General features: G+C 55.0%; 112 protein-coding genes and 1 tRNA gene (2 of these 113 only partly in view). 47 read left to right on the top strand and 66 right to left on the bottom strand.

All coding sequences use genetic code 11. The features are described 5' to 3' along the window. The 15 genes from M3223_RS14475 to coxB form a co-directional block, all read right to left on the bottom strand. A protein-coding gene (locus M3223_RS14475; protein ID WP_251562644.1) for an arsenic transporter crosses the window boundary here: on the bottom strand, window positions 1-940 show its 5' portion. It extends 476 nt beyond the left edge of the window; 940 of the gene's 1,416 nt are visible here — the first part of the coding sequence; its start codon is at window positions 938-940; its stop codon lies off the left edge, out of view. A gap of 170 nt (window positions 941-1,110) precedes the next feature. After that, complete coding sequence (locus tag M3223_RS14470; RefSeq protein ID WP_251562641.1) at window positions 1,111-1,416, bottom strand: ArsR/SmtB family transcription factor; 306 nt, start codon at window positions 1,414-1,416, stop codon at window positions 1,111-1,113. 173 nt (window positions 1,417-1,589) lie between these two features. Then, window positions 1,590-2,906, bottom strand: coding sequence for an ABC transporter permease (locus tag M3223_RS14465; RefSeq protein WP_251562640.1), 1,317 nt, complete (start codon window positions 2,904-2,906; stop codon window positions 1,590-1,592). Next, a complete protein-coding gene (locus M3223_RS14460; RefSeq protein WP_251562638.1) occupies window positions 2,899-3,804 on the bottom strand; it encodes an ABC transporter ATP-binding protein in 906 nt (301 codons plus the stop codon). The genes M3223_RS14465 and M3223_RS14460 overlap by 8 nt, the downstream gene beginning before the upstream one ends. Before the next feature lie 50 nt (window positions 3,805-3,854). Continuing rightward, entirely contained in the window at window positions 3,855-4,850 is a 996-nt protein-coding gene (locus tag M3223_RS14455; RefSeq protein ID WP_251562636.1) for an ABC transporter ATP-binding protein, read from the bottom strand. 18 nt (window positions 4,851-4,868) lie between these two features. After that, window positions 4,869-5,279: a GntR family transcriptional regulator gene (locus M3223_RS14450; RefSeq protein ID WP_251562634.1), complete on the bottom strand. Its 411-nt coding sequence runs from the start codon at window positions 5,277-5,279 to the stop codon at window positions 4,869-4,871. Between the two features lie 36 nt (window positions 5,280-5,315). Next, window positions 5,316-6,035, bottom strand: coding sequence for a hypothetical protein (locus M3223_RS14445; protein ID WP_251562632.1), 720 nt, complete (start codon window positions 6,033-6,035; stop codon window positions 5,316-5,318). 180 nt (window positions 6,036-6,215) lie between these two features. Beyond that, on the bottom strand, window positions 6,216-7,256 hold the full coding sequence (locus M3223_RS24540; protein ID WP_353057703.1) for a globin-coupled sensor protein: 1,041 nt from the start codon (window positions 7,254-7,256) through the stop codon (window positions 6,216-6,218). A 102-nt stretch (window positions 7,257-7,358) separates the two neighbouring features. Continuing rightward, window positions 7,359-8,330 carry a carbohydrate kinase family protein gene (locus tag M3223_RS14430; protein WP_251562630.1) on the bottom strand — a complete coding sequence of 324 codons (972 nt, stop codon included), beginning with the start codon at window positions 8,328-8,330 and terminating at the stop codon, window positions 7,359-7,361. 206 nt (window positions 8,331-8,536) lie between these two features. Then, window positions 8,537-9,001: a DUF420 domain-containing protein gene (locus tag M3223_RS14425; protein WP_251562628.1), complete on the bottom strand. Its 465-nt coding sequence runs from the start codon at window positions 8,999-9,001 to the stop codon at window positions 8,537-8,539. 126 nt (window positions 9,002-9,127) lie between these two features. Further along, the gene (ctaG, locus tag M3223_RS14420) at window positions 9,128-10,024 is read right to left on the bottom strand and encodes a cytochrome c oxidase assembly factor CtaG (protein WP_251562626.1); all 897 of its coding nucleotides are present in this window, start codon (window positions 10,022-10,024) and stop codon (window positions 9,128-9,130) included. Between the two features lie 195 nt (window positions 10,025-10,219). Further along, window positions 10,220-10,540 (bottom strand): cytochrome C oxidase subunit IV family protein, encoded by a 321-nt coding sequence (locus M3223_RS14415; RefSeq protein WP_251562624.1) that lies wholly within the window; start codon window positions 10,538-10,540, stop codon window positions 10,220-10,222. A 3-nt stretch (window positions 10,541-10,543) separates the two neighbouring features. After that, window positions 10,544-11,164 (bottom strand): cytochrome (ubi)quinol oxidase subunit III, encoded by a 621-nt coding sequence (locus tag M3223_RS14410; protein ID WP_251562622.1) that lies wholly within the window; start codon window positions 11,162-11,164, stop codon window positions 10,544-10,546. Beyond that, on the bottom strand, window positions 11,161-13,011 hold the full coding sequence (gene ctaD / locus M3223_RS14405) for a cytochrome c oxidase subunit I (RefSeq protein ID WP_251563004.1): 1,851 nt from the start codon (window positions 13,009-13,011) through the stop codon (window positions 11,161-11,163). The genes M3223_RS14410 and ctaD overlap by 4 nt, the downstream gene beginning before the upstream one ends. A gap of 68 nt (window positions 13,012-13,079) precedes the next feature. After that, window positions 13,080-14,126: a cytochrome c oxidase subunit II gene (gene coxB, locus M3223_RS14400; RefSeq protein ID WP_251562620.1), complete on the bottom strand. Its 1,047-nt coding sequence runs from the start codon at window positions 14,124-14,126 to the stop codon at window positions 13,080-13,082. Between the two features lie 455 nt (window positions 14,127-14,581). Here coxB and M3223_RS14395 point away from each other — a divergent pair, with 455 nt between their 5' ends. Next, window positions 14,582-15,325 carry a hypothetical protein gene (locus M3223_RS14395; RefSeq protein WP_251562618.1) on the top strand — a complete coding sequence of 248 codons (744 nt, stop codon included), beginning with the start codon at window positions 14,582-14,584 and terminating at the stop codon, window positions 15,323-15,325. A 40-nt stretch (window positions 15,326-15,365) separates the two neighbouring features. On the opposite strand, the gene M3223_RS14390 is transcribed toward M3223_RS14395, so the two are convergent. Next, entirely contained in the window at window positions 15,366-16,229 is an 864-nt protein-coding gene (locus tag M3223_RS14390; RefSeq protein WP_251562616.1) for a DUF421 domain-containing protein, read from the bottom strand. Between the two features lie 200 nt (window positions 16,230-16,429). Between M3223_RS14390 and M3223_RS14385 the strand changes: the two genes are divergently transcribed. The 4 genes from M3223_RS14385 (at window position 16,430) to M3223_RS14370 (ending at window position 19,746) form a co-directional block, all read left to right on the top strand. Continuing rightward, the gene (locus M3223_RS14385) at window positions 16,430-17,206 is read left to right on the top strand and encodes an ABC transporter permease (RefSeq protein WP_251562614.1); all 777 of its coding nucleotides are present in this window, start codon (window positions 16,430-16,432) and stop codon (window positions 17,204-17,206) included. Further along, window positions 17,203-18,015: an ABC transporter permease gene (locus tag M3223_RS14380; RefSeq protein ID WP_251562612.1), complete on the top strand. Its 813-nt coding sequence runs from the start codon at window positions 17,203-17,205 to the stop codon at window positions 18,013-18,015. The genes M3223_RS14385 and M3223_RS14380 overlap by 4 nt, the downstream gene beginning before the upstream one ends. Before the next feature lie 13 nt (window positions 18,016-18,028). Next, entirely contained in the window at window positions 18,029-19,033 is a 1,005-nt protein-coding gene (locus M3223_RS14375) for an ABC transporter ATP-binding protein (RefSeq protein WP_251562609.1), read from the top strand. A gap of 221 nt (window positions 19,034-19,254) precedes the next feature. Continuing rightward, on the top strand, window positions 19,255-19,746 hold the full coding sequence (locus M3223_RS14370; protein ID WP_251562607.1) for a C40 family peptidase: 492 nt from the start codon (window positions 19,255-19,257) through the stop codon (window positions 19,744-19,746). Window positions 19,747-19,861: 115 nt separating this feature from the next. On the opposite strand, the gene M3223_RS14365 is transcribed toward M3223_RS14370, so the two are convergent. From M3223_RS14365 to M3223_RS14285, 17 genes are all read right to left on the bottom strand, one after another. Beyond that, complete coding sequence (locus M3223_RS14365; protein ID WP_251562606.1) at window positions 19,862-20,653, bottom strand: alpha/beta hydrolase; 792 nt, start codon at window positions 20,651-20,653, stop codon at window positions 19,862-19,864. 29 nt (window positions 20,654-20,682) lie between these two features. Next, window positions 20,683-21,444, bottom strand: coding sequence for a TSUP family transporter (locus tag M3223_RS14360; protein WP_251562604.1), 762 nt, complete (start codon window positions 21,442-21,444; stop codon window positions 20,683-20,685). Between the two features lie 236 nt (window positions 21,445-21,680). Continuing rightward, window positions 21,681-22,412, bottom strand: coding sequence for an amino acid ABC transporter permease (locus M3223_RS14355; protein ID WP_251562602.1), 732 nt, complete (start codon window positions 22,410-22,412; stop codon window positions 21,681-21,683). Window positions 22,413-22,428: 16 nt separating this feature from the next. Next, on the bottom strand, window positions 22,429-23,079 hold the full coding sequence (locus M3223_RS14350) for an amino acid ABC transporter permease (RefSeq protein WP_251562600.1): 651 nt from the start codon (window positions 23,077-23,079) through the stop codon (window positions 22,429-22,431). A gap of 2 nt (window positions 23,080-23,081) precedes the next feature. Further along, complete coding sequence (locus M3223_RS14345; RefSeq protein WP_251562598.1) at window positions 23,082-23,942, bottom strand: transporter substrate-binding domain-containing protein; 861 nt, start codon at window positions 23,940-23,942, stop codon at window positions 23,082-23,084. A 32-nt stretch (window positions 23,943-23,974) separates the two neighbouring features. After that, entirely contained in the window at window positions 23,975-24,703 is a 729-nt protein-coding gene (locus tag M3223_RS14340) for an amino acid ABC transporter ATP-binding protein (RefSeq protein ID WP_251562596.1), read from the bottom strand. 235 nt (window positions 24,704-24,938) lie between these two features. After that, a complete protein-coding gene (locus M3223_RS14335) occupies window positions 24,939-25,259 on the bottom strand; it encodes a thioredoxin family protein (RefSeq protein ID WP_251562594.1) in 321 nt (106 codons plus the stop codon). A 35-nt stretch (window positions 25,260-25,294) separates the two neighbouring features. Beyond that, window positions 25,295-25,960 (bottom strand): TrkA C-terminal domain-containing protein, encoded by a 666-nt coding sequence (locus M3223_RS14330; protein WP_251562592.1) that lies wholly within the window; start codon window positions 25,958-25,960, stop codon window positions 25,295-25,297. A 67-nt stretch (window positions 25,961-26,027) separates the two neighbouring features. Further along, the gene (locus M3223_RS14325) at window positions 26,028-26,696 is read right to left on the bottom strand and encodes a TVP38/TMEM64 family protein (RefSeq protein ID WP_251562590.1); all 669 of its coding nucleotides are present in this window, start codon (window positions 26,694-26,696) and stop codon (window positions 26,028-26,030) included. 201 nt (window positions 26,697-26,897) lie between these two features. Beyond that, entirely contained in the window at window positions 26,898-27,419 is a 522-nt protein-coding gene (locus M3223_RS14320) for a GNAT family N-acetyltransferase (RefSeq protein WP_251562588.1), read from the bottom strand. 97 nt (window positions 27,420-27,516) lie between these two features. Then, window positions 27,517-28,377, bottom strand: a complete 861-nt coding sequence (locus tag M3223_RS14315; protein WP_251562586.1) for an SDR family oxidoreductase — start codon at window positions 28,375-28,377, stop codon at window positions 27,517-27,519. A gap of 135 nt (window positions 28,378-28,512) precedes the next feature. Beyond that, window positions 28,513-29,700 carry a GIY-YIG nuclease family protein gene (locus M3223_RS14310; RefSeq protein ID WP_251562584.1) on the bottom strand — a complete coding sequence of 396 codons (1,188 nt, stop codon included), beginning with the start codon at window positions 29,698-29,700 and terminating at the stop codon, window positions 28,513-28,515. 123 nt (window positions 29,701-29,823) lie between these two features. Further along, complete coding sequence (locus tag M3223_RS14305) at window positions 29,824-30,336, bottom strand: GNAT family N-acetyltransferase (protein ID WP_251562582.1); 513 nt, start codon at window positions 30,334-30,336, stop codon at window positions 29,824-29,826. Window positions 30,337-30,435: 99 nt separating this feature from the next. Beyond that, the gene (locus tag M3223_RS14300) at window positions 30,436-31,899 is read right to left on the bottom strand and encodes an MDR family MFS transporter (RefSeq protein ID WP_285891286.1); all 1,464 of its coding nucleotides are present in this window, start codon (window positions 31,897-31,899) and stop codon (window positions 30,436-30,438) included. 111 nt (window positions 31,900-32,010) lie between these two features. Continuing rightward, window positions 32,011-32,586, bottom strand: a complete 576-nt coding sequence (locus M3223_RS14295; RefSeq protein WP_251562581.1) for a TetR/AcrR family transcriptional regulator — start codon at window positions 32,584-32,586, stop codon at window positions 32,011-32,013. A gap of 158 nt (window positions 32,587-32,744) precedes the next feature. Further along, entirely contained in the window at window positions 32,745-33,707 is a 963-nt protein-coding gene (locus tag M3223_RS14290) for an NAD(P)/FAD-dependent oxidoreductase (RefSeq protein WP_251562579.1), read from the bottom strand. Window positions 33,708-33,763: 56 nt separating this feature from the next. After that, window positions 33,764-33,916, bottom strand: coding sequence for a hypothetical protein (locus tag M3223_RS14285; RefSeq protein WP_251562576.1), 153 nt, complete (start codon window positions 33,914-33,916; stop codon window positions 33,764-33,766). Between the two features lie 490 nt (window positions 33,917-34,406). Between M3223_RS14285 and M3223_RS14280 the strand changes: the two genes are divergently transcribed. Then, window positions 34,407-35,618: an MFS transporter gene (locus M3223_RS14280; RefSeq protein WP_251562574.1), complete on the top strand. Its 1,212-nt coding sequence runs from the start codon at window positions 34,407-34,409 to the stop codon at window positions 35,616-35,618. Window positions 35,619-35,714: 96 nt separating this feature from the next. Here the strand turns inward: M3223_RS14280 and M3223_RS14275 are convergent, their stop codons facing one another. From M3223_RS14275 to M3223_RS14215, 13 genes are all read right to left on the bottom strand, one after another. Next, complete coding sequence (locus M3223_RS14275; protein ID WP_251562572.1) at window positions 35,715-36,494, bottom strand: Cof-type HAD-IIB family hydrolase; 780 nt, start codon at window positions 36,492-36,494, stop codon at window positions 35,715-35,717. A gap of 69 nt (window positions 36,495-36,563) precedes the next feature. Continuing rightward, on the bottom strand, window positions 36,564-36,977 hold the full coding sequence (locus M3223_RS14270) for an acyl-CoA thioesterase (RefSeq protein WP_251562570.1): 414 nt from the start codon (window positions 36,975-36,977) through the stop codon (window positions 36,564-36,566). Between the two features lie 81 nt (window positions 36,978-37,058). Continuing rightward, complete coding sequence (locus M3223_RS14265) at window positions 37,059-37,247, bottom strand: hypothetical protein (protein WP_251562568.1); 189 nt, start codon at window positions 37,245-37,247, stop codon at window positions 37,059-37,061. Then, window positions 37,244-38,398: a DUF4062 domain-containing protein gene (locus tag M3223_RS14260; protein WP_251562566.1), complete on the bottom strand. Its 1,155-nt coding sequence runs from the start codon at window positions 38,396-38,398 to the stop codon at window positions 37,244-37,246. The genes M3223_RS14265 and M3223_RS14260 overlap by 4 nt, the downstream gene beginning before the upstream one ends. 169 nt (window positions 38,399-38,567) lie before the next feature. After that, window positions 38,568-39,866 (bottom strand): MFS transporter, encoded by a 1,299-nt coding sequence (locus tag M3223_RS14255; RefSeq protein WP_251562563.1) that lies wholly within the window; start codon window positions 39,864-39,866, stop codon window positions 38,568-38,570. 259 nt (window positions 39,867-40,125) lie between these two features. After that, window positions 40,126-41,277 (bottom strand): multidrug effflux MFS transporter, encoded by a 1,152-nt coding sequence (locus M3223_RS14250; RefSeq protein ID WP_251563000.1) that lies wholly within the window; start codon window positions 41,275-41,277, stop codon window positions 40,126-40,128. A gap of 250 nt (window positions 41,278-41,527) precedes the next feature. Continuing rightward, window positions 41,528-42,889, bottom strand: coding sequence for a PQQ-binding-like beta-propeller repeat protein (locus M3223_RS14245; RefSeq protein WP_251562561.1), 1,362 nt, complete (start codon window positions 42,887-42,889; stop codon window positions 41,528-41,530). 197 nt (window positions 42,890-43,086) lie between these two features. After that, window positions 43,087-44,091, bottom strand: a complete 1,005-nt coding sequence (locus M3223_RS14240) for an ABC transporter substrate-binding protein (protein WP_251562559.1) — start codon at window positions 44,089-44,091, stop codon at window positions 43,087-43,089. Window positions 44,092-44,259: 168 nt separating this feature from the next. Next, window positions 44,260-45,849 (bottom strand): helix-turn-helix domain-containing protein, encoded by a 1,590-nt coding sequence (locus tag M3223_RS14235; protein ID WP_251562557.1) that lies wholly within the window; start codon window positions 45,847-45,849, stop codon window positions 44,260-44,262. Window positions 45,850-46,020: 171 nt separating this feature from the next. Next, entirely contained in the window at window positions 46,021-47,097 is a 1,077-nt protein-coding gene (locus M3223_RS14230) for an ABC transporter substrate-binding protein (protein WP_251562555.1), read from the bottom strand. Next, window positions 47,094-47,942, bottom strand: a complete 849-nt coding sequence (locus M3223_RS14225; RefSeq protein ID WP_251562545.1) for an ABC transporter permease — start codon at window positions 47,940-47,942, stop codon at window positions 47,094-47,096. The genes M3223_RS14230 and M3223_RS14225 overlap by 4 nt, the downstream gene beginning before the upstream one ends. After that, window positions 47,939-48,703, bottom strand: coding sequence for an ABC transporter permease (locus M3223_RS14220; RefSeq protein ID WP_285891296.1), 765 nt, complete (start codon window positions 48,701-48,703; stop codon window positions 47,939-47,941). The genes M3223_RS14225 and M3223_RS14220 overlap by 4 nt, the downstream gene beginning before the upstream one ends. A 38-nt stretch (window positions 48,704-48,741) precedes the next feature. Beyond that, window positions 48,742-49,896 (bottom strand): ABC transporter ATP-binding protein, encoded by a 1,155-nt coding sequence (locus M3223_RS14215; RefSeq protein WP_251562541.1) that lies wholly within the window; start codon window positions 49,894-49,896, stop codon window positions 48,742-48,744. A 403-nt stretch (window positions 49,897-50,299) separates the two neighbouring features. On the opposite strand from M3223_RS14215, the gene M3223_RS14210 reads away from it, so the two are divergent. Next, window positions 50,300-52,123, top strand: coding sequence for a C40 family peptidase (locus tag M3223_RS14210; RefSeq protein WP_251562539.1), 1,824 nt, complete (start codon window positions 50,300-50,302; stop codon window positions 52,121-52,123). A gap of 227 nt (window positions 52,124-52,350) precedes the next feature. Here the strand turns inward: M3223_RS14210 and M3223_RS14205 are convergent, their stop codons facing one another. Next, window positions 52,351-53,007: a hypothetical protein gene (locus M3223_RS14205; RefSeq protein WP_251562537.1), complete on the bottom strand. Its 657-nt coding sequence runs from the start codon at window positions 53,005-53,007 to the stop codon at window positions 52,351-52,353. Between the two features lie 101 nt (window positions 53,008-53,108). Here M3223_RS14205 and M3223_RS14200 point away from each other — a divergent pair, with 101 nt between their 5' ends. Beyond that, entirely contained in the window at window positions 53,109-54,080 is a 972-nt protein-coding gene (locus tag M3223_RS14200) for an aldo/keto reductase (RefSeq protein ID WP_251562999.1), read from the top strand. Between the two features lie 212 nt (window positions 54,081-54,292). Here M3223_RS14200 and rbsK read toward each other — a convergent pair whose 3' ends face one another. Further along, entirely contained in the window at window positions 54,293-55,279 is a 987-nt protein-coding gene (gene rbsK, locus M3223_RS14195) for a ribokinase (protein ID WP_251562535.1), read from the bottom strand. Window positions 55,280-55,587: 308 nt separating this feature from the next. Here rbsK and M3223_RS14190 point away from each other — a divergent pair, with 308 nt between their 5' ends. From M3223_RS14190 to aspA, 6 genes are all read left to right on the top strand, one after another. Next, entirely contained in the window at window positions 55,588-57,285 is a 1,698-nt protein-coding gene (locus tag M3223_RS14190; RefSeq protein ID WP_251562533.1) for a M3 family oligoendopeptidase, read from the top strand. A gap of 114 nt (window positions 57,286-57,399) precedes the next feature. Continuing rightward, window positions 57,400-57,795: a hypothetical protein gene (locus M3223_RS14185; protein ID WP_251562531.1), complete on the top strand. Its 396-nt coding sequence runs from the start codon at window positions 57,400-57,402 to the stop codon at window positions 57,793-57,795. 102 nt (window positions 57,796-57,897) lie between these two features. Further along, window positions 57,898-58,389: a cation:proton antiporter regulatory subunit gene (locus M3223_RS14180; protein WP_251562530.1), complete on the top strand. Its 492-nt coding sequence runs from the start codon at window positions 57,898-57,900 to the stop codon at window positions 58,387-58,389. A gap of 2 nt (window positions 58,390-58,391) precedes the next feature. Continuing rightward, window positions 58,392-59,618, top strand: coding sequence for a cation:proton antiporter (locus tag M3223_RS14175; protein ID WP_251562528.1), 1,227 nt, complete (start codon window positions 58,392-58,394; stop codon window positions 59,616-59,618). Between the two features lie 113 nt (window positions 59,619-59,731). Continuing rightward, entirely contained in the window at window positions 59,732-61,006 is a 1,275-nt protein-coding gene (locus M3223_RS14170) for a GNAT family N-acetyltransferase (RefSeq protein ID WP_251562526.1), read from the top strand. Between the two features lie 195 nt (window positions 61,007-61,201). Continuing rightward, window positions 61,202-62,629, top strand: a complete 1,428-nt coding sequence (gene aspA, locus M3223_RS14165; protein ID WP_251562524.1) for an aspartate ammonia-lyase — start codon at window positions 61,202-61,204, stop codon at window positions 62,627-62,629. A 246-nt stretch (window positions 62,630-62,875) separates the two neighbouring features. Here the strand turns inward: aspA and ald are convergent, their stop codons facing one another. Beyond that, window positions 62,876-63,988: an alanine dehydrogenase gene (gene ald / locus M3223_RS14160; protein ID WP_251562522.1), complete on the bottom strand. Its 1,113-nt coding sequence runs from the start codon at window positions 63,986-63,988 to the stop codon at window positions 62,876-62,878. Between the two features lie 183 nt (window positions 63,989-64,171). On the opposite strand from ald, the gene M3223_RS14155 reads away from it, so the two are divergent. Then, window positions 64,172-66,073: a PucR family transcriptional regulator gene (locus M3223_RS14155; RefSeq protein ID WP_251562520.1), complete on the top strand. Its 1,902-nt coding sequence runs from the start codon at window positions 64,172-64,174 to the stop codon at window positions 66,071-66,073. 594 nt (window positions 66,074-66,667) lie between these two features. Here M3223_RS14155 and M3223_RS14150 read toward each other — a convergent pair. The 4 genes from M3223_RS14150 to M3223_RS14135 form a co-directional block, all read right to left on the bottom strand. Continuing rightward, window positions 66,668-67,534 (bottom strand): IS3 family transposase, encoded by an 867-nt coding sequence (locus tag M3223_RS14150; protein ID WP_251562996.1) that lies wholly within the window; start codon window positions 67,532-67,534, stop codon window positions 66,668-66,670. Between the two features lie 11 nt (window positions 67,535-67,545). After that, window positions 67,546-67,842, bottom strand: a complete 297-nt coding sequence (locus tag M3223_RS14145) for a transposase (RefSeq protein ID WP_251562518.1) — start codon at window positions 67,840-67,842, stop codon at window positions 67,546-67,548. A 205-nt stretch (window positions 67,843-68,047) separates the two neighbouring features. Then, window positions 68,048-69,352 carry a peptidylprolyl isomerase gene (locus M3223_RS14140; RefSeq protein WP_251562516.1) on the bottom strand — a complete coding sequence of 435 codons (1,305 nt, stop codon included), beginning with the start codon at window positions 69,350-69,352 and terminating at the stop codon, window positions 68,048-68,050. 131 nt (window positions 69,353-69,483) lie between these two features. After that, window positions 69,484-70,326: an alpha/beta hydrolase family protein gene (locus tag M3223_RS14135; RefSeq protein WP_251562514.1), complete on the bottom strand. Its 843-nt coding sequence runs from the start codon at window positions 70,324-70,326 to the stop codon at window positions 69,484-69,486. Window positions 70,327-70,562: 236 nt separating this feature from the next. On the opposite strand from M3223_RS14135, the gene M3223_RS14130 reads away from it, so the two are divergent. Together M3223_RS14130 and M3223_RS14125 are read left to right on the top strand one after the other, a co-directional pair. Next, window positions 70,563-71,471 (top strand): M15 family metallopeptidase, encoded by a 909-nt coding sequence (locus M3223_RS14130; RefSeq protein WP_251562512.1) that lies wholly within the window; start codon window positions 70,563-70,565, stop codon window positions 71,469-71,471. A 77-nt stretch (window positions 71,472-71,548) separates the two neighbouring features. Further along, window positions 71,549-72,457, top strand: coding sequence for an NAD(P)/FAD-dependent oxidoreductase (locus M3223_RS14125; RefSeq protein ID WP_251562509.1), 909 nt, complete (start codon window positions 71,549-71,551; stop codon window positions 72,455-72,457). Between the two features lie 73 nt (window positions 72,458-72,530). Here the strand turns inward: M3223_RS14125 and M3223_RS14120 are convergent, their stop codons facing one another. Continuing rightward, window positions 72,531-73,403, bottom strand: a complete 873-nt coding sequence (locus M3223_RS14120; RefSeq protein WP_251562507.1) for an SDR family oxidoreductase — start codon at window positions 73,401-73,403, stop codon at window positions 72,531-72,533. 152 nt (window positions 73,404-73,555) lie between these two features. On the opposite strand from M3223_RS14120, the gene M3223_RS14115 reads away from it, so the two are divergent. Beyond that, the gene (locus M3223_RS14115; protein ID WP_251562505.1) at window positions 73,556-74,143 is read left to right on the top strand and encodes a GNAT family N-acetyltransferase; all 588 of its coding nucleotides are present in this window, start codon (window positions 73,556-73,558) and stop codon (window positions 74,141-74,143) included. Here M3223_RS14115 and M3223_RS14110 read toward each other — a convergent pair. Continuing rightward, window positions 74,125-75,015: an aldose epimerase gene (locus tag M3223_RS14110; RefSeq protein WP_353057702.1), complete on the bottom strand. Its 891-nt coding sequence runs from the start codon at window positions 75,013-75,015 to the stop codon at window positions 74,125-74,127. The two genes, M3223_RS14115 and M3223_RS14110, sit on opposite strands and share 19 nt — an antisense overlap. 182 nt (window positions 75,016-75,197) lie before the next feature. Here M3223_RS14110 and M3223_RS14105 point away from each other — a divergent pair, with 182 nt between their 5' ends. Next, window positions 75,198-76,658: an HD-GYP domain-containing protein gene (locus tag M3223_RS14105; RefSeq protein WP_251562503.1), complete on the top strand. Its 1,461-nt coding sequence runs from the start codon at window positions 75,198-75,200 to the stop codon at window positions 76,656-76,658. A gap of 52 nt (window positions 76,659-76,710) precedes the next feature. Beyond that, window positions 76,711-77,706: an L-glyceraldehyde 3-phosphate reductase gene (mgrA, locus tag M3223_RS14100; RefSeq protein ID WP_251562501.1), complete on the top strand. Its 996-nt coding sequence runs from the start codon at window positions 76,711-76,713 to the stop codon at window positions 77,704-77,706. 163 nt (window positions 77,707-77,869) lie between these two features. Here the strand turns inward: mgrA and M3223_RS14095 are convergent, their stop codons facing one another. After that, entirely contained in the window at window positions 77,870-78,088 is a 219-nt protein-coding gene (locus M3223_RS14095; RefSeq protein WP_251562498.1) for a hypothetical protein, read from the bottom strand. A 289-nt stretch (window positions 78,089-78,377) separates the two neighbouring features. Here M3223_RS14095 and M3223_RS24535 point away from each other — a divergent pair, with 289 nt between their 5' ends. Next, a complete protein-coding gene (locus tag M3223_RS24535) occupies window positions 78,378-79,826 on the top strand; it encodes a sensor histidine kinase (RefSeq protein ID WP_251562496.1) in 1,449 nt (482 codons plus the stop codon). A gap of 37 nt (window positions 79,827-79,863) precedes the next feature. On the opposite strand, the gene M3223_RS14085 is transcribed toward M3223_RS24535, so the two are convergent. Continuing rightward, the gene (locus M3223_RS14085; RefSeq protein WP_251562494.1) at window positions 79,864-80,298 is read right to left on the bottom strand and encodes a universal stress protein; all 435 of its coding nucleotides are present in this window, start codon (window positions 80,296-80,298) and stop codon (window positions 79,864-79,866) included. 263 nt (window positions 80,299-80,561) lie between these two features. On the opposite strand from M3223_RS14085, the gene M3223_RS14080 reads away from it, so the two are divergent. After that, window positions 80,562-80,637, top strand: a tRNA-Thr gene (locus M3223_RS14080). A gap of 113 nt (window positions 80,638-80,750) precedes the next feature. On the opposite strand, the gene M3223_RS14075 is transcribed toward M3223_RS14080, so the two are convergent. Beyond that, window positions 80,751-81,014 (bottom strand): hypothetical protein, encoded by a 264-nt coding sequence (locus tag M3223_RS14075; RefSeq protein WP_353057701.1) that lies wholly within the window; start codon window positions 81,012-81,014, stop codon window positions 80,751-80,753. 598 nt (window positions 81,015-81,612) lie between these two features. Between M3223_RS14075 and M3223_RS14070 the strand changes: the two genes are divergently transcribed. Further along, complete coding sequence (locus M3223_RS14070) at window positions 81,613-82,116, top strand: metallophosphoesterase family protein (RefSeq protein ID WP_251562489.1); 504 nt, start codon at window positions 81,613-81,615, stop codon at window positions 82,114-82,116. An 89-nt stretch (window positions 82,117-82,205) separates the two neighbouring features. Next, window positions 82,206-83,048: a hypothetical protein gene (locus M3223_RS14065; RefSeq protein WP_251562487.1), complete on the top strand. Its 843-nt coding sequence runs from the start codon at window positions 82,206-82,208 to the stop codon at window positions 83,046-83,048. On the opposite strand, the gene M3223_RS14060 is transcribed toward M3223_RS14065, so the two are convergent. Continuing rightward, the gene (locus M3223_RS14060) at window positions 83,045-83,695 is read right to left on the bottom strand and encodes an NUDIX hydrolase (RefSeq protein ID WP_251562484.1); all 651 of its coding nucleotides are present in this window, start codon (window positions 83,693-83,695) and stop codon (window positions 83,045-83,047) included. The two genes, M3223_RS14065 and M3223_RS14060, sit on opposite strands and share 4 nt — an antisense overlap. A gap of 267 nt (window positions 83,696-83,962) precedes the next feature. On the opposite strand from M3223_RS14060, the gene M3223_RS14055 reads away from it, so the two are divergent. Further along, complete coding sequence (locus M3223_RS14055) at window positions 83,963-85,771, top strand: ATP-binding protein (protein ID WP_251562482.1); 1,809 nt, start codon at window positions 83,963-83,965, stop codon at window positions 85,769-85,771. 120 nt (window positions 85,772-85,891) lie between these two features. After that, a complete protein-coding gene (locus M3223_RS14050; RefSeq protein ID WP_251562480.1) occupies window positions 85,892-86,959 on the top strand; it encodes an FUSC family protein in 1,068 nt (355 codons plus the stop codon). A gap of 69 nt (window positions 86,960-87,028) precedes the next feature. Here M3223_RS14050 and M3223_RS14045 read toward each other — a convergent pair whose 3' ends face one another. The 4 genes from M3223_RS14045 to M3223_RS14030 form a co-directional block, all read right to left on the bottom strand. Further along, window positions 87,029-87,325 (bottom strand): transposase, encoded by a 297-nt coding sequence (locus M3223_RS14045; RefSeq protein WP_251562479.1) that lies wholly within the window; start codon window positions 87,323-87,325, stop codon window positions 87,029-87,031. Window positions 87,326-87,352: 27 nt separating this feature from the next. Continuing rightward, window positions 87,353-87,496, bottom strand: coding sequence for a hypothetical protein (locus M3223_RS14040; protein ID WP_251562477.1), 144 nt, complete (start codon window positions 87,494-87,496; stop codon window positions 87,353-87,355). 153 nt (window positions 87,497-87,649) lie between these two features. Next, entirely contained in the window at window positions 87,650-88,249 is a 600-nt protein-coding gene (locus tag M3223_RS14035) for a TVP38/TMEM64 family protein (protein WP_251562475.1), read from the bottom strand. Window positions 88,250-88,266: 17 nt separating this feature from the next. Then, on the bottom strand, window positions 88,267-89,475 hold the full coding sequence (locus M3223_RS14030) for an MFS transporter (protein WP_251562473.1): 1,209 nt from the start codon (window positions 89,473-89,475) through the stop codon (window positions 88,267-88,269). 274 nt (window positions 89,476-89,749) lie between these two features. Here M3223_RS14030 and glpX point away from each other — a divergent pair, with 274 nt between their 5' ends. The 8 genes from glpX (at window position 89,750) to M3223_RS13990 (ending at window position 99,904) form a co-directional block, all read left to right on the top strand. Further along, the gene (glpX, locus tag M3223_RS14025) at window positions 89,750-90,730 is read left to right on the top strand and encodes a class II fructose-bisphosphatase (protein ID WP_251562471.1); all 981 of its coding nucleotides are present in this window, start codon (window positions 89,750-89,752) and stop codon (window positions 90,728-90,730) included. Window positions 90,731-90,861: 131 nt separating this feature from the next. Beyond that, window positions 90,862-91,929 carry a type I glyceraldehyde-3-phosphate dehydrogenase gene (locus M3223_RS14020; protein WP_251562470.1) on the top strand — a complete coding sequence of 356 codons (1,068 nt, stop codon included), beginning with the start codon at window positions 90,862-90,864 and terminating at the stop codon, window positions 91,927-91,929. Window positions 91,930-92,135: 206 nt separating this feature from the next. Then, window positions 92,136-92,324 (top strand): GapA-binding peptide SR1P, encoded by a 189-nt coding sequence (locus M3223_RS14015; protein ID WP_251562468.1) that lies wholly within the window; start codon window positions 92,136-92,138, stop codon window positions 92,322-92,324. A 4-nt stretch (window positions 92,325-92,328) separates the two neighbouring features. Next, window positions 92,329-95,004, top strand: coding sequence for a pyruvate, phosphate dikinase (gene ppdK / locus M3223_RS14010; protein ID WP_251562466.1), 2,676 nt, complete (start codon window positions 92,329-92,331; stop codon window positions 95,002-95,004). A 35-nt stretch (window positions 95,005-95,039) separates the two neighbouring features. Continuing rightward, on the top strand, window positions 95,040-95,708 hold the full coding sequence (locus M3223_RS14005; protein ID WP_353057700.1) for a helix-turn-helix transcriptional regulator: 669 nt from the start codon (window positions 95,040-95,042) through the stop codon (window positions 95,706-95,708). Window positions 95,709-95,801: 93 nt separating this feature from the next. Beyond that, a complete protein-coding gene (locus tag M3223_RS14000; RefSeq protein ID WP_251562990.1) occupies window positions 95,802-96,644 on the top strand; it encodes a pyruvate, water dikinase regulatory protein in 843 nt (280 codons plus the stop codon). A gap of 215 nt (window positions 96,645-96,859) precedes the next feature. Further along, window positions 96,860-97,474: a TetR/AcrR family transcriptional regulator gene (locus tag M3223_RS13995; protein WP_251562464.1), complete on the top strand. Its 615-nt coding sequence runs from the start codon at window positions 96,860-96,862 to the stop codon at window positions 97,472-97,474. A 42-nt stretch (window positions 97,475-97,516) separates the two neighbouring features. Further along, window positions 97,517-99,904 carry an MMPL family transporter gene (locus M3223_RS13990; protein WP_251562462.1) on the top strand — a complete coding sequence of 796 codons (2,388 nt, stop codon included), beginning with the start codon at window positions 97,517-97,519 and terminating at the stop codon, window positions 99,902-99,904. 364 nt (window positions 99,905-100,268) lie between these two features. Here the strand turns inward: M3223_RS13990 and ilvA are convergent, their stop codons facing one another. Further along, window positions 100,269-101,579, bottom strand: coding sequence for a threonine ammonia-lyase IlvA (ilvA, locus tag M3223_RS13985; protein ID WP_285891285.1), 1,311 nt, complete (start codon window positions 101,577-101,579; stop codon window positions 100,269-100,271). 147 nt (window positions 101,580-101,726) lie between these two features. On the opposite strand from ilvA, the gene M3223_RS13980 reads away from it, so the two are divergent. The 5 genes from M3223_RS13980 to M3223_RS13960 all read left to right on the top strand — a co-directional run bounded on the left by M3223_RS13980 (window position 101,727) and on the right by M3223_RS13960 (window position 105,349). Continuing rightward, window positions 101,727-102,275: a hypothetical protein gene (locus M3223_RS13980; protein ID WP_251562460.1), complete on the top strand. Its 549-nt coding sequence runs from the start codon at window positions 101,727-101,729 to the stop codon at window positions 102,273-102,275. A gap of 317 nt (window positions 102,276-102,592) precedes the next feature. Then, window positions 102,593-103,411 carry a hypothetical protein gene (locus M3223_RS13975; protein WP_251562458.1) on the top strand — a complete coding sequence of 273 codons (819 nt, stop codon included), beginning with the start codon at window positions 102,593-102,595 and terminating at the stop codon, window positions 103,409-103,411. A 31-nt stretch (window positions 103,412-103,442) separates the two neighbouring features. Then, entirely contained in the window at window positions 103,443-103,895 is a 453-nt protein-coding gene (locus M3223_RS13970; RefSeq protein ID WP_251562456.1) for a flavodoxin, read from the top strand. 193 nt (window positions 103,896-104,088) lie between these two features. Then, window positions 104,089-104,709: a deoxynucleoside kinase gene (locus M3223_RS13965; RefSeq protein WP_251562454.1), complete on the top strand. Its 621-nt coding sequence runs from the start codon at window positions 104,089-104,091 to the stop codon at window positions 104,707-104,709. A 1-nt stretch (window position 104,710) separates the two neighbouring features. Beyond that, window positions 104,711-105,349: a deoxynucleoside kinase gene (locus M3223_RS13960; RefSeq protein ID WP_251562452.1), complete on the top strand. Its 639-nt coding sequence runs from the start codon at window positions 104,711-104,713 to the stop codon at window positions 105,347-105,349. A gap of 192 nt (window positions 105,350-105,541) precedes the next feature. On the opposite strand, the gene rsgA is transcribed toward M3223_RS13960, so the two are convergent. Continuing rightward, window positions 105,542-106,711 (bottom strand): ribosome small subunit-dependent GTPase A, encoded by a 1,170-nt coding sequence (rsgA, locus tag M3223_RS13955; protein ID WP_251562450.1) that lies wholly within the window; start codon window positions 106,709-106,711, stop codon window positions 105,542-105,544. 464 nt (window positions 106,712-107,175) lie between these two features. After that, a complete protein-coding gene (locus tag M3223_RS13950) occupies window positions 107,176-107,469 on the bottom strand; it encodes a DUF3817 domain-containing protein (protein ID WP_251562448.1) in 294 nt (97 codons plus the stop codon). A gap of 200 nt (window positions 107,470-107,669) precedes the next feature. Between M3223_RS13950 and M3223_RS13945 the strand changes: the two genes are divergently transcribed. The 8 genes from M3223_RS13945 to map form a co-directional block, all read left to right on the top strand. After that, window positions 107,670-108,650, top strand: a complete 981-nt coding sequence (locus M3223_RS13945) for an arsenic resistance protein (RefSeq protein WP_251562446.1) — start codon at window positions 107,670-107,672, stop codon at window positions 108,648-108,650. Window positions 108,651-108,795: 145 nt separating this feature from the next. Beyond that, window positions 108,796-109,650 (top strand): helix-turn-helix transcriptional regulator, encoded by an 855-nt coding sequence (locus M3223_RS13940; RefSeq protein ID WP_251562443.1) that lies wholly within the window; start codon window positions 108,796-108,798, stop codon window positions 109,648-109,650. A gap of 169 nt (window positions 109,651-109,819) precedes the next feature. Continuing rightward, window positions 109,820-110,518 (top strand): SOS response-associated peptidase, encoded by a 699-nt coding sequence (locus M3223_RS13935; protein WP_251562440.1) that lies wholly within the window; start codon window positions 109,820-109,822, stop codon window positions 110,516-110,518. Window positions 110,519-110,733: 215 nt separating this feature from the next. Next, a complete protein-coding gene (locus M3223_RS13930) occupies window positions 110,734-113,472 on the top strand; it encodes a chemotaxis protein CheB (RefSeq protein WP_251562438.1) in 2,739 nt (912 codons plus the stop codon). Window positions 113,473-113,829: 357 nt separating this feature from the next. Beyond that, window positions 113,830-114,015, top strand: coding sequence for a hypothetical protein (locus M3223_RS13925; protein ID WP_251562436.1), 186 nt, complete (start codon window positions 113,830-113,832; stop codon window positions 114,013-114,015). Window positions 114,016-114,189: 174 nt separating this feature from the next. Next, on the top strand, window positions 114,190-114,378 hold the full coding sequence (locus tag M3223_RS13920) for a hypothetical protein (protein ID WP_028598583.1): 189 nt from the start codon (window positions 114,190-114,192) through the stop codon (window positions 114,376-114,378). A 148-nt stretch (window positions 114,379-114,526) separates the two neighbouring features. Beyond that, window positions 114,527-114,892 (top strand): hypothetical protein, encoded by a 366-nt coding sequence (locus tag M3223_RS13915; protein WP_251562434.1) that lies wholly within the window; start codon window positions 114,527-114,529, stop codon window positions 114,890-114,892. A gap of 149 nt (window positions 114,893-115,041) precedes the next feature. Then, window positions 115,042-115,343: the 5' end (the start) of a type I methionyl aminopeptidase gene (gene map, locus M3223_RS13910; RefSeq protein ID WP_251562432.1), read on the top strand. 445 nt of this gene lie beyond the right edge of the window; 302 of the gene's 747 nt are visible here — the first part of the coding sequence; it begins with the start codon at window positions 115,042-115,044; its stop codon lies off the right edge, out of view.

The following is a 115,343-nucleotide window of genomic DNA, read 5'->3' as shown; positions in this document are numbered from 1 at the left end:
TAAGCCATTGAAACACTTTGCCCAGCTCATCGGTAAGCCCCACATTGCGCAGCCCGTACACGACCACATACATGCCAATGGAAAAAATAACGACAGCCCACGGCGCTCCTTTGACAACCTTCCACGTATGAATCGCATCGCTCTGTCTGGCGAATAATAGAAACGCTATCGATGCCCCGCCCGCAATGACGGATACCGGGACATGAATCGTTTCGCTGAACAGATAAGCGATGAACAGCACGCCGAGTACAATCCAGGAAAGCCGGAACAAACGGACGTCCTTAATCGCTTCCTTCGGCTGTTTCAGCTGTGTCATGTCATATTTCGCCGGTATTTCTTTGCGAAAGCATACAAACAGCACGAGCAAGCTGGCCGCGATGGAGAACAGCGTCGGCACAATCATCCGGCTCGCATAATCGATGAAGGTAATTCCGAAATAATCCGAGGATACAATGTTCACCAAATTGCTGACTACGAGCGGCGTTGAGGCCGTGTCGGCAATAAATCCGCTCGCCATAATAAAGGGCAGAATCATTCTGTCTTCGAATTTTAATGCCCGAACCATCGCCAGCACAATGGGCGTCATAATCAAAGCTCCGCCGTCATTCGTAAAAAATGCCGTTACGGCTGCGCCTAGCAAAATCGCACATCCGAACATCAGTCGGCCGTTGCCGCCCGTAAACCGCGCCATATGCAAAGCGGCCCATTCAAAAAATCCGATTTCATCCAAAATCAAGGAAATCAAAATAACCGCTACAAACGTAAGCGTAGCGTTCCAAACGATAGCCGTTACGTCCCAAACATCGGACATCGTGACGACACCGCAAAACAGCGCCAGCACAGCCCCTCCGGCTGCCGACCAGCCGATGCCGAGTCCTCTCGGCTGCCAGATGACGAGTGTTAGAGTGATGAGAAAAATAGTGAAAGCGATGACGGACATAGCGGCATTTAGTCTCCTGTTCAACCAAGTTAACATTCAGCAACTCGATTATAGGGCCAAGCAACGCTAGAAGTAAACCATGATGGCGGAACAAAATCAAACCAGCCGAGCCCGTACAAAAGGCTGGCTGGTTTGAGTAAACGGGGAGTAAATATTATGTGATGAAAAAATTACAATCCTCCTTTCCCTATGAGCTCGGCAAGAGCACGAATGGTTGCTTCGTTTCGTTTGTAGTAGGTCCACTGACCGATACGCCTGACTTCGACCAAGCCCGCTCGCTGCAGAGTTGCAAGATATTCCGACACCGTTGACTGAGACAGTCCGACGCCTTCTTGAATACTGCTGACGCAGACTCCCACCGTATGAACGTCGCCTTCATCCTGCGGAGGGAAGTGTTTCTCGGGATCCTTCAAACCTTTCAAAATTTCAAGGCGTGTGCGGTTTGAGAGGGCTTTGAATATTTCGAGTAAGTCCATAGCTTGATTGTATCGAATTTTACCGATATGTCAATTCCGAGCGGCGCGGATGTCTGCCTTGCTCTACGCAAATTCCCGCCAAAAAGAAATTATTCCCATATAAAAAGCCAGATGGATCAGGGACTGATCCATCTGACTTTTTATTACTCACACTGATTGATCCATAAAACAGCTTAAATCTTGTAAGCCTTCATCGCCTTGCGCAGCTCTTTAATGCTTGGACGTTTGCCGTAGAGCAGCACGCCGGTGCGGTAAATTTTCGCGGACAGCCAGCCGAATACGTAAATGCTGACAAGCATGATGACCAGCGACAGGCCGATTTCCCAGTACTCTACGCTTCCGACACCGGAGCGGAGCACCATAGTGTAAGGGGAAAAGAACGGAATAAACGAGGTCACTTTTACGAGCATGCTGTCCGGCACGGAAAGGCTGAACATGCCGATGTAAAACCCGCCCAGCGACAGGAAGGTGAGCGGCATTACCGCTTGGCCAAGATCCTCCGTACGGCTAACCAGAGAGCCGACAGCCGCGTACAGCGTCGCGTACAGGAAGTAACCGGTCAAATAGAACAGCAGTCCTACAATCAGCAAATCCGGACTTGCATCATTAAGATGAATGTTCATATTGCCAAGAGCGTCTTTGTTCGTCGGGATGTTCACATTGATAACTACCGTGGCAACATAAATGGCGATTTGCAGGATGCCGACAAAAAACATGCCCATGATTTTGCCGAACATGCTGTTCAGCGGCGAGACGCTCGTAATGAGCACCTCCATAATACGCGAGCTTTTTTCCGTTGTTACTTCGCTGGCGATAACCTGGCCCGTTGCCATAATCGACATGAAGAGCAGGAACAGCACGGCATAAACAAGCCCTATATTGACGCCTTGTTGAGCAGCCGTCCGCCCTGATTCCTCGCCGGTTCCGGCATTAATTTGCATCGAGCTGACCTCTACAGGTGCGTAAAGGAGCTTTTTCTGTGCATCCGTCAAGCCGGCTGCATTTGTTTTGACAATTTGCAGGCCGCTGCGAAGCTCAGTAGCGATAGAGCCTTCCATCATTTTTTCGGATTTGTAGACAGCGTCATAAAATCCGGTTGCCTTATTAGGCGTCAATTCTACGTAGCCGTCAACTTTTCCGTCAGCGATCGCTTTTTTCAGCAGCGACTCGTCGGCGGCTGCGTCGCCGCTCCCTTCAATTGGAACCATCGTCAAACTGCGGCTTTCCTCCGGCTGGGACTCGTAGTACTCTTTCAGCCAGCCGCCGATTAGAGTAGGAGTTACGCTGCTTTTCAACATGTCGCTTTGCACGGATACATAACCGACTTTTTCAACGTCATTGCCGCCCTCGCCTTTAAACAGCGAGATAATATACGGAAGGTTGATAACGAGAGATAGAATAAGAACGAGAATAATGGTCGTAACGACAAAAGCTTTGCCTTTAACTTTGTTGCGGAACGTAAATCCAGTTACTGTCCAGAAATCACTCATGTCTCTCACCTACCGTTTTGATAAAGATTTCGTTGAGCGTCGGTTCCATAATTTCAAAGCGGCTAACTTCGGCCTGCGACATCGCATGATGCAAAATTCCCCGCCCGGATGCTTCATCGGCAATGCGAATCTCATACCCGCCCTGCTCCAGTACTTTTACTCCTAACACGCCAGGCAGGCTCTCCAGTCCTTTAATTTCTCCTTCTGCAGCAAGACGCACGCGTTCGCGCGGGAAGCGGCTTTTAATTTCCTTCAGACTTCCTTTCAGCACTTCGTTAGAACGGTGTAGAATCGTAATGTTGCGGCACAGCTCCTCGACATGCTCCATGCGGTGCGTGGAAAAAAGAATCGTTGAGCCGTTGTCGCGCAGCTCTTTGACCGTGCTTTTCAACAGCTCGACGTTGACGGGATCCAGTCCGCTAAACGCCTCGTCAAGAATGAGCAGCTGCGGCTTATGGATAATGGTCGCAATAAACTGGATTTTCTGCTGATTGCCCTTGGACAGCTCCTCGACACGCTTGCTGTAATACTCGGGAACGCCGAATCGCTCCAGCCAGCTCTTGAGGCTTTTATCGGCGTCTGCCGCAGACATGCCTTTGAGGCGGGCCAGATAAGTAAGCTGCTCGCTCACTGCTACTTTTGGATACAGTCCCCGTTCTTCCGGCAAATAACCGATCTGGCGCAGCTGCTCCTTGGAATAAGGCTTGCCATCATACAGAATTTTGCCCTCATCCGGAAAAATCAGGCCGAGCACCATACGCATCGTGGTGGTTTTTCCTGCTCCGTTCGCTCCAAGCAGGCCGTAGATCTCCCCCCGATCTATTTCCAGACTGATGCCGTTAACTGCCGTATGGTCTCCGTATTGCTTGACAACTTTTTCTACTACAAGCGGCTTCATATACTAATCCTCCCCTTCATAATGAACCGACCATTTCAAACCGTTTCTTGCTAATAGCTGTCACGAATGAGCAGAGCCATAATTTCATCCAGCTCTAGTGGCCGCTGCCCTGTGACAGGAAGCCCTTCCCTGCGGCACCATTGCTCCGCCTCCCATGCTTTGCTCGTTGTTACGCGGCATGTACCGCCCCCTGCCTCCTCGGCATCCACCAGTCCCGGCAGCTCCTCGACATCCCGGACCAAGAGAGGCACAGCGGATGTACTGTCTGCTGTCTCGGCCGCTGCAACCGGACCTACATAGAACGTATGCCATGAGGAGAGCAGTTCATCCTTCTCGTACATGCCGATTATTCGTCCGTTGGCCATAATGGCAATATAATCGGCCAGCCGCTTCACTTCCTCGAGAATATGCGTCGCCATCAGGATGGTCCTTGGACCGCGCCTCATATAGCGATGAAGCTCATCCACCATTTTGCGCCAAGACAGCGGGTCGAGCCCGGACGAAGGCTCATCCAGCAAAAGCAGCTCCGGTCCATGAGCCAAGGCGAGCGACAACTCGTACTTGCGTCTCATTCCCTTGGACATTTTGCCCAGCCGCATGGAAGGCTCCACTTCGAATTCCCTCAGCAGACGTTCAAATTCAGAACCGTTCCAATCCGGGTACCATTCGGAGACAAACCCCGCTTTAAAGGTGCCTCGCAGGGGGGCATCACTTTTGTTGTCCTCCTCGGGAACATAACCAACTCTCTGCTTCAGCTTCGTGTCATCGATGCCAGACCCGACTTGCTCCTCTAGCATCCACAGCTCACCTTCGTCTGCACGGGACTGTCCCATTAGCAGACGAAAAGTGGAGCTTTTGCCGCTGCCGTTTGTCCCGACAATCGCCGTTATATAACCTGCCGGAATATCCAGCGTCAGCGGACCCAGCCGGAAGCGGCTTCGTTTTTGGACAACGGATCGCAGCGAGACGGCAGCCGCTTCTGCTTGATCGATTCTACTGCTGCCGCTTGTCAGGCTTAAGCTTTGCTGCTCCAGCGTTCGATTCACCCTGCTTCCCTCCTCCTGTTATCCGGGCTCAACGTCTCTTTGTATGCCGTAACGCCGATTCAGCTCGCTCAGAAATGCTTCCTCCAGCTCGCTTCTTTTAAATCCCGCTGCCATTCCAGCTTCTACAGCAGCCTCTATCGCCGCCTCCGCCGCTTGCAACAGCTGCCTTGCTCCAGCGTTTGTATCCACCTTTGCCACAAAAGTGCCGCTTCCCTGCCTTGTACGGAGCAGCCCTTCCGCCTCCAAATCCTGATAAACGCGTCGAATTGTGATCAGGCTGCATTGAAGCGACTGCGCTAACTCGCGGTTAGACGGCAGCAGTGTATTCTCGGCTAGCTGGCCGCTGACAATCAGTGCCCGCAGCTGGGTTTCAATTTGATGATACAGAGGTTCGGCGCTATTCTCGTTGATGTTTATGGGTAGTCGCACGACCGCACCTCGTTTCTGATGAAAATCTTTGCAGCCTTATCCGATAAAAGTACGCCGGCTTAACGAGCGAACGAGAAGATTGTACATGGACATGTACACGATAGCTCCAACCGCCAATGCTGCTGCTGTTGGAATCCAGTTCCCTCTGTTCGCTTGGTTGATGAGCCAGTGCATAATATTCCAATTCATCAGCGCAATCAAAATTCCTACTCCTAAAAACAGAAACGATATTACAAAAGACACCGCGAAGTACTTCTTGCCGTCCATAGTCATCTCCAAGAAGGCATAACATACGGCCGTCCCCACGCCATAACCCATCCAGAACAGCAAAAAGTTGAGCATTTCCAGCGGGCTTAACAGCTGGTTCAGCAGCAGTGCGTACTGGAGGCCAATGAACAGCACGATTGAAGGAACAAACAAAGTCATCACCGTCAAAAGCTTTCCCGCAGCCAGCTGGCGATAGCTGATCGGCAGCTGGCGAAACGCCGCTAACCGGCTTGATACATAGTCTTCTTGCCAGCCGTTGAATGTCGTTTTGTTCATAAAGAAGCCAAGGCATGGAAGTATAGCAAACATCATAAAATTCATAATTCCAGCCGAAACAGGCTCAAAGGCATCGCCGTCCCTTAAATCAAGAAAAAGCGGGGTCGTAGCAATCCCAAAAAATGCAATGAGGACCAGATTGAAAATCACTCCGTATCCGGCAGTAGCCCATTCGTAACGGACAAGAAGCTTAGCTCCTCTCCAAACGCTCATATCCGTCTCCCCTTACCAATGACATTTCAAAGAGAGCAAAGTTCCTTATTGAAAGTGTATATACTGTGCATATCTTTATATACAGTATATACACTGTTTCAATAAACTGTCAAGAAATGTTTGGAAACAAAAAAACATCCGCCAGGCTCCCGCTTAACAAGCGGAAACCGGCAGATGCGGTTATTGATCCTGCGCTGTTTCATTTTCCTCCGGCATCGCCTTATCGCGAAGATGCTCCAATTCTTTGGAAACATTTGCGATGACGGATATAAAAGCATTCAGCTCCGACGAGCTGGCAGCCTGCTCCTGAGCCGCTTCAGCCGTTTCGTGGGACAAAGCTTGGACTTTGCCCAACACGGCATGGATGGCCTCAACCTTTTCATGAATGAGCTCCAGCGAGTTTTTGGAATGGCGCGCCAGCTTGCGGATTTCGCCGGCAACAACCTCGAAGCCGCGTCCCATTTCACCCGCGCGGGCTGCCTCAATGGCGGCATTGAGGCCGAGCAGATGCGTCTGATCCGAGATATTCGTCATCAGCGTGCCCATCGACTCAATGACCTCAATCTGCTCGCTTAAACTCGTCAGCTCCAGGTCCGTTTGCTGCTGAGATTCAGCTGTTCTGACCGCCAGGCGGCCGACCGTATCTGCGCTGCGGCCTACCTGCTCCATGCCTGCGGCAAGCTCCTGAACGGCTGCGCTAACGCCTGTCAGGATATCGGACTGAGTTTCCGTGATGCGCTGCAGCTTCGCTTTTTCATCCCGTTCATAAGCCTCAAGCACAAGCTGAGAGTCCAGATTAAACATTTTGGCCAAGGAATGCAGCACCATTGTCCAATTGCCGGGCATCGCCGCTGACAGATAGGATGAAGACAAATCGAGATAGGTCATATAAGTGCCAAGGTACCAATGGGTCGTCAGGCCAATCCGCGAGTGAATGCTTCCGATTTTAAGCCGGTCCGCAAAATACTGCTCGTCAATTGTACCGGCCGTCATGGATAAAAAATACTGCTTTTGCGTCTCCTTCAACCTGTCCAGCGTGCTATGCCGCTCAATCAGCGCCTTAAGCTCCGGCTGCCGGATTACGATGGAATAAAGAGCGTCTACGACTCCGTCCGCCGCCTGTTCAAATACAGGCTTTGCCTCTCTTAGCCGCTGCAAATCATCCTCTGTCAATTGAATATATTCAAGCTGTGTCCTTCTCGCATCAGAAACTGAAATCACTGTTGAAGCTCCCTCATTTCACCCTGTTAGTTCCTTATCAATAACACTAATTAGGGAAATATCGGAAACTGTCTGAGTAAACTTTAGACTCTGCGGAAAAGCTCACAAAGCTTTCGTATTCTGAGCCAGCAGCTGTTCGATTTCCTCCGGCGAAGGCAAGGCGGCAATTGCGCCCGGTCTGGTCGTTGTAATGGCTGCAGCAGCATTGGCAAAGGCCAGCAGCGTAGCTGCGAAATGCTCCGTTATGCCCTCCAGAAAATTCGGCTGACGATGCAATCCGTATAACAGCGCTCCAATAAAAGCGTCACCTGCGCCGGTTGTATCAACCGTTTGCACCGAATGCCCCGTCACTTCCGTGCGAAACTCCCGCGAAAGCCATACTGCTCCCGCCGGACCGCGTGTATAAATAATGTGTCTGACATCTCCGGTAAAAAGCGCCTGCAGCGCCTCTTCCTCGTCTTGAATGCCGGTAATAAACGCTAGTTCCTCGTCGCTGATTTTAACCAGATGAGCCAGCGGGAGAAATTCAAGAATTGCCCGGCGGCAGGACTCCGGATCGGGCCACAGCGGCAGCCTAACATTAGGGTCAAAGCTGACGATACCGCCGGCCTCTCTGCATTTGCGAATAGCTTCGCGATGCGCTTCTTTAACTGGCGCGTCAATCAGATCCACCGAACAGAAATGCAGCACATCTCCGCTCTTGAACGGGCTTCCGATCTCGTCGGCCCGCAGCAGCATGTCCGCGCTCGGATTGCGGTAAAAGCTGAAATCCCGATTGCCGTCGGCTCTGAGACTGACAAACGCCATTGCCGTATTCGCTTCTTTGGTCCGCAGCACCCGGGATGTGTCTACACCGGCAGCGCTCATCGTTTCCACTAAAAAGTCGCCGAATGCGTCTTCTCCCAGCTTCCCGATAAAAGCGCTGCTGCCGCCGAGAACCGCAACGGCGCAGGCTACGTTGGCCGGTGCGCCGCCCGCTGCCTTCGTGAAGCTCTCAACCTGCTTCAGCTCCACTCCGCGCTGTGCAGGAACCCAGTCAATTAACGCTTCGCCAATTGTAAATACGGTTGCCATCGCTGACGCCTCCAGTCCGCTGAGAGTCTACAAAAAAGATATAAAGTCGGTAAAAAGCAGCGAAGCCAAAGGTCGAGCCTGTAGAAGCGCCAGCGTTCGCCTTTGACGTCGGATTTTTACTGCTATCAATTACAATTCAAAAAAATCTGAGGTCAACAGCGATCGGAAGGCCGGCCTTTGGCGCAGCGGGTACTTTTAACCGATCTTTATAATCGGAACAAAATATCAAATACCGGCTTTGTATGACCGCCCGGGTACATAACGTACAGCAGGATGTAGACTGCGACGCCGGTAATTGCTGTAACAAACCAAACGATAGACGTGATTCGGCCAAGCCTGCGGTGCTTCGCATACTTTTCCTTAAAGCCGAAAACAAGCGTCGTAATTCCGAATACCGCGCCAACCGTCGCCAAGACGATATGGAAAATAAGAAATACGTAATAATATGGCGCAAGGCTGTCCGGACCGCCCCAGTCCGTGTTGCCTACAAGCAGTGTCCGCGAGGAATAAATGATAAAAAAGATAATCGCGGCGATGGCGGCGGCAATCATCGTTTTTTTGTGGGCTTCAAGGCGCCGTTTAATGGCCAGGTTCCAGCCGATTGCTACTAAGATTGCACTTACAACGATGAAAAAGGTGCTTATAGTCGGAAATATTGTGTACAGATCCAAAGCCTGTCTCCCCCACTCTTTCGTACTGGTTGGTACTGGAACAGCTAACCGATGAAACCGGTCAGCTCCGCCAAAGACCGGTTCTCAAAGCCCGATCTTTGGTTTCGCTTTGTTCTTGCCGTTTCGTTAAACAGGGTCCACGTTGCGCAGATCGTGGTCGTTCTCTGCATTTTCCTGATTGTACCACTGTCTAAAAATAAATACGAGAATACAGCCGTACATAATCTCTTGAACTAGCTTCATCAATATTCCGCCAAGCTGCTGGTCTTCTAAAGCGACAAACAAATTGAAGAACATCGGGCCTTCAAACTTTGCCAGAAGGTCGGCTGTATTGCCCGATACGCAATAACTCATCGCCTGAGCCCATACGTTTGGATCGTTATAGACCGAGTAAAGCGGTTCATCTGCAAAAATAATGAGCGCGCAGGCAGGCGTTAAGAGCACGCCGCTGGCAAACACATATGCCATTTTGCGCAATCCGTTCAAGCGGTTCCACTCCGGCACCGGACATGTAATCTGCCACCACATAATCATCGCAGCGACCAGCAGCGCAAAATAGTACGCTTCATGGACCCAATAACGAGTCATGACGTAGTCATGGATGTTGGGAATATGGTAGAACGAGAACAAAACGTTAAAACAGACGAGCGAAAAAATCGGATTCATGACCGGACTCAACCGCTTCCAAAACCGCGCTTGGAAAGCAGCACGCCAAGCATAAGCAGGAATGCCCATAATAATTAGCGGAGGAGCGATTAGATAGCTGAGCGACATGTTCGCCATGTGGAACGAAAACATCATATGGCCCAACAGGTTCATAGGGCCGCCTTGAGCCATGTACAGTACAAACAAACCTGAAACAGCCATCACTTGCTGCCAAAACCCGGGGCGCTTCTCCATCGGGTAATGCTTCTCCCGCCATGGGCCAATCAGATAGTAATAACCGATTAGCGCCGCCAGCGCGATAAACAACAGCCAAGGACTCCATAGCGCCTTAAAGCTGAAATATTCCAGTCCAAGCATTTCGGATATTCTCCTTCCCTTTTTGCCGTCGCACACGAACGGTCACCGCAGGCTTTGGCCCGCAGATGGGTTGTTAAACCTTACTTTACCGGAAGCGAAGGGACATAGCAAAAGGCGAAATTGCGAACGCTTTACTTGCAAAATAAGAAAAGAGGAGGTCTGCAGGCAGACGCTCCTCCTTCTCTTTTTCGCGGCTTACCACCAAGTCCAGTATTCCGCCATAATGACAATTGTAAACACTACGAACACGCCGGTTAGGATGCCTATGATCGGGAACAGATGTCCCCGGTCTTTCATATGCATCCAGAAGCCCATCTGAATCACGACTTGCAGAGCAGCCATGACTAAAAGCAGGATATACGTAAAGGATGCGTTGATCTCTCCGCCCATTACGGTCGCAAAAGCTACGAGCGTAAGCAGCATGGAGAAGATATACGCCACGACATGTTTTCTAGGACCTTCGTGTTTATGCCGTTTAGCCGGCTCTTCGGAATGAGTCGTATGATTTGCTGCCATCCGTTACGCCACCTTTCCCATCAGATAAACGACGGTGAAGATGAATACCCATACGACGTCGATAAAGTGCCAGTACATACCCGCAACATATACCTTCGGTGCGGTTACGACGTTGAGTCCCTTGCGGGCAACTTGGGCAATCAGAAGTGAAATCCAGACAATCCCGAACAAAACGTGCGCTCCGTGGAAGCCTACAAGCGTATAGAACGATGAACTAAAGGCGCTTGTACTGAACTTATGTCCCTCGTGAACGTACTCGTAGAACTCGTAAATCTCAAGGCCGAGGAAGGCAAGGCCGAGAAGTACGGTCAGAATGAGCCAGCCCTGCATCGCCTTCACCTGATTGCGGTGCATCGCCTGGATGGCGAATACGCTTGTCAGGGAGGAGGTAAGCAGGATGACTGTCGCAATCGCAACCGTCATGAGCTTAAACAGCTCTTGGCCGGATGGATTGCCGTCGCCGACTTGATCGCGAAGCGCCAGGAAAGCGGAGAAGAGGGTACCAAACAGTACCGTCTCTCCTCCAAGGAACAGCCAGAAGCCTAGAACTTTATTGCGTCCTTCCAGGGTTGCGCGTTCCGGCTCATGAGGCAGCTGACCATCTAGATGCGAATGTGCACTCATGCCTTAACCCCCTTGTTCGTCAGTTCTTCCGGCTCGATATGGAAACCGTGATCATCTTTCAGGGAGCGGATGACCATGCAGCTCAGCGTAATCAGCAGTCCCGCGCCCGCTACCGCATGGGAAGCGAACAGATCTTTGAAAAATCCGGCTTGCCAGTCATTGTTGGCATACATGAATCCGAAGCCGGCGATGAACAGGCCGAGCGACATTACAAATGGCAGAATCGATGGCGACGGCATATGAATCGGGCCGATTGGCTCCGCCGGAGACATGCCTTCGTTGCCGTCCATTTTCTCTTTCCACAGCGCGTCATAACCGCGTACCAAAGGCGTTTGAACGAAGTTGTACTCCGGAGCCGGGGAAGGAATCGCCCATTCCAGCGTACGTCCGTCTTCCCAAGGATCGTTGCCGGCCGTCTTTGGCTTAGCGGAAGTAACGATAATATTGATAATGAATATAATCGTTCCAACGCCCATCAAGAATGCGCCGATCGTACTGATCAAGTTCATGTTGTTGAAGCCAAGTCCGTCCAGGTACGTGTATACACGGCGCGGCATGCCGAGCAGGCCGAGGAAATGCTGAACGAAGAACGTCAGATGGAAACCGATGAAGAATGTCCAGAACGTCAGCTTGCCGAGACCTTCGCCAAGCATGCGGCCGAACATTTTGGGCCACCAGTAGTGAAGTCCTGCGAACAGGCCCAGTACCAGACCGCCTACAATTACGTAGTGGAAGTGGGCCACGACGAAGTAGCTGTCATGATATTGGAAGTCGGCCGGAGCCGCTGCCAGCATGACGCCCGTCACGCCGCCCATAACGAAGGTTGGCACGAAGCCTACGGCGAACAGATTGGCTGCCGTGAACTTAATGGAGCCGCCCCACATCGTAAAGATCCAGTTGAAAATCTTGATCCCTGTTGGAACGGCGATCAGCATCGTTGCGATCGAGAACAACGCGTTAGCTACAGGTCCCAGACCAACGGTGAACATATGGTGAGCCCATACCATGAAGCCAAGGAAACCGATCAGCACGGTAGCGAATACCATGGAGCTGTAACCGAACAGACGTTTACGCGAGAACGTAGCGATTACCTCGGAAATGATACCGAAGGCCGGGAGAATCAGAATGTATACCTCCGGGTGACCGAAGATCCAGAAGATATGCTCCCATAGTACCGTGTTGCCGCCGCCGCTGACCTCGAAGAAATTCGCCGAGAACAGGCGGTCGAACATGAGGGCAACAAGGCCTACCGTCAGCGCCGGGAATGCGAACAAAATCAGCGCGGACGTAATGAAAGCACTCCAAGTGAACATTGGCATACGCATGAAGCTCATGCCCGGAGCGCGCATGTTGATGATTGTAACAAGGAAGTTAATGCCGCCGACCAGCGTACCGATACCTGCAATCTGCAGTCCGAGCACATAATAGTCGACGCCTTTGTCGGTGCTGTAGGTCGGACTTGCGAGCGGCAAGTACGAGGTCCATCCAGCATCGGGAACCGCGCCAGCGATCCAGCTGATGTTCAGCAGAAGGCCGCCGAAGAAAAACGTCCAGAAGCCGAGTGCATTAACAAAAGGGAACGCAACGTCGCGAGCGCCGATTTGAAGCGGGACAATCGCGTTCATCATGGCGAAGATGATTGGCATCGCCGCCAAGAAGATCATTGTGGTGCCGTGCATCGTAATCAGCTCGTTGTATGTATCCGCGCTGACAAAGTTGTTCAGCGGCTTCCAGAGCTGGACGCGGATCAGCAGCGCTTCAAGGCCGCCGATCAGAAAGAAGAATCCACCGGCAATGAGATACAGGATGCCGATTTTTTTGTGGTCAACAGTCGTTAGCCAGTCCATAAGACCGGTATAACGCTTGACCGGATGTGCGTGAGCCAAGGCTGGTACCCCCTTCAATTACCGATAGGTTATTGCTCCACGTTTAGCTTGTATTCCGACAGATACTTGGCAATGCCGTCGATCTGTTCAGGAGTCAGGTCAACCTTCGGCATGGAGTTGCCAGGCTTAACCGATTGAGGATCTTCGATCCAGCGTTTCAGGTTCTCATAAGTGGTGCCTTCGTTTTTGTACTTTGCATCGTCCGTATTCACGAGAATGCCGGCTACCGTACCTTTATCGCCAATTCCCGTCAGGTTCGGATAAAGCTGGAGACCTTTGTCGCCGACAGCGTGGCAAGTCAGACATTGCTTCTCGAACACTTCGGCAATTGCCGGATCAGCCGGAAGCTTGCCAGGTTCCTTCATCGCCGTTACCCAACGGTCGAACGCGCCTTCATTGACCGACTTCACCTTGAAATCCATGAGAGCATGGGAAGGACCGCACAGCTCGGCGCACTTGCCGAGGTAAACGCCGTCTTTCTTAGCGCTGAAATACATTTTATTCAAATTCGCGCCTGGATTGGAATCAATCTTGCCGGCAAGAGCCGGAATCCAGAACGAGTGAATAACGTCGGCGGATTTGGTTTGAATCGAAATCGTTTTGCCTGTTGGAATCATGAGCTCTTGGGAGGTTTTAATGCCGTATTGAGGATACTCGAATTCCCACCAGTACTGATGCGCGGTAACGATAACCTGAACCGCATTCGGATCCTTCGAATAGTCCTTGGCCAAGCCAAACACATGCTTAACCGTAGGAACGCCCAAAATGAGCAGCAGAACGATCGGAATGACCGTCCAGATAATTTCCAGCTTGTGGTTGCCTTCCACCTGAACAGGAATTTTGTCGCCAGGACGTCTGCGGAACTTCACGATTACATAGAATGCCAGCGCAAATACGACAAGGACAACCAGCACCATGATCGAGATCGAAAGCTTCATCAGATCGAACTGAACTTCCGCCACCGGACCTTGCGGATTCATAGTGGACAAATCCTCCCGCCCGCACGCGGACAAGAGCAAGGCCAATCCCGCCAGCAGCGGCAGGAGACGTCGTGCAAGGTGCCACCTTTTCATCATTCATCAACCCCACTTTTGACGTTTTCGCGATTTGCCCAAGCAAAAACGGAGAACCGCCAGCCGGCGGCTATCCGTTTACGGAATCAAATAGAAGTTGGAAAACACACCGAAATCTGTCGGTTAAACGCTTTCTCTTCCTTATGTACGGCTTGTGGCAAATGCTTCATGCACAGCTGTAAATTGGCAACTCCTGCATGTCAATTACTTAATTAAATATAAAGTTGAAGCCCTTAATTGTCAATGTTCCACAGAGAGTTCACAAATTGTTCTCAAAGCTGTCAAAAAAGGCGTTTTTCCTTGTTGCAACGCTCATTTCAAGGTCTTTTCCCCATTCCCGCCTTATCATTTTGCACCAAAACCGTGGGCAATTATGTATGAGGCTCTGGACGCATATTTGACTTTTTCCGGCGAACCCTAAAGGCAAGGCGAAAGATCCGAAGGAGGCCCGATTACCGATGCCATTTAACCGAAAACACGCTCTTCTCTACTCAGCGCTCGCCCTGTCCGTGCTTGCTTCATCGGCATGCGGATATAAAGAGCATGCGCAGAGCGGCGATCAAAATTACGGCGCACGCCAGAAAAGCCCGAATCTGGAAGGCAGCAAAATGTACGGCTTGTCCGTTTCCAATCCCGATCAGCACAACAACCGCTTTGTTGAATACAGCGCTCATCTGTCAAGCGAGGTGACAAGCCTGAACGGTGTCGCTCAAGGCATCGTCATGCTTACCGACCGCAACGCTTACGTTGGCATCGTGCTGGACTGGACCGCAACCCAACCGGTCAAAAACGGCAGTAAAATGATGCGTGAGCAGGACAACGGCGGCTGGATGAGCGGAGTGTACAACAATAAAAACGGCAGCGACCGCTGGGATAACCGTGATCTGGTCACTCCGTACAACTCTTATTTTTCGGTAAACGATCACAACGAGCTTTCCTCAAAGTTAAAACAAACGATCGCAGTCCGAGTGCGCAAGCTGGCCCCATCCGTTGAAACGGTGCATATTACCGCCAACAGCGAAGTGACGAATCAGTTCGTCGAGTATGCGCGCGAAACTTGGGGCGGACGTGATTTAAACCGGTACATCAAACCGTTTAACGTGCTTGTGCAGAAGCATTTTGCAGGCGGAGACGAAATGCCGGTGCCGCTTAAGCTTATCAAGGAAAAAGAAAGCAAAGCTGCCGGCGCAAACAACCGATAGCATTTTTCTTCTATTATATATAGAAGCTTTTGCAGGGGAGTCACTTCAGCTCCGGCTGCGCCTGGCGAATCAATTGTTTCAGCTGGCGCGAGCAGGACAGAAGGGCCTCCCTTTCTTCTTCGCTCCGTGCAAAACGGCCGAACTGCTCCATATCGCTTTGACATTGCTGAAGCGAGCTGAGCAGCTGCTGGCGCGGCGTTTTTTTGGAGCGCTCCACCGCTCCGTTCAATGTGCCCTTTTGGACCGACAGGCTTCCCTTATCATCAACCTGCGCCAAAAACACCTCTTCCGGCTGCACCTTTAACCCGGACAGCTCGTGCCTCAGCCAATCCTCATCCTTGCCTATGCTGCGCAACGGCTCCTGCAGCACCTCGCCGTCCATCATGACCGTCTGCGGCTCTTGCTCCTCCTTCATCGTCCAGCCAAGCATCTTTGGAGTAAGCGGCTGGTTTTCCTTTTTGAGCAGCACATTAATCTCTCCGCTTTTTTCCATAACCGCAAATTCGCATTCGGAAACCTTAAACACGCTTTTTTTGCGGAGCTGCTCCAGCAATTCGTCCAGCGTAATCCGCACCTTGAACATATTGTGCTCCAATATGGAGCCGTTCTGGATCAGCACGGTTCCCTGGCCATCGGCTATCCCCCGGATCCACCTGCTTTTAAGCGTCCAAAACTCGATTCCGATCGATACGATTGACCACGCCGCAATAGCGACAAATCCAAGGTACCATTCCGAATCCGTGTCGAGTGAAATATAACCGGCGATGTTGCCGATCGTAATGCCCGTTATGTATTCAAACAGCGATAATTGAGACAATTGGCGCTTGCCCAGCAGCTTTGTGACGATAAACAGCACAACAACCGAGCTTAACGTGCGCAGCACCACTTCCAGCCAAAGCGTCATGGAATAGACTCCTTCCTTTCCCTATGTTTCCTATCGTGCGCCAATTGGCCCTCCGTCATTCGCGCTAAACCCATACGATGGAAAGATTAGAAAAAAGCTCTTGCCTTATAAGGCCAACCTTGATATGATGTTTTTCCGCTCTCTTCGCATTTCACCTTAATTTTGGTCGATATTCCAATATCTACGAAATGAGGTGTCACATGCTTTTTTATGCGCTCGCACGCGCAAGCTATTCCCGCAATTTGCAGTACCGGGCTTCACATCTGCTGCACAACATTGCAAGCGCCCTGTTCGGTTTCATCTATCTGTCCATATGGACAGGAATTGGAGAGGGCCGAGATCTCGGCGTGTACGGTTTGGCCGGCCTTGTCTCCTATGTCGCTCTGAATCAATGCCTGCTTTGGATCACCGCTTTTTCCAGCTTTGGACTCGGAATTCCCGCCTTGGTGCGAACGGGGGCAATCGCTACCGAGCTCGCTCGTCCCGTGCATCTGTTTTACAACATGATGAGCCGCGAGTGGGGCAACCTCTGGTACCAAGCCTTGTACAAAAGTTTCCCGATTTATATGCTGTATGTCCTCCTTATCCCGCTTCGTTTCCCTTCAAGCCTGACGAATGCCGCTGTTTTTATCGCTGCGGTTTTAGGCGCTGCTTATTTGTCCATCTGTATTCAATATCTCATCGGAGCCGTTTCGCTTTGGACAACGGAATCCCATTGGCTGCATTGGCTGAATCATGCCATGTTCACCTTGTTTTCCGGTTTTCTCATTCCAGTGGAGTGGCTTCCCGGTTGGCTCGGAGCGTTCAGCCGCTGGTCCGTGTATCCCTGTCTGCAATACATACCCGCACGCATCTATTTGGGAATGGACGGTGCAAGCGCGCTGCTCCCTTCGCTTTTTTGGTGCGCATTTTTAACCGTTGCTTGCCTCGCTGTTACCCGGCTGATGCGCTTCCGAACGGAGGTGCAGGGCGGATGATGATCCGAGACGTTAAAGACATGGTCAAGATGTATAAGCTGCTCATCCGCTTCAGCATCCGCAGCAGAATGCAATACCGTTTTAATTTCTGGACGGGCTCCTTCATCGCAGCATTTATCGCTTTTATGGAATTCGCTTTGCTTGCTGTTATTCTCAGCCGATTCGGCACGATTCAGGGCTGGAGCATCGCGGAATCCGCCTATCTTTACTCCGTGCTCACCCTTTCCAAGTCCATTTATCGAACCTTTGCGTCTGATGTTCATCATCTCGAACAGTATTTGGTGAGCGGCAATCTTGACGGTCTGCTGCTGCGTCCTCTACCGGTGCTGCTTGTGTTGATGACTCAAAACGTCTCGATCCGATTCGGAGAGCTGCTGCTTGGCTTCGGCATGCTCGCCTATAGCTTAGGAATTCTAGCCGGAAAAGGGCAAATCGAGCTTTGGTCCGCCATTCCGCTGACGCTGCTAATCAGCTTGAACGGAGCGCTGCTGCTCTTTGGCATCGCTTTAGCGACTGCTGCAACAGGCTTCTGGCTAACCCGGATCAGCATGCTGCAAAATCTGACGGAGGATGCGACGCATACCGCAATCCGATACCCGTTAACGATTTTCCCTGGCTGGCTGAAAGGCGTTTTGACCATCGGACTTCCTGTCGCTTTTGTCAACTACATGCCCGCTTTATATATCGTACGGGGCGAAGCCGGTCCATGGATACTTGCTCTGAGCGCAGCAGCCTCGGCGGCCGTGGTTGGAGCAGGGGCATTGCTCTGGAGGACAGGCATGAGCCGCTATCAGAGTACGGGAAGCTGAGGAGGAGATAGCAATGATTGAGGCTAGTCATTTATATAAAACATTTCGGGTTCGTGCGCCAAAACAGCCCAACGGAGGCATCCGCAGCTTTTTGCGCCTGGACAGCATCGATAAAGAAGCGGTGCGCGATGTAAGCTTCTCCATTAATAAAGGAGAGTTCACCGGTTTTATCGGGCCAAACGGAGCAGGAAAATCCACGACGATCAAAATGCTGTCGGGCATTTTGCATCCGACCTCCGGCGAGGTCAGGCTTGGCGGAATTAATCCTCACCGCAAAAGGAAAGAGGCTGCCCGTTCGCTTGGCGTTTTGTTCGGACAGCGCTCACAGCTCTGGTGGGACTTGCCGTTGAAGGATTCCTTTGAGGTATTAGGAGCGATGTACCGCATGGAGGAGCGGCAGCGGCACAAACGAGTGGCGGAGCTGAACGATTTGCTGCATTTAGGCGAGTTTTTGGATACGCCAGTGCGCAAGCTGTCGCTCGGCCAAAGGATGCGCGGCGATCTGGCGGCAGCGCTGCTGCATGAGCCGTCCATTTTAATCCTCGACGAGCCGACAATCGGACTGGACGCCTCCGCCAAGCGGGATATCCGCTCGCTGCTGCGCAGCATTAATAAAGAGCTTGGCACAACAATCATGCTGACAACGCATGATATGGACGATATTGAGCAGTTATGCAGCCGGGTCATCGTGATCACCGAAGGGTCGCTTCATTACGACGGTCCGCTGGAAGGTTTGCGCTCCAAAATCGGCATGCCTGCTCTCATTGAAGTGACCTATCGGACGCTGGAACAGGCGGAAAAGGCTTGGACGCATGTGCAAAGCTCCTCCTCGGCCGACGGCAAACAGCTGCAGGAGCGCACAATTACGGTGGAATGCAGCTTGGAGCAGTATCGTTTTATGGACATATTGCGTGAATTAGAGGCGTTTGGAGAGCTGGAGGACGCCAGAATGCGCGAGGCCGACTTCGATGAAGCCGTTCACCTGCTGTATCCGGATTTAAAGCAAATAAAGGCTTAAACCCAGATGAGAGAAAGCTTAAACAAAGATGAGAGCTTTCTCATAAGTTTCTCACAATCGGGATGAAAGCCTTATCAACACTAGTCCAAACGTCTCAGAGGAAAGGTCTGGCAGTTCTGAAGTGTGTTATCTTGGTTGTACCGGTTCACCAAGCAAGTCCTATCAGCTGAACGAACAGCCGAGTACTCCAATACTTCCACAAGAAGAGAGGAATTGACACCATGACCTACATCAATCCTAAATTCGCAAAAAAAATCGCAGCAGCTACAATCGCCGCATCCATTGCCCTTACAGGCGTTTCCATACTTCCTGCAGCACAAGGCACAATCACGCAGCAGGCTTCCGCAGCTACTGCATCCAGCACAGTTATTGCCGCAGCTAAGGCTCAGATGGGCAAGCCTTATAAATTTGGAGCTCCTACAAGCACAACCCGTTACTTTGACTGCTCCAGCCTGATGGCATACGCTTTCAAAAAAGTAGGCGTCAATCTGCCGCGCACATCGTTAGCGCAGTCTAAAGTAGGCAAGTACGTCTCCAAGAGCAACCTGAAACCAGGCGATCTTGTGTTCTTCTACTCGCCGGTCTCTCACGTAGGCGTGTACGTTGGCGACGGAAAAATCATTCACACTTACGGCGATCCGGGCGTAACGGTTGATACAATTAAATCCGGCTGGTGGAGCAAAAACTACAAAACGGCGCGCCGCGTCCTTTAATTAAAGCACTCATTCCCATTTATCTGACCAAGCCTCCCTCCGGGAGGCTTTTTTCGTTTGGTTCAGGCTCAATATACCTCTAAAACGAGCCATCCTCCTTCAAAGTTGCAGGGAATTACTGGCTAGTCCGAATGGGCAGCCACTGCAGCACACGCTGGATTTGCGCATCCCAGTACCCCCACTCATGCGTGCCGGGACTTTCTTCGTAATGAAGCCGCAAGCCCAACCCATCGGCGTGAGCTCGGAACGACTGATTATCCGCATACAAAAAATCCTCCGTGCCGCAGCACTGAAACAGCTGCGGCTGTTCCTGCTGCGGCAGCCGGGCAGTCTCTTTGGCTAACCGGAACAGATCATCCGCTCCGTCCGCCGCCTCTGTGCGGGTTCCGAATATCCATTTCAGCTCTCCGGCCGTTATCGTCTCCTCACGACTATAAAGCGCCTGGATATCAAGCGCTCCCGATAGGCTGGCTGCAGCAGCATACCGGTCCGGACGCTTCAGCGCAAGCTTAAACGCTCCGTAACCGCCCATCGAAAGGCCCGCGGCAAACGTATCCTCGCGCTTTTCGGACAGCGGAAACATCGCTCCGGCTATTTCCGGCAGCTCTTCGCTAATGAACGTCCAATATCGTCCGCCGGTTTTCATATCGGTATAAAAGCCCCTCTGAACGGTCGGCATCACGACGGCAATGCCATATTCCGCTGCATAACGCTCAATGGAGGTGCGCCGGAGCCAAATGGAATGATCGTCGGACAACCCGTGAAGCAGATAAAGAACCGGAAACTTGCCTCCGTGTACTTTTCCCTCCATGCCGATTTGGTATTTAGTACGCTGCGGAATGATCACATTCATGGAGCAGGTTAGCCCCAGCACATCCGAAAAAAAGCTGCATTGAGCGAGTGCCAAGCCCATTCATCCTTTCAATTTGTACGAATTTAGCGAAACAGCAGCTCCCAAGCCTGCCGCAATATGAGCAATGAGCTGACAGCGATAAAGAGCGGGCGGACGTATTTTGCTCCTTGGCGGATGGCAAGTCTGGAACCGGTAAGCGCGCCAAGCACCATAAACACGCTCATCGTGAGGCCAATGCGCCAGTCCACGCTTCCCAGCAGTGCAAATGTGATCAGACTGGCGATGTTGCTGCCAAAGTTGAGCACTTTAGCGTTTCCCGCTGAACGGACAAAATCGTATCCAGCCAGCAAAAACACAAAGATTAGAAACGATCCGGTGCCCGGACCGAAAAAGCCGTCATAACCGCCTAACACAAAAGCCGCAACCGCAAGAATGACAACCGCCCGGCGGGTAAAGGCGGCGCGCTGCGCGCCATCGCTCCCCCAGCTTTTTTTGAATATCGTGTACAGCGTAATCAGGATCAGCATGGCAACAACGAGCGGCCGCAGCCAGTCGGACGGCACCTGCTGTAGCAGCAGCGTTCCGCCAGCCGCTCCGACCACCGTCAGCGGAAGCAGCCGCAGCGCGACGCGCAGCTCCACCTTGCCGGAACGGATAAAGGTCAGCATGCTCGTAAACGAGCCGACCGTGCCTGCAAGCTTATTTGTGCCAAGCGCTACATGGGGAGGCAGTCCCGCTGTCAAAAGCACCGGCACGGAAACAAGTCCTCCGCCTCCCACGACAGAATCAACAAAAGCAGCCAGGAAGCCGCCGCCTGCAATTAACAAAAATAGTTCCCAAGACATTAGGTTCGTTTAACTCCTATTCGAGTAAAAAGTCCGGTGAAAAAGTTTCCGCTTCAGCTAAAAACATTTTAGGCGGTATTGAGCCATAAGTCTAACCCGTTTTCGACCGCATACGCGGCTGAACGGGAATAGCTAAAAGGACGAAGCGGAGCTAATGCCCCATGCTTCGTCCTTAACTGCGGTTGTGAAACCATTTTACGTTACTTTCAAAACGGACTTTTCTCAACCTCTCCGTGTCAGCCTTCCGCGCGAGCAGCCGGAGCTGAAGCCGGACGGCCGCCTGCTGCCGGTTTGCCTTTGCCCGGCTTGCGGCTGCGGCCGCCTTCACGGCTTTCCCAGCGCGTCGATAACAGCGACAGGCCGTAATTGACCGCAAAATACAACACGGCGGCCAGCAGCAGAACCGGGAATACCTGCTTAATATTTTGCCCCATGACGATGTTGGCGCTGTGCATCAGCTCCGGAAGGGAGATAACGACGGCTAGCGACGTATCCTTGAGCAGCGAGATGAACTGGCTGACGAGCGGCGGCACCATGCGCCGAAGCCCGATGGGAAGCACGACATGCCGCATCGTCTGTGCCGCCGTTAAACCGGATGAGCGCGCCGCCTCTACAAGCCCTTTGTTCACCGACTGAAGGCCGCTGCGGACAATTTCGCTTATCATCGCGCCCTCAAAGATGGTCAGAGCGACAACGGCCGCCCAAAACGTGGACAGCTTGATGCCAACCTCAGGCAGCGCAAACTTGACGAAAAAGATCAGCAGCAGCAACGGCAAATTTCGAATCGTTTCCGTTACCAGCATCGTCAGCTGCGCCACAACCGGAATCCGGCTGTAGCGGATTATGCCCATCAGCGTGCCCATCGCAAAGCTTAGCACAATCGAAATGGCGGCAATGAGCAGCGTCAATCCGAAGCCTTGCAAAATAAAGCTTAAATTATGGGGAGAGTACGCGCCTGCAAAATCCATTCCGTGATCTCCCCCTTCATCCCGCCCGCGCCAGCCTGCGCTCCAGTACATTTGTCGCGTAAGCCAGCGGGATCGTCAGAATGAGATAAAAGCCTGCGGCAACCAGATACGTTTCAATCGTCTGGAAGGAATAACTGTTGACGTTGTCGGCAAAATACATCAAGTCGAATCCGGCTACAACGCCTAAAATAGAAGAGTTTTTGACCAGATTCAAAAACTGGTTGCTAATTGGCGGAATAACAATCCGCACAGCCTGCGGCAAAACAACAAAGCGCATCGCCTGCACATACGTCAAACCTGTAGAACGAGCCGCCTCCATCTGTCCCTGCGGAACGGATTGGATGCCTGCCCGGATCGCTTCGGCAATAAAAGCCGAAGTATAAATCATCAGCCCCAGCGTGCCGGAAGTGAAGCCGTCCAGATCCACTCCCGCCGAAGGAAGGCCGAGGTAGAAAATATACACGACGAGCAGCAATGGGATGTTTCGGAAAAACTCCACGTAAGCGGTTCCTATTGCTCTTACTACCCGCCAGGGTGAAATGCGGAATACGGCGAGCAGTACGCCAAGCACAAAACTGCCCGCCAACGCCAGCAGACTGGCGTAAATCGTATTTTTAAAGCCTTCCGTGAAGTCTCCCCAGTAGGTGCCGACAAAGGAGAAATCCATCGTTATTCACCAGGCGGCTTCTCGCCCATCCACTTCTCGTAGATGGCGGCATATTCGCCGCTGTCCTTCAGCTCTTTAAGCGTTTCGTTGACGGCCGTTACCAGATCAGCGCTGCCTTTTTTGGCGGCAATGCCGTAAGGCTCATCGGTGAACATGCCGCCCACGACAACATAGTTAGGGTCCTGCTGGCTCATGCCGAACAGAATCGCGTTATCGGTTGTGAGCACCTCGCCTTTGCCCGACTTCAGCGCGGTGAACGCCTCTTGATAATTTTCGTATTGCAGCACGCGCAGCCCAGGCACTTTATCTTCAATGTTTTTAATCGAAGTTGCGCCTTTTTGCCCAATGACCTTAGTATCCTTGGTCACGTCGTCAATGCTTTTGATCGGGCTGTCCTTTTTGACCAGCAGTGACTGGCCCGCATTAAAGTACACGTCCGAGAAGTCCACCTGCGTTTTGCGATCCTCGGTAATCGTCATCGTCGCTACGATCAGGTCGATATCGCCGTTGTTGAGCATCGGAATACGCGTTTTGCTCGTTACTTCCTTCAGCTCAATTTTGCTCTCGTCGCCGAGCAGCTTTTTGGCGATTTTTTTGGAAATATCGATATCAAAGCCTTCTACATCGCCTGTTTCGGTGTTTTTCAAGCCGAACAGCTTGGTGTCGTACTTCACGCCGACAACAAGCTTGCCGCGGTCCGTGATCGCCTGCACCGCGCCGCTTTCCCCGCCGGGAGCTGGCGATTCGCCTCCAGAGCCGCCCGAATTTGTATTCGCTCCGCCTTCATTTGCTCCGCAGCCAGAGATTACAGCGGCAAGCAGCAGCGCTGCCGCGCCCGTTCCCAGCCATTTCTTTTTGCTCATCGTCCGAAACCCCTCTCTTATGCTTCTGCTTATCAGTGATTGATGACCCGGCTCAGAAAATCTTTCGCGCGCGGCGACTCGGGCCGGTCAAAAAAGTCGGCCGGCGCTGCCTGCTCCACGATGCGTCCTTCGTCCATGAACACAACGCGGTCCGCCACTTCCCGGGCAAACCCCATCTCATGCGTCACCACAGCCATCGTCATGCCTTCGCGCGCGAGCAGCTTCATGACCGACAGCACCTCCCCGATTACCTCGGGGTCCAGCGCCGAGGTCGGCTCGTCGAACAGCATGATTTTGGGCTTCATCGCCAGTCCCCTGGCAATGGCCACGCGCTGCTGCTGGCCGCCGGACAGCTCCGAAGGATAGGCATTCGCCTTTTCGGGGATACCGACTTTCTCCAGGTAGAACATCGCGGTTTTCCGCGCTTCCTCCTTGCTGACGCCTCCGGCCTGCACCGGGGCCAGCGTAATGTTGTCGATTACCTTTAGATGCGGATACAGATTGAAATGCTGGAACACCATGCCGATACGTCGTCGCAAGGCGTTGATGTCCGTCGTTTTGTCCTGAAGCGCTGCCCCGTCCACCGTCAAGCTGCCGCCAGAAATGTCCTCCAGCCGGTTGATGCAGCGCAGCAGCGTGCTTTTACCGGAGCCTGACGGCCCGATAATGACGACAACCTCGCCCTCGGCGATGTCCAGATCAATATCCCGCAGCACATGAAAGCTGCCATAATGTTTGTTGACCTGCCGGAAAGAAATCATGCCTGGCCTCCAATCGCCTATGATGTTTGACTTCGGCGCAATTCCCCAGTGAGGGAAACGTTATAGTCGCGTCAATTATAATAACCCAAATATACGCTATTTTGAACTTAATTTTCCCTCATCATTGATTTATGCGACTATACACCCAATATAAAACAAAAAATCTACCTTTGATGTAAGGTAGATTCACGCTAAATATGTCGAACAAGGATTTTTAACAAAGTGTTATGTTAGATTAGTCCTGCTTCTTTAGTCTCAAAGCCTCGTATAGATCTCCAGCCGAGCGCATTGCGTACAGCGTTTGAACAGGCTTTCCGTCCTCCAGTATAACGAGCGCCGGCACGCTGCCCACCTGCCAGCGCTCCCGCAGCTGCGGCGCAAAATTAATGTTCAGCTTGGTCACCGGCATCGCGCCCGGCGCTGCGGCTGCAATCTCCAGCATCCGTTCCGCCACCTTACACGTTCCGCATAGCGGCGTCGCAAAAAAAAGCGCTTCTTTACGATGCAGTCTTCCTAGCGCCAGGAATGATTTTTCACTTATTTCTATCAAGCTCATCCGTGCCTGTCCTTTCTATCGCCAGCTTTCTTTTCTCATTGCAGCTTTACATTACAGCAGGATTCAATGACGGATTCATCGCCATACAGCAAAATGAAATCGCCTTTTTGCAGCTTTGTGTCCCAGCGCTCATTGCGTATTTTGCCGCCATCCCGCTTGATCACCAACGGTACAACCTCGTCGCCTTTAGGCAATGCTTCGCGGAGCGTTCTGCCAATCAAACCGGAATCCCCCGCAATCTGTACGCCAACCACATCCTCGTTGCGCTCATCGTCGGCAAGCTCCTCCACGGGAAGCGCCCCTCCCTCGGTTCGAGAAGGCAGACGGCTTGCGATCCAGTGGGAAACGCGGCTGTTTACAGCCGGATGCTTCAGAGCGAGCAAGAAGAGCGTTAGCAATACTGCACCCGGAATCAGCACCATCATATGGGAATGCTGCGACAGCAGATTGCTGATCACCGAAATGAGTACAGCAAGCGAGAACGCGCCAAACAGGATTAGAGCCATGCCGATGCGCCTGCGCACCGGATGCCGCAAAATCAGCTCCGACTCCGACGTCGTAAAGCCGGCTCCAGTAAGCATCGACACCGTCTGAAAGCTCGACTGGCTCGGCTCCAGTCCCGTCATGACAAGCAGCTTCGTGCTGATGCGGAGCACCAGCAAAATTAATATCAGGTAAACGAGGATGAACGAGTATCCCAAAACTTGCAAGCTCCCCTCATATTCCGCTAGGCGTTTATGCCTAACTTATACCCGATACCCGCATCGTTCATTCATGCCGAGGCGACGTCCGGGCCGTCAGCATCCGGTAAGCGAGAATGGCGGAGCCGAGAAAAGCCAGGTATGCCAGCACTAGAGCTGCAATACGCAGCGGACTGCTGCCGCTGCTCCCGCCAAGCAGAGCGAAAAACAGCATGCCCGGCGCTTTTCCGAGCAAGGAGGCGAGAGCATACGTCCGCAGCTTGATTCCGGTAATAGCGGCATAAGCGTCAACGCTCATTTCGGGCACAACCGGGATAATTCGTGCGATGAGCAAAAACAGAAACGGGCTCCGGTCGGTTAGACGGACGAACCGCTCCAGTCTGCCGGCTTTGGCAATCCATGCCCGTCCCCGGTCCTGGAAAAAAAACCGGAAACCGGCATACGTCAAAAGCGCGGCGGTCCACGTCCCGCCAAGGCTGATCAGACTGCCGCCCAGCGCCCCAAACATGTAACCGAGCGCGCCAATGACGAGCGCATAAGGGAACACCGGGAACAGCGCCAACACCAGCGCTGCCGCCAGCATAAGCAGCGGAGACGGCTGACCGCTGTCCAGCCATTGACCGATCGGCTCCCGGTACAGAAACACCATTGTCAGCGCCGTCCCGTACAGCAGCGCAACGAGCAGCCGAACCGGACTCAAAATCCGGCTGCGGCCCTTCTTGTTGTCAGCTGGCATTTTATCTTCCCTCCGTCCCGAATCCATTCTTTCAGTGTACGCTCCAACGAATGCCAACTCAACGGAGAGGCTAAACCCTGTCCCTCATTATATGCCCAAGCTGTGTGACATGATGAAAACCGACTGACTCTCCGGTTCATTTACAAAAAAGAAAAAAAGCCTCGCTGTCGAGGCTCCTTTATCCTCTACCCGCCGTGGGCTTTAGCCGAGCTTTTTCTCCATGCACAGGCTATATTCGCTGCCGATGTATTCACCGTATAACGGAATGACGGCATACCCTCGTTTGGCGTAGAGGCTTACCGCCTCCGGCTGCTCTTCTCCCGCTTCCAGCCTCATCGTCGAGAATCCTCTATCGAGTGCGTTCGACTCCAGAAAAACGAGCAGCTTTGAGGCAATTCCCCGGTTGCGGCAGTCCGGCTCAACGAAAAAACGTTTAAGCTCGGCGCTTTGCCCGTCCAGCGGCTGAAACGCTCCGCAAGCGACCGGACGCTCGCCTTCATAGGCTAGGGCAAAAAACACATCCTTTACCTTTGGGCTGTTAAAATCAAGCCGGAAAATCCCCTCCGCAGGATATCTCCGCTCCAGATCCTCATCCAGCCGGGCAATTAATTGATGCAGCGCGGCGTCTCCGCTGTCCACGCGACGGCATATCAAACCGCCTTCCGCAGCAAAACTTCCGCCTCCGCTTGTTTTGCCGTTACTGGCTTCTCTATGCTCAATCATCCTGATCTCCTCTAGCCCTGCACATAGTTAAATCCATTCGTTTCAGTATAATTCGGCCACGCGGCGCCTGTCAGCCGGAAATGCCTGCATGTATGACCTAACTCCCAGCGTTCCAGCGCACGCCTGTCTGTGCTTCGCTCCATTCCCACAACCGCAAAGAGGCTTCGCGGTCCTCCGCTTTTGCCGAAGGATGTACCGGTTTGTTGTTCACATAATACAGGCTGCCCTCGCGTCCGCCCTCCTCGGAAAGCGCCAAGTGCAGAGCCGTCTCCGCTCCTTCTTCCGCTGTTTTGAAAAAGGGCCGGAGCACCTTGTACACCCCTCTGCCGAAGCCGGTTTCCCGGCTAATGCCGAGCGTGGTCGCTACCGCACCAGGATGCAGCGCATGAGTCTGGACGGATGAGCCCCGGAGCCGCTCGCGCAGCTCAAAAGCAAACAGCAGATTGGCGAGCTTTGATTGCGCATAGCCGCGAGCGACGTTAAAGCCCCGGTGCAGATGAGGATCGGGATAGTGGATTTTGCCCGCCTTGTGGGCGCCGGAGGAAACGACGACAATACGAGCGGAAGGAGCCGCGCGCAAACTGTCCATCAACCGGTTCGTCAGCGCAAAATGTCCCAGGTGATTAACGCCGAGCATTCGCTCAAAGCCGTCTTCTGTCGTCTCGCGGCGCAGCGTCACAACTCCGGCATTGTTGACGAGTACATCCAAACGCGGATAGCGGGACTGAAAGCAATCGGCAAAAGTATCGATGCTCGCCAGCGAAGCAAGATCAGCCGACATTAGATCAATATCCGCGTCCCAATCGCCGCAACGGCGCAGCGCCTCCTCACGGGCGGCCGCTCCGCGTCCGGGATCGCGGCTCAGCAAAACAACCTTCGCTCCGGCCTGTGCCAGCCTGATTACCGTCTCAAGCCCCATTCCGGCGTTGCCGCCTGTTACCAGCATAATCGGCTTCATGACCATTCTCCTCTTTACGTCCATGCCCGCAGCAAAGGATCATACGAAGGCCTCCCCCGCTTTGCGGCATGAACCGTTTTTCCGGTTCCCCTCACCGACGGTTAAGGCGCCTGTCTGTTTATACCCGCTCTCCCGTTATTCCTTCGCCCGGCCTAAGCGAAATTCGTAATTTTCCTTGCACAGCTGCAGCAACGAATGTTTCAGGCCGCGTTTGGGCTGCGTAATGACAAGCGGAGCCGCAGAGCGGCTTCCGGGCCGGCGCAGTGCCCGGCGGACCGCGCCGGCATCGCCGATGCGGTTCACGATCAGCTCGTCCGGGCAGTTCTGCTCCCGGTAGCGGCGGATCATAAAGCTGTCGCAGGCCGCTTCTCCGAAGCCGAGCTCCAGCTCATGCAGCTGCAGCTCCCGCAGCATCCCCTCCTGCACCTTCGCCACCATGACGCCTTTTTCTCCGAAGTAGAGCACCTCCTGGTTCACAGTTGTTTCCCGATCCACGATCTGTTTCTCCGGCGTCTTCTCCAGATTGCGAATATGATTCAGCATATTTTGGGCCTTTTCAAACTTTAGCCCCTCCGCGTACTCCGTCATCTGAGCGTACATGCGGGCAATCAGCGCGTCCTTGCTGCCGTCGAACAGCAGCTCCGACACCTGCCGTACATCCTCCGCGTAGTCGCGCTCGCTTATATGCCCTTCGCAAATGCCGCTGCATTTCCCGATATGGTACAGCAGGCAGGCGCGCCTCGGCAGCTTCGTGCAGGAGCGCAGCTTATAGTGATCCGCGATAAATTCCAGCAGCTCGTTGCGGAAACGGGCGCTCGCAAAGGGCCCGAAGCGCTTCGCGCCTTGGGCCGGAGAAGCATTCTGCGCAGCAGAGCCTCCTGCAATAGCCGCAGGGAACTCTCCCCCGTGCCGCGAGCTGTCAGGAGAGGCCGCTTTCCCGGCGGCGCCCTCTGCCCCCGGTTCGCGGCGGTCGCGGTAATAAACCGCGAGCCTCGGAATGCGCTCATCAGTCAGCATCAAATACGCGTATCCACTGTTGTCTCTTTTGAGCGCCCGGTTGTACGGAGGTTTATGAATTTTAATTAAGTTATTTTCCAGCAGCAGGCTTTCCGTCTCATTGTTGACGAGCAGCACATCAATTCGCCCGATGTTCTCGACAAGCTCCTGCAGCCGTTTGCTTTTGAGATTGCTATGAAAATAAGAGCGTAGGCGGCTCCTCAAATTTTTGGACTTTCCGACGTACAGCAGGCGTCCCGCTGCATCGTGCATCAGATAACAGCCGGGCTTCTCGGGATAATCGCCCGCTATGAACACAAACGCCATCGCCCGAGTCCTCCTCTGTCTGATGGTCTTAAATGCCGTACTGGCAATCTTCAACCAAACACTTGTTCCAGTCTTTATTGTACTCCCGCCCGGAAGAAAAGGGAAGACAGGCGGTATCCGAAGTTAGCTCTTCTTTTCCACAGCATAGTTCCAGTAGATCAACTGTTGGTCCTTGTAATCCGCTTGAAATCCTAGCTTCAGCAGCACATTTTGAGAGCCGATATTGTCGGGCTCACATCTTGCCGTTATTCTCCGAACATCCTCCTGCTGCAGAGCCCATTCCATCAACCCTTGAGCAGCTTCCAGGCAATACCCTTTCCGGCGGTGGCTTTCGTTTGTGGCAAAACCGATTTCGATGCTGCCGTTTGCATCGGGATTTCCCAGAAAACCGATTCCGCCTACGATTTCCTTCGTCTCTTTTTCCGCAATAATCCACGAGTCAAAACCTCTGGTGCCGTTGTTATTGACCAGGAGTTCTTTAAAATAAGGCAGCGCTTCGTAAAAATCGGGACCCGGCCATTCGCCGTTGGTTTTGTAACCCAAAGCCTCAATCGCGTCTGCATCGCGCCGGGCCGCCGCTTCAATTAAATCAAGATCAAGCGTTTTTAATAAGAGGCGATTCGTTTGAATTATCATGAAAATTCCTCCTGCAAATCAAAATAAGGGCAGGAATGAGCTTCACGTCATCCCTACCCCTATCATCCATTATTTTGGTCGATTACTAAACCAATTTGATTAGTGCGACCGGTTAACCGCCGCTTTTTTCACAAAAAAAGCAAGTAAAATGCCGACAATCGCGATGATCAAGCTGAACAAAAAAGTGTCCTGCACGCCGGCCGTTAAGGCAGCCGATAAAATGGACGAATCATTGGGATTTTCGGCTTTGCTCCTAAAGCTCTCCGATCCGTTGTTCATCACACTGACCGCAACGGCTGTTCCGACTGCCCCGAATACCTGCTGCAGCGTGTTAATGATTGCCGAACCATGCGGGTAGAGTTCGGGCGGAAGTTCATTGAGGCCATTTGTTGAGACCGGCATCATAATCATAGAAAAGCCAATCATCATCAGAATATGCACCGCGATAATAAAACCGACCGAGGAACCAAGTGAAATGCCGGTGAACAGCCAGAGGGCCGCAGCAACCAGAATGAGCCCCGGCAGAACGAGCCATTTAGGCCCGTATTTGTCAAACAGTTTTCCCATAAGCGGTGCCATAAACCCGTTCAACACGCTTCCCGGAAGCAGAATCAAACCAGCGCTAAACGTGGAAAAAGCAAGAGCCGATACCAAATACATCGGCAGCACTAACATCGATGACATCATAACCATCATGGCAAGTGAGATCATGAGGGCTCCGATGGCAAACATCGGGGACTTGAAAGCACGCAAATCAAGCAATGGGGCGGATATCTTCAACTGGTGAACTGTGAAAAGAATCAGACTCGCAAGGCCAATGGCAAGCGTAATCAGCACGACCGGACTGGACCATCCGTCAACACCTTTTCCGGCGCTGCTGAAGCCGAACACGACTCCCCCGAAGCCCAGCGTAGATAAAAGTATGGACAGCATATCAATGCGCGGTTTGGATGTTTCGGACACGTTTTCAACTTTAAACCATCCGATTATAAAGGCTATGATAAGAAAGAATAACGAGATCCAGAAAATATAGTTCCAGCTCAGCACTTCAATTAAAAGTCCGGCAATCGTTGGCCCAATCGCAGGGGCAAACATGATGACTAGACCGATCAGCCCCATCGACGCACCGCGTCTTTCGGCCGGTATTAACACCAGAATCGTATTAAACAAAAGCGGCAGCAGTAAAGCCGCGCCGATTGCCTGAACAATTCGCGATACCATCAGGACTCCGAAGCTCGGAGCAATGGCTCCGATCAAAGCCCCTGCGGAGGAGAACAAGAGCGCTGCAATAAACAGCTGCCTTGTCGTAAACCGCTGAATCAGCAGTCCCGATATAGGTACGAGAATTCCCATTGTCAGCAGATAGCCCGTTGTGAGCCACTGTACCGTAGAAGCGCCCACATTAAAGATCTGCATTAGCTCGGTCAGCGCGACGTTCAACGCCGTTTCATTAAAGAGACCGATGAATGCGCTCATTATAAAAACAAAAATAATTGGAAATGCTTTAATATCTTTTTTGGCCGCGTTTTGCTCGGAGCCTGGTATTACTGCTGAAGCTTGCATTAGTGTTCTCTCCTTTAGCTTCTCGAAAATCGCAAAGAGTATTGCGCCCAAAAATAAGTAGACCATTCTATATAATTAGTACTTAAAAATGGGACCTGATTTTTCAGGCCCTTACTCGCGAAAAATAAGCGGCAAATTTTCGGCGACGCGGCGCAACGCTCTTGATTGGCGCTCAACGTTAGTCATAATGATGGCTCCCTCAATAAGGTAGATCAAAAGCTCGGCTATTTCATCCGTCCGTTCTTGCGCAATTCCCGATTCCGCAAACTTGCCCGCTATCGTTTGTTTAAACATACCAAAGGCGTCAAGACAGGCATCCCGCATCGTATCGCTAACCGCCGACGTCTCGGAGGAAACCCAGAAGCCAAACGGAATAATACACTCTGAGAGGGATGTGTCGATCGTATCCGCTAAATTAAGAACAAAAGTCCTCATGAAGTCAACGGGGTCTGAATGTTTGACCTTTAACTCCAATAGATGGGAAATCATATCCCGGCGGATTAGCTTAATACATTCAAGAGCTAATTCCTCTTTGCCGTTTGGAAAATAATAATATAACGACCCCTTCGGCGCGCCGCTTTCCTTGAGAATTTGATTTAATCCTGTGCCATGATACCCCTGCTTAGAAAACAGCCGAATCGCTGTTTCTAAAATAGCTTCCCTGGAATTTGATTTACCGGTCTCCATCTGCTCAGCTCCATTATAACGATTGGTCTATATATAGTGTATTTGAAAATTACCCTTAAAATCAACTTCCTTTTTCATCCGCCTACGCGGACAGCGATACCCCCGCCATAAAAGCGAGGGCAGCATTGTTCATCATCTTAGCACGTTCAGTCTGTTCGTCATGAATCTGCTCGTTCCATATGCTTCTCAGCATCCTCCAAAGGCCGCAGCGCCAGACTTCCCGGCTTTTCAATCAGGCTTTTATGCATCCAGATCGCCGCCTGCGAGCCGTCGCCCATCGCAATCGACGCCTGCTCGGAATGAGCCAGCACATCTCCCGCCGCCCACACATGCCTCACATTGGTCATCTTTGTGCGGGGATCGGCCTCGATATGGCGGTTTCGATGCAGCTTGACGCCGAGCTGCGCCCCGAGCTGGGAGCGAACCTCGTTGCCGCCAAATGCGACAAAGGCGCGTCCGCCCTCAATTCGTTCCCTTGATGCGAGCATTACGCCGCGCAGTTGGTCCCCTTCTGTCTCAAGCCGCTCGACCTGCTCCTCAATGACGCGAATTCCTTTTTCCCTCAGCTTGGAGAGCAGCTCCGGCTTGACCGCGGCTTTTTCATGATTGATATAAACCAAATCATCCGTCCAATAAGATAAAATGTCGGCCATATGCGCGCCGGGATCGCCAGCCCCCATGATGAGAGCACGCCTGCCGGTCAGCTCGTAGCCGTCGCAGTCCGGACACACATAAATGCTGATGCCAAGGCATGGGCGAAGCCCTTCCAGCGGCGGCAGCCGGTCCATGACGCCGGTAGCCAGCAGCAGCCTCCGGCCCTCGTACGTTTCCCCCGACTCCGTATGCACGGAAAAGCCCTCGTCGTCCAAGACGGACGCCTGAGTCGCTTTATCCTTTACAAACCGGACGCCTGCCTTCTCCGCCTGAGCTCTGCCCGCCTTGCGCAACTCCGGCCCGCTCACTCCATCCGGCCAGCCGATTAAATTATGATAACGCAGGCAAAAGCTTGAGCGCCCGTCCTCGGAATCAATTACCAGCACATGATGGTTATACCGCCCCAGCTGCACGGCCGCGCTTAATCCCGCCAGTCCGCCGCCGACTATGAGCGCATCGTACCGCATGTATCTCTCCCTTTCCGTTGCTGTTTTCCCCTATTATTACCGTTCCCGGCAAGCTTCTAACCGACCCGGCGGCAGGTGGTAGCGGTTTTTAACGACCAGCGGGTTAGCACCGGCAGCACGGCAAGATCAAGGCCTTTAACGGCCTTAATTCGCTCCATTCGGGCCGTTTCAGTGAAAATAAGGCCTTTAACGGCCTTAATTCGCTCCATTCGGCTGTTTCAGTGAAAATAAGGCCTTTAATGGCCTTAATTTGCTCCATTCGGGCCGTTTCAGTGAAAATAAGGCCTTTAACGGCCTTAATTCGCTCCATTCGGGCCGTTTCAGTGAAAATAAGGCCTTTAACGGCCTTAATTCGCTCCATTCGGGCCGTTTCAGTGAAAATAAGGCCTTTAATGGCCTTAATTCGCTCCATTCGGCTGTTTCAGTGAAAATAAGGCCTTTAATGGCCTTAATTTGCTCCATTCGGGCCGTTTCAGTGAAAATAAGGCCTTACTCTTCCCTCTTGCAGCCTACTCCGCGAAAAAGCGCCCCCGGGTTGGATTATCCGAAAAGGAGGAGTACAATATAAAGGACGATAACGTGCGGAGAGTGTCCGAAAGAGCAGCTGCTTCTTTCGTTGGTTATTAGGTTGGTTTGACGATTTAGATTCGGCTTTAATACTGGGTCCGGCCAGCCCCGGAAAGGATCTGATTGAGTTACATGGCGGATTCATACTTATGGAAAAGAAATTTGATTGTCCTGTGGATCGGCGTATTTTTCTGCAGCACCGCGTACTCCATCTCCATCCCCTTCATGCCTATGTTTCTCCGCAACGACCTCGGCGTTACCGAAAATCTTACGCTCTGGTCCGGCTTGGCCTTCGGCATCACCTTTCTCGCCAGCGCACTGATTGCGCCCTATTGGGGCTCGCTCTCCGATAAATACGGGCGCCGGCCGATGCTCATCCGTTCCGGCTTTGCGCTTGCGGCTCTGTACATGCTCACCTACTTTGTGCATGATCCCTACTTATTCCTGCTGCTGCGCGTCGGCCAAGGCCTGCTGGCAGGCTTCGTGCCCGCTGCCATCGCCCTCGTCGGCACGAATACTCCGGAAAATAAAACCGGGTACGCGCTCGGCATCATGGCAACGTCCGGAGCGACTGGCGGCATCATCGGCCCGCTCATCGGGGGCGTCGTCAGCCATTATTTCAGCAACCGGGAAAGTTTCCTGTTCTCCGGCTGCATTGTGCTCGTTTCCGCCCTGATTGCAGTTTTTTTCGTCAAGGAGCATAAGTTCAACCGCAGCGCGGTCCGCTCCCCGATCCGTGAGGATTTGAAGGAGGCTTTCTCCAACCGGGTGTTTGTAACGATGCTTGGTTTGGTCGCGCTCGGCACCTTCTCCGTCATGATTTTGGAGCCGTTAATGACGGTGTATATGATGGAGCTTGGCGGCAGTGACGAAAGAGCGGGACTGCTCGCCGGAATTGTGTTCTCCGCGGTCGGCATCGCTACGCTCATCGCCGCTCCTCAATGGGGCAAGTTCGGCCCGCGCATCGGTTACACCAATGTGCTGGTCATCGGCCTGATGGGCGGAGGCATCGGCAATCTGCTTCAGTTTTTTGCGAACAGCTTTGTCGCTTTTGGCCTGCTGCGCTTTTTCTACGGTCTTTGCTTCGCCGGGGTTTACCCCGCGCTTAATGCGCTCATCGTCAAAGTAACGGCGCCTGAATTCCGCGGACGCGCCTTTTCCCTGAACCAGTCGGCGACTCAGCTGGCCACGATGATGGGACCGATTATCGGCGGCGCGCTTGGCGGCATCATCCCGATCCGCTGGGTGTTTGTGCTGAACGGCACGATGCTCATCATCGCCGCGCTGCTGATCCGCAGCCGTCACCTCGAAAGGCATACGGAGCTGGCGGCGGAACGCGCCTGACCCAACAGGAAGGCCGGGAGCCCCTAACCTCTCACTCCACAACAAAAGCTGCCTCGGCAATGTGCCGGGGCAGCTTTTATTTAAGGCGGATTATATCTAGAGCAGTCCAACAAGCTCCAAACCGTGACGGATGCCGTCCTCGGCCACGTCCTTGGTCACATGTTTAGCCGCCTTTTGCACCGATTCAACGGCATTGCCCATCGCAACGCTGTTGTGCACCAACTGCAGCATTTCGATATCGTTCAGGCCGTCGCCGAACGCGTAGACATTTTCCGGCTGAACGCCGGCGCGGCGCACAAACTCTTCGATGCCCTTCGCTTTGGAGCCGCCAAACGGCAGCACGTCCATGGAAAATTGATGCCAGCGGATGAAGCCGAGATTCGGGAACGCCTCGCGGTAGCCCTTTTCGTCGCCAATGGTACAGAATAGCAGACATTGATAGATCTCGCGGCCAAGGTAAAATTCCTTATCCCATTCCATCACTTTATTTTGAAGCGCCAACGAAGACATGCTTTCCTCAATATAATCATGGCGCTCGATATTGGCTTTCATCGTAATCTCGTTCATGTACACAATTGGATGGTCCAGCGCCGCCGCACGCTCCGTAACCTGCTGAAGCAGCTCCGGCAAGATTGGATTGCGCACGATGACCTCGCCTTTACGAACCGCAAACTGGCCGTTGTAGCTAATATAAGAATCGATGCCGAGCTCCTCGCGGATCTCTTTGAACATGAAAGGTCCTCGTCCGGTCGCGATTGCCACCTCATGCCCAGCCTGCTGCAGCTCGCGCACCGCTTGTTTGGTTGAAGCCGGAATGCGTTTGTCGTGATCCAGCAGCGTGCCGTCGATATCGAAAAAAATCAGTTTGCCTGTCATGATGTGAAACTCCCCTTTGGTTGTTTATTCAGGTTACGTTAAACACGTTGCGCCAACCGCGCCGTCCATTCATCCAGACGGACCTATTCCCCGCTCCAGCATCTCGCGCAGCCGCTGCGGCAGCTCGCGGCTCTTCCGTTCCGCCGCATCCATGCAGACGCTGGTCACCTCCGCGTCGGCGCGAACCGCGCCATTGCCGTCGATCAGCTCTTGCTTAAGCGCATAACTTGTCCGCCCTGCCCGGAGCGGCACGGTGCGCACGGTCAGCCGGTCGCCCTGCACGCACTCGCGCCGGTAATTGATATTCACGTTAACCGTAACGGTCTGAATGCCCATTTCCAAAAATGCAGCATAGTCCAGTTCGGCGCTCTCATACCAGTCTTCCCGGCCCCATTCCAAATACTCCAAGTACTTGGCGTTGTTCACATGGCCGTTTACATCAATTTCCGTAGATCGGACGATCAGCTCCAGCCTGGATTCCATTGGCGCTCCTCCTGTCCTTCCTGTTTCATGAACAATCAGCACACGAAAAAATCCGCCTTGGAGGACGGATTCATGTAAGCGTTACCGGCGAGTCGCTTCGGCGAGCCGGGTGCGGATAAGCTTAATATTCTGCTGTGATGCGGAGCGCTGCTCCTGAAGCAATTCCACCGAAGTTATGCCATATGGCGCGAACAGCAGCGCATCTCTGGGCTGAAGCCCTAATGCCTCGCTGACCCGGCCGTTTTTGGAAACCCATATGCCGTTCTTCATGCCTTCATCCCTCCCAGCAGCAGGCGCAGCAGTGTAACCAGCCTTGTGTTTGGCCCTATTATAGCATTAACGACGCTATCTTTGTAGCGGATATAACGAAGCTGGTTCCAGGAGGCTCCTGCCGGAAAATGAAAGGTGGCCACGTATGGCCCGCTGCGGATGCAGTAAAAAAACTTTTGGCCCGACTCCTTGTAATACACCTGCTCCGCCCGCGGCCCCATGCCGTACGTCAAAGCGACATAGGAGCTCTGGTCGTCAAGCGCAAAGCTCTGCACTCCGGATGCTCGGCCGCAGCACGCGACAAACCGCATCGCATCGCCATCCCGCCGGTACAGCGAAGCGGCATTGCAAGCCTCGTAGCTGCCGATCGTTTCCCGGTTCCAGCTCCCGTAGCGATGCTCAACCTGGCGTCCCTGCAAGCGCTCGCGAATGGTGTTCAGCCATGCCTTCCAATCGCGCGGCGGCTCCATTGCCGCCTGGGGAAGCAGCGCGGCAAGCAGATCAAAGCTCGCTTCAGCCTCTTCCAGCCGGTTGCTGTTGTCAGCAATCGTTGGCTCCAGCGGCAGCAGCAGCAAGCCGCGCCGCATCAGGTCGCTGAAATAGCTCCGCCAATCGATCTCGACACCGCGCACCAGGTCTTCCATATAGATTCCCCGTTGGCGGATGTCATGCAGCAGCAGCCAGACATAAGGATCAATATGTCCCGGCGCTTCCTCGCAGGAGCGCAAAAAGTCGAGCGCCTGCCGGGGAGCCGGATAGCTGCCGGTCTCCTGCACCGTATGCGTAATAAATTCGTCGAGCTTCCAGGCAATGCCGGAGAAAAAGGCCGCTTTAGTTTCGGCATCCGCCCAGATCAGGGCGGTTTTGCCGCTGTCCACGGCCCGTATAAATTCCGAATGGGTCACGGTGACACCCGCTGCCTCTTCGAACGTCCCGCCTCTGCTGCCAATGAACAGCACGTATAGGTCGGACTGCTCCACCGCCTCCAGGCATTTTTCCACCGGATTCTGATAGGAAGGCCAAGGCCCCAGGTTTTCCTCCCACATGAGCGGCTCGTGGCCGAGTCCCTCCAGGATGCGGAACACGCTGCGGCGCAGCGGCTTCAAGCCGTCCTCATTCACCGAGCTGATGAAAATTCTTGTTTTGGCCACTGCCTGCTCCCTCCTCACCGTAATTTAAACCTGTAGTGAAAATAGGCGTTGCGTCAATCCCGCCTCACTAACACTTTTTCCCTTATTGTACCATATGAATAGGCTGAAAAGGACCAAGCCCCGCTCCGGTAATCCGGGCAGGGCTTGCTTACGAAGTATTCCTATTGAATTAAGATTCCATCGTAACGCCGCGGCTGGCCGGCTGCTTGGCTTTAAGCGCCTGCGCCCGCCCTTCCTCTTCCCGGGAGAACCTCGGCAGCGTAAACGCATAGATGAGGAATGCGGCAAATAGCAGAACGACGACGAACAAATGCAGGCCGCGCAGCGTAAACATCGACGGATACAGCCATGCGATCAGACCGAGCATTAAGGACTGTCCTGCCATCATGACGGGATCGATCCAAGCGGATACGCGGCCCATTTTGTCCGGCTCAACAAGCTTTGGCAGCCATCCTCCAATCGCCATATTGAGCGGAGCAAGAATGCAGGCCAGAACAAACGCTGTCACCAGATACATCCACGGCGAAGAGGCAAAAGCGAGAGCAATGCCGCAAAAGCCGGAAAGCAGCAGGCTGCCGATCAGCACCTGATAAAGCTTAAATTTATCGACTAGCTTGGCGCCAATGCCGCTGCCGATGACAAACCCTGCGCCTAAACAAACAGAATACAGAGAAACGTAGAACGCGTAATTATCCGGCGCAAGCACAAACTTCATCGTCAGCATCGGAAGCATCGCGAAGGACCCGCCGATCAGACCGAACAAAGTAAATCCGCCAAGCAGCGAGGCCAAAATTTTATGATCGAGAATGTAACGGAGCCCGATGCGGAAGTCGCCCCAAACCGACTTCATATTGAGCGAGGACAATGTAGAAGGACCGTTTGGCAGCCGGACTTCCAACGGCACTTTAACTGAACGGACGAGCAGGGCGGTAAGCAGAAAGCCGATTGAATCAACCGTTACGGCGCCAAGCACGCCTACGGCATGGTAGACCAAAGCGCCAAGGCCCGTTCCGAACAGGGTAAACAATCCGTTGACCGTTTGATTGAGCCCGGAGGCTTTGACGTACTGGTCTTCTTTTAACAACCCCTGGATCATGGCGCTCTCAGCCGGAAAATAAAACTTGGTCACCGCACTGCGGATGAACAGCAGCAAAAACACAATCGGAATCCATGCGTCCGCGGCCAGCGCGCCGAGCATCAGCAGCGAGAGCACGACCCGGATCCAGCCGGTATTTTCAGCGATGCGCTTGCGGTCGAAGCGGTCGGCAAACACGCCGATAAACAGGAATACAAGTATGGTTGGCGCGGAGTACAGCATTTCGGCAATGGATGCATATGCAGGCTGGCTGGAGAAACGGTCGAGCAAATAAAAAGCAAAAGCCATCGTGCCGATCGTGGATGCCAGCTGCGAGCAGACCGTCGCGAGAAAGAGGCGCGTAAAAGAACGGTTTTGAAACAACTCTTTCATGGGGGCCTTCCTTTCAATCTGGAATTTAGTGGTTAATTTGTATACTCCGATTATAGGATGGCACACACGATCGCTAAAGCGGCGCGGGATTGAACTTGCTCTAAATCTCCAGGCGGCGCGGGCCTCGTTCCTGAGACGGAGACAGAGACGGAGACGGAGACGGAGACAGCATGGAATGGAACAGCAAAAAGCGGCTCCATGAGAGGAGCCGCTTTTTGCGGAACAACACCAACAACCGGTCGAATTTCAAATTAGCGTGTTAAGCTGCTTTCCTGCGCAGCAGCACCAGCATCGTTAACAAAGCAAGCACATGCGCGCCAGCGATAACGGCGGCCAGCGGCAGCGCCGTACCGCTCCCTCCGAGACCGGACAGCGGCGAAGCCAGCGCCCCGATCAGGAACTGCAGCGTGCCAAGCAGCGCCGATGCGCTGCCTGAGGCCCGTCCGGCATTTTCCATCGCCAGCGACGATGCGCCTGTTCCGACAATCCCCACACTGGACACAACGACAAACAGCGAGACGAGCACCGCCCATAATCCGGCCTCTGCCAAAACCGACACCAGCAGCGCCGCTCCCCCGCACAGCGCAATGATTACACCGGAGCGGAACAGTCGCTCTGTGCCGACGCTCACCGCCAGCCGTCCCGCCAGCTGCGAAGCGATAATGATGCCAACCCCGTTGGCCGCGAAAATAAATCCATAGGTCGAGGCAGAAACTCCGTACACCTCTTGCAGCACAAAAGAGGAGCCGCCGATGTACGCAAACATCGCTCCGGACACCAGACTCATCGTCAGCACAACGCCCATGAAGGAGCGATCCTTTAAAAACAGGCCGAAATTGCCGACCGTCTGTCCCAGTCCTCCCGTGACGCGGCGCTCCTTGGGCAGCGTTTCCGGCAGCGACCACATTGCCGAGACGAGCAAAATAACGCCAAGAACCGCCAGGCAAACAAAGGTGCCTCGCCAGTCGACAAAACGCAGCAGCTGCGCTCCAACGATCGGAGCGATGATCGGCGCCGCCCCATTAATGAGCATCAGCTGGGCAAAAAAGCGGGTCATCTCCGTGCCGGAGTATAGATCCCGAACGATTGCCCGGGCAATGACGATGCCGGCCGCGCCGGACAATCCCTGCACGAGCCGGAGGACCAGCAGCATGCCGATCGAGCTGCTGAAGGCGCATAACAGGGAAGCAACCGCATAGATGCCCAGCGCGATGAGCAGCGGCTTGCGCCTCCCTCTTGCGTCGCTTAGCGGCCCGGCCAGCAGCTGGCCCGCCGCAAGGCCGATCAGGCAGGCGGTCAGGCTGAGCTGGCCGAGCGAATCGGCTGCGCCGAGCTCGCGGGTCAGCTCCGGCAGCGCCGGCAAATACATATCCAGCGAGAACGGGCCAATCGCTGTCAGCGAGCCGAGCATCACGGCCAGACCCCAGCGGCGGGAAGGCGCAACAGCTGCGGCTGATTTGGAGTCGGGCTCATGGTCGGCGATCGGCCGCGCTGTATCTTCACGGTTGGTCGCCTGCTCCTTTACATGACCCGTCTTAGATGTAGATGACATAAACGTCTTGCCTCATTTCACTTAGCGCTTAAATTCTTTACCCATCGTAACGCAAATGATGCGGCGAGCCAACCCTATTGGCATGAAAGGCTGCTCTCAAACTCCCCGCTTAAAGAAGCGCCTTAGGCAGTTTTACAGCTATAAGTTTGCTTCCCGACTGAATGAGCAGAACGCTGCCGCTTTTAAGCGTTTGGCGATAGTAGCGCTCCCCCGTTTTCACCTGGAAAGCAGGTTTTCCCGTAGCCAGATTGATGCCGATTAATCTTCCGTCCGTCTGTCCGATGTAAACGCCGTTGCCGTACACATCGGTGCGAGCTGCCGAATTGTCTCCGTTCCATGCAGCATGCTGGCCGTTTGCCGTTTTGACTCCAACAAGCGCTCCCGTACGCCAGTTGCTGAAAAACAGCCGGCCGGCATGCGGAGCTGCGACGAACTGGACGTCTCCTCCCGGCTTGGAGTATCGCTGCAGCGGCTGAATGCCTGTCTTGTAGCTGCTGAAGTCATATCGCAGCACCTGCGTATCCGTCTCCACGTACAGATCGCTGCCCTGCAGCTTCGCACTGCCGTATCCTCCGCTTGGATAAGGCGTGTCCCCCGGTCCCGCCAGATTAAATATGTAGTCGCGGCTGCCTTTTTTTGCACCGGTCCTGGCGTTAAACAGATTTATCGTCACCTTGCGTTCTTTCGTCTGGTCATCGGCCGGATACGATTCAAAAAGGGAATATACAAGGCCGTCCTTGACTTGCAGCGGCGCAGCTTGGCGGAAGGCGTTCCACAGGCTCTTGCCGGTTTTGGCATCAATGGCGTTCAGCTGGATCGCCGTCAGTGCGCCTTGAACCATATAGGTGACGTACAAAATTCCGTCTGTTTCGCCCACAATCGATCCTGAATAATCCGCGCGCTCTTCCTTGGTCTGCCAAAGTTTTTTGCCAGATGCAGCATCCCAGGCATGAACCGTATTACCGATCTGCGTATAAACACGGCTGCCGATCGATACCGGAGTTATGCCTTTGTCAGCGGCGCCTTTGCCTGTCTTCCAAATATGCTTTCCGTTGGAAGCGTTAAGAGCGGCGAGGCTTCCGTCCTGCTGCAGGATAAAGACCGATCTTCCTCCTAATGCAATCGCCGGCTGCAGCGCCTTTCCGTAAACGAACAATTGCTTGCCGGTTAGCAGACTTTTGGCAACCAGCCTTCCGCCCGAGATCGCATAAACGATTTCATCCCCAACAACAGCTGCAGATGAGTAAAGCTGCTCCTTGCCGTCCAGAGGCATGGACCAAAGAGGCTTCAGCTCTGCCGCCAGAACAGGACTTGGCGGATAACCTTCCGTTGAAACAGCAGGCGTTTCAGCTCGCGCTGCCCCAGCCGGGGAGACAGAGCCCAGCAGAAGAGCCGTTCCAAGCAGCAAAGCGGATGCCGTGCGCCATTGCTTCCGAGGATAGTTTATTCCCTCACCTTCAAACCTTGTCATGTTAATCTGTTTCCTGCTACGTTTTCCACCAAGGAGCATAGGTATTAACCACCTTTTCTATTGAATTAGATGAATCATACAACCGATCCAATCCCATATTCACCCAAATTTAGACGACCGGAAGCGATAAATGTTGCACACCACGCCAAACAGCAGCTCCCGGACCTAAGTCCACAGAGCTGCTGTCAGCGATCGTTTTATCCGGCGAGCCAGTTCGCCAGCTCTTCGGTCTGGGAAAGGACCGCGATTGGATCGTAATACCAAGAGCGTTCTTCCTTCCAAACGTACACCCGATTATTTTTGAATGCAGGCAGCGTGCCCCATAACGGGTCCTTGCGCAGTTCTTCCAAGGACAGACTATTGGAGGTGATGACTAGATAGTCGCCTGCATATTTCCCTACCATCTCAGGGCTTAGCTCCGCCCACTGTTTCTCCATCAGCTCATCGGCGACGCCCGCAGGAGGCTTGCGTCCCAGTGCCTGATAAACCGGTTGACCGCCACGCCCGAAGTTGTCCCCGTACACATAAATCGACTTATCCGCAACCTCTAGAATCGAGAAGCTTGCCTCCGCTGGCAAAGCCTGATCCACTTTCGCCTTCGCCGCAGCAATGCGTTCATCGTATTCCTTCAGCCAGGTTTTGGCTTCCTCCTGCTTGCCGAGCAGCTCTCCGAAATAAGTCAGCTCCTCATGAGCGTTTTTGAGATCCCCGTACGGAACGACAACCGTCGGAGCGATTTTGCTCAGTTGAGCGTAATTCTCGCTGCTTGAAGAGAGGATCAGATCCGGATCGAGCTCTACGATTTTTTCAAGATTCATTTTACCGTATACACCCGTATCGGCCACTCCCTGCAGCGCCTCTTTAAAATAGACGTTCTGGAGCGTCAATCCCGGCGCGCCAACAGGCTTGATGCCAAGCGGGATAAGGCTGCCTAAGTACTCCTCCGCCACGATCCGCTTTGGATGGAGAGGAATCTCAATTTCGCCAACAACCGTTTTCACCTTCTTGAACTCCGAATTTCCAGCCGGTGCGGCGGAAACATTCGCGGATGCCTCCTCGGTTGCCCCGTTATGGCTATTCGTCGTTTCGGAACCGCCTCCACATGCCGTTATCGTCAGCACCAGAGCAAGCAGCAGTGCCAGCAGCCACCCTTTTCCTCTCTTTGTGCGTCCAGGCGTCCAACTTCCCGATCTAGCTGTCATTTCCTCGTGCCCCCGTTTTCTCAATTGATATTCATTCTCAATTAAGGGTACAAAAAGCAGTCTCGCTTGGCTATGCCTATCTATGATGCATCGGGATGGACTTTCGTGATGCATCTGTATGCACCCCCTAACACCGTCCGCCAGATGCAGCGCAGCTGTCGCTGGACTTTAAGGAGCAGCAGGCTTGAAGAGCAATACTTCCTCCAGCTTGTGCAGCTGCGCTTCGCTCGACAGCGGATCATAACCAAAAAACAGCTCCGAGGAATCAAGCATGTGAACTCGGCCCTCAGCGGCCGCCTTCATCGCCAGCCAGGGCTCGGAGCGCATCATGCGCTCCCACCTTTCGGCGGATTCGATTGAGCCTGGAGCTCCCGTTACAAAAACAAAGTCCGCGTCATAGAGAGGAAGCTCTTCCAATGCCGCTTCCACATAGCCCTTCTGTTCCCATTCCGTGTCAAGCATACGCAGCGGCATACGAAAGCCGAGATCGCCGTATAACAGCTGGGCGCCTCTGCCGTTGCTTGCACAGATGGCATATGCCTTGTTCCGGCCAATCTCCCATATGATTGCAGTGCGCCCTTCACCGTATCGCTGTCCAAGCCTTTCTCGCAGCCGTTCGGATTTTTCGCCGATGCGGCTGAGCAGCTTCTCCGCATAGGAGCGCCGATCTGTCATATCGGCAATGAGCCGAAACTGATCCTGCCAGCTTATCCGGCGATGCGGCAGCTGTACGACAGGGCCGAGCTCCAGCAGCCTGTGCTCCGGATTTTCCGACTCGTAGCTTAAAATGACATCCGGCGGCTCCACTTCGGGCTCCAGCGCCTCCCGTCCGCCCAGCAGCATTTGAGCGTTGCGAACCGGGCGCGCTCCATGCGTTCGAACGAACCATTCGGAGAAGATTCCCCACTCCGGCCGGATGCCAAGCGCCCAAAGCGATGCGCTGTGGTTGACATTAAGCGCCGCCGGTCTTAACACAGTCTTGTTATAGCGGGAAGGAGCGGTCCCGGTCAGCTGTTTGAACTTACGGCTCAAATATAAACCGTCGCTGTATCCGACCTGCCGGGCGAGCTGATCGAGCGTACCCGAATGGCCGGACAATATCTTTTCTTGAACCTTCCGTACGCGCAGCAACGTCAAATAATCCGTCAGAGAAGCCCCTGTTCTTTTCCGAAAGCAACGCGAGAAGTGTTCCGGACTGACTCCTGCTCGTTCGGCAAGCCGGTCCCGGCTCATATCATCCCAATATTGGGAATGGATATAGAGCAAGCTATCCTCCATCCACGATTCCGGCTCGGCTTCCCTTCGTTGCAGATCGTGATGGATTTGCTTCATTAGTTCAATGAAAAGAGCTTGCAGCTGCCAAGGCTGCTGCCGGGAAGCGCTCCAGCCGAAGGCCAGACTTTTGGCGGCGGAGATCGTTTCCTTGTCTGCCCGAATCGGACGAAGCCGATTCTGCGTTGACTCCGTACCACCGTGCAATTCAAGCTCAAGCAGTATGCCCGCCGCAGCTCGCCCCGCTTCCAAACGGACATCGCTGCCCGGAGGCAGCAGCAGCAGCTCACCAGGAGACAGCTCCAGCGGACCATCCAGCATGCCCTCCAAGGTCAGCCCGTTCAACCGCCCTTCCCATACGACGATCAGCAAAGAGCTGGAGGAATTTCCGGCCAGCCCGCCTGCCACCCCGTCCTCCAGCTTATGAATCCGCAGCGGAAAGCCAAACATCGTTCCAGGCGGCGGCGCAGCACCTATAGACGACAAGTTCCTTCCTCCTTCACGCAAAGCGGAACCGAAGGTTCCCCGATCTAATTGATAACAATTCTCAATATTATCCCGTTCCCGATTCCCTTTGTCAACGTGAGCCGGAAAAGTGTGCTGGGCAAAAAAAACTCTCAAGCCGGTTGGCTTGAGAGAGTCCGTTCGAAACACAGCTTATTTCCGGTGCATTTTAAACTCCAGAAACAGCTCATTGTAGTGCGCCAGCATGCGCTTGCCAAGGTTGTTGTACACCTCAAGGCGCGAGGTCAGCTGCGGAGGCGGATAAAACCGCTCATCGGAGGAGATATCCTCCGGCAGCAGCGGAATTGCCTCCTTGTTCGGCGTGGAATACCCGACATACTCGGCGTTTTTGGCCGCATTGGCGGGATCAAGCATGAAGTTCATGAACTTGTGCGCTCCCTCCAGGTTGCGCGCCGTACGCGGAATAACCATATTGTCAAACCAGACGTTGGAGCCTTCCTTCGGAATGATATAGTCGAGCTTGTCGTTCTCGTCCATAATTTCCGCGGCATCCCCCGACCAGACGACGCCTGCGGCGGCTTCCTCTCCGGCCAGCAGCATTTTGATCTCGTCGCCGACAATAGCTTTCACGTTTGGCGTCAGCTTCTGCAGCTTGGCGAGCGTTTCCTGCAAATGCTCCTCCTTTGTATCGTTCAAGGAGTAGCCCAGGCTGTTCAGGCCGAAGCCGATCACCTCGCGCGCCCCGTCCACCAGCATAATGCTGTTGCCAAGACGGGGGTCCCACAGGTCGTCCCAGCTGGCGAACTTAATATCCTCCGGCACAAGCTCGGGGTTATACACCACGCCGACCGTGCCCCAGAAATACGGAATCGAGTAGGCATTCCCCTTATCAAAGCTCAGATCGAGGAAACGCTCGTCGATATGCTTCAAATTCGGCAGCTTGGAGTGGTCGATCGGCAGCAGCAGATCCTCCTGCTTCATTTTATCGATGGCGTACTCCGACGGGACGGCCAGATCGTATGTCGTGCCTCCCTGCTGGATCTTGGTCATCATCGCTTCGTTGGAATCAAACGTTTGATAAATGACCGTAATGCCCGTTTCCTTCTGGAACTGGTCCAGCAGCTCGGGATCGATATAGTCGCCCCAGTTGTAGATCGTCAGCGTATTGGAGCCGGAATAACCTTCACTGGAATTAAGATAGGTCGCCAAATACAGGCAGCCAAGCGCCGCTACGAGAATCGCTGCGAACGAGCGGATCAGGCTTTTCAACGGGACCCCTCCTTTCCGGCTCCGGCAGCAGCCCCGCCCCGTCCCGCCGCATGCTGCGCTCCTGTTCCGCCGCGTCTAGTGATAAAATAATAACCGGCGACGAGCAGCATCGTGAACAGGAAGATAAGCGTGGACAGCGCATTGATCGACAGGGAAATGCCCTGCCGCGCGCGGGAGTAAATCTCTACCGACAGCGTGGAATAACCGTTGCCCGTTACAAAAAACGTTACCGCAAAGTCATCCAGCGAGTACGTCAGCGCCATGAAAAATCCCGCAAAAATGCCGGGGCGGATAAACGGCAGCACAACGCCGGTCAATACCTGCAGGCGGCTTGCGCCCAGATCGCGCGCGGCATCGATGAGCGTAGGGCTCATCTCCTGCAGCTTCGGCAGCACCATCAGCACGACGATCGGAACGCTGAACGCGATATGCGACATCAGCACCGACACAAAGCCGAGCTTGATGCCAATCATCGTGAACATAATGAGAAAAGACGCGCCGATGATGACATCGGGGCTGACGATCAGCACGTTGTTGAAGCTGAGCAGCGTGTTTTTCGTACGGCGGCGGCGCACCTCATAAATCGCCAGCGCGCCCAGCACGCCGAGCACGGTGGACATCAGCCCGGACAGCAGCGCGATGACAAGCGTATTCAGGACGATGATGAGCAGGCGCGTATCGGCGAACACCTCGCGGTACCAGTCCAGCGTGAAGCCTTCGTACCCGTGCATCGTGCCGCCGCTGTTGAACGAGTAAAACGTCAAATAAAAAATAGGCGCGTACATGATCGCAAACACAGCAATCAGATACAGATGGGACCAGCGCCATTTGCGGGTTTCATTCATCTTGATCCCGCCTTTCTTTGTCCGGCCGCAAACATGATGAGCACCATGACGATAATGAGGAATACCGCAATCGTTGAGCCCATGCCCCAATCCTGGGTGACCAGAAAATGCTGCTCAATCGCCGTGCCGAGCGTAATGACCCGGTTGCCGGCGACAAGCCGCGTAATCATGAACAGCGACAGCGCCGGAATAAACACGGCTTGGCAGCCAGCCTTCACGCCGTCGATGGTCAGCGGAAAGACCACCTTGCTGAACGTCGTCCATGCGGAAGCGCCAAGATCACGCGCCGCGAATACGAGCGAAGGATTCAATTCCTCCAGCGCATTAAAAATCGGCAAAATCATAAACGGAATGAAAATATACACCGACACAAACACAAAGCTGAAGTCGGTGAACAGAATTTGCTGCGTGCCGATGCCGATCCATTCCAGCGTTTTGTTGACCGCTCCGTACGTGCCAAAAATGCCGAGAAATGCGTACACCTTCAGCAGCAGGTTGATCCATGTCGGCAGGATGATCAGCAGCAGCCACAGCTGTTTATGCTTTGTACGCGTCAGCAGCCATGCAGCCGGGTAAGCGATCAGCAGCGAAAACAGCGTAATGAGAAAGGCGTACCAAAATGAGCTGAGCGTCATTTTCAGGTAAACCGGCGTAAAAAATCGGGCGTAGTTGTCCAGCGTGAACGCGCCCTCGACGTTAAAAAACGACCGGTACGCAATAAGCGCAATAGGCGCGGCTACAAACAGAATGATCCACAGCATATAAGGCACGAGAAACAGGTTGCGGCTCCGAACGGACACTAGCTGTTCCCTCCCGGACGTCCGGTCTCGATACCCGGCGCCGTCCCGGCCTCTTCTTCATCGCCTTCGCTGTAGGCTTCGAGGCGGGCGTCAAAGTCCTCCTCGGATTCGCCAAAGCGCATAACATGAATCGCCTCCGGCTCGAAGTCCAGGCCGATCACCTCGCCGACAGTCGCCTTGCGCGTCGAATGGACCATCCATTCGTTGCCGGCTTCGTCCATGCAAATAATTTCATAGTGAACGCCGCGAAACAGCTGCGTATCCACCGTTGCCGTCAGCTTGCCCGCCCCGGCAGCCGTAATCTCCAAATCCTCCGGACGCAGCACCACCTCGACCGGTTCGCCGCGACGAAGGCCGCCGTCGACGCATTCAAATGTTTTCCCGGCAAACTCAACCTTTAAGTCCTCCAGCATCCGTCCCGGCACGATGTTGGATTCGCCGATAAAGTCAGCCACGAACCGGTTGATCGGCTCATCGTAAATATCCGTCGGTGTGCCGCTCTGCTCAATGACGCCTTTGTTGAGGACAAAAATTTCGTCCGACATCGCGAGCGCCTCTTCCTGGTCATGCGTAACAAAAATAAACGTAATGCCCAGCCTGCGCTGCAGCTCCCGCAGCTCGTACTGCATCTCCGTGCGCAGCTTCAGATCCAGCGCCGAGAGCGGCTCGTCAAGCAGCAGCAGCTTCGGCTCGTTGACGATCGCCCGGGCAATCGCCACACGCTGCCGCTGGCCGCCGGACATCTCGCGGATTTCCCGCTGGCCGTAGCCCTCCAGATTGACAAAACGGAGCGCTTCCTTCACTTTTCTCTCGATTTCATCCTTCTTCAGCTTGCGGATACGCAGGCCAAAGGCGACGTTGTCGAACACGTTCAGATGCGGGAACAGCGCGTAATCCTGGAACACCGTATTGACCTGACGTTTGTTGGCGGGCACATCGTTGATCAGCTTGCCGTCCATGCGGATCTCGCCGTTTGTCGGCTCCATGAATCCGGCGATAAGCCGGAGAATGGTCGTTTTACCACAGCCTGACGGGCCCAGGAGCGTGTAAAACTTGCCCCGCTCAATGTCGAATGAGACATCGTTCAACACGGGAACCCCGTCCTCGTATTGCTTGGTTACTCCCCGGAATGATATGACCGGTACCTGATTCATGCTGCAGTCTTCCCTCCTCTTGCGCTTGCACGCCCTCCTGCCGCTAAGTAATTCGGACTGGATAGCGCCGGACAAGCCTATGTATGCCAATATTATACCTCAAACCATCTTGGAGGGTACCGCATTTCCGAGTAAAAATGCGCCAGCTGAAGCGTTGGGTTGATTCTTATGACCCATATCCGCAGACCCTCTTCTTCCAATCCGTTCCTGTTTTCGAACAAGAGAAGGCCTCAAGGTTCACTTTTCTTTCGAGATAGAGGACTTTTGATATATCGATTTACTAAAATTGCAATTAAGATTCCCATATGTCGTAAGTCCGATTAACGATAACAATGATCCTGTTATAATACGAAAGTCTGTTTGCCTTTTCCATTACACCTAGACTACGACCAGGAGTGAGATTATGCGCCGTTTGATTTGGACCGGAACCGCTTTTGCCATCATCGCAGCAGGAGGCGCCGCCTATGCGGAGCCATCAAACATTTCACCAGGAGCAAAAACCATTCCAGGACCGGATGCATTCGCCGCATCTTCGACTCCTTCGGCCGATCTGACCAATGCCGACTCAGCGCGGGAGCTGGCGGGCATGAGCTCTGGAGGCGGAGCCGAAGGCAATTCGGCAGGCTCGCCGGAAACGCCGAGCAAGCCCGGCAGCGTCAGCGTTTTGTCGGCTGAGTCCGATTCGCCGATTTCCGAGAAAGGCACGCTCAGCCCAGACGCGCTTGGGGGAGCCGTTGCCGACTACGCGCTCGATTATCTCGGCACGCCCTACCAATATGGCGGAAGCTCCCCGGCAGGCTTTGACGCCTCCGGTTTTCTCTATTACATTTACCGCTATTCCGCAGCGGAAACGATTCTTCCCCGCACGATTGCCGAGCAGTACAAAAACGGCGCTCAGGTCGGCGGGCAGAGCCTGCTGCTGCCTGGAGATGCCGTCTTTTTCAAAAGCGGCGAGACAGTCAGCTTCTGCGGCATCTACATCGGCAACCGCGAGTTCGTGGCCGCTACCGTCGACGGCGTCAAACGCTCCTCGCTGAGCTCGTCTTACTGGCAGGAACGTTATGCGGGAGCCCGCCGTCTGTCCGAAAAATCGCCTGGAACCGGCAGCGGCACCGGTACAGGAGCAAACGAAGGCGGCAGCTCTGGCTCCGGTTCCGGCTCCAGCAACGGCAACGCCGGTCCGGAAGGGGCTGGAACGCTGCATAATACGGCCTACTTCAAAGGTATCGCCCGTTTCCTGGAAAAAGCCAAACCTGTGTTGAAATCCGCTGCGTACACCTCCCTGGAAGATAAGGCCGAGCTGGCTTTCCGGCAGTATGAGCAAGGGCTGTATGCCGAGCTGCTTGCCAATCTGGAGGGCATCGCGGATACGGTTGAAGCGCTGCCGACCAGCGACTTTCAAAAAATCGGCATTAAAAGCTCCGAGCTGTTCGGTTCGTCTTTTTCCGTAGGACTGTACGATGTAACAAGCGAAGGAACGTTGAAGCTGCGCAAGGAATCCGGGTATATTCCGACCGTAAAACAGCATGCCGCAGCGGAGCAGCTATGGAAGCAGATTCGCGCCATTTATCCAAAGTCATACTGGACGCTGGTGAAACAGCTGCGGCTTGAAGTGCATCGGGGCGGGATTTCCCGGGTGGAGACGCTTGGCAAAGGCCAAGTGCGGCTTGTGCTGGACCCTTCCGATTTAACCGCTGGCTCTGCGGCGAAAACGCGCTGGGCGCTGGCACGCGAGCTCGGCAAGCTCGTGACGCAGCAGGGGGCCGGAGGTGCGCAGTTAGATCATATCGGCGGCGCCTCCTCAGCGCTAGGCGGCTCCGGCGGTTTGCTCGGCTCGGCCTTCGCCGGTCCGGCATCCGGCAGCAGCCAATGGGCCTACTACCGCAAGGACTCGCTCATGACTCAGTATTACAGCAAGTTCTGGACGCCGGAGGTCGAAGCAGCCGCGCGCGCCGGCAAACCGATGACCAAGCTGTACACCAAGCTGTTTTTCCGCGATGCAAGCGCGTATCAGGCGCAGGAGGACATCGCCGACGCCTGGGCGGCCTTTCTGCTCTACGATAAACCGTTGCATCCGGCCGATCGGAGAGACGAAAAGATGATGTTTTTCTACTCCAAGCCGGAGCTTGTGACGGTTCGCAGCCAAGCGCGCAGCGGCTTGGGGATGTCCAAGTCTTATCCAAAAACATTGACGTTTGCCGACATGATCGGTCCAAAAAGCTGGTAATGCTGTGAATTAAAGCTTTTTAACATGCTTTCTCTTCTGTCCTCTCTGCCTGTCCGGCGGAGGGGACTTTTTTGGCGCGTCGGCCGCCGTTTTAAAGAAATGAAAAGCCTGAGCGGTCCGCTGCTTGCAGCAGCGCGCTTCAGGCTATGCAGGTATGATATAATCGATGGCGCAACAACGGGGATATGCCAAGCCTTTTTACATGCTGTTCAACCGTTGACTGCAGCCTAACGTCCGCCGATGAGGCCGTTCACGGAATTTTTTAACCCGGACGGCTCCAGGCCGTTCAATTGGGGGAAGCCTTTCCCCTCCAAACTAACCGTACGCCCTCCCTGGATGGGATATACGCCTTGAAGCAGGCCGAGCGGCGCATAGTCTTCCGTTCCTTCCAGCTTACGGAGAAACAATAGATAGTCCAGGTCAGCGGCCCAGGCCCCGGGGTAACGTTCATTCGCCTCCAGCTGCGAAGGCGGCGGCAGCGGCTCAATTCCCGTCGTGACGACGGTGATTTGGTTTTGAGCACTGCCCTTGATCCACTCGCGAACCTTGAGACGCTGGACAAAATTGACCAGCCGCCCTTGCGGGACCCGGCTGGCTGTAGGAACCATCCGATCCGCCTCCTCAAAGCTGCCGACAACGATACAATCTGCATTACGGGCAAGCTCCGCCGCACTGGATTGGGCATTTTGCGGAATTACATCTTTATCGAGCTGAAAAGGCGCTGCAGCATAGCGGGCAGACGCTGCTTCTGAAGCGTTGGCTGCTGCCGCTCCCGCCATACAAGCCAGGCCGCACGCGGCCGCAAGCGAGCAGGCAAGCAGCGGACCGGCTCCCCTGCCGCGCCTGATCAGGTTTTGCAGCTTTTTTTTCAATCGGGCATACATATCAAGCTCCACCTCTCCGGGATAACCATCTAGCGCTAGTATGGATTGGCGGAGCTGGAATATTCATGAATATTACATCGAGGAGGAAGATTCCCATGACGATGACCTACCGGAAACTAGGCGGCAGCGGGCTTAGCGTATCCGCGCTTGGCCTTGGCACGAACGCATTCGGCAAGCGGACGGACGAGGCGGAGAGCATCCGCATTATTCACTCCGCGCTGGACAGCGGAATTAATTTTCTCGACACAGCCAATATTTACGCAGGGACGCTTAGCGAATCTATTATCGGCAAAGCGCTTGCCGGACGACGGACAGAAGCGGTGCTGACGACAAAAGCCGGCCTGCCAACGGGTGAAGGGCCTGGCAAACGAGGGGCGTCGCGCGCCCATCTGATGACGGAGCTGGAAGGAAGCCTGCGCCGCCTGGGGACAGATTACGTCGATCTGTACCAGATTCATACCTTCGATCCCGAAACACCGCTCGAGGAAACATTGCGCACGCTGGACGACATGGTGCGCTCCGGCAAAGTCCGTTACATCGGCGCTTCCAACTATCAGGCTTGGGAGCTGATGAAGGCGCTTGGCGTCAGCGACCGGCTCCAGCTGGAACGGTACGTTTCCATTCAAACCAGCTATTCCCTGGCCGACAGAACGCCGGAGCTGGAGCTGGTGCCGCTCTGCCTCGATCAAGGCATCGGGCTCATTCCATACTTCCCGCTGGCTGGCGGCATTTTGACCGGAAAATATGCCGCAGGAGCCGACGCGCCAAACGGCTCAAGGCTGGAAAAGGACCCGTCCTTCGGCCGTTTCCTCAAAGGCGATGTAATCGGTCTCGGCCAGGACGTCACCGAGCTTGCCGAGGAGGCCGGCTGCGAGCCCGCCGCGCTCTCGATCCGCTGGCTAATGGACAAGCCGGCGGTTGCGTCCGTTATTGCCGGCGCAACCAGCGTCCGTCAGCTGGAAGCGAATCTGCGCAGCCTGGAAATCGCGGCCGAACCGGCCATTCAGGATGAGCTGGAGCGCATTAGCCGGCCGTTCCGCTACGGCGAGCCGTTTGCGAGCTACCGGATTTGACTGGCACGGTAGTTGGATTCGGTAGCCGATTTTCGGCTCCCGTAAGGGCGTCAAACGACCTTACCGCGCTCGGTTTGCCGATTTTCGGGATTTTAAAAAGGGGCTGTCCGCTAGTCACGAATGTGACTAGCGGACAGCCCCCTCGTTTTAGTTGCCAGGCTGCCGGGTCACGGTGCGCTTCTCTCCCGTCCGCCGCCAGATGCCCGCAAGCTTCACCCGGCGGAAGCCGCCAGCGCCGCCTCTACTTCCTCCCGCGAAGGAAGCCCGTCCTGCGCGCCGAACCGGGTGACGGCGAGCGAGGCTGCCTGTACCGCAAAACGCAGCGCGTCCAGCAGCTCCGCATCGCCAACCGAACCAGCCTCTCCGCCAGCCTGCTGCTTCTGGATCAGCTCTCCCAGCTTCACGCACAGTGCCGCGTTAAGCGTATCGCCGGCTCCGGTTGTATCCACAACCTCAACCTTCGGCGCAGAGGCGGTCAACAGCCCGCCGTCCTCGCCGAGGAAGGAGCTGCCCGCGCTGCCGCGCGTTACAATGACACGGCTGCCTACCTTGGCCTGCCAAGCGGCCATCGCGTCGCTCAGCTCCGCTTCGGTCTCGGCGGACACGCCGGACAGCGCCGCGAATTCGGTCTCGTTCGGCGTAATATAATCCGCCAGCTCCAGCAGCTCCTGCGGTAGCTCACGCGCCGGGGCTGGGTTCAGCACCGTCACGATTCCCGCTGCGCGAGCAATTTCCAGTGCGCGCTGTACCGCAGGAAGCGGGATTTCCAGCTGAACGAGCAGCACCTGCGCCTCTTCGATTGCGGCGCGGTTGCTCTCGATCCAGTCCGCGTCGCATTCGCCGTTGGCTCCGGCCACGATGACGATGCAGTTGTCCTCTTTAGTATGATAGATGGACGCAATGCCAGTAGGAGCCGATCTATGCTCGCCGATTCCGGCATCGTTGACGCCCATACGGCGCATCTGCTCCAGCAGCTGGCCGCCAAAAGCGTCCTTGCCGACCCGTCCGATCATCGCGGTGTCCGCACCCATCCGCGCGCAGCCGGCCGCTTGATTTGCTCCTTTGCCTCCAGGCAGCGTGTGCAGCGCGCTGCCGCTGATCGTTTCTCCAGCCTCCGGCATACGCTCCATGCTGATAACAAGATCCATATTAAGGCTGCCGGCCACCGCCACGCGAGGGTTTTGATTGTGTTGACTCATAATGCAAACTTCCTTTCTATGCAGACATCCGCGGAATGGCTACAACCCGGATGTACTCTCAAAATAAATGGTAGAATTCCGGCGTTTAATATCGAGCGCTGCCAGCTTTGGCTCCCAGCTTAGCTCTTTTTTTAACCGTCTATGTAACAATAGCACAGGATCATGCCTGATGAAAAAAATTCGCTTGTTTTGAACGCTGGTTCAGATTATTATACCTATTTTTTCCACAATATCGTTGTGAAATTCGTTATAATAATAGAGCTTCATGTACGGCCTAATGCCATTCATTTTCCGAAAGAGGTGCTCTCATGTTGAAGTTCAGCGAATACCGTTACGAAAGGCCGGACCGCGACGCCGTCACCAGCGCCTTTAAAGAAAAAATCTCCGCCATCCGCAACGCCGCCAGCCTAGAGGAGCAGCTAGATGCGATTTCGGCAGTAAACAAGCTGCGCAGCGAGATCGATTCGATGTTCCAGCTTGTGTACATCCGCCATTCCGTAAACACCAACGACGAATTTTACAAGGCCGAGCAGGACTATGCCGACGAAACCGGGCCGATCATCCAAGAATATGTTACCGACTATTATAGAGCAATTACCGAGTCCGTTTACCGGGATGGGCTGGAGGAACGTTTCGGAACCCAGCTGCTCCGTTCGGCGGAGCTTGCGCTCAAAACCTTCAAACCCGAGATTATTGAGGATTTGCAGCTTGAAAATAAACTGACCACGGAATACGGCCAGCTGATCGCCTCCGCCAAAATTCAATTTGACGGCGAAGAGCGCACGCTTTCCCAGCTGACTCCGTACACCCAGTCCACCGACCGGGATGTCCGCCGCAGCGCTAGCGAGGCGGTTTTTGGCTTCCTCTCCGGCAATGAGCAAGAGCTGGACCTTCTGTACGATAAGCTGGTCAAAATACGTACGGCGATCGCCCATAAGCTGGGGTACCCGAATTACGTGCAGCTCGGCTACGACCGGCTGGGCCGCACCGATTACGACGCTGATATGGTGGCGAACTTCCGCAAACAGGTGAGGGAGCAGATCGTGCCGATTGCCGTCCGCCTTGCCGAGCGCCAGCAGGCCCGGATCGGAGTCGATAAGCTGCATTATTACGACGAAAACTTCAGCTTCAAAAGCGGAAACGCCACGCCAAAAGGCGATCCCGACTGGATTCTGGAGCAGGGCCGCCGCATGTACCGTGAGATGAGCCCAGAGCTGGACGAATTTTTCCAATTCATGTCCGAGCATGAGCTGCTTGACCTGCTGAGCCGCAAAGGCAAGGAAAGCGGCGGGTACTGCACGTATATCAGCGAGTACGAATCTCCGTTTATTTTCGCCAACTTCAACGGAACCTCCGGCGACGTCGACGTGCTGACCCATGAGGCGGGCCATGCCTTCCAGGTGTACATGAGCCGCGGACACGACGTTCCGGAGTATTTCTGGCCAACGATGGAAGCGGCCGAGATCCACTCCATGAGCATGGAGTTTCTCGCTTGGCCGTGGATGGAGCTGTTCTTCAAGGAAGACACTGACAAATACCGCTTCGACCATCTCGCTTCGGCGCTTATGTTCATCCCTTACGGGGTTTCCGTAGATGAATTCCAGCATTTTGTGTACGAGAACCCGGAAGCCAGTCCGGCGGAGCGCAAAGCCAAATGGCGCGAAATTGAGAAGGTGTACCGCCCTTACCGCAGCTTTGACGGCAACGACTTTCTGGAGCGGGGCGGCACCTGGCAGAAGCAGAGCCATATTTATCAAGCGCCGTTTTACTATATCGACTATACGCTGGCTCAGCTGTGCGCCTTCCAATTCTGGAAGCGGTCGAGAGAAAACTTTGATCAGGCCTGGCAGGATTATTTGGCCCTTTGCCGTCTTGGCGGCAGCCAGTCGTTCACCGCCCTCGCACGGAGCGCCGGATTGATGTCTCCTTTTGAAGACGGCGCCGTCACCAGTGTTGTCGGAGAAATTCGCAGCTGGCTGGACAGCGTTGACGACAGCAGCTTCTAACGTTACAAGCTCCAAATAGCCTCGTCCACAAAATGGGCGGGGCTCTTTTTTGCCTAAATCGGCTTCTTTCACTTATAATAAGGTTAAATATCCTATAAAAAGGGGGAAAAGATCATGATGAAGCGCTCTAGCTCGTTCTCACGCTTGTTATCATTATTCTTTATTGCGCTCATCATGATCTGCTCCACGCCTACCCCGCCAATTATGCTGCCGGAAGCCGCAGCGGAAGCCTCCACGGAGAGCTCGATGTCCCGCAAGCTGGATACCGGCGTACGCGTCATGGCCCGCTCCCATTTGAACGAACGACAGCAGGCACTAGCCCTGCAACCGGAACCCACCGGCTATGTGCAGACTGACGATAAAACCAGCGCGGCGCTAGCGTGCGCGATACTAGCCGCCTTGTTCGCCGGGCCCTCCTGGTCAAGAAATCTGCGCCTTTCTCCCTGTATCGCCCGCTTCATCCATCGTATACTCCTCTCTCCTGTGCGCAAAACCTCATACGCTGCGTAATACCGATTCCAACCGTCATGCTTTTTTGTTTTTCGGCGATTGGTTTTGGCCTGTTAAGGCAACCTAACGCCAAGAGGAAAGCCAACAACAGGAGGTACACGTATGGACATCAGAGAAACCCACTTGCCTGGAATCGGCAAAAAATTCCGCATCAGCACTCGCGGCGGCGACGTGCTTGTTGTCGTCATTCATGATGACGGACGGCGGGAATGTTATATGCAAACGGACCGCGACGAAGACTATGAGCCTGTATTCACCCTTGACGACGACGAGGCCCGCATGCTCGCCTCCATTATAGGCGGCATGCAGTATAAACCAAGGGCGCTGGAAAATATCGAAATGGTGCTCGACGACCTCATTATCGAATGGTACAGGGTCGAGCCAGGCTACCCATGCGTCGGCCACTCCATCGGCGACCTGAGCGTGCGCAAACGGTCTGGAGCCAGCGTGCTGGCTGTCGTGGAAAGGGGCGGGCACAAACACATCAACCCTGGGCCGGAGCTTGTGCTGACTGAAGAAGCGCTGCTGATCGTCGCCGGCGAACGGAGCCAGCAGAAGGCGTTCCGCGACATCCTCAAGAATGGATGTGAGTAACGATGGACCATATCGTTCTCGAAATCGGACTTGCCATTCTGCTCGTCGCGCTGGCCGGCGTGATTTCCGCCAAGCTGAAGTTTTCCGTCATTCCGTTTTACATTCTCGTCGGCATGGCTGTCGGCCCCCACGCCGTCCACTGGGGCTATCTGGACTTTCGCTTTATTAACAGCGCGGAACTAATCGATTTTTTTGGTAGAGTCGGCGTTCTGTTCCTGCTGCTTTATCTCGGGCTGGAGTTTTCGGTTGGACGGCTGATTAAATCCGGAAAATCCATCGTAGTCGGCGGCAGCATTTATATCGGCATCAACTTTACGATCGGACTGCTGTTTGGCTTCATGACGGGACTGCCGCTGGCCGAAGTGCTCATAATCGCCGGTATTACCACCATTTCCTCCAGCGCCATCGTCGCCAAAGTGCTGGTGGACCTGAAACGCACGGCCAATCAGGAGACGGAGATGATTTTGGGCATCATCATGTTTGAGGATGTTTTTCTCGCCCTCTATATCTCCATCGTGTCCGGCCTGGTGTTAAGCTCGTCCTCCAGCTTGGGCGGCGTGCTGCTGTCCGCCCTTATTGCGCTTGTGTTCATGCTCGGCATTCTAATTGTCGGTCGCAAGCTCGTTCCCAACCTGGACCGCTGGCTGGACATCCGCTCCAACGAGCAATTTTTGCTCGTTATATTCGCCTCGTTATTTTTGATAGCCGGTTTTGCCGAGACGATTCATGTCGCCGAAGCCATCGGCGCGCTGCTGGTCGGCCTCGTGCTTGCGGAGACGAAGCATGCCCATCGCATTGAAAAGCTCATTTTGCCCTTCCGCGACTTTTTCGGCGCTCTGTTTTTCTTCAGCTTTGGCCTGACGATTAATCCGATGGAGCTCGGAGGCGCAGTCTGGATGGCGCTGATTGCTGTTGTGCTTACGCTCATCGGCAACTTTGCCGCCGGTATGCTGGCCGGACGCAGCTCAGGCATTCCCCCTTATGCGTCGGCTAAAATCGGTCTGACTATCGTCGCCAGAGGCGAGTTTTCCATCATCATGGCCAATCTGGCGCTTGCCGGAGGCTTGGCTGGCATTCTTCAGCCCTTTGCCGCGTTGTATGTGCTTATACTCGCCATTCTCGGGCCGCTGCTGACCAAAGAAAGCAAACGGGTATACCGGCTTTTGGACCCGATTTTCGGCTTTAGCGACCGTTATGAACGGAAACATGCCCAGGAAACAACGACCTAGCGATACATTCCGGTAAAAGATTGGGTATAAAAGAATAGGAGTAGCGGCCTGTAGCCTTCGGCTGCCGGCCGCTTTTTAGTAAGCTTCGAAATGATGTCAAGGGGAGGACGAGCATGAATCAAGAACAAACATCTGTGAAAGAACTTCGGCGCCGCTTAAACCGCGAAGAGCTGAGAGAAGCGGTTGAGCTCGCCGATCTCGTTTTCCGCGAACCGGGCCAGCCTTCCATGGGCGACAGCTTTCCCCGCATATTCGATCCAGCCATGGATCTTTCGCTCGGAATCGGCCAGGACGGCAGGCTCGTTTCGTTTATCGGATTTGTTCCTCAGCGCATTCGGATCGGGTCATCCACAATTAGCGCATGTGCGCTCGGCTCCGTCTGTACTCATCCCGATTATCGCGGGCAGGGGCATGCCAGCGTTCTGCTCAGCGAAGCGTTCCATCAGGCGGAGGAAATGGATGCGGCCATTATGCTCGTATCCGGCACCCGCTCGCTCTACCGCCGCAACGGCTGCCATGCGTTCGGCTCAGTTCGCCGCTATCGCCTCTCCCGGCAAAACGACTGCGGAGCGCCTCTGCCTGCCGGCATGACGGTTCGTTCCCTGCTGCCAGAGGACTGGTTCAGACTGCAGGAGCTGGCCGAAGCCAAGCCCGCGGGCTACAGCCGCAGCATCGCCGATCTGGCCCAGGAGCTGCGCAGTGAAGCGGTCGCCGCCATGTACGGCTTTCACCATGATGTGTACGTCGCAGAGGACAGCGGCGGCCTGGCAGCCTACGCCGTCATTGCCTCCGGTCCAATTCCGCGGGATTCGGATTTGGAGCCGTTCGTTGTGGACTGGGGCGGCAAAGCATCCGTGGTCCTGCCGCTGCTTCGGGAAACGATGAACCACATGGACTTTTCCACCATGCTGCTTTTTGTGTCGGACCATGAGCGCCGCATGATGAAGCTGCTGGAAGGACAACCTTATACGAGCAGCCATAACCAAGGAACGATCCGTATTATGAACATGCCGCTTTTGTGGGAGCAGCTTGAGGTTTATTTTGCAGAGCGGGCCGCTGCAGCCGGCTTGATTGTACCCGCATGGGAAGTGGAGAGCCTGCCTTCAGGTGAATATGCGCTCCAGCTGGACGGCCTTCCTATAACGCTCAGTGCCCGTGACTGGACGCTGCTGCTGTTCGACGGTCCCGACGCCGAGCCGGATGACGGACCCGATGCTTTTGTACTCAGGCAGTCCGCTATAGCGGCATCTGACATGGCGGAAGCTAAAGATGAAGGAAGCGATGGGGCAGCGGGCCGCCATCTTCCGTTCACCGATTCGCAGGCGGAGCTGCTGCGAGTATTTTTCCCGCTCCCCTTCCCGTATACGGCGGGTCTGAGCTACATCTGACCTAATGAAACATTTATCTCAAGCCGATTTATACAAAAACGTCCTTCGCCGGATTTTGGCAGTAAACGGTGAGGGGCGCTTTCATTTGACGGAAGTTCCAGCAGATGGTAGAATCTTTGCCGGCTTCTCTATTTCTCATAACAGTATTTTTATCCGTATATTGTATGCAAAAGATGAGACCCGATCGCAGAAGGGATGAAGACGATGGCGTACAGAATCGAGCATGATTTTCTTGGGGAAAAACAAGTTCCAGAGAGCGCCTATTACGGCATCCAAACGCTTCGCGCAGTCGAGAATTTCCCGATTACCGGCGTACACATCCATCACGAGCTGCTGACCGCTCTGGCCCATGTCAAAAAAGCCGCAGCCAAAGCCAACATGGATGTTCATCTGCTGACAACCCCGATCGGCGAAGCGATTGTGAAGGCTGCTGACGAGGTCATCGAGGGCAAGCTTCTGGACCAGTTCATCGTCGATAGCATCCAGGGCGGCGCAGGAACGTCCATCAACATGAATATGAATGAGGTGCTCGCCAACCGCGCGCTGGAGCTGCTCGGCCGCAACAAGGGCGATTATTTCCACTGCAATCCCAACAATCACGTTAACATGTCTCAATCTACCAACGATGCCATTCCGACCGCGCTGCGCATTGCAGCTTACTCGCTGACGATGGAATTGCTGAAGGCGCTTGAGGCTCTGCAGAATGGGTTTTTGGCTAAACGAGATCAGTTCGACGATGTGATCAAAATGGGCCGGACTCATTTGCAGGACGCCGTTCCGATCCGGTTAGGGCAGGAATTCGGCGCCTATGCCGCCGTGCTTGGACGCGATATCGGGCGCATCCGCAGCGCTGCCATTCACGCCTTGACGGTTAATATGGGCGCAACAGCCGTCGGCACCGGATTGAACGCCAAACCGGAGTATATTGCATCGGTCATCGCTCATCTGCAGCAGCAGACAAAGCTGCCGATTCAGGCAGCGGAAGACCTTGTCGACGCTACGCAAAACAGCGACGCCTATACCGAGCTTTCCGCTTCGCTTAAAGTGTGCGCCGTCAACATGTCCAAAATTTGCAACGATATCCGCCTGATGGCGTCCGGCCCCCGCGTCGGGCTTGCGGAGCTCTCGCTGCCGCCGCGGCAGCCGGGCTCGTCGATCATGCCGGGCAAGGTTAATCCCGTTATGGCGGAGGTTGTGAACCAGGTGTCGTTCCAGGTGATGGGCAATGACCACACGATCTGCATGGCCTGCGAAGCCGGTCAGTTTGAGCTGAACGTTATGGGGCCCGTAATCGCGTTTAATTTGCTGCAATCGCTGAAAATTCTCCGCAACGGCGTGGACGTGTTCCTGCGGCATGCGGTTGAAGGAATGGAAGCGAACCGCGAGCGCTGCGAAAGCTATGTCGCCAACTCGTTCGGCATCGTGACGGCGCTTAATCCGCATCTCGGCTATGAAGTGGCGGCGCAGCTCGTCAAGGAGGCGCTTGCTACCGGCCTGACCATCCGCGAGCTTATTTTGGAGCGCGGATTGCTGACGCCAGAGGAAATGGCCGAAATTCTTAATCCGTATGCAATGACCTCTCCTGGCATTGCCGGAGAGCATTTGCTGGAGGATGCGAAGTAACGGCTGGATAGATGATATATTTTGAAGATAGCTGCCTTCTTGTCATGAATATGGCAAGGGGGCAGCTATCTTTTTTCTAGCGGATGGTCATTAGCCGAGCCTTTGAATCTCTCATCTTCATAAGATAATTTAGTAGAATCCGGAATTGATTATTTTTCCATATTCATGATTTAGGTTTTAGAACTTGTTGAAAAAGCTGCCCCGTTCGCAAATTTTGCGTTCGAGGCAGCTTTTTTCGCGGTGAGGTTATACCAGCTCTTCCACCGGTTTAAACGTGTATCCGAGATCGCGGGCGACCGCTTCATAGGTCACGAATCCGCCCATCGTGTTCACTCCTTCACGGATCGGCTGCGACGAGCGGATCGCTTCGGCCGCGCCCAGCTTGGCCAGCTGCAGCGCAAACGGCAGCGTCGCGTTTGTCAGCGCCATCGTTGAGGTGTAAGGAACCGCTCCTGGAATGTTCGCTACGGCGTAATGGAGAACGCCGTGTTTGACGAACACCGGATTGTCATGCGTTGTCGTCCGGTCGATCGTTTCCACGCTTCCGCCCTGGTCGATGGCGACATCGACGATGACGGACCCTTTTTCCATGGAGCGCACCATCTCTTCCGACACCAGCTTCGGCGCTTTGCCGCCCGGAATAAGCACAGTTGAAATGACGAGGTCGGATTCGCGGACCGCTTCCGCAATATTATGCGTGGTCGATTGCAGCGTCTGCAGCCGGTTGCCGAAAATAAGCGCCAGCTCGCGCAGCCGGTTTGTGTTGGTATCCAGCACGGTTACCTCGGCTCCAAGGCCAACGGCAAGCTGCACCGAGTTGGTTCCTGCAATGCCCCCGCCAATGACCGTTACTTTGCCTCGTTTCACACCGGTGACGCCGGACAGCAGAATGCCTTTGCCTCCATGGGCCTTCTCCAGCATCTGGGCTCCAACCTGGACAGCGACTCGTCCCGCGACCTCGCTCATCGGCGCAAGCAGCGGCAGCGCTCCATTAACCCGAATCGTTTCATAGGCGATGCCGGTGACGCCGGATGTGCGCAGCGCCTCGGTCAGCTCCGGGGCAGCCGCAAGATGGAGAAACGTGAACAACAGCAGTCCATCGCGGAAATAGCCGAATTCGGAGGGCAGCGGCTCTTTGACCTTCATGATCATTTCGCATTTGCCCCACACGTCGGATGCCTCCATTATCAGCACAGCTCCAGCAGCCTCGTACTGCGCATCGTTAAACCCGCTTTCCACACCAGCTCCCCGCTGGATCAGCACCTGATGTCCGGCGCGAACAAATTCCGCCGCTCCCATAGGCGTCAAGGCAACGCGGTTTTCATTGTTTTTGATTTCTTTCGGGATTCCGATTATCATGGAAAGCCACCTCGTCTATAATGGGTATGTTCTCTATACTTTTCATTTTAAGGGAGCACTCCGTGCTCGGCATCGTACACGTTGTCGATTATTTCCTGCGTGCGGATCGACTTGTTGCCGATAGCTGACATCGCTCCGATACCTATACTTCCATATATGCATTGCTGAAAGGAGTTGTCCCTGTTGAATCCAACGGAACTGCAGATTGGGGACGTCCTGCGCCGTCCGCTCTTTCAATCGGCACGGCTTGCTGCCGGCAGCCGGGGACTGGGCCGACCGGTTGGCTGGGTGCATGTCATTGAGATCGTGCAGATCGCCCCTTTTATTAGCCGTCATGATCTTATTCTTACCACTGGGCTGTGGCTCAAACAGTCTCAGCAGGATCGGCTGGATTATTTGCGCCAGCTTATTCTCCAGGAAGCGGCAGGACTTATCCTCGAGATCGGCACCAGCATCCAGGAAGTGCCGGCCGATTTGCTGGAGCTGGCTGAGGCTCACCAGTTTCCGGTCATCGTTTTTGACCAGCCGGTGCGTTTCTCTGACATTACCCAGGATATCCATTCGCTTATTCTGAACCGGCGTCGCATTCATCAGGATTTGGCCGACAGCTTCTCCAGGCGGCTGCAGCAGCTGACGCTTCAGCATAGCGATATTTCCTCCATGCTGCGGCTGCTTCACGGAGAAACACGGCGGCAGACGCTCTACTATTCGCTGCTGGAGCCGGACCGGCAGCACCCTCCGCTGTCGGGCGGTGCGGGGCGTGAGCAGCCCCGGCATTCGGGGGATGCAGAGCGGCAGCTGTCAAAGCTTTCGGGCGGAGCAGAGCAACAGCTGTCAAAGCTTTCGGGCGGAGCAGAAATCGGACAGCCGCCGATTTTAGGTGAGCTTGATCGGAAACAGCCACGGCTTTCAGATCCGTCAGAGCTTGGGCAGCCGACGCATTTAGCTGAGCCTGATCGGCAGGAGCTTGCCAAGCTCCCTTTTCGCGATTTGGAGCGGGATGGACGCTTCGGCGACGGCAAAAGCGACTGCATGCTGCCGCTGGCGAGCGGCCGCATCCTGCTGCTAAAACCGGTGCTCTGCTACGGCCAGCTGCTTGCCGCAGTGGGACTCGTGGCTGAGGATGACAGCGATGCGGCCGCTCTATCACCTTATCTGGAGTCCGCCGCTTCCGCAGCGGCGGCGCTCACGCTGCGCACGCAATTCAGTCGGGAGCATGAATCCCGCCGCAATGACGGGCTAATTCCGGCACTGCTGGAAGGGCGCGTGCGCAGCGAGGACCAGGCTCGTTCTATGGCGGGGCTGCCCTCTCGTCCAGCGGCAGATGCAAACGGAGCCGTGTTAGCGGCTGCTTTGGAGCTGGAAAGCATGTGGCCGGAGGACGGCAGCGGCGGCGAACGGCTGGAAGGCGCAGCGCGCGATCTGCCTGTACTGCTCCATACGCTGATCCGCAAATACGGCCTGCGCGGAAGCCTGCATCCGCGCTCCGAGGGCAGCATGCTGCTGCTGCTTCATGCGGATAGCGCCACAGCAGCAGCCCGCGAGCGATTGCTAAGCGGCGCTCACAGCGTGCTGGAGGATGTGCAGCGTTTTAGCGGCGAGCAGCTGGAGGGGCTCCGGCTCCGCGCTGCGGCCGGCAAGCTGCGCCAAAAGCTGCTGGAAGCGCCGGAAGCATTCCGCGAAGCGGCCCAGGCGCTGGAAATCGCCAGGAGGGTCCCCGAACTCGGCCCGACGGTATTTTACAGCCAGCTGGGGGCGTATCAGCTTCTGCAGGCGATACCCGACGCGGCGCTGCTGGACGCCTTCGTGCAGGATCATCTCGGCGCGATTCTCCGCCTGGAGAAGGAGTCCCGCCAGCAGCTGCTGGAGACGCTGGATATGTATCTCAAATGTTTCGGCTCCAAACACGAAACGGCCCGGCGGCTGTTCATTCACCGCCAGACGCTGTATAACCGCATGGAGCGTCTGACCGAGCTGATTGGCGAGCCGTTTCTGGAGCCGCATAAGCGCATCGGGCTGGAGATGGCCTTGATGGCCTACAAGCTGCGATCCGGCGTCAGCATCGGCCGCAGCGATTACCGCTGAAAGACAGCCGCTGCGCACGAATACGATGGGAACGGGCTGGTTAAGAGCGTTTAACGCCCTTAAGCAATGTCGTGAACCTCCCGTCATTCGAACGGACAACGGCCTCCAATTTGTGAGCAAGACGTTTGGAGAGCTGGCTGAGGAGCATATAGGCAAGAAAGATGGTGCTGCCGTGGAATACAGTCGTTTTCGCCCGGAACTCTCCAGAATTAGGGGGGCAATTCGATTTAAGACCAGAAACGGTCTTATTTCCTCCGCTTCGTCCGTTTCGGCCTCATTTAAGACCAGAAACGGTCTTATTTCCTCCGCTTCGTCCGTCTCGGCCTGATTTAAGACCAGAAACGGTCTTATTTCCTCCACTTCGTCCGTCTCGGCCGTATTTAAGACCATTAACGGTCTTATTTCCTCCGCTTCGTCCGTCTCGGCCTCATTTAAGACCATTAACGGTCTTATTTCCTCCGCTTCGTCCGTCTCGGCCTCATTTAAGACCATTAACGGTCTTATTTCCTCCACTTCGTCCGTCTCGGCCGTATTTAAGACCATTAACGGTCTTATTGGACCTCTGTCAAGAAAGTGGACACCGCATAACGTAGTTCATCGGTTCTGCTGCTCGTAGTAAGCTGCTTCAAACCGATCTGGCGATTCGTAACCCAGTGAACCGTGGATTCGCTTTCGGTTGTAAAACAGCTCGATGTACTCGAATACCTCTTGTTGCGCCTGGGCTTTCGTCCGAAATTTGGTGCAGTAAATAAACTCCTTCTTCAGCACGCTGTGAAAGGATTCGATACAAGCATTATCGTAGCAGTTTCCCTTACGGCTCATGCTGGCAGTCATTTGGTATTGCTTCAATCGGTCTCGGTACAGCTCTGACGCATACTGCGATCCACGGTCGGAGTGGTGAATTAAGCCTTTCTTCGGCTTCTTTGATCGGTAGGCTTGGTCCAGCGCGGCTAGAACCAGGTCTGTCGTCATTCGGTCAGCAAGTTTCCAACCGACAATTTTGCGGGTGAACAAATCCAATACACTGGCTAGATAGAGCCGGCCTTCACGACAGGGAATATACGTGATGTCCGTCACCCATACCTGGTTTGGCGCTGTTGTCGAAAAGTCTTGATTTAGGACATTAGGTGCAATCGGCAGCGCATGTTTGGAATCCGTCGTGGTCACCTTGAAGGTTCGTGATACGCAGGAGCGAAGCCCATTCTCGCGCATGATTTTTCCGACCAGACGCTCCGAGACGACCCATCCCTCACGCCGTAGCAGTTGGGTGATTTTAGGGCTGCCATATCGCTTGTGAGAGTCGAGGAACAGCCACGAGATGCGCGCCAGCAAGGCTTTACGGCGCTTCTGATAGCTGCTTTCTCTGGATTTAACTTGAACCCAGTTGTAGTAGCCGCTTTTGGACACTCCGAGAACCCGGCACATCTTCTCCATTGCGTACAAGGAGCGGTGATCGGCAATGAATTGGAACTTCAGTTCTTTTCTTTGCTGAAGATGTGCATAGCCTTTTTTAGGATTTCGATCTGCTCCTGAAGATCTGCGATCTCCTTGGCTTGGTTCTCTAATCGGCGGTCCTTTTCCCGTAGAGCCTCTGGCGTAAGCAACGGCTCGTTCTCAAATTTTCGGTGTCGGGCCATCCATTGATGCAGCGTGCTTTCGGGAATGTGGAGCTCCTCCGAAATCTGAGGGATCGTCTTCGTTTGTTCTTGAATGTATTTGACCGTTTTTAATTTGAATTCATCGTTGTAATGTTGCCGTATTTTCCCCACTGTGAACACCTCACCTTTCGTAGCTTATTTTATCTGATCCACGTTAAGGGGTGTCCACTTTTTATTCTAACTGCATTGATGACCTTAACGGAACCGATCGCTGCTCAACATGCTCAATTAAATCATTTGACGCCCTGGCATTTAACCGAAAGAACCCTCCTTATCCACTAGTGTGGAACAGGAGGGTTCTTTCGGTTAAAACGGATTATTGATTGTTGGCTGGAGTATTCTCTGCGCCGGAATTGGCATTGGAGCCGTTGTTTTCAGCGCCGCCTTTGGTATCCTGCGATGGATCCAGCTTGTTCGTGATGGATGCTTTAGCACGCAGGTCCGTGATGAGCGTCTGAGAAAGGGTGCCCAGCTGCTGGCCTTCCAGCGTTGTTTTAATTTCTGCTTTTTTCTCCTCCAAAGTTGGAGTGGAAGCCGGTTTGTGTTCAATAACCTTAATAATATGGAAGCCGAACTCGGATTTAACCGGTTCGCTGATCTGACCTGGCTTCAGCTCGAAAGCGACCTTTTCGAACTCTGGAACCATAGCGCCTTTGCCGAAGAAGCCGAGGTCGCCGCCTTTTGCGCCGCTGCCCGTGTCCGTGGACTTCTCCTTGGCGATAGCCGCAAAGTCGCCGCCGTTGTCGAGCTCTTTTTTGATGGCGTCCGCTTCTTCTTTTGTTGCAACGAGAATGTGGGAGGCTTTAACCTGCTCCTCCGTTGCGAAGCTTGCTTTGTTCTCGTCGTAGTATTTTTTGATGTCTTCGTCGGTAACTTTCAGTTTATCAGCAAGCAGCTTGCGCATTTGAGCCTGCGTAAACATTTGTTTCTTCAGATCGTCGAGCGTCATGCCAGCTTGCTGCAGGGCGCCTTGAAATTCTTCTTCGGAGCCAAAGTTTTTCTTCACATCAGCGAGCTCTTTTTCTTCATCTTCTGGCGTAACGGTAACGTTTTTGTTGTCGGCTTCCTGCTCGATAAGCTTCATCGTGATCAGTTGGTCGAGTGCTGCTTTACCGCCAGACGGTTCCATAAGGGCATACAGGTCGTCTTTGGTAATCTTCTCGCCGTTGACGGAAGCGACGGTTTCGCCGCCCTTGCCGGTGAAAATGCTGACAAGCGCAATGATCAGGCCGACGGCAAGCACGAGCGATGTAATCATCCAGCCCGTTGCAGCGCCGGAGCGCTTCGGTCCGCCGTTATTACCATTCTCATTCTCGTCCACGATTCCATCCTCATCCAATGGAAGATCGGCTGCGCCTGCGACCGGAGCAACCGGCTGCTGCGGCACGGTGCCGAAGGCGCGCTCGGGGTCTGCCGTATGGACCTCCGCATCCTGTTCAGCTTGCAGCTGAGCATTGTCGGAGCGCAGCTCCTCTTGAAGCTCCTCAGCCTGCAGCGTTTCCTCGCGGCGCTCGCTGCCGCTTTGGCCTGCGAACTCTACGCCTTCTCCGGTCGCAGTGTCCTCAGGGGTAAGATGATTGTCCTTTTTTGGGTCGAGCGAATCCTTTTCCTTATCTGCCATGGAACGATTGACTCCCTTCTGTGTTTAGCGGGAACTTGTCCCGGGAACATACTCCCCGAATCATAACAAATCTGCCCCGCGCTTACCTTAATGGAACATGAAATTGTAAAAAAACCCAACCGGAATGCTGCTTAAATCTTTTGCCGCAAAAATTCGATTGTCGCCTCAAGCCCCGACTCTAAAGAAGCGGTTGTTCCAGCAAACGGATGGACCGTTCCGAACGTGTGCCCCGCCCCTTCCAGCAGCAGAGAGGTGCCGTTCTGAGCGGCATCCTTGAGGATGCGGAATGCCTCCAGCAGCCTTGGACTATCCTGGTCTCCTTGTATGAGAAGCACAGGAATGCGAAGCGAGGCTAACCGTGCGGGAATATCGAATCGTTCCGCATTGGCGTCGAGATCCTCGAAAAATTCCTTGCGAATCGGCATTTGCTGGCCGGTGCGGGCATTCGGCGTGAAGGCTACGCCCTCTCGTCTCGCTTCCTCCTCAAACGCCGCTTCAAACAGGTTGGCCCGGGCGATGCCGTTCCAGGATACAGCAGCTCGCACAAGCGGATGCTCGGCTGCAAACAGAAGCGCATTGCCGCCGCCTCTGCTATGTCCGATGAGGCCGAGCCGCTTCGGATCAGCCTTTTCCTGGTGAGGCAGCTCTTTGCGGATAAGCGCAGCGATGACCCGTTCCAGATCGGCCTGCTCCCGGCTGTATGTATTTAGCCCGAATTTGCCCAATTCGTCGAACTCCTGACTTCCGCTTACCCCGTTGCGCGAAAAATTGAAGGTAATCGTGTAAAATCCCGCGCGGGCCAATTGCTCAGCAGCGTAAGGAAAGAAGCCCCAGTCCTTGAAACCCTTGAAGCCGTGTGCGATTAACACGGCAGGCCTGCTGCCGCCGGCAGCCGTGACGCGGATATCGCCCCGGATAAGGCCGCCATCGCTTAGTCTAAGCTCAAAGGGTGATGTCAGAACCGCCTCTTGCATGGAAGTCGTGCTCCTTTCTTCAATATAGCTTTTCCAAATCTAAGCATAAACTTCCCTGCTTGGCAGTTCAATGATCATTTATCTGAATGCAATTGGAAGGATGAGGCGAATGCGGCAGTGAAACCATTCTTCGCGAAAAGGCGTCTGTGTGGTATAACCAATAGCGGGGCTAACGGCCCATGCTTGAATATGACTTGATACTTTCGGACATTTGTCCATAGGGAGATATTGCCATCATGAGATCCAAATCTGCAGCAGCGGCAGCGCTGCTAATCGCGGTCATGCTGACTGGAGCCGCTTGTTCGGCTGGCGGCGAAGCCAATAACCCGTCGGGAACATCTTCGCCGAGCATACAGCCATCCTCATCTCCTGACGCTGGCCAGAATACAAACAACGGCGCCACAGAGGGGCCGGATGCATCCGTTAGTCCAAGTCCGAGTGCTACGCCATCTTCCAAGCCGTCCACCGATCCGACTCCGGGGCAACAAGGCGGCGGCAAACAGGAAGGAAGCAGCGGCGGAGGAGACAAGGGGTCGGCTGTAGAGGTAACCGCCAATGCCGAAGCGGTTACGGCGCTTGTGAACAAACAGTTTAAGCTGCCAAAAGGCTACGCGCCGGATGACCTGGTTTATCCCGACATCCCGTTCACTTTCTCGGAGAAAATCGATAAGCGCAAGCTGCGCAAGGAAGCGGCGAAGGCGTTGGAGGATCTGGTCGCGGCTGCCAAAAAAGACGGCATTAAGCTTGCCGGAGTTTCCGGCTACCGCACGGAGTCCCGCCAGAAGACGTTGTTTGACAACTATGCCAAAAAAGACGGCGTTGAAGCTGCGAACAAGTACAGCGCGCGTCCGGGACATAGCGAGCATCAGACAGGTCTTGCAATCGACGTGTCCGGCATCGACGGCAAATGTGCAGCCGAGAGCTGCTTCGGCGGAACGCCGGAAGCGGAATGGCTTGCCAAATATGCAGCGGATTATGGTTACATTATCCGTTACCCGGAAGGCAAAGAGGCCATTACAGGGTATAAATACGAGCCGTGGCATATCCGCTACGTAGGTGTCGATCTGGCGCATAAGCTGGAACAGAGCGGCGATACGCTTGAGGAATATTACGGAGCGGCAGTACCGGTATCCGGCGGCAATTAACTCGCAGCTCCTTCTTCTAGGCAGGCGCTTCCGCTAATAAAGTAAGTAGCGAAGCACCGCTCGAAGGAGGACTGCGGATGATGATAGATTGCGCCATTGTAGGAGGCGGGCCAGCGGGACTTAGCGCGGCGCTGGTGCTTGGGCGAGCCCGCAGGTCCGTGCTGCTTTTGGATGATCATAAACCGCGCAATGCGGTTACGCAGGCGGGACACGGCTACTTGACCCGCGACGGCGTTTCTCCTGCCGAATTCCGGCGTCTTGCCAGGGAAGAAGCGGAGAGCTACCCGACCGTCCGGATGCGCCAGGGACGGGTTGTCACCATCGAACGTTACGCGGGCCTTTTCCGGCTCCGCACGGAATCAGGACACGCGGTAGAGGCTCGTACGCTGCTGCTCGCGGCGGGGCTAAAAGAGCAGCTGCCGGATGTCCCGGGCTTGAGGGAAATGTACGGCAGCTCCTTGTTCAACTGTCCTTACTGTGACGGATGGGAACTGCGGGATGCGCCGATTGTTGCCGTCTCCACTAGCAGCAATTTATTCCAGCAGGCGAAGCTGCTGCTGGGGTGGTCCCGCGACGTGCTCGTTTGCACGCACGGCCAAGGCCAGTTGACTGCGCAGCAGCAGCAGGCGCTGGAAGCGCGCGGCGTGAAGGTGTCCCGCACGAGAATTGCCGCATTTGAAGGCAGCGGCGGGAAGCTTAAGGCCGTCCGGTTTGAGGACGGCACGCTCATTGCGCGCAGCGGCGGTTTTATTACGCCGGAAGCGATGCTTGGCACGCAGCTGGGAGCCCAGCTCGGCTGCGCGCATGATGCGGGAGGGGCGGTTATGGTCGACCCTTACGGCCGGACGACCGTTCCGGGTGTATACGCCGCAGGCGATACGGCAGGCACTTCTCCTTCTCAGCTTGTCATTGCCGCTGCAAGCGGCAGCCGCGCTGCCTTTGGCATTAGCGGCGATTTGGCTGAAGCTGATTTTGGCCCGGTATAATGAAAAAAGCTCCGCTAAACGCCAATCCGGCTTCGGATGGCAAGCGGAGCTTTTTTTATGGGAATTTTTACGCTTAACCGTTCAGCACCTGACCGCCGTTGATGTGAATCATCTGGCCGGATACGTAGGAGGAGTCGCTGCTCGCCAGGTACACATAGGCTGGAGCAAGCTCATGCGGCTGTCCGGCGCGTTTCATCGGAGTGTCGCCGCCGAATTCGGACACATGCTGAGCGTCAAAAGTCGACGGGATGAGCGGCGTCCAGATCGGGCCCGGTGCGACGCCGTTCACGCGAACGCCGCGTTCGACCAGATGGTTGGACAGCGCGCGGGTGAAGCTGACGATCGCCCCTTTAGTAGAGGAGTAGTCGATGAGCAGCGGATTGCCCTCGTAAGCTGTGACGGAAGCCGTATTGACGATAGAGCTGCCGTTTTTTAGATAAGGCAGCGCCGCTTTGGTAAGATGGAACATGGAGAAAATATTGGTGCGGAACGTCTGCTCCAGCTGCTGGGCGGTAATATCCTCGAATTTCTGCTGAGGATGCTGCTCCGCCGCGTTGTTGATGAGCACGTCCAGCCCGCCAAGCGCGTCAACCGTCTGTTGGACCGCTGACGAGGCAAACTTTTCGTCGCCGACATCTCCCCGGATGAGCAGGCAGGTACGGCCCTGTGCCTCCACGGCCTGTTTTGTCAGCTCGGCGTCGCCGTCCTCGTTTAAATAAACGATGGAAACATCGGCGCCTTCCTTGGCAAATGCAATGGCAACGGCCCGGCCGATGCCGCTGTCGCCTCCGGTAATGAGCGCTTTTTTCCCTGCCAGCTTGCCGGAGCCTTTGTATTCCGGGGTGTCGAACACCGGAAGCGGGTTCATCTCGGATTCAATGCCGGGCTGTTTGTTTTGATGCTGAGGGGGGAACGTTTTGACGGTTTGCTTGTTTGAGCTTGTCATAGTGAACCTCCTGGTTGGTTTTGTCGAGATTAGCTTCGGGTTTGTCCGAACAACTATGAGCAATTTACCCTAGTCATGCGTTTTCCAACCGAGAGGATCGTGAGCTGAGCGAGCCGCTATTTTTCAGACAATCTTTTAAGGAGTGATTAGCTTTGACCACATTAACGATCCTTAACCATGAACTGAAAGAAGGGTTTTCAGCTGAGCTGATTTCGCCGGGCAATATGGATGAGGCAATGGAGCTGCTGCTCGGCATTGCGCGTTGGCTGCATAGCCGGGGCTCAACTCAGTGGAGCGGATTATTGACCGGCGAAGATAGCCACGGCCTGAGGGATGCGGCGGCGAGAGGCGAGGCGGTTTTGTTTCGGGATACGCAAAAAAGCCCCGGCAGAGTGCCGGGGCGTGCGGCTGGCATGGTCATTCTGATGCAGCAGCCCGGCCCATGGGACCGGGAGTTATGGGGAGAGCAAGGCCATGAGCGTTATGTGTACTTGCACCGGCTGGCTTCTGCCCGCGATTACTCGGGTGCCGGGCTGGGGCGCTCCATTTTGCGCTGGGCTGAGAAAAACGTCGTTTATTCCGGTAAAACCGCAATCCGGCTGGACTGCATCGCATCCAATCCGAAGCTTGGCGAGCTGTACCGCTCATGCGGTTACACGGAGATAGGCATAAGCGCCAGCGGATTTGTCCTGTTTGAAAAAGAGTTAAGCCGCGATAAGGCTCAAGAATTTTTTGTGTGAGAGGCTTGAATGGTCAGCTGGGCTGGAACCGTTTCGCCTGCAGGCACAAGGACAAGCTCCGCCTGACGGTTCAGGTTCAGCTCGCCTCCCAGCGCCATCCAAGGCTCGACGCAGACAAACGGCTTGCCCTCCACGCTCCATAACACAACATATTTAAAGGAATCGCTGTAGCTCAGCATAACGGTTATGCCGCTGTCGAGCGGGAAGGAAATTTCCGGCTTGACGGCGTTCAAGAGAGCGGCGGATTCCGGCATTCCATCCAGATCAAGAGCGCCGTGGAACGGCTTTTCGGCATGGTCGTTGTAATCCAGATACGTTGTCGCATCGGTGCCGTAAGGGATATTTTTGCGGTTGGTCGCAAAGTAAGGATGGAATCCGGGGTACATTGGCATGTTCCGATCCGACAGATTGCGGTATTCCTGATCAATCGTCAGTGCGCCGTTTTTCAGCGTATAGGTGAACAACAGCTCGAACTGGAACGGAAAAGCCTCCAGCGTACGTTCATTGCTGCGCAGCCGGAGCGTAACGGAAGCGCCGTTGCTTTCCGAGGTGTCGGCAATCTCCCATGCTTCCGTGCGGGCGACGCCGTGCTGTTTCATCCGGTATGTGCGGCCGTCCCACTCGTACTCGCCGTCCTCAACCGGACCGCTGATCGGGAACAGGATGGGGTTGCCGCCGCGGATATTGGCGGACGGATCAAGAAACGTAGCTTCATCCAGATAAAATAACTCGTAGCCGTTGAGCCGGCATTGCAGCGCGATACCGCCGCGTTCAGGACAGAGCAGCACGCTGGAGCGGGTGGAGGCTTCGGAAAGCTCAACCATCTGATATTGTTCTTTCGTAATTTTCACTTGGTATTGGGAAGACATCATCAATCATCTCCTGGTTTCAACCTTGACTTGAAAAGTTCGCAAAATGAGGTATGCTAACGTTAAAGCTTCGTTGTTTTTCCATCTTATAGCAGCCTGCCGGATTTGTATAGGCGTCAGCACTTGTCTGTACTCACCGTTAATTTACACAGCCCTGCGCGGCTTTCGAGGTGAACTTCCGTCCTATGCGTCGCTCTGCCGCCCGGCTATTGCCGGTACCGATCCTATCCTTCCTCGTTCCGCTCGGGTTATTTGAGATGCTTCGCTCATGGGGAGGGCTCGATCCTTATTTGCAATCGCCCGTTGTCCATTTTTATTTGGTCAGCATCGTATCTTTTCTGGCTTTGCTGCTCGCCGCAGCTTTAGGTTATGCGGGAATGAGGCTGCGCAATCTTGGCGTCTCGTTTCTATCGTTGGCTTATATATCAATGACAGGATTGCTGATGCTGCACGGGCTGGCGACACCGGGATTTGTTATGGATCATAACAGCGTCCAGGGCGTGTCTTCCCAGCTCGGCATTCTCGCCGCTACCGTCTGGCTTTGGCTGGCCTCGCTGCCTTCCGCCAGAGGGCTTGCGGTCCGTCTTAAAGACGCTCACCGGTGGCTGTCGCCTGTGTACACGGCCGGACTGGTTCTTTTCCTGGCAATATCCATGAGAGGCCCTCATACGATGCACAACTGGGCAATGGGGCTGCAGGGCGTGCGGACGGTGCTGACGGTTGCTGTGCTTCTGCTGCTTCTGCATGCGGCGATGAACTTCGCCAGAGATTACCGTTCGGCCGGAATGCCGCTGCAGCTCGCAATTGTGTACGGCTGCGGCTTTTTGGCTGCCGGACAAGTCGTTATGGTGAACGGCGAGACGTGGCGGCTGAGCTGGTGGATCTACCATTTGCTGCTGCTCACCTCGCTTGTCGTAGTCGCTTCCGGGCTGCTGCGGCAGCTGGCGGGCAGCGGAGCATCCCTTACGGCTTCATTGCGGGCGATCTTTCGCTCCAGTCCGCAGGAATGGCTGCAGAGATGCATTTCGCCAAGCGTTCAGGATTTAATTCAGGCAACCGAGCAAAAAGATGAATATACGGCAGGGCATAATTACCGCGTCGCCCTGTACGCGCTCAAGCTGGGCGAGAGGATGGGGCTTTCTCCATCCGAGCTGTTGGCGGTGGGCCAAGGCGCGATTGTGCACGATGTCGGCAAGCTCTACATATCAGAGGTTATTTTGCGCAAGCCCGCCGCTTTAACAACGGAGGAGCGCCTGGTCGTTGAGCAGCATCCCGTTCGGGGATACGAGCTGTGCCGCAATCTCGGCTTCATGCGAGAGGAACTGTCGGTCATCCGCTCTCATCATGAACGCTGGGAAGGCGGCGGGTATCCCGATTCACTGCAGGGCGAAGAGATTCCGCTCTTGGCGAGAATTACGGCAGTGGCGGACGTTTACGATGCGCTTACCTCGCAGCGCTCCTATCGTCAGGCGATGACGCATCAGGGCGCATTGGAGCTCATCTCGTCTCAAGCGGGACGCCATTTCGATCCTTCTTGCGTTAATGCCTGGCTTCAGCTGGCGCGGGAGGAGCCGGAGTTTTTCGCCAAAACCGCTCAAGAAGAGGCTTATCTGCCTGTTCGTACGGGCAAGCCTTTGCCGGGTTAAATACCGTTGAAATTGTATTCATCACGTAACTCATTCTAAGGAGGAATTCAGCATGACCTATGTGCCTGCTTCCAATCGTTATGAGGCAATGAAATACAATCGCACTGGGCGGAGCGGCCTGAAGCTGCCTGCCATCTCGCTCGGACTATGGCATAACTTCGGCGGCAACGACCGCTACGAGAACGGCCGGGCGATGGTGCGCTGCGCATTTGATTCCGGCATCACCCACTTTGACCTCGCCAACAATTACGGCCCGCCGCCCGGCTCCGCAGAGGAGAACTTTGGACGTATTCTGAAGCATGATCTGGCTCCTTACCGGGACGAGCTCATTTTATCCACGAAGGCTGGTTATTATATGTGGCCTGGGCCTTACGGAGAATGGGGCTCCCGCAAATCCGTTCTCTCCAGTCTGGATCAAAGCCTGAAACGGATGGGCGTCGACTATGTGGACATTTTTTATCATCACCGTCCGGACCCTGACACGCCGCTGGAGGAAACGATGAGCGCGCTTGATTACGCGGTGCGTTCCGGCAAAGCGCTTTACGTCGGCATCTCCAATTACAGCGCGGAGCAGACTCGCGAGGCATCCCGTATTCTGAAGCAGCTGGGCACGCCTTGTCTGATCCATCAGCCGTCGTATTCGATGGTTAACCGCTGGATTGAAAACGGGCTGCAGGATGTGCTGGATGAGGAAGGCATCGGATCGATCGTGTTCAGCCCGCTTGCCGGCGGCATGCTGACGGATCGTTACTTGAACGGGATCCCGTCCGACTCGCGCGCGGCCGGGCCGAGCGTCTTCATGAGCACGGACAACATTACGGAGAGCAACCTGAAGCGGATCCGGAGTTTAAATGAAGTTGCGCAGCAGCGCGGACAAACCCTTGCCGCGATGGCCCTCGCCTGGACGCTTCGCGGAGGGCGGGTAACCTCAGCTCTTATCGGCGCCAGCCGTACGGAGCAGATTGAGAGCAGCGTCCGTGCGTTGGATCAGCTGGATTTCAGCGAGGAAGAGCTGCGGATCATTGAAGACATTTTATCCCGGCCTTAATCCCGTTTTTTAATAAACTCTGCCGATGAAAAAAAGCTGTCCCGCCGTAAAGGCGAAGGACAGCTTTTTCATTTGACTAGCGACTGCCGGGACATCTGTCAAAAAGCTGGTTTATGTACCGCCCGGCGGTCAGACTGGCTTGCTCAAGAGGTCTTCTGCAGCATCAACAAACTTCCAAATACAGTTTTGTTCCGTCATTATATTGAAAAATAGCCACATCCCGCGATAGCTGCACCGAGGAGATTCGCTTCCAGCGTTTGCGGAAATCAAAGTTCAACTCGTACTCCTTCAGCTTATCGGGCAGCAGCCGAGCCGCCTCCTCTTGTCCGGGGGGGTAGAAGACGGGGACGGAGCGGTTCTTGAATGTAATAGATTTCATCATTTCGAAAAGCACCCCCTTAGTCATAATCGTTCTTCTCTCTTATTTTACATTAAACGGATTAAAAGAATATGAAAGATTCGGGGCAAAACGCAAATTTCGCCAATAAAATTTAGGTCCAAGGACTTGATTTTTCGACAAGAAGCGTCATATTAAACAAATCTGCGATGATCTTAAGGACCATAACAGCTGGAAAACAGCAATCGGAGCCAGCCAGCTCCGGTATGGCGAGGTGTGAGCAGACGCCAATTCATGTAGAATAGCGTTAATACAATGCGACGGGAGGATCCGTGTGACTTTATCCAGCGTTTTTTTGCTCAATATTAGTCTGCTGATTGCGATGGCGTATTTGTTTAATCTGGGCTACAAAACGGTCTTTCACCGGATTCGGCCTGCGGCGCAAAGAGCGGCAGCTGCCTTCACTTTTGTTGCAGCAGGCTTTTTTAGCATGGTATTCGCGCTTGAACTGCCGCATGAGGTTCGCTTTGATCTCCGCCAGGTTCCGCTCATATTGGCTGTGCTTATGTTCCGCTCCCCTTGGACGGTTGCAGCAATCGGGGTTGGCATTGGAGGGAGCAGACAGCTTTTTGGCATTAATGAGGCGTCGCTGGCGGGACTCGGCAATATGCTTATTCTGGCTGTGGCTGGCGCGCTACTGACGTCGTGGTATCAGCGCAATGGCTGGAGCTTTAAGAAAAAATCCGTTATTGCGATTGTTTTGCTTACAACGCTAAACTGCGTGAACATATCGATGATGGGCGTCCTGCCTTATCAGTATTATTGGACGGATATTTTCCCGGTTACCTATCCATTGTCCATGCTGCTCAGCGTATTTTTCGTATACATGGTCAGGGATTTTAATAAAGAACAGATTCGGATGCAGGAGCTCAAGGTGATGAACCGGGTGCTCAGCCGGCAGACGAAGGAGCTGCGACAGGCCAAGCAGGGTCTGGAAAAACAAGCGCAGCAGCTAGTGCTGGCGTCGCAGTATAAGTCGGAGTTTCTGGCCAACATGTCGCATGAGCTTAAAACGCCGCTGAACAGCATTTTGCTGCTGTCCCAGCTTATTGAGGAAAATGAGGATAGCCGTTACAACGAAGAGGACTTGCGGCATGCGGCTATCATTCACGGATCAGGCAAGGAGCTGCTGCAGCTCCTTGACGACATATTGGATCTGTCCAAGGCGGAGGCCGGCAAAATGGACGTCCATATCGAGCCGGTGTCTACGCTGGAGCTGATCCAGTCGCTGCAGCTCCAGTTTCAGCCTATGGCGGAACGCCAGAAGGCTGATTTTTGGATCGAGCTGGACCAGGCTGTTCCCGCGCTGCTGCATACCGATTGGCTGCGCGTGCAGCAAATACTGCGCAATCTGCTTATGAACGCGTTCAAATTCACGGAGCAAGGACGAATCGGACTGCAAGTGAGCCAAACAACCGGACAGAGCGGGGACGAATGGGTCCGTTTTGCGGTCAGCGACACCGGAATTGGCATTGAAAAAGAGAAACAAACGCTCATTTTCGAGGCTTTCCGGCAAGAGGATGGGACGATTACTCGCAAATACGGCGGGACAGGCTTGGGATTATCAATCAGCCTGCAGCTCGCTCAGCTGCTGGGCGGGCGGCTGGAGCTGGACAGCCGCAAAGGTGAAGGCAGCGTATTTTCGCTGCTGATTCCCGCAAGTACCGGGCAGCAGCTCGAGAGAGCGGATGAAGCCGAGCTCTGCGCAGAGCCAAGCAAATAGGCCCGTCATGAAGACGGGCCTATTTGCTATGGAAGCTTTATTTAACAACCAGAACAGGACAGTGCACATGCTGAGTCACATAATGGCTGACGCTTCCGGTCAAAAGCTCCTTAAAGCCGCCTTTGCCGTGGCTGCCTACAACGACCAGGTCTGCGCCGCGGCTGTCGGCAAGATCAACAAGCTGTCTGCCGGCATCGCCTTCCGCGATAAAAACCTCGATTGGCATATCCGTGACGGAAGCGATAATGGAACGAGCCTCTGCGGCGATCGTTTCCGCTTCGAGGCGCATGGACTCCGCTCCGGCCGGCGGTGATGCGGCAACTGTTTCGCCGACAATAATCGGCATCACGTTGTACACATGAACAACCTCCAGCATCGACTTAAAGGTCGATGCCAGCTCAATGGCGGATCGGAGCGCGCGCACCGATTGCTCCGATCCGTCATATCCGATTAAAATTCTGGAATAGGGCATAACTTATCCGCCTCCGATCTGATGGAGCAATGTCATATCGCAAGCTTGCGGAGCCCGTTCTGAGCCGCCGAAAACTGATGCGCAGCCACTGCTGATAGCCTAGTATTACCCTCTGCGGAGCGATGCCAAACGAGGACATAATTCTGTCACAAATCACCGGTTTAACCATTCGACAATCGCTTGACATTATTCGCGAAAATGCGTATCCTATAAAAGTCGCCGCTGACGAGACGGACAAGCAGACAGCGCACTGACAACGATTTGCTGATGTAGCTCAGCTGGTAGAGCAACGCATTCGTAATGCGTAGGTCGGGGGTTCGAATCCCTTCATCAGCACCATTCACAACTTTACCAGGATTCATTCCCTTCGCAAAAACGTTGCTTTCGGCCTGTACCGGGAGCGGCGTTTTTTTTATTTTATTTAGTAAAGCTTGCAGCCGCTCAGCCTTCATTCATGCGGAGAAGTAGCGCGCTCCAGCCGCTCCAGATATTCCATCGCCTCCCCGCGGCTGTTCCCGCACATCTCCGGCTCCGCCTGCAAGGAAGAGCATACGGCTGGGCGGTCCGGATGACCGAAGATGGCGCAGCGCAAATCCGGTAAAAGCTGTATACAGGGAATTCCGGGAGGTTTGCCGCCGGGCATGCCCGGTATCGGGGAGGAAATTGAGGCCGCAATGCAGCAGGCGGCGCATCCGCTTCGGCATATCATAATTCATACCTCCTTTGCATAGTGTAATTCATAAGGCTACCTCAACCGATAGTAAAATCAGCAGCCGGCTCCAAATGGTTTGTGCAAGCGCTTCACCGGGTATTAAAAATCATCAACGGCTGCAGCAGGCGGTATGGCCTGCGGTACACGCCAGGTTTGGGGGCAAGGGCTTAAAAGCCCGCAAGGCATGCTTCAGCAATGTCTAACCGCAGTTGAGGCGGGACATACTGGAAGTATGAAGCCACAACCGAGGGAGAGATGCGGCATGATCCGGAGAGAAGGCCATCTATGGACCGGTTTGATCAATGGCTTGGCGCTTGCGCTGCCATTCTGGGCTGTTTGTGCAGCTTGGCTGCTGACGTATTTATACTAAGACTCCGCAGTTCTTTCTGCTGAGTCCATTATAACCGCAAAGCGAGTGCTCCTGCGCAGCCGGAGCCCGCTTTGCGGTTATTTATTATTTTCCTGAAAGAGGAGGCTTTTCGACATTTTGCGGCAGACTTCCACGGTATCGAGGAGCGCTGCGGTGTGATAAGCTGGATGGACAGACGGCTTTACGTACGGGACAGGCTAATCGTGACGGCGGAACGGAAGGGGAACAGCGAATGAGGATCGGATTGGTGTCGGATACGCATTTAAGCGGCACGGCGGGAAAGCTGCCCGATGAACTCGTTAGAGGGCTTCAGGGCGTCGAGTTTATTCTTCATGCAGGCGATTGGACTCATCCGCGAGCGGTTGCGCTGTTAGAGGCTATTGCCCCCGTAGACGGGGTAGCGGGCAACAATGACGGACCGGATCTAGTACGGCGCTTTGGAAAAAAGAAGCTGCTTGAGCTGGGAGGCTTCCGGATCGGAATTGTGCACGGCGATATAGGCTGGGGGCGGTGGACGGAGCAGAAAGCATTGTCCAACTTTGAAGGGGAAGATGCCGCTGTTATCTTGTTCGGACATTCCCATACCCCATATCGGAAGCAGCACGGAGCTTCCCTCTTATTTAATCCCGGATCGCCGCTGCAGAAGCGGCGCCAGCCAAGGTACTCCTATGGAATTATGGAGCTTGCAGGGGGCAGTATCCGCACAGAGCATTATTATTTCGACGACCGGAGCTGAGGCGGGTCTGTCACCAGCCCGGCAGAGGCGGCATATTCTGAGGAAAAAGGCTGTATGCAGCCAGCCTGAACGCCTTAGGAGGCTGTCCTATGATTATTTCGAATTTTCCGAGCGATCTGCTTGCAGAACATCAAAGATGGCATCATGCTTTTCATGTAAATAATAACTTCAACCCGCCAATTGGCTGGGGAGATAACTTTCTTCGTTTTCACCGCCAGTTTATCCGCAAGGTATTGGCGTGGTACCAGTCTCAAGGGTATGATATGAGCCTCGTACAGCCTTGGAGCGAGGTGCCTCAAGGGATCCGGATGAGTTCCTGCTACGATATAAATGCAGAGAGAAGAATTCTCTTTCAACCGCAGTCCTTCGCTTCGGCAGACGAGCTGGGCCGCTTCATTGAGCGGCTGCATGCCTGCATTCACGACGCTGGAGCAGTCGTGCTGAACGAGCCTATCCTTCAGGATCTGGACATAGCTCCGAGGTCTACCTATTTCTACAATATTCACGGGATGATCGACAACTGGTATTCCAATTGGGAAAGAGCCACAGGCGGAGGAACGCCGCAGATGCCCTCTTTTCAACCGATGCCGGGAATGCCCATGCAGGGATTTCAGCAGCCGTCTGGAATGATGGGGATGCCCGGTATGCCGTCATTTCCAATGCCCGGCGGCTTTGGCGTTCCCGGGCGGTCCTTCTCGCGGAGCGAATCCGGCAAATTACCAAGCGGCGGCTCGTTAACACGCAAAAAGCCGGAGGGAACGCCAGCCGGGAACTCCGCTTCCGGTGCGGACAAAGCGCAGGTTACGGCGGTTACGCGTCAGAAAGGACGCGGCTCTGCGCGTAAAGCCGCTCCGGGCGCTGTACGTAAAACAGCCCCCTTGCGCGGATTGCGCAAAGGGGCGTCGCGGCCTGGGGCCAATGGGAAACATTAGTCCTGTAATTGGTCTGCTCCCATACCGGCCAGCTTCCGCAAGCGGCGGAACAGATCGGCGTAATAACCGTTCTGGCGGGGGACAAAATCCTCCGCCCGAACTTGAAGGCGCACAGACGTAAGCCCGGAAGCGGCTTGGTGTTCCAATTGAACACCGCCGCTCTCGCCGTCCGCCGCAGCCCATTCTGCGCCTTCCGCTTCAATTTTCTCTGTGATTCCTTCAAACAACCGAATGAGATCGTCCAGAGAAGCCTCATAAATACCGGCTACTTCATCCCGCTGCAGCCGATGCTCCAGCAAGGGCAGATTGCAGCGCAGCGCGAATTCGTCGCTTCGTTCATGATCGATAAAGTCGATGCCGCCGGCCGTGCCGACCGCCCTCTCCTCATGCGATCCGATGGGGACCAGCTCCTCGAAGACGGCGGCAACGCCTAGCTCCTCCTCAATTTCACGCATCGCGTCACGGATTCCTTCACCGGCAGTCAGATGCCCGGCAGCCGTAATATCCAAGTAACCCGGATAAGTGTCTTTTCCGAGCTGGCGTTTTTGAAAACGGACGCACGGCTGCCCGGCTCTATCTGTAATAAGCCAGCAATGAAACGTGCGGTGCCGGAGACCGAGACGATGCACCTCTTTGCGTGCAGCCACTCCTATAAGTTCCCAATGTTCATTATATATATCAAACATTTCCAATTAATAACTCTCCTTTTGTGTCAATCAGCGCTGGACAAGCCCGCTTGGAACAAAGCAAATTAGTTGCATTTGTAAACAATCTATAAGAATCGACAAAAAAACACCGCTCTGGTAAAAGTGGTTAAACAGGATTTTAGTCCCGGTTGTCGAAGTTTGTGAACAGCCGTTCGGTAAACGGAAGGTCGGTTACAACACGAAAGCTAAAATGGGGAGGCCCCATGAATGATACCATACCTATCCATGAACCATCTGCTGTATTTTTTGCTTGCGTATACGATTGTTGCCTTCGCTTCATTTACGATGCTGAGCATAGCCGGAAGTCTTGGCATTAAACAATCCAAACGAACCTACTGGCAGCTTGGCGGGGCTATCGTATTTTCGCTTGGCGCCTGGTCCATGCATTTCATCACGATGCTGGCCTACAATTTTGTCCAAACCGTCGGTCCCTTAACGATATTGCCGCTATTTGTTATCGGGGGAGCCGCGTATTTGGCTTTACTTGTATACAGCGGGGGAGGCGACCGGCCCTCCATCGCCCGGCAGCTTTCGGCATCATTGCTGCTGACAACCGGATTATCTTCTCTGAATTTTTTCTGCATCATCAGCTATCGCGCAAGTTTACAGATTGACCCCATTTACTTGGGAACCGCGCTTATTTGCTGCTTTGGCGCTGCGTTTACGTCCGTTTATCTTCAGCAAAAAAACGGGCCGCGTTTCAGAATTGCCGGCAGTCTCGTGCTTGGAACCGGAGCGATTCTGCTGCAGGTGCTGACAATGGCCGGAACAAGATTTTATGGTGAATCAGCAATGCTCGGTTATCAGATGGACAATTATTTGTTATTTATGGGTTTGCTGCTGGCGTTGGCGGCAGTAATCATATTTGCATTCAGCATCATGGCCTGCTTGGCCGATCGCAGATACGGCCTTATTAATGAGCGGTACCGGCTGCTGGTCGAAAACTCGATTGATATGATTGCGGTAGTCAGCGGCACGACATGGGAATTCGTTAACCGTTCGGGACTGAGCATGTTCGAGGTATATGATGAGAGCCGCATGGTCGGACGCTCCATTTTTGATTTCCTGCATCCCGATTATCACGAGAAGCTGAGAATGCATCTGCATCGCCACCAAACCTCGAAAGCGGCGCACCGGGGAAAAGTGGAGAACAGTCCTCCGATCGAGCTGGATTGGGTAACAGGTACAGGGCGGTTAATCAGCACCGAACTGATTTTGTCCGAATCCACTTTTGCCGGCAAACCGGTCGTTGTGATCATTATCCGCGATATTTCAGAGCGGAAGAAAAACGAGGAGCTGCTGATCAACTCCGAAAAGCTATATGTAGCCGGGCAGCTCGCCGCCGGCATTGCCCATGAAATCCGCAATCCGCTCACCTCGCTGAAAGGGTTTTTGCAGCTGATCGCCAGCGGCAGAACGTCCGCATCGGGCTATTACGATATTATGAAATCCGAGCTCAACCGAATCGAAACGATCGTCAGCGAGCTGTTAATGCTTTCTAAGCCGCAGGTGTACGAGATGGATTTTGCCGATGTGCGCAGCATGATGCTGGATACGGTGCTGTTGCTGGAATCGCAGGCGGCCCTGTACGGCATTGTCGTCAAAGCGGATTACGGAAAAGAGCCCCTTTGGATTTACGGAGTGGATTCACAGATCAAGCAGGTGTTCATCAACGTTCTCAAAAATGCGATTGAGGTCATGCAGGACGGCGGAGAAATCGAAATCAGCCTGCGCCGCGACCATTCAGAAGTGCTCATCTCCGTCATGGATATGGGGCCTGGCATTGACGAGGAGCAGCTCGCAAAAATGGGACAGCCTTTTTATACGACGAAGGATAAAGGCACTGGGCTCGGACTTATGGTATCCTATAAAATTGTGGACAATCACAAGGGCCGCATCCGGGTAGCCAGCCAGCTCGGAACGGGAACGACGTTTGAGATCCGTCTTCCTTTCCGCAACCACAGCTCAAAAAGCTCCTTCCAAGTGATGCCGGAGGACGGAGTTTCAGCAGGCTAACAGAGGCCTTTGTGCAAAGCAGGTCCTGCAACGTGTATAGAGCCGGAACGGCAGGGGTAACTAATCGTATAGAGAGTTTACGATTGGATGCCGATTCCCGGAAAAAGGAGGACCCGCAACATGACGATTGGCGCCCGTGTGCTCAAAACAGGAATGGCCGTGGCGCTGGCCATTTATTTAAGCGGGCTGATCGGCTTTGCCAATCCGCTTCTGGCCGCAGTATCGGCAATTTTTACGCTTCAGCCGTCTATCTTCCGCTCCTGGCAGCAGATCAGCGATCAATTCCAGACGAATCTGCTCGGAGCGGCCATCGCGCTCGGCGCGGTGCAGCTGATCGGCAATTCGCCGATTACGGTCGGCATCGTATGTATAGCCGTTATTTTGATCAGCATCAGGCTGAAAATGGAATCGACCGTAGGGCTGACGCTGGTCACGGTTGTGGCGGTTATGGAAGCCAATTCAACCGGTTGGATGTTTGCCGTGGAGCGCTTTTTGCAGGTATTGACCGGTATGGGAGCGGCGTTTGCCGTGAACGTGTTTATTTTCCCCCCAAGCCCGCGCAAACAATTCCATGATCTTGTGCAGCAGAGCTACGCCGAGCTCTCGCTGCTGCTGCGCACCTCCATCTCCGACGAGATGAAGGAGCAGGTGTACAACAAGGAGAAGGAAAAGTTAAGAGGCATGATCGGACGGCTTGAGGAGCGCTTCAAGGTGCTGGAGGAGGAACGCACCTTCCGCTCCTCGCGGCGCGTGGAGAGGGCCCGCCAGCTGCTGCTTGCCAAACAGCTCATCCGCGCCGTGGCCAAGGGCTCCGATCTGCTGGAGGTGGTGGAGGAGCATTATTTCTCTACTCCGGGAGCGGAGGAATGGGCGGGAAGGCTTGACTCGCAGATCGAGGAGCTGACAAAGTACCACGAATTTCTGCTGCTCAAGCTGGACGGCAAAATCAAACCCGGCTCGCAAGGCCATGCGGAAGGCATCACGGGCTCGCGCCTGGCGCGCCAGCTGACGGATTATTTGCGCGACAATCCCGATGAGCATTTGCGGCTTGTTTTTGTGGCCTCAGCGCTGTTTGAATACGGCTATCATCTGAGCCGGCTTGAGAAGCTGATTGATCAGGTGCAAACCCGCGCCTCGGAGGGGGATTCGGGCAAGTGGCAGCTCTTCCCGCTGAAGGGCCGGGACTAAACCTAATCTCTAATGAACGAGGAAAGCCTCTAAATCCTTACAGGGATTTAGAGGCTTTTTTGATGCGGATTAATTGTCTCCCCGATGCTCTTTATGCTTATGGCGGCGCGGATGCTGCAAATGATTTTCTGGATCGTTTGCGTTATCATGCGGAATTTCCCGCGGATCGGTATGGCCCATATGGTGGTTGCTGAACTCAAGCTCCGTCAGCTTCCATTCCGTGGAGCCCCACATCGGATCGGCCGGGAAAACGTCGCCGCGCTGCAGCTTTTCCTCGCGGCCCCATTCATTCGTATACACGCCGTCTACTTCGACATGCTCGCCCGAAACGGGGTCCATTTCGTTATGAACCGGTTTGTCGCTCATGAAGCTCTCCTCCTGTTCAGCGCCTTACTATATACCGTGCTTTTTGACTGCCGCCGCGTCGGCTTCGGACTGCTGCCCGCTGGCCTGCGCTTTGTCGCGTCCGGTGCGGTCGGCCTCGGATTGCGCCTTGCGCGCCTGCAGCTGCTTTGCAGATGGCTGTTCGCCTGACATCGCCATTACTCCTCTCGGCTTGAACTGCCTTATCAGTGTGCCGCAGCCGCGGCTTTCCTATGATGCGTCGGGGAAGGCAATAACCGGAAGCTTTTGAAGATTAAAAAAAACGCCCGGCCGCCGGCTTGTCCTGCAAGCCTTCGTCCAGACGTTCTATTTGGCTAAATAACGCGTTTCGATTTTTTTGCCGCCGAGCCACATCAGCACGACGACAACGGCTGCAAGGGCGATGCGCCAAGGCTTAAGTTCGCCAATATTAAAGCTGAGCAGCGAGATGGTAAAGATCATGACCGCTTTGCCCAGCAGCACGGCCGTCAGGAAAGTCCGGAAAGGCAGCGAGCTGAGGCCGGAGGCGATGTTGACCAGCACTGAAGGCGAAAAAGGAAAACAGCTGAGCAGAAATACCGGCGTGAAGCCTTTCCGTTCCAGCCAATCGAAAAATTTGCCGGCGCGGGGGAAACGGCGTTCCAGCCACATGCCGAGACCCGAACCAAGCTTGCGGGCCAGAGCAAACATGCAGATCGAGCCGGCGCATACTCCGATCCAGGAGAACAGAAAGCCGAAGCCGAGCCCATAGATGTTGGCGTTGGCCGCAATAAACAGAAACAGCGGCAGAAACGGCATGAAGGCTTCCAAGAAGGGCAGCAGAATGCCGGGCAGCGGGCCGTAAGCTGAGAATTGCTGCAGCATATGCTCCAGCTGCTTGAGATCCATTGATTTGAATGTGTTGATCCAATCCTGAATGCTATTCATGCTAGCAGGCTCACAACCTATTCCAATGATTTGGGCGGGCTGCCATTCGCTTCAGAAAGCGGCAGGAAGCAATAGCAAAGTCCAATGAGGCCAAACAGCAGCGCGCTCAGCCAGACGACAAAGGGCTCTCCCCGCCAGGTAGCTACCATGCCTCCGGCAACGGGGCCGATCATGCCGCCGACGCCCTCCACCGTGCTCAGCATACCCCATCCAAGCCCCTTTTGGCTAGGTGGAACATAAGCGGCGAGCAGCGCATTCCATGCCGGAAGAACGGTGGCGTAGGAGAGGCCCAGCAGGCCGGCAAGCACGATGCAAAGGATAAAGCTGCCGCTGAAGGACAAGGCATACAGCGACGCAGCGACCGCAAAAAATCCGCATACAAGAAACCAGCGCCGATAACGGCTAAATCGGTCCGACAGCTTGCCAAAGGGCATGAGGCCTCCAATGGTGAGCGCTCCGCCTGCCGCTAGCAGCAGAGAATACTGCGCGCCGGTCAGATGCAGCTTGTCCGTAGCAAACGTAGGCAAAACCGTAACGAGCATGCCGGCGACGGCTGTCTGCAGCACCATGCCGGGCAAGAGCAGGCGCATGGCGTACATTCTTTCCTTCAGCACGGGCAGCTGGCGGCGCAGCGGAACATGCTCCACTTCGGCGGATTCGCTGCGGCGGCTGATGAACAGGGCGAGTACCCACGCGGCGAGTACGCTGCCAAGCAGCAGCAAATAGGCGGCGCGGCTGCTGTGATCCAGCACGATATTACATACGATCGGGCCTGCGCCAAGGCCGCCAAGCCAGATTGTGTAGAGAACTCCCATTTGAGAGGCGCGGTTCTCTTCCTTGACTCCGGTGAGGCAGACAATCCAGATCGGCGAAATGCCGACGCCGTAAAGCGCCGCTGCCGTAATGAACAGCCAGGGGACATCGGCGAACGGAAGCAGCGCAATTCCTGCGAGAGAAGCGAGCAGCCCCGCATGAACGACAAACCGAATCGCGAAGCGGTCAAGCAGATAACCGATTCCCATTTTGAGCACGGTATCCGTCAAATAATGAGCCGTAATAGCGGCTCCGACCGTGCCCAGCGTCAATCCGAGCGTATCCGTGCCGTACAGCGGCAAGAAGCTGATCAGCGCCGCTCCGCGGGCAAATTCGACGAGCAGCAATATGGCAGCCAGAAGCGGGATTTGAGATTGGCTCCGGCCGCCGAAGCGTTTCAGGATCGCGTTCATCCGCAGTTCCTCCTTCGCGGAGTAGGGTAAACAAGCATTTTCTACCAGTATACCCGAACCTTCGTCCCGCCAAATCCCCGAAGCCGAAAGAAACCTTTTTTATGACGCATGGAAGCAGGCCACGGTTTCAAATTTGTCCCGATTAAAGAGCGAGATTTTAAATATGCCTCCTATATCGTTGTTTAATCACCTATTGTGAGTCATATATAAATGTGTTACATTATTTCCAGGCAATACTTGGAGCTATTCCAGAAGACAAGGGGATGAGGCTGGCATGGAACGGGAATTGGCGCTTGAGGTCGTGCGGGTTACGGAGCTGGCGGCGCTCGCATCGGCGTCGTGGGTCGGCAGAGGCAGCAAACATGAGGCGGATGACGCCGCTACGGAGGCGATGCGCAAGATGTTCGGCTCGTTGTCGATACGCGGCACGGTAGTGATCGGCGAAGGGGAAATGGACGAAGCGCCGATGCTTTATATCGGCGAGAAGCTAGGGGCGGGAGCGGGGCCGGAGGTGGATGTGGCGGTTGATCCGCTTGAGGGCACCGAGCTTGCCGCGAGAGGCTTGGGCAACGCCATCTCGGTGCTGGCGCTTGCTCCGCGAGGACAGCTGCTGCACGCTCCGGACATGTATATGGAGAAGCTCGCTGTCGGACCTCAGCTTGCGGGACGGTTAAGCCTCTCCGATCCGATTTCAACGACGATCCGCAAAGCTTCAAGAGAGCTTGGCAAGCCATTGTCGGAGCTTACGGTGCTGCTGCTTGACCGGGAGCGCCATGCGCCGCTCATAAGGGAGCTGCGGGAGCTGGGAGTGCGCATCCGTTTGCTGACGGACGGCGATGTGGCGGGGGCGATGGCGCCGTGTTATCCCGAAACGGGCGTTGATCTGTACGTCGGATCGGGAGGCGCGCCGGAGGGCGTATTGGCTGCCGCTGCAATTAAATGCCTCGGGGGCGAGATGCAGGGGCGTCTGATGCCGGACGGCGAGGAGCAGCTGCAGCGGTGCGCCGAGATGGGCATCGCCGATCCAGCCCGTGTTCTCCGCACGAGCGACATGGTCGGCAGCGGCGATGTTATTTTTGCCGCTACGGGCGTCACGCCGGGAGATTTCCTTGAAGGGGTGCGGTATTTGCCCGGGCGCATTGCGCACACTCATTCCGTTGTCATGCGCGCCGCCACCCGGACGGTGCGGTACATTCATACGCGGCATGATTTGTCTCTTAAGTCGGTCTTGCGCAGCGAGCAGGCGATTGGATAAGAGAAGGCTGAAGGATCGGAAAGATCTAGGGATTAGAGGTGAAATTAAAGTAGGAATTGCCATGCCGCAACTTATTAGGCGTCATATTTAAAATGTGCGTTTTATAAACTGTTGGCGAAGGAGAAAACCTCATGCGAACTGCAGTTAGCGGAACAGGGCGAATCGGGAGATTATGCATTCGGCGGCTGCTTGATCTGCCGCCAGCTGCCGGGCTGGAGCTGGCGGCTGTGAATACGAGCTGCTCCTCAGAAGCGCTGGCTCATTTGCTGGAGTACGATACGGTGCACGGGCGGTGGCATAGCGGAATCACGGCGCATGAAGGTTATCTGCTTCACCGCGGACGAAAAATTGAGCTTGTTGCGGAACGCGAGCCTTCGCATCTGCCATGGGGGCGGCTCGGAATCGAGCTGGTCATTGATGCGACGGGAGCTTTTACGAAGCGCAGCGGCATGGAATCCCATCTGGCGGCCGGGGCGCGGCGAGTATTGCTCACCTCCCCCGGCGAGGCTGAATTGACAGCTGTTATGGGTGTGAACGAATCCCGATTTGATCCCAATGTTCATCGTCTCGTATCCGCCGCTTCTTGCACGACGAACTGTTTGGCGCCGGTGCTGAAGCTGCTGCATGAAGCGTTTGGCGTACGGGGAGGGTGGGCGACCTCCATTCATGCGTTCACGAACGACCAGAACCATATGGACAACCCGCATCGCGATCTGCGGCGGGCTCGCGCTTGCACCTCCTCCATCATCCCGGCGGCGACCGGTGTATCCAAAGCGCTGAAAGAGGTGCTGCCGGAGCTGGCTTCGCTCATTCAAGGAACGGCGGTGCGCGTGCCGGTGGCGGACGTTTCCTTGCTGCAGCTGCAGCTGGAGCTCGGCGCGCCGGCGGATGAGACCGCCATCCGCTCCGTTTGCCGCAATGCTGCGGCTGCGGGGCCGCTGGCACCTTATGTCGGGTACAGCGAGCTCCCGCTCGTATCGGCCGATTATATCGGCTGCGAAAAGTCAGCCGTAGTGGACGGGACTACGGTTCTTGCCAGAGGCAGCTCCGTTCAGCTGAGCGCATGGTATGACAATGAATGGGGCTACGCTTGCCGCGTCATTGATTTGGCGGAGATGATGGCATGCCGATGTGCGGATTTAGGAAGTGCCGGAGGTAAGGGGAATGAGGAAGTGGGGAAAGTGTCGGTGGTTCGGTAACGCAACTGACAAGCGTTATTCGCCCTAATATCATTCGTTTGAGATTCTAACAAAACTGACAAGCGTTATTAGGTGTTTTTCAAGTCAATTCAGCATTGAAACGGCTAATATCGAACCAAACCGTTAATGTGAAAAAACCTTCACCTGCCATATTGTTAGCCGGGTGTAAAATTCATAATCCAAACTATCCAAAGGGGATGAGCGGAATGAAGACGGATCAAACGGCGGCAGCAGGAAACAGAGCAGTAGGGAATTACGGTCTTGTTATTTGCCCCAGCTGCAACGAAATTATCGACACCCTTCCAACAAACGGGGTCAAACGAATGTACAGTCTTTGCGAGTCGTTGAACTGCCGGGAGCCCCAGGTGAGCAAAACGAATGCCGGGGAGGAATAAACAGATGGCGGACCGGAACGTTTATTTTTTCGAGGAAGGCCATCTCGGCATGAGGGCTCTGCTCGGCGGAAAAGGGGCCAATCTGGCCGAAATGACAAAGGCCGGGCTGCCCGTTCCGGCGGGCTTCACGATTACAACGGCGGCTTGTCACGATTATTTTGCAGAAAATAATACGTTGTCCGAGCGGCTCTGGGAGGAAATCCGGCAGGCGCTGGACGGACTGGAGGCCAGAACGGGCCAATGGCTCGGCGACCGGACCCAGCCGCTGCTCGTTTCCGTTCGCTCCGGTGCGGTCGCCTCGATGCCCGGCATGATGGATACGATTCTGAACCTCGGCCTCAATGACGAAACGGTGGAGGCGCTCGCCGCAGCGACCGGTGACGAGCGATTCGCTTACGATTGCTACCGGCGATTGATTGCCATGTTCGGCGAAGTTGTGCTGGGGCTGGATGCCTGGAGATTTGAAAGATTAATGGATCAGGTAAAACGGGAGCAAACCTGCACGGAGGACCAGGAGCTTAGCGGTGCAGCTTTACGGGAGCTGGCGGAGAGGTTCAAGGCTGCCGTAGCGGAAGGGGCGGGCAGGCCCTTTCCGCAGGATGTGCTGGAGCAGCTCCGTCTGGCGGTAGAGGCGGTGTTCTGTTCCTGGAACAATCCGCGCGCCCAGGTTTACCGCAAAGTAAACCGGATTTCCGACGCTCAGGGAACGGCTGTGACGATTCAGCGGATGGCCTTTGGCAACAAGGGAGAGGACTGCGGCACAGGTGTTGTGTTTACGCGCAATCCTTCGACCGGCGAGCCGGGCCTCTACGGAGAGTTCCTTCTGAATGCGCAGGGAGAGGATGTTGTAGCCGGAGTGCGCACGCCGCAGCCGATTGCCGGGCTTCGCCATTTAATGCCAGACGTGTATACCCAGCTTGAAAAATGGTGCGGCCAGCTCGAAATGCGCAGCGGCGATATGCAGGATATCGAGTTTACCGTGGAGCGCGGCGAGCTGTTTTTGCTGCAAACGCGGGCAGGCAAACGCAACGCGCAGGCCGCGCTGCGCATCGCGGTGGATCTTGTGCGCGAAGGGCGGATTGACCGCGAGGAGGCGGTCCGCCGGGTGGAGCTGCCGCATCTGGAGCAGCTGCTCCATAGGGGCATAGGAGATGCAGGCGGCGTTCAGGCGCTTGCATCCGGACTGCCCGCCTCGCCTGGCGCGGCAATCGGCATGGCCGTTTTTGACGCTGATACCGCCGAAAGCTGGAGCCGGGACGGGCGTCCGGTCATTTTAATCCGGCCGGAAACGACGCCGGACGATATCCACGGCGTGCTTGCCGCCGAGGGCATTTTGACGAGCCGCGGCGGAATGACGAGCCATGCGGCGGTTGTCGCCCGGGGCATGGGCAAGCCGGCCGTATGCGGCTGCGAGGCGCTGGAGGTGGACGCAGCCGCCCGCCGCATGACGGTGCGCGGAGCGGAAGAGGTCGTCCGCGAAGGCGACTGGCTGACGCTGGACGGCGGCACGGGCCGCGTCATCGCGGGCCAAATGCCGCTCCGCGAGCCTGCAGCGACGCCGGAGCTGCTTACAATGCTGCGCTGGGCCGACGAGCTGCGCAGTTTGGCGGTTTACGCCAATGCGGATACGCCTGCCGATGCGAGGAAGGCGCGCTCGCTCGGCGCGCAGGGCATCGGGCTTTGCCGGACCGAGCATATGTTTTTTGCGCCGGAGCGGCTTACGGTAATGCAGCGGATGATCGCGGCGGAGACAGATGCCGAGCGGGAGTCGGCATTGGCGGAGCTGCTGCCGATGCAGCAGGCGGACTTCGAGGGCATGTTCGAGGCGATGGACGGACTGCCGGTCACGATCCGGCTGCTCGACCCGCCGCTGCATGAGTTCCTGCCGGGGCGGGAGGAGCTGCAGCGCAAGCTGGACGCCGCCGTCCCCGGCAGCACAGAGCGGACGCAGCTCCAGCGTATGCTGCGGCGCTCGGACGCGCTGCGCGAAACGAACCCGATGCTCGGGCAGCGCGGCTGCCGGCTAGGCATTATGCACCCGGAAATATACCGGATGCAGGCGGAGGCCGTATGCCTCGCCGCACGCGCTTGCGCAGTGCGCGGCATCGACGTGCATGCGGAAATAATGGTTCCGCTTGTCGGCACGGCGGCGGAGCTGGGGCTGCTGCGCGGAGAAATTGAAGACACAGCCCGCCGTCTGCTGCCGCCAGAGCTGCTGGCGGCGCGGCCGGTCCGCATCGGCACGATGATTGAGGTGCCGCGCGCGGCATTGACCGCCGCGCAAATTGCGGAGCACGCGGACTTTTTCTCCTTCGGCACGAATGATCTGACGCAGATGACGTTCGGCTGCAGCCGCGACGACGCCGAGGGCAAGTTCCTCGCCCGCTACGTCGAGCGGAAGCTGCTGCGCGACAACCCGTTCCAGGTGCTGGACGCCGACGGCGTCGGGCAGCTGATCCGCATGGCGGCCGAGAACGGCCGGGCGGCCCGCGGGGAGCTCAAAACCGGCATTTGCGGCGAGCATGGCGGCGACAGGGAATCAATTTTCTTTTGCCACCAGATTGGCCTCGACTACGTCAGCTGTTCGCCCTACCGCATCCCGATGGCCCGGATCGCCGCCGCCCAGGCGGCACTGGAGCACGGCCCGCTGACCGGGAGCAGAACCGCTGTAACGGTGTGAAAATGCTGCGGCATCGGGTACAATGGATGGAGAAGATGATGCGAGCGGAGGGAAGGGCGATCAAACTTACAACGCGGCAAAAAAAGATCGTGGAGACGGTCCGCAAGCGGGCTCCGATTACCGGCGAGCAGATCGCCGAGCTGCTCGGCGTGACGCGTCCGGCGATCCGCGCCGACCTCGGGCTGCTCGTCATGCTCGGTTACCTGGATGCCAAGCCGAAGGTCGGATACTTTCTCGGCAAGGAGGAGGCCGGGGGCGTCCAGCACGATACTGCGGCCGATGCGGCAATGCTGCCTGTGCGCGAGGTAATGGCGGTGCCGATTGTGCTTCGTGAAACGGCGACAGTGAGCGACGCGGTTGTCGCTTTGTTTTTGGAGAACGTAGGCAGCCTGACGGTTGTGGACGGCGAGGGCCGGCTGATCGGACTCGTGACGCGCAAGGATCTGCTCAAGGTGGCGATCGGCAACCCACAGGCGTCGTCGATGCTGCTCGGGCTTGTTATGACCCGCTTGTCCAACCTCGCCACCATTGCCCCTGAGCAGACGGTTCGCGAGGCGATGGCGCTGATGATTGCCAGAGAAATCGACGGATTGCCGGTCGTTCGTCCGCGCGGGGACAATCCTGACGCGGGCCTGGAGGTTATCGGGCGAATTACGAAAACAACGGTCATGCAGCTGTTTTATGAGGCTTCCGCCAGGAACTGAAAGACCGGAAGTTGCGGCGACTACGGCGAGGGGGCAGGATGAAGCTTGAGCGAACAAGAATTCGGTGGTGTAAACAGCGGGCTGTTTGCCGGAGTGCCCCTCGGGGAAGAGGAGGAGTCCGCGCGCGAGCCCAAAACGGTCATCGTCTGCTCGGATTCAGCGGGTGAGACGGCGGAGACGGTCGTGCGGGCAACGATTCGCCAGTTCGAGGCGCAGTCGGTGAAAATCGAGCGCTGGGCGAGCGTGAAGTCCGAGGACGAGATTCGCCAGATGATGGAGCATGCCGCTTCTATTGGCAGCTTCGTCGTATATACGCTCGTGCTGCCCGAGCTTCGCGAGATGATTCGGGAGGAGTCGGCCCGTCTCGCTGTTTGCGCGGTCGATGTAATGGGGCCGGTAATGGAAGGTTTTGTGCGGACGTTCAACTCCGCGCCCAAACAGCAAGCCGGACTGCTGCACCGCATGGATCAGGAGTATTTTAACCGGGTTGCGGCGGTGGAGTTCACGGTCAAATCCGACGACGGGCAGCATATCGGCGGCTGGGGAGAGGCGGATCTGATTTTGCTGGGCGTGTCGCGCACCTCTAAAACCCCGCTCGGCATTTACTTGGCCCACAAAGGATACAAGGTGGCGAATTATCCGCTGGTGCCGGAGGTGAAGCCGCCCGAGGAGCTGTTCCGCGTTTCGCGCGGCCGCTTTGTCGGCCTGACGATGAGCCCGGAGAAGCTGATCGGCATTCGCATCGAACGGCTCAAAAGCATGGGGTTGCCGCCGGGAGTCAGTTACGCCAGCCTGACGCGTGTAGCGGAGGAGCTGGAGCATGCCCAGGAGCTGTTTCGCCAGCTCGGCTGCCTCGTCGTTGATGTGACGGATCGCGCCATTGAAGAGACGGCCGGCGTCATCTTAGATGCGCGCAAACATGTGCTGCGTACTTGATCAAAAAGCCATTTTTCACATCATTAAACCAGCCTGGCTCATACAGCCGGGCTTTTTTTGTTTCTTTTGCCTTACGGCCCGGCCCGGCCTTCTCCTGCGTATTCGCTTCATTGGACCTTTATGCTTTGCTTCGTGAAAATAATTGCCTTTCGAGAAAAGTTGCACAATGTGCACATTTTTGATAATGTAACGAATAGGGAAATGAGGTGCAAAAGATGAAGGAACTGGGCTTGCGGGAGAGGAAACGCGCAGAGACGGCCAACGCGCTTGCGGAAACGGCGTTTAAGCTGGCTTTGGAACAGGGGCTGGACGGATTTGTCGTGGAGGATATTGTGCAGCGAGCTGGGTATTCCAGGAGAACGTTTGCCAATTATTTTTCCTGCAAGGAGGAAGCGGTGGCCAAATCGGCGCTGGCGTTCGGCGGCATTGATGAAATGGTGGAGATGCTGGAGCAGCTGCCCGATGACATCCCGCTGGTTGATATTCTTCAGCGATTGATGAGCATGCAGCTGACCGTTGGGCTGTTGTGGAAAATGCGCGAGCTCGTGTCTCTTTCCAAGAAGTATCCGACTCTAGAGCCTTTTATTCTGAGCGTGTTCCACTTGCTGCAGCTGGAAGCGCAGACGACATTAGCGGCATTAAACAAGGGGCGATATTCCGAGGAGTACGTTCTTATTTTGGTCGGGGCGTTTTACGGAGCCATTCTGCTTGTCGTGAATGAAGATGTAAACGTGCTGCTGCCCGGCCAGACGGCTGTCGAAGGCCAGGAAGCAATGACGTTTGACCATTACCTGGGGATGACATTAGGTTATTTGCGCAACGGCTTCTGATCCGGTTTTTAATCTTTGTTATAGAGGGAGAGAGCGACTGTTATGTCCAGATTTTTGTACCGATTGGGGAAAAACGCTTACGACAAGCCGTGGGCTTACATTGCCGGATGGCTGGTCATTCTCGGCATCGTCGTGGCGACGATTGTTGGCAACGGGATAAACATAAGCTCCGAAATGAAAATCGAGGGCACGGAATCGCAAAAGGTTCTCGACCAGCTGGAGCAGGTCATGCCAGCAGCGTCCGGCGCCCAGGCAAGCGTAGTGTTTACCGCGCCCAAGGGAGAGCGGCTGGATACGGAAGCGCGTTTGGCCGCTATCGGCCAGGCGGTGAACAAAGTATATGGTTTGGACTACGTCATCAATCCGGCGGAGCTGGCCGCGAAAGCTGGCGGCGCTGCAGGCAGCCAGCAGCAGGGGGACGCCAAGCAGCAGGCGCAGGGGGGCGCCGCGCAGCAGCAAGCTGGAGGCGCAGCCCAAACGCAGTCAGGCGGGACGCAAATGGAGCTGCCGCCGTACGGACCGCTTATGGTAAACGGCATGCCCGTGCCGGGAATGCTTATTGCCAATGACGGAAGTGTTGCACTGTTCCAGTTTCAGCTCACCACGCCGCAGTCCGCGCTTTCTCAAGAAATGATTGATTCCATCGTGGACGCCATTTCGGTTGCAGAAAAGGATACCGGAATCTCTGCGCTGCCAAGCGATTCGCTTCGAGACACGGAGGTGCCGGTCGGCACCAATGAAATTTACGGCTTGGTTGTAGCCGGAATTGTGCTCGTCATGACGCTCGGCTCCCTCGTTGGAGCAGGCTTGCCGCTTGCGATCGCTCTCGTTGGCGTCGGAATCGGCGTTGGCGGCGCGCTTGCGCTCTCCAGCTTTGTCACGATGAGCTCGGTTACGCCGATTCTCGCTCTGATGGTCGGTCTGGCCGTGGGCATCGACTATGCCCTGTTTATCGTGAACCGCCAGCGCCGCCTCATCTTTGATCAAGGCCTGACAGCCCGCGAAGCGGCAAGCCGGGCGGTCGGCACAGCCGGCAGCGCTGTGTTTTTCGCCGGTCTGACCGTCATTATCGCCCTGTGCGGCATGCTTGTCATCGGGATTACCTTCTTAAGCATGATGGCGCTAGTCGCTTCCGCAACGGTGCTGCTCAATGTGCTTAGCGCCCTGACGCTGCTGCCAGCGCTGCTCGGCCTTGTCGGAGAACGCATCTGCTCCCCTAAAGCCCGCCAGAAATCCGCCTCTGCCGCTAAACGGCGCGGAATTGCCGAAGGCTGGGCAAAGGGCATCGTCCGTTTCCGCTGGCTCGTCATTGTTGGCATTATTGCCATTCTTGGCGCGGCGGCGATTCCGACGCTGGAGATGAGAATGGGCATACCGTCGGGTGCGACAGCGAATCTGGACACCCCAGCGCGCCAGAGCTACGACGCTATCTCCGCCGGATTCGGGGAGGGCTTCAACGGCCAGCTGCTGCTCGTCGCAGAGCCTAAGGACGCAGGAAAGCCGATTACGCAGGAGGTTCTCGGCCAGATTATAATGGAAATCCAGAAGAACAAAGGTGTGTCCATCGTGTCGCCTGTTTACGTAAGCGATAAGGGGAATATGGCTATTTTGAGCGCAATCCCCAAAACAGGCCCGACCGACGAAGAGACCAGCACGCTGGTGGAAGAGCTGCGTTCCTCGGATTCCGTCATTGCGAAGGACCTTGGCATTCAGCTTGGCGTGACCGGTTTTACCGCGATTAACATCGACATGTCCGCCAAGCTCACGGAGGCCTTCCCGCTTTACATCGGCGTTATCGTCATTCTCTCGCTAATCATCCTGCTGCTTGTGTTCCGTTCCATCCTCGTTCCGGTAAAAGCAACGGTAGGCTTCCTGCTCAGCGTGCTGGCGACGTTTGGACTGACAACGGCGGTGTTCCAATGGGGCTGGCTCAGGGACCTGTTTGGCTTCGACACCGGCGGTCCGCTGCTAAGCTTCATTCCGATTCTTGTCACCGGCATTTTGTACGGCTTGGCCATGGACTATCAGGTGTTTCTCGTCTCTTCCATGCGTGAGTCCTATATCCACGGCCATAAAGGGAAAAGCAGCGTTATTCATGGCTACGACCAGGCGAGCAAGGTTGTTGTCGCTGCCGCGATCATCATGGTTTCCGTATTTGCCGGGTTCATTTTTACGCATGACATCATGATCAAACAGATCGGCTTTGCGCTGGCAATCGGCATTCTGATTGATGCTTTTGTCATCCGCATGGCGTTTGTTCCGGCCGTTATGGCGATCTTCGGCGACCGGGCCTGGTGGCTGCCTCGCTGGCTGGACCGCATTCTGCCGAACCTCGACGTTGAGGGCGACAAGCTGATTGCCGAGCTGCAAAATAAAGCTCAGTCCGAAGGCGGAGCCGCCGCGGACGGTGAATACCGGTTGAATCCCTAGATATTATAAATGATTTCTGATTGCTCCAATTTAATGGTTCCTCATGGCTCTGCCGCCCCGAATGAATCGGGCTCCGGCGGAGTCTTATTTTTTTGAGGCTGAAAAAAAGCCGCCCCTCAGCCGATTGCGACTTTTGGGACAGCTAGTAAATGACCGGTTGGAGAGCTAACGAATCTGAGAAGCATTATATCCGACAAAATGGCGGATTCTGAGCGCTAACGAATCTGAGAAGCGTTATTTGGAGGTGAAGAGGGTGTTAGGACGCTTAAACAGCTCAATAAGACGCCTGAGTTGCGTTAAAATCTAAACTGGGCTCAAAATTGCCTAATAAGGTATCTCAGTTGCGTTAGACGCCGAAATGGCATCAAATCAGCAAATCGAACAGCACCGGATCCTTGTTCAGCTCAACAAAATGATACCCTTTGGCCTTCATCCGTTCGATCAGGCCGCCGTAATCCTCACGGTTTTTCAGCTCAATGCCGACAAGCGCGGGGCCGTTCTCCTTGTTATGCGTTTTGGTATATTCAAAACGAACGATATCGTCGTTCGGGCCGAGCACCTCGTCCAGAAACTCGCGAAGGGCGCCGGCGCGCTGCGGGAAATTGAGGGTGAAATAATGCTTCAGCCCCTCATAGATTAAGGAGCGCTCCTTCATCTCCTGCATGCGGTCCACGTCGTTATTGCCGCCGCTAATGATGCAGATGACCGTTTTGCCCTCAATCTGCTCGCGGTACATATCCAGTGCAGCAACCGGGAGAGCGCCTGCAGGCTCAGCGACGATAGCATTTTCGTTGTACAGACTGAGCAGCGTTGTGCACGCTTTGCCCTCCGGCACAAGCACGACGTCATCGATCAAGTCGCGGCAAATCGCAAAAGGCAGATCTCCAATCCGTTTCACCGCAGCTCCGTCAACAAATTTGTCAATCGTGTCCAGCGGCGTTACTTTCCCTTCGTTAAGCGACAGGTCCAGCGATGCAGCGCCCTTCGGCTCCACTCCAATAATGCGGGTGTGAGGGGAAACAGCTTTGATATAAGAAGCTACTCCTGCCGCGAGTCCGCCGCCGCCGACCGTTACAAACACATAATCGGGCAGAGAGTCGGTCGCATCCATAATCTCTTTGCCGACTGTGCCGTTGCCAGCAATAATGGCCGGATCGTCGAACGGATGGATAAATGCCGCGCCGGAACGCTCGCATTCCTTGACTGCCTCCGCATAGGCATCGTCATACGTGTCTCCTACCAGCATAATTTCCACCTGGCTGCCGCCGAAAAATTGCACCTGCGTTACTTTTTGGCGGGGCGTGGTGCTGGGCATAAAAATCTTTCCGCTAATGCCGAGCGTCTGACAGGAGTAGGCTACTCCTTGGGCATGATTGCCCGCGCTGGCGCAAACGACGCCCTTTGCAAGCGCCTCGGGAGAGAGCGTGCGAATGCGGTGATACGCGCCGCGAATCTTGAAGGAGCGGACGATTTGCAAGTCCTCCCGTTTCAACAAAACATTGCAGTTATATCGGCTCGACAGCACCCGGTTATGCTGCAGCGGAGTCCGGGTAATAATTTCATTCAGCGTCATCTGCGCATGCATGATTTCCTGCAGCGAGATTCGGGCAGCGGGCTCCTGGCTTCCGGGAGTAGCGGAGAGCGGGTCGTGGGGGGACGGGGTGCTGGCGTTCATACGCATGATCTCTTCCTTTCCGTTCGCAATGATGATTTGTATTGTTATACCCCTGCGGTCCGGCTTTGTCAATGGCGGCGGGGATGGGAGCGGTGCAGGCTCATAGCTTGCTGCAGCCGTTATCGATTTTAGAAGGGGGAGTATTGGATGAAAAAAGCATTTAAATGGCTGGCCGGGCTGCTGCTTGCCTTGGTTTTGCTGCTCGGCGGCGCCTTTGCAGGAGCAATTTGGTATATCCGCCCCCAGCAGGAGCTCACCTTGGAGCACGCTCCGCTCGACCTCGGCGCTAAAGGTATGAATATGGTTCGTTCGGGCAAAGCCGAGCTGTTTCTAAGCGGAGAGGATATCAACAATCTGGCCCGCGCCCATCTGAAAGGGCAGCCGCAGGTAACGCCGGATTTTCGCATCGAAGGGGCGCAGCTTGATCTGCAGGGGAATCGGATGACAGCCGACATCAACGGCCGGATTCGCGGGCAGATTGCTGTTGGAGTACAGGCCGAATACGAGCTGGAATGGAGCGATCCGAACTTGATCGCCACTCCGGTAAGCGTTAAGCTTCGCGGCATTCAGCTGCCAAGCACGCTGCTGGAGCGAATGGTCATTCCAGTGGGGGACAAGCTTCCGCCGCTAGTCGGCATCAAATCCGTGCAATTCCGGGATGGCGGCGTGGCGGTGGCGCTGCAGCTTCAACCGTGAAACAGCGGATAGCAGATAACGCATTTAAAAAGAAAAGCGCTTTGGGATAAACGGCCAAAGGGCCGAGAGGGCAGGAACTACGTTTACGTTTAGGCGGGCGCCGCAGGTGAAATAGAACCTGCGGCGCGTCCCGCATGAATTTAATTGACATCTTAATTGAGAATGTTTATCATAGTCTTTGAAATTGAGAATCATTATCAAGCATGTACGACATTTCCGGGTTTATCCAACATAGACGACTTTTTGCGCAGTTAACCGCCGGCCGGACCGGAACCGCTCGCGCTAACATACAACGTAGGGAGAAGGGAGGACGAGCAATGTCTATCGAACAAGCGCCGGGAACACGGGAGGCGCGGGAGCCGCTGTCCTGTTCATCCGTGCTCGCCGGAACCGAGACGATCTACGCGGCAACGATGGGATATGGCATTTACCGCCGCCGCTTAGAGAAGGAATGGGAACGGATCAGCACGCCAGAGCTGGAAAGGCATACGGTTAACCGGCTCGTGCTGGCTGGAGAAACGCTGTACGCCTGTACAAGCGACGGACTGATTTCATTTGACGGGGAGAAATGGGAACAAGAGGAGCTGGAGCTTCCTTGTTTTCAGTTCCGGGCGGAAGGCGGCTGCCTCTACGCTTGCACAACGCATGGATTATGGTGCTCGCATGGCTCTTCATGGGGAATGGCCGCATTTTCGGACCGCAAAGTATATGACATTTTGAACGTCCCTCAATATCTCATTCTTGGCTGTGAAAAAGGGCTCGCTCTGTACGACCGGTTCAGCTCCGCCTGGATGGAATTTGATCTCGGCACCGGGATAACGAGTCTGGCAGTCCATCACGGGCAGCTTATCGGCGTAAGCGAGCACGGGGAGCTAGTTGTCGGCAACCCGCAAAAAGGCTTCGAGCGCTTCCGGTATAAAGGACTGTTTTTGTTCTCGGTCGCTGTGCGCGGACAACAGCTGCTGCTCTGCACCGACCGCGGCTTGTACCGTATCTGCTGGCTGGGAGGGCGTTTGACGATGCGGCCTGTTGATGCTTGCGGCCCGGTGACGGATGTAGACATTCGCGGCGACCGGATGTACTTGGCGACATTGTACGAAGGCATCCGTCAGATCGACGGCGTGCCCGCAGGTTAACCTTTTTGGGAAGAAGGAGTGGGAATTAACGATGGAAAAGATCATTATTATCTGCTGCAGTATGACTGGCAACACGGAAGAGATGGCGGATGCAATTGCCGAGGGCGTCCGCGAGGCGGGAGCGGAGCCGGTTATCCGCGACATTATGGATGCGGAGGCTTCCGAGCTGGAACAGTACGACGGCATTTTCATCGGTGCGTACACATGGGGCGAGGGCGATTTGCCCGACGAGTTTCTGGACTTTTTTGAAGGAATGAACGATCTCGATCTGTCCGGACGCTCGGCAGCCGCATTCGGCTCCGGCGATACTTCCTATGATATCTATTGCGGCGCGGTCGATCAGGTCGAGGAGAAGCTCAAGGAACGCGGCGCAGCGATTCTCGCTCCTGGCTTTAAGGTCGAATTCAACCCCTCCGATTCCGAAAAAGACGAGCTGCGCGCGCTTGGCCGTCAGATGGCCGCTTTGCCGGCAGCGGCTTTGTAAACAATCTCCATCCATAAGCGCCTGTTAAAGCTGCCCCTGCACCCGACAACGGTGAGCGGAGGACGGCTTTTTGGCATGTCTTGGCATAAGATAACTTAGCGGAAACTTTTAACCGGACTTTTAGGCCCGGAGCGGCTATAATGGGTAGGTTCATTTTCGATAGGGTTTGTATTCAAGGGGGATAACGGCAGCGATGACATATGTTCCATATATTGCGGTGGAGGGGCCGATTGGAGCCGGTAAAACAACGCTGGCCACGATGCTGGCGGCTGAGCTGGGGCTTCCGCTCGTGAAGGAGATTGTGGAGGAAAATCCTTTTCTCGATAAATTTTATCAAGACATGGACGACTGGAGCTTCCAGCTGGAAATGTTCTTTCTGTGCAACCGCTACAAGCAGCTGGAGGACTCCGTATTGCCTAAGCTTGCGCTGGGGCAGGCGGTTATGTCCGACTATCATATAGTTAAAAATCTGATTTTCAGCGAGCGCACGCTCCAGGGGATCAAACGGGACAAATACCGCCAGATTTATGAGGTGTTGACGGGCGATCTGCCTAAGCCAAACATCATTCTGTACATCCGCGCCGATCTTGATGTGCTGCTTGGCCGTATTGCTAAGCGCGGCCGCTCTTTTGAGGAAGGAATTCCGGCGGACTATTTGCAGCAGCTCATTGTGGATTACGAAGCGGCGATGAGCTTCCTGGCCGAGAGCGATCCGTCTGTAAAGATTATTCCGATCAACGGAAATGAGATTGATTTTGTCGAGAATCCGGAGCAATACCGAAGCATCGTGGAACAAGTAAAGGAGTGCATGTAATATGAATCCATACGGCATTCCCGAGCATGCGGTTATTACGATTGCCGGTACGGTCGGTGTCGGCAAATCCACGCTGACGTCGGTGCTGGCGCAGCGGCTTGGCTTTCGCACCTCATTGGAGCAGGTTGATTTCAACCCGTATTTGGACAAATTTTATCAGGATTTTGAGAGATGGAGCTTCCATCTGCAAATATACTTCCTGGCGGAACGTTTCAAGGAGCAGAAAAAGATGTTTGAGCTGGGCGGAGGGTTTGTGCAGGACCGCTCGATCTACGAGGACACGGGCATTTTTGCTAAAATGCACGCCGATCAGGGGACAATGTCGGCGGTTGATTACGAGACCTACACCAGCCTGTATGAAGCGATGGTAATGACGCCGTATTTCCCGCATCCCGATATTCTGATCTACATTGAAGGCAGCCTGCCTTCCATTCTTAAACGGATCACGGAACGGGGCAGGGCGATGGAAATTCAAACCGATATTTCGTATTGGGAGCATATGCACCAGCGCTACGCCAAATGGATTGACGAATTTAGCGCTTGCCCGGTGCTGCGGCTAAACATCGATGAGTACGATGCTAATGATCCCGAATCGACGGCGGATATTTTGGCCCGGGTCGGTCGAGTAATCGGTAAATAAACGTTCTAGCGAAATGCGGCGCCGCCGCTTGAGACAGAAAAAAGGCTCGGCGCAATAGTGCAATAGTGCGCCAAGCCTTTTTTGCTGCAGCGTGTTGGACAGATGTCGTTAGTACCGGCCTACTGCAAGGGCCTGTCTAAGCCCTGAATGTTACTCCGATGCCTTGGATCTCACACTCCCGCAACCCGGGCCTCAGTCCCAGTCCTCGGAGGCGAGCTTCGCGGTGCGGCGCTCCTGTTTGTTGCGCAGCCGGTTCTCGGCCGGCGTGAGGCTTTTGCGGGCGGAGGAGGCGGACTGCTCCTTGCGCGCGAGACGGGCGAGCTCGCGGCCTGTCTTCAAATAATTTTCGTAGCGTGCGGCGTCCAGCTCGCCTCCGGCAAGCGCGGATTTAATCGCGCAGCCCTGCTCGCGGCTGCCATGCGTACAATTGCTAAAGCGGCACTGTCTCGCCAGCTCCTCGATGTCGGCAAAAGCTCCGGCGCGGATGTCCGAGCCGTCCTGCTCGTTATCCCACAGCTGCAGCTCGCGCATGCCTGGGGTATCCATGAGCAGCGCGCCGCCGGGCAAGCGGAACAGCTCGCGGTGCGTCGTTGTATGACGGCCGCGGTCGTCTCCTTGGCGGACGCCCTGCACACGCTGTTCCTCGCTGCCGGCCAGCCAGTTCAGCAGCGTGGATTTGCCGACGCCGGAGGAACCGGCGACCGCGATGGTCACACCTGGCTTAAGATAGACCAGCAGCTCCTCGAGCCCCTGGTTCTCCTGCGCGCTTACGGCATGAACCGGCACGCCGGGCGCCACGGCTTCAACCTGCCGAACGAGTTCGTCCGGGTCGTCGGCCAAGTCGGCCTTTGTAAGCAGAATAACAGGCGAAGCTCCGCTTTCCCAGGCAGCAACCATATAACGCTCAATGCGGCGCAAGTTGAAGTCATGGTTCAGCGCCGTCGTTACAAACAGCGTGTCGATGTTGGAGGCGACGACCTGCCCTTCCTGGACCGAGCCCGCCTCCTTGCGAATGAGCGCTGAACGGCGCTCCACCAGAGCATGAATGCTGGCCCGGGAGCTGTCTCCCGGCTTCGGCACGGCGGCGAGCACCCAGTCGCCAACGGCTGGATAGTCGGTGCGGCTGGAGGCGTCAAAGGAATACCGGCCGGTTACCTCAGCCAAATGCTCTCCGTTTGCCGCCGCCAGCCGGTATAAATGCGAGAATTGAGCCGTAATGCGCGCTGGCTCAAGTCCAGCCGTGTTATGACCGGCCTGCTGCAGAGCGGCTGCCGTTTGACCGGCGGTCTGCTCCCAGGCTTCGCTCCAGCCGTAAGGCTGAAGAGCCTCGGCGTTAATTTCTATGAGATCGTTCGTGTTCACGCGAATCACTCCTTGTTTCGAATATAAAGAAGCCCGCAGCGGCATCGTTTCCGGCAAGCCATGGAGGCTTGCGTAACGGAAACGGTGCCGGAGCTGCGGACTTTTTGGCAAATAATCTGCCGGCCGCGCCATCGAAGGGCAGAGGCGCGAGCGCGCCTCTCCCTGGATGAGCACAGACCGGAAGCCATGCAAAAAAGCCGCAGGAGAAAGGTCTCCTGCGGCTTGTCGCTATAAAGCTTGAACAGGCGGCGCGCGAAAATCCTTGAGATGGATTCGCGGCGCAGCTGTCGCAGCTTAAGCGGCTTGCTCCGTAGAGACCGACGACGGGACAATCGACGAGCGGATTGCGTTTACCATTTAAAATCGGCCTCCTTAGATTGGCTTGAATTGGGTTTAGTATAACGTCGAAAATCTGCACGAGGCAAGGTAGAAAACAATTAAACCGGTTTGTGCCTTGCCTTCGCCTAAGCGGGGTCCCGGCGGATTTGCGCATCCAGCCAGAATGTGGCGAACGGCACGAACGAAGCTACAACCGCAATAGCGACTCTTGTCAGCTTCCAGCGGGCCTGAATGGTGGCATGGAGCAGCGCGAGCATATAAAGCACGAACAAACCTCCGTGCAGCGCTCCAACGATGGCGACAGGCGTATCCCACCCGCCCCAATATTTAATCGGCATGGCGATAAACAGCAAAATTAAATAGGAAAGACCTTCTACCAGGCTAACGAGCCGGAAACGTCCGACAGCGGTTTTTAACATGTGTACCTCCTACACGGATGTCATCTGGAGCTGCGTCCTGTACCGTTAACGGATGGGACAAGCGCCGGTTTCACCGAATAAGCGTGAAATTGTGACAACTCTGGGACAAGTGGAGGCGGCGGCCGCGGTCTGGTAGGATTATAGAATCGGCGTACGTGGTGAATTACCGTAATTTTGTGAAAAAGGTGGGGGATACCGGCATGAGTGCAGCCCGTGAAAAGCTGGAGCGCCATCAGGTTCCGATCTATGCGGCTATGCTGCTCGCAGGGGCAGTCGCAGGCCTGCTCCAGCCTGGAGCAGGCTCCCTCCTGGAAGGGAGCATATCCGCGCTGCTGGCTGTTCTATTATACAGCATGTTCAGCCAGATCCCTTTCCTGCATTTACGCGCCATATGGGATAACAAACGGTTTGCCGCAGCGCTGCTGCTGGTCAATTTTGCAGCCGTTCCTCTGCTCGTATGGCTGTTGGCCGGATTTTTGCCGGATCATCCGCCTCTGCTGCTCGCCGTTTATCTTGTGCTGCTGGCGCCGTGTATTGACTATGTGATCGTCTTCACCGGTTTGGGGAAAGGCGACGAAAAGCTGATGCTGGCGGCGACGCCGCTATTGTTTGCCGCCCAGCTTGTACTGCTGCCCTGCTATTTATGGCTTATGCTGGGAAGCGAAGCGGCAGGAATTATAGAGGCTGGGCCGTTTGTGGAGTCTTTTGTTGTGCTTATTGCAGTTCCGCTGCTGCTCGCGGTGCTGACCCAGCTGTCGGGCAGGCGTTGGGAAATAGGGAAAAGAGCGCTGGAGGGGGCCGCATGGCTGCCTGTTCCGCTCATGGCGCTGGCTTTGTTTGCGATTATGGCTTCGCAAATCGGCAAAGCCGCCGATCAATTCTCCGTTATCGCCCCGGTTATACCCGTGTATATCGCATTCATGGCGCTTAGCCCTGTGCTGGCCGGATTGGCCGGACGAGTGTTCCGGCTGGACGCGGGGGCCGGCCGGGCGCTTGCCTTCAGCGCAGGAACCCGCAATTCGCTCGTCGTGCTGCCGCTGGCCTTCTCGCTGCCGGAAGAGGCGGCTGTCATCGCAGCGGCTGCTATCGTCACGCAGACGATCGTGGAGCTGGCCGGGGAGCTTGTGTATGTCCGCGCGCTGCCCCGCCTCATCCGCGACCGCAGCCGTCTCAGGTCATGAACGAAAGGGCTGCATACAGCCATCGCTGTCGGAGCAGAGCGTAATTTGGTAGAATAGCAATCGCTGCAGCAGTTTGCTGCGCAGAACAGATATACATAGCTAATACAGGGCATGAACAGCCCTTACAGGCAGGAGAGTAGGGAGCATGAGCAATATGCCCGTCATCACCTTCCGCTGTCCGCCTCTTCCATACTTGGTGGATGCAAGCCGAAGGAAATACGATATTGGAGAGCAGCATCCGAGCCGGTCCGATCTCGGCGTGTTCGAGCTGCTGTACATAAGGCAGGGCCGGTTAAGAATACGCGAGGAGGACCGTCTCTGGACCGTAGAGGCCGGACAGGCGCTGCTGCTTCATCCGCAGGAGACCCGCTGGAGCGGCGGGGCATGCCTGGAGCCGGTTGAGTATGAGCTGGTGCAGTTTCAGACGGCTGGAGCATGGGAGGAAACGGCGGCCGGGGCCGAGGCGACGCTGCTCGGCGACCACTACACCCATACGGTCCGGCTGCCGAGGCTCATCGACGCGCCTGACGCCGATGAGGCGTTCCGGCTGCTGAGCGAATCGGCCGCCGATCCCGGGCCGGACGGCTTCTGGCTGCGTCAGCAGCGTTTTTCCGAGCTGCTGCGACTGCTGGAGGCTGCTTGCCGGGAAAGTGTGCCCGGCGCCGCCTCCACCGCCGTAGCCGAGCAGGCGGCGGCTTATATGAAGCGGCATTTTCAGGATTCCGTAAACAATGCCGAGCTGGCCGAGGCGCTTGGTTTTCATGCGGTGTACATTGCCCGCTGCATGGTCGAGATTTACGGCTGCACGCCGCAGCAGTTTCTGCTTTATTACCGGCTTGACCGGGCCAAGCTGCTGCTGCTGTCCACCGACTGGCCGATGGCGCAGGTGGCAGAGGCATGCGGCTTCCGGCAGCTGCCGCATTTTACCCGGCTGTTCGCCGCCCATGCCGGCATGCCCCCGCTCAAATTCCGCAAGCGGTTCACTCCCGCTGACCACTGATAGCTCCCGGCCTGTCCAGCCAATTGGATAATCATGCATAATCCTCCTTCGGATGCAGATGCTAACAGGCAACAAGCAGCCGCCCGCGCTTTGCTCGGCAGCGGCTGCCCGACTTCAGCGCCTTATTCGCGCCTGGGGTTCGGAGCCTAACATCCGGGAGGTCAATTTTATGTGCACCCGATTTTCCCTCGCCAGCGATCTTGGCGAGCTGAAGGAGCAGTTCAATATTGAGCGGCATGCTGAAGTTGATGCCAAACGGTACAATATCGCCCCGGTCCAGCCCATTCCTATCGTTCGCAATGACCGCCACGGCGTACGGATCATGGATGAGGCCAGATGGGGGCTGTTTCCGTTCTGGGCGAAGGATTCCGTCAATGCGGACGCGGAGCAGCTGGAATCGAAGCCGTATTTCAAACGGATGCTTGCCGGCGGAAGATGCATCATTCCATGCAGCGGCCTGTTCGGCTGGGAAAGATCCGAAGAAGAGGACGCCGGCAAGCAGCGCGCCGATGGCCGCCAGCGTCTGCCGCGCGCGATGCATATTCAGGTTCAAGGAAAAAGCGTATTTGGCATGGCTGGCCTGTATGAGGAGTGGCGGACGCCAGAAGGCAGACTTGCCCGGGCCGCGACCATCGTGACCGTTCAAGCGTCCGGAGCGCTGTCCCAGTGGCAGGAAAGATTGCCTGTCGTGCTGGATGCCGACGGGATGGAGGAGTGGCTGCATCCGTCAATCCGCGATTTTTCATTTCTGAGAAGACATATGCAGCCGCTTGAGCCGTTTCAGCTGCGCATCTATCCTGTCAGCAACGCTGTGGATGACGAGCAGTACGAAGCGCCGGATTGCATCACGGAAATTCAGTGGGCTTAAAACAAAGGCTCTCCCTGTCCAGGGAGAGCCTTTTAATGTTCGGATTTTTGCCCGCGAACAAGGGGGATTGTTGTCGCTTGTTAGCGAAAGATGGGGAAGTTTCCTTCTATGGAGGATATCCGAGAATGAGAGAGAATTATAATGATTCTAAGTGTGCCTACTGGATTCCAGCAGCGTCCGCCGGCCGCATGAACACGAACGAGGAGGGACAGCCATTGTCACGTGTACAGCCGGAAGCAACCTTCAAATCGGTCATCTCGAAAGGGAACGATCCGGTCCGGGTTGTAGGGATCGGAGCATCGGCCGGCGGCATGGAAGAGCTGAAACGCTTTTTCCGTCACGTCAGCCCGGATACCGGCTTTGCTTTTGCCGTCGTACATCATCTGTCTCCCGAGCATGTCAGCTTAATGAGCGATATGCTCGCTTTAAATACGTCGTTGAACGTTTATGTCGCGCAGCACGGCATGGAGGCTAGCGCTAATTCCATTTACTTCTGCCCGGCGCAAGCCGCGATGAGCGTGCGCAATCGTCAATTTTGTCTGGACGCCTCTCACTGGGACGAGTCCAGCTATCCAATCGACCATTTCTTTTATTCTTTGGCGGCGGAACCGGCAGCGCAGCCGATTGCGGTCATGTTCCCCGGCGCTGGCGATGACGGCATGTCCGGAATCGCAAAGGTGAAGCGGGCCGGCGGAATTGTATTTGCGAACCGGGAGGAAGCTGCTGAGCCGCTTGTCGATTCGATTTTTGCTGATTTGGTCCTGCCTCCCGAGAAAATCGCGGACAAGCTGAATTTTTTGCAAAAGCTGGTTCCAACCGGCGCAGTACCTGAGCTGCAAGGATATCGTCAGCATGCTCCGGCATGGCCTGTGCCTGTGGAGGGGAACAGCCTGATTCAGCCAGCAGGTGCCGATACCGTGAGGCGGCGCCGCTCCGCTGCGGCTGCGGCGGACAATCAGCGTCAAAATGAAATTTACAGCATCTATGTAAACGAGCATATGCCGCCATCGCTGCTGCTTGACGAGCATCTGGACGTCCAGCATGTTACGGGAAGCATTCAGCCGTATTTATCGCCGGCGGAGGGAAAGCCGTCCTGGAATTTGCATAAAATTTTCGATCCGGGACTGGCGGCATCCATTGCGTCGGCTGTGGGCAGGCTGCGCAGCGGGGAAGCGGAGGAAATCCGCATCCGGAACTTCACGATACATACGGCGCACGGCAAAGAACGCGTCCATATTACGGCACGCCCGTTTTCACGCTCGCAAGCTGCCCTCGGCGGACTCTGCCTTGTGTTGTTCCACAAGCCGGAGGAGGAGCAGAAGGAGACGGTTAAGCTAATTGAGCCGGATGAAGGCATCCGCAGGCAAATGCAGTGGATGGAGCATCAGCTTCGGCTAACGGAGGCGAGTCTTTATTCGGCAGGAGCGGAGCTGCTGGATTTGCAGGAGGAGCTGGCGGCGGCTGAAGAAGAGCTGCGGATTTCCCGGGCTGAGCTGCAAGACGCCACGGAAGAGCAGGAAGCCCGGAGAGGCGTTTACGAAGGCAAGATTGATGAGCTGACGGAGCTTAACGGCGATATGGATTTGTTTTTGGCGAGCACGGGAATCGGGGCGGTTTTTCTTGATCTGGAGTGCCGGATACGCCGTTTTACGCCAGCGGCAACGAAGGAGTTCCACCTGATGGAAGTGGATATCGGCAGGCCGTTCCACCATATCTCCCACCGGTTTTACTATGATGGATTTGCAGCAGATGCCGCCGGCGTTCTGGAATCGCTGCGCTCAATTGAAAGGGAGATTAAGAGCAAAAGCGGCAGATGGTACAAAGTGCGCATGATGCCTTGCCGGACGCTGGAGCGTCTGACAAAAGGGGTGATCATAACGCTTGTGGACATTACGGAGCTAAAGGAGATGAATGAAGAACTGCTCCGCCTTTCCTATGCGGTGGAGCAAAGCCCAAGCCTGATGATCATCTCAGACCTGGAGGGACGTATCGTTTATGCCAATAGTCCGTTTCTGGAGCTGACGAGCGATACGGCTGAAGGGGTCCAGGAACGGCATCTGGAGGAGCTCAACGATTGGCATGCAAGCGGCGTAGCGTTCAGCGAGCTTTGGTCGCAGCTGGAAGACGGTGAAATATGGGAAGGCACGCTGGCGGGCTGCCGTCTTGACGGATCGATTTATTGGGAGCGGGCTAAGCTGCTGCCGATCGTCAAGCGCGGAGAGATCATTCATTACATGAAAATATCCGAGAATATTACGGAATGGAAAGAGACGGAGGAGCTGCTGCGCAAGTCGGAGATGCTTGGAGCAATCGGGCAGCTGGCGGCTGGAATTGCTCATGAAATCCGCAACCCGCTCACCTCTTTGAAGGGGTTTACGAAGCTTATGCAGGAGGACAACCGCCGCAATTACATTTCCATTATGGCGATGGAGCTGGAGCGGATTGAGCAGATTTTGAGCGAGCTGCTTGTGCTTTCCAAGCCGCAGGCAGCGGATTTTGCGGTGGTGGCGATTGATACCGTGCTCCGTGATGTTATTATGCTGATCGAGGCTCAGGCGATTATGAACAATATCCAGCTGGAGCTGCATCTGCCGGAGGAGGAGCTGTATGTCCAGGGAGCTTCCAATCAGCTGAAGCAGGTGTTTATTAATCTGATTAAAAACAGCATTGAAGCGATGGACTCCGGCGGAACCATTCTCGTTGAAGCGACGGTCGGCGAGGACGGTATGATTTGGACCCGCATAACCGACGAGGGCAGCGGCATTCCCCCGGAAAAGCTGAATAAGCTGGGAGAGCCGTTTTTCTCCACGAAAGCGAAGGGGACGGGGCTTGGATTGGTCATGACCTACAGAATCGTGGAGCATCATCGCGGCAAGCTTTTTTACGAAAGCGAGCTTGGCAAAGGCACGGTTGGAAATGTCGGCTTGCCGCGCATGCTGCAGGGATTTTCTTAGAGTGTGCTTAGCTTTAACTGTAGTTGCAAAGTATTGCCTGGCGGCAAAGCACATAGAATGAGGAGTACCCGAAGCCGGTGGAGCCAATGTACCGATTCCCCGGTCCCGGCGTACTTATGGACTAAAGGCGGAATTTAGGAAAACAAGCCTGTTTCAAAGCTGATTATTACGGGTATTGACCTGAAATGCCTGTCCTTAAATGTCGATACATATTTATGGATGGGGAAAGATGAAATGCACTGTGTCGGAAGGCCCAGACAGGGGGAGGATGCCGGGACCGTCGGTAGGTTGTAAGCGCCTCAGCGGATAAGCTATACTTCTCTGGATGACAATTCATGGAGAAGCGGAGGGCGCAGCATGGTAATTAATGGGTGGGTGACGGCGTTGACCGTGGCCTTCGGCGTGCTCGTGTCCGTCGCTGTTGTGTTCGCTTATCTGCGTTTATACTCCCGTCAAAAGGAGAATATTTCCGGTTCGGAGACCAGGGATAGGCACAATCAACCGGATTCAATTGAAGGGGATCAAAAGCAAACTGGGGATTAACTGGAATTTTTCTTCCTAGTCGATGCATGAAGTGCTATAATAGTGTGAAAAATAAAAACATTCACTCATCTGCCGTGGAGTGCCATTACCGTAGGGGGAGGCGGCCTAAAGCCGCGTAACGTTCTCGATTCTGATGTTTCGGACCGACCATCCACTGTAAGAGGAGGAGATTTCATGGCCAAGCATAGCCAGAATGAAGTCAAGGAAAGCCTCAAGGAGCTCACGAGAATTTTTCAGCCGAAGGACCCGCGCAAGTTCGTCAAGGACTATATCCGCAAGTACCGTATTACCGGTGGTTATGAGGATGAATTGACCTCTCTTGTGGAACATGAAATGGGCAGAATGAAGTCTTCCGTCAGTTAGACCCCGACTCGACAACCGACAGACCCGCCTTCCTTTGAGGAAGACAGGGTCTTTTTTTTGTCATTAATCTATTTATTTCAATCAGGTTATTGTCCCTGTCAATCTATTCTTCCTTGCATAGGATATAAAAAAAAGGAGGAAGATTGAGATGGAGAAAGTGAAAGTCAGCAACTGCGGTTGCGGAGGCTATCAACCCCGGAAATATTGCAATGGCAATGGCGGGGGCAATGGTCCTGGCATTAATGAATTTCCAAATTACACGGTTGTATTGGTGAATCCGAATGGAACCCTTTCTAGAACGCCGAACTTCATCGCAAGGCTATATCGGGGAACGGTAGTAGTAGCTGCAGTTCGTCTGGAGGAAAATGGAATTGCAGTTTTCCCAAATGTACCCAATCCATCCCAAGAATCGCTGCGGGCCGTAGTCGTAGGCGGCGTTTCCGGTACCGTGTACGGCACTACGATTATTCCGCGAAATTCTCTCGGCGGCATCGTGCTTAACACCCGTGCTTAATCCCGTAAACCTTTCATTGGCTTAACCGCCGATTGAAAGGTTTTTTAATTTAAGAATTAATGTACACATATCCTTCACATCTCCAGTTATGGACAGCGCTTGCCTTGAATAAGATGTACTATAATCGGCAGGGATGCGGAGGTGGCGGCATGGCGGAATGGAAATCGGAAGAGGAAATAAGATGCATCCGAAAGGCCGGAAAGGTTGTGGCGGAATGCCATGATGCGATAGCGAAGCGGATTGCGCCAGGCGTCACGACACAGGAGATTGACCGCTTCGTGGAGCGTCTGATGGCGGAAAGAGGCGCTAGACCGGCGCAGAAAGGGTATTTGGGTTATCCATACGCAACCTGCGCCTCGGTAAACGAGGTTGTTTGCCATGGATTTCCGGATACGATCCCTCTGCAGGAGGGAGACGTCGTCACGATTGATATGGTGGCGGACGTGGACGG

The sequence above is a fragment of the Paenibacillus pasadenensis genome (assembly GCF_023715725.1).
Taxonomy (GTDB): domain Bacteria; phylum Bacillota; class Bacilli; order Paenibacillales; family Paenibacillaceae; genus Paenibacillus_O; species Paenibacillus_O pasadenensis_A.
This window is presented reverse-complemented; position numbering and strand designations above follow the sequence as displayed.

Bases quoted from the DNA above. Each gene is read 5' to 3' on its own strand.
- M3223_RS14105 (WP_251562503.1), top strand. From the start codon at position 75,198: ATGCGTCGCTCTGCCGCCCGGCTATTGCCGGTACCGATCCTATCCTTC.
- M3223_RS14200 (WP_251562999.1), top strand. From the start codon at position 53,109: ATGACCTACCGGAAACTAGGCGGCAGCGGGCTTAGCGTATCCGCGCTT.
- M3223_RS14220 (WP_285891296.1), bottom strand. From the start codon at position 48,703: ATGCTGTGGATCATTCTGTTTGTAGCCGCGCCTATTGCGCTTATTGCG.
- M3223_RS14075 (WP_353057701.1), bottom strand. From the start codon at position 81,014: ATGAATTATGATATGCCGAAGCGGATGCGCCGCCTGCTGCATTGCGGC.
- M3223_RS14250 (WP_251563000.1), bottom strand. From the start codon at position 41,277: ATGCTCGGCTCGCTGACAGCGATTGGCCCGTTCTCGCTGGATATGTAT.
- ctaD (WP_251563004.1), bottom strand. From the start codon at position 13,011: ATGGACTGGCTAACGACTGTTGACCACAAAAAAATCGGCATCCTGTAT.
- M3223_RS14300 (WP_285891286.1), bottom strand. From the start codon at position 31,899: ATGCAAGCTTCAGCAGTAATACCAGGCTCCGAGCAAAACGCGGCCAAA.
- M3223_RS14470 (WP_251562641.1), bottom strand. From the start codon at position 1,416: ATGGACTTACTCGAAATATTCAAAGCCCTCTCAAACCGCACACGCCTT.
- M3223_RS14415 (WP_251562624.1), bottom strand. From the start codon at position 10,540: ATGGCAGCAAATCATACGACTCATTCCGAAGAGCCGGCTAAACGGCAT.
- M3223_RS14430 (WP_251562630.1), bottom strand. From the start codon at position 8,330: ATGGCAACCGTATTTACAATTGGCGAAGCGTTAATTGACTGGGTTCCT.
- M3223_RS14210 (WP_251562539.1), top strand. From the start codon at position 50,300: ATGCGCCGTTTGATTTGGACCGGAACCGCTTTTGCCATCATCGCAGCA.
- M3223_RS14360 (WP_251562604.1), bottom strand. From the start codon at position 21,444: ATGTCTTGGGAACTATTTTTGTTAATTGCAGGCGGCGGCTTCCTGGCT.
- M3223_RS13995 (WP_251562464.1), top strand. From the start codon at position 96,860: ATGAAGGAACTGGGCTTGCGGGAGAGGAAACGCGCAGAGACGGCCAAC.
- M3223_RS14070 (WP_251562489.1), top strand. From the start codon at position 81,613: ATGAGGATCGGATTGGTGTCGGATACGCATTTAAGCGGCACGGCGGGA.
- M3223_RS14375 (WP_251562609.1), top strand. From the start codon at position 18,029: ATGATTGAGGCTAGTCATTTATATAAAACATTTCGGGTTCGTGCGCCA.
- M3223_RS14120 (WP_251562507.1), bottom strand. From the start codon at position 73,403: ATGACAAGCTCAAACAAGCAAACCGTCAAAACGTTCCCCCCTCAGCAT.
- M3223_RS14045 (WP_251562479.1), bottom strand. From the start codon at position 87,325: ATGAGCGACAAACCGGTTCATAACGAAATGGACCCCGTTTCGGGCGAG.
- M3223_RS14190 (WP_251562533.1), top strand. From the start codon at position 55,588: ATGTTGAAGTTCAGCGAATACCGTTACGAAAGGCCGGACCGCGACGCC.
- M3223_RS14370 (WP_251562607.1), top strand. From the start codon at position 19,255: ATGACCTACATCAATCCTAAATTCGCAAAAAAAATCGCAGCAGCTACA.
- glpX (WP_251562471.1), top strand. From the start codon at position 89,750: ATGGAACGGGAATTGGCGCTTGAGGTCGTGCGGGTTACGGAGCTGGCG.
- M3223_RS13925 (WP_251562436.1), top strand. From the start codon at position 113,830: ATGGTAATTAATGGGTGGGTGACGGCGTTGACCGTGGCCTTCGGCGTG.
- M3223_RS14085 (WP_251562494.1), bottom strand. From the start codon at position 80,298: ATGCCCTATTCCAGAATTTTAATCGGATATGACGGATCGGAGCAATCG.
- M3223_RS14460 (WP_251562638.1), bottom strand. From the start codon at position 3,804: ATGAAGCCGCTTGTAGTAGAAAAAGTTGTCAAGCAATACGGAGACCAT.
- M3223_RS14030 (WP_251562473.1), bottom strand. From the start codon at position 89,475: ATGAACGCGATCCTGAAACGCTTCGGCGGCCGGAGCCAATCTCAAATC.
- M3223_RS14280 (WP_251562574.1), top strand. From the start codon at position 34,407: ATGGCGGATTCATACTTATGGAAAAGAAATTTGATTGTCCTGTGGATC.
- M3223_RS14350 (WP_251562600.1), bottom strand. From the start codon at position 23,079: ATGGATTTCTCCTTTGTCGGCACCTACTGGGGAGACTTCACGGAAGGC.
- M3223_RS14055 (WP_251562482.1), top strand. From the start codon at position 83,963: ATGATACCATACCTATCCATGAACCATCTGCTGTATTTTTTGCTTGCG.
- M3223_RS14185 (WP_251562531.1), top strand. From the start codon at position 57,400: ATGATGAAGCGCTCTAGCTCGTTCTCACGCTTGTTATCATTATTCTTT.
- M3223_RS13990 (WP_251562462.1), top strand. From the start codon at position 97,517: ATGTCCAGATTTTTGTACCGATTGGGGAAAAACGCTTACGACAAGCCG.
- M3223_RS14270 (WP_251562570.1), bottom strand. From the start codon at position 36,977: ATGGAATCCAGGCTGGAGCTGATCGTCCGATCTACGGAAATTGATGTA.
- M3223_RS14295 (WP_251562581.1), bottom strand. From the start codon at position 32,586: ATGGAGACCGGTAAATCAAATTCCAGGGAAGCTATTTTAGAAACAGCG.
- M3223_RS13970 (WP_251562456.1), top strand. From the start codon at position 103,443: ATGGAAAAGATCATTATTATCTGCTGCAGTATGACTGGCAACACGGAA.
- M3223_RS14325 (WP_251562590.1), bottom strand. From the start codon at position 26,696: ATGCCAGCTGACAACAAGAAGGGCCGCAGCCGGATTTTGAGTCCGGTT.
- M3223_RS14065 (WP_251562487.1), top strand. From the start codon at position 82,206: ATGATTATTTCGAATTTTCCGAGCGATCTGCTTGCAGAACATCAAAGA.
- M3223_RS14285 (WP_251562576.1), bottom strand. From the start codon at position 33,916: ATGGAGCGAATTAAGGCCGTTAAAGGCCTTATTTTCACTGAAACGGCC.
- M3223_RS14240 (WP_251562559.1), bottom strand. From the start codon at position 44,091: ATGACAGCTAGATCGGGAAGTTGGACGCCTGGACGCACAAAGAGAGGA.
- M3223_RS14130 (WP_251562512.1), top strand. From the start codon at position 70,563: ATGAGATCCAAATCTGCAGCAGCGGCAGCGCTGCTAATCGCGGTCATG.
- M3223_RS13945 (WP_251562446.1), top strand. From the start codon at position 107,670: ATGAGTGCAGCCCGTGAAAAGCTGGAGCGCCATCAGGTTCCGATCTAT.
- M3223_RS14125 (WP_251562509.1), top strand. From the start codon at position 71,549: ATGATGATAGATTGCGCCATTGTAGGAGGCGGGCCAGCGGGACTTAGC.
- M3223_RS14305 (WP_251562582.1), bottom strand. From the start codon at position 30,336: ATGATAATTCAAACGAATCGCCTCTTATTAAAAACGCTTGATCTTGAT.
- M3223_RS14050 (WP_251562480.1), top strand. From the start codon at position 85,892: ATGACGATTGGCGCCCGTGTGCTCAAAACAGGAATGGCCGTGGCGCTG.
- M3223_RS14395 (WP_251562618.1), top strand. From the start codon at position 14,582: ATGCCATTTAACCGAAAACACGCTCTTCTCTACTCAGCGCTCGCCCTG.
- M3223_RS14465 (WP_251562640.1), bottom strand. From the start codon at position 2,906: ATGAGTGATTTCTGGACAGTAACTGGATTTACGTTCCGCAACAAAGTT.
- M3223_RS14170 (WP_251562526.1), top strand. From the start codon at position 59,732: ATGAATCAAGAACAAACATCTGTGAAAGAACTTCGGCGCCGCTTAAAC.
- M3223_RS14335 (WP_251562594.1), bottom strand. From the start codon at position 25,259: ATGAGCTTGATAGAAATAAGTGAAAAATCATTCCTGGCGCTAGGAAGA.
- M3223_RS13965 (WP_251562454.1), top strand. From the start codon at position 104,089: ATGACATATGTTCCATATATTGCGGTGGAGGGGCCGATTGGAGCCGGT.
- M3223_RS14245 (WP_251562561.1), bottom strand. From the start codon at position 42,889: ATGACAAGGTTTGAAGGTGAGGGAATAAACTATCCTCGGAAGCAATGG.
- M3223_RS14385 (WP_251562614.1), top strand. From the start codon at position 16,430: ATGCTTTTTTATGCGCTCGCACGCGCAAGCTATTCCCGCAATTTGCAG.
- M3223_RS14035 (WP_251562475.1), bottom strand. From the start codon at position 88,249: ATGAATAGCATTCAGGATTGGATCAACACATTCAAATCAATGGATCTC.
- M3223_RS14005 (WP_353057700.1), top strand. From the start codon at position 95,040: ATGATGCGAGCGGAGGGAAGGGCGATCAAACTTACAACGCGGCAAAAA.
- aspA (WP_251562524.1), top strand. From the start codon at position 61,202: ATGAAGACGATGGCGTACAGAATCGAGCATGATTTTCTTGGGGAAAAA.
- M3223_RS14265 (WP_251562568.1), bottom strand. From the start codon at position 37,247: ATGAAGAACGGCATATGGGTTTCCAAAAACGGCCGGGTCAGCGAGGCA.
- M3223_RS14380 (WP_251562612.1), top strand. From the start codon at position 17,203: ATGATGATCCGAGACGTTAAAGACATGGTCAAGATGTATAAGCTGCTC.
- M3223_RS13940 (WP_251562443.1), top strand. From the start codon at position 108,796: ATGAGCAATATGCCCGTCATCACCTTCCGCTGTCCGCCTCTTCCATAC.
- M3223_RS14320 (WP_251562588.1), bottom strand. From the start codon at position 27,419: ATGATTGAGCATAGAGAAGCCAGTAACGGCAAAACAAGCGGAGGCGGA.
- M3223_RS13975 (WP_251562458.1), top strand. From the start codon at position 102,593: ATGTCTATCGAACAAGCGCCGGGAACACGGGAGGCGCGGGAGCCGCTG.
- M3223_RS14140 (WP_251562516.1), bottom strand. From the start codon at position 69,352: ATGGCAGATAAGGAAAAGGATTCGCTCGACCCAAAAAAGGACAATCAT.
- M3223_RS14175 (WP_251562528.1), top strand. From the start codon at position 58,392: ATGGACCATATCGTTCTCGAAATCGGACTTGCCATTCTGCTCGTCGCG.
- M3223_RS14205 (WP_251562537.1), bottom strand. From the start codon at position 53,007: ATGTATGCCCGATTGAAAAAAAAGCTGCAAAACCTGATCAGGCGCGGC.
- M3223_RS14355 (WP_251562602.1), bottom strand. From the start codon at position 22,412: ATGGATTTTGCAGGCGCGTACTCTCCCCATAATTTAAGCTTTATTTTG.
- M3223_RS13960 (WP_251562452.1), top strand. From the start codon at position 104,711: ATGAATCCATACGGCATTCCCGAGCATGCGGTTATTACGATTGCCGGT.
- ppdK (WP_251562466.1), top strand. From the start codon at position 92,329: ATGGCGGACCGGAACGTTTATTTTTTCGAGGAAGGCCATCTCGGCATG.
- M3223_RS14255 (WP_251562563.1), bottom strand. From the start codon at position 39,866: ATGAAAGAGTTGTTTCAAAACCGTTCTTTTACGCGCCTCTTTCTCGCG.
- M3223_RS14135 (WP_251562514.1), bottom strand. From the start codon at position 70,326: ATGCAAGAGGCGGTTCTGACATCACCCTTTGAGCTTAGACTAAGCGAT.
- M3223_RS14290 (WP_251562579.1), bottom strand. From the start codon at position 33,707: ATGCGGTACGATGCGCTCATAGTCGGCGGCGGACTGGCGGGATTAAGC.
- M3223_RS13950 (WP_251562448.1), bottom strand. From the start codon at position 107,469: ATGTTAAAAACCGCTGTCGGACGTTTCCGGCTCGTTAGCCTGGTAGAA.
- coxB (WP_251562620.1), bottom strand. From the start codon at position 14,126: ATGATGAAAAGGTGGCACCTTGCACGACGTCTCCTGCCGCTGCTGGCG.
- M3223_RS13980 (WP_251562460.1), top strand. From the start codon at position 101,727: ATGAAAAAAGCATTTAAATGGCTGGCCGGGCTGCTGCTTGCCTTGGTT.
- M3223_RS14445 (WP_251562632.1), bottom strand. From the start codon at position 6,035: ATGAGCGTTTGGAGAGGAGCTAAGCTTCTTGTCCGTTACGAATGGGCT.
- ilvA (WP_285891285.1), bottom strand. From the start codon at position 101,579: ATGAACGCCAGCACCCCGTCCCCCCACGACCCGCTCTCCGCTACTCCC.
- M3223_RS14110 (WP_353057702.1), bottom strand. From the start codon at position 75,015: ATGATGTCTTCCCAATACCAAGTGAAAATTACGAAAGAACAATATCAG.
- M3223_RS14390 (WP_251562616.1), bottom strand. From the start codon at position 16,229: ATGACGCTTTGGCTGGAAGTGGTGCTGCGCACGTTAAGCTCGGTTGTT.
- M3223_RS14180 (WP_251562530.1), top strand. From the start codon at position 57,898: ATGGACATCAGAGAAACCCACTTGCCTGGAATCGGCAAAAAATTCCGC.
- M3223_RS14040 (WP_251562477.1), bottom strand. From the start codon at position 87,496: ATGTCAGGCGAACAGCCATCTGCAAAGCAGCTGCAGGCGCGCAAGGCG.
- M3223_RS14015 (WP_251562468.1), top strand. From the start codon at position 92,136: ATGAAGACGGATCAAACGGCGGCAGCAGGAAACAGAGCAGTAGGGAAT.
- M3223_RS14095 (WP_251562498.1), bottom strand. From the start codon at position 78,088: ATGATGAAATCTATTACATTCAAGAACCGCTCCGTCCCCGTCTTCTAC.
- M3223_RS14020 (WP_251562470.1), top strand. From the start codon at position 90,862: ATGCGAACTGCAGTTAGCGGAACAGGGCGAATCGGGAGATTATGCATT.
- mgrA (WP_251562501.1), top strand. From the start codon at position 76,711: ATGACCTATGTGCCTGCTTCCAATCGTTATGAGGCAATGAAATACAAT.
- M3223_RS14310 (WP_251562584.1), bottom strand. From the start codon at position 29,700: ATGGCGTTTGTGTTCATAGCGGGCGATTATCCCGAGAAGCCCGGCTGT.
- M3223_RS14345 (WP_251562598.1), bottom strand. From the start codon at position 23,942: ATGAGCAAAAAGAAATGGCTGGGAACGGGCGCGGCAGCGCTGCTGCTT.
- M3223_RS13915 (WP_251562434.1), top strand. From the start codon at position 114,527: ATGGAGAAAGTGAAAGTCAGCAACTGCGGTTGCGGAGGCTATCAACCC.
- M3223_RS14225 (WP_251562545.1), bottom strand. From the start codon at position 47,942: ATGAATGAAACCCGCAAATGGCGCTGGTCCCATCTGTATCTGATTGCT.
- M3223_RS14315 (WP_251562586.1), bottom strand. From the start codon at position 28,377: ATGAAGCCGATTATGCTGGTAACAGGCGGCAACGCCGGAATGGGGCTT.
- M3223_RS13935 (WP_251562440.1), top strand. From the start codon at position 109,820: ATGTGCACCCGATTTTCCCTCGCCAGCGATCTTGGCGAGCTGAAGGAG.
- M3223_RS14410 (WP_251562622.1), bottom strand. From the start codon at position 11,164: ATGAGTGCACATTCGCATCTAGATGGTCAGCTGCCTCATGAGCCGGAA.
- M3223_RS14275 (WP_251562572.1), bottom strand. From the start codon at position 36,494: ATGACAGGCAAACTGATTTTTTTCGATATCGACGGCACGCTGCTGGAT.
- M3223_RS13920 (WP_028598583.1), top strand. From the start codon at position 114,190: ATGGCCAAGCATAGCCAGAATGAAGTCAAGGAAAGCCTCAAGGAGCTC.
- M3223_RS14340 (WP_251562596.1), bottom strand. From the start codon at position 24,703: ATGATTTCTTTCCGGCAGGTCAACAAACATTATGGCAGCTTTCATGTG.
- M3223_RS14215 (WP_251562541.1), bottom strand. From the start codon at position 49,896: ATGAATCAGGTACCGGTCATATCATTCCGGGGAGTAACCAAGCAATAC.
- rbsK (WP_251562535.1), bottom strand. From the start codon at position 55,279: ATGAGTCAACACAATCAAAACCCTCGCGTGGCGGTGGCCGGCAGCCTT.
- ctaG (WP_251562626.1), bottom strand. From the start codon at position 10,024: ATGCTTGGACTGGAATATTTCAGCTTTAAGGCGCTATGGAGTCCTTGG.
- ald (WP_251562522.1), bottom strand. From the start codon at position 63,988: ATGATAATCGGAATCCCGAAAGAAATCAAAAACAATGAAAACCGCGTT.